This is a genomic window from Streptomyces bugieae, assembly GCF_036352915.1.
Classification (GTDB): domain Bacteria; phylum Actinomycetota; class Actinomycetes; order Streptomycetales; family Streptomycetaceae; genus Streptomyces; species Streptomyces endophytica.
The window spans coordinates 1-112,333 of record NZ_JAZBJP010000025.1; the positions used below are offsets into that span (position 1 = coordinate 1).

The 112,333-nt window shown below is 67.9% G+C and carries 98 protein-coding genes and 26 pseudogenes (1 of these 124 cut by a window edge); 65 read left to right on the forward strand and 59 right to left on the reverse strand.

Annotation, left to right across the window (positions count from 1 at the left end):
* Positions 1 to 120: 120 nt before the first annotated feature.
* A pseudogene (locus V2J85_RS28755) lies at positions 121 to 321 on the forward strand (transposase); the annotation flags it as partial.
* Positions 322 to 707: 386 nt separating this feature from the next.
* Here V2J85_RS28755 and V2J85_RS28760 read toward each other — a convergent pair.
* The 5 genes from V2J85_RS28760 to V2J85_RS28780 all read right to left on the reverse strand — a co-directional run bounded on the left by V2J85_RS28760 (position 708) and on the right by V2J85_RS28780 (position 7,066).
* Entirely contained in the window at positions 708 to 1,049 is a 342-nt protein-coding gene (locus tag V2J85_RS28760; RefSeq protein WP_261953862.1) for a hypothetical protein, read from the reverse strand.
* A gap of 1,098 nt (positions 1,050 to 2,147) precedes the next feature.
* Positions 2,148 to 3,188 carry a vWA domain-containing protein gene (locus V2J85_RS28765; RefSeq protein WP_330823154.1) on the reverse strand — a complete coding sequence of 347 codons (1,041 nt, stop codon included), beginning with the start codon at positions 3,186 to 3,188 and terminating at the stop codon, positions 2,148 to 2,150.
* A gap of 1,045 nt (positions 3,189 to 4,233) precedes the next feature.
* On the reverse strand, positions 4,234 to 5,049 hold the full coding sequence (locus V2J85_RS28770) for a class I SAM-dependent methyltransferase (RefSeq protein ID WP_330823155.1): 816 nt from the start codon (positions 5,047 to 5,049) through the stop codon (positions 4,234 to 4,236).
* 9 nt (positions 5,050 to 5,058) lie between these two features.
* Entirely contained in the window at positions 5,059 to 6,294 is a 1,236-nt protein-coding gene (locus tag V2J85_RS28775; RefSeq protein WP_330823156.1) for an MAB_1171c family putative transporter, read from the reverse strand.
* 10 nt (positions 6,295 to 6,304) lie between these two features.
* Positions 6,305 to 7,066: an ImmA/IrrE family metallo-endopeptidase gene (locus V2J85_RS28780; protein WP_330823157.1), complete on the reverse strand. Its 762-nt coding sequence runs from the start codon at positions 7,064 to 7,066 to the stop codon at positions 6,305 to 6,307.
* A gap of 458 nt (positions 7,067 to 7,524) precedes the next feature.
* Between V2J85_RS28780 and V2J85_RS28785 the strand changes: the two genes are divergently transcribed.
* The 3 genes from V2J85_RS28785 (at position 7,525) to V2J85_RS28795 (ending at position 9,765) form a co-directional block, all read left to right on the forward strand.
* On the forward strand, positions 7,525 to 7,905 hold the full coding sequence (locus tag V2J85_RS28785; protein WP_330823158.1) for a hypothetical protein: 381 nt from the start codon (positions 7,525 to 7,527) through the stop codon (positions 7,903 to 7,905).
* Positions 7,906 to 8,039: 134 nt separating this feature from the next.
* Entirely contained in the window at positions 8,040 to 8,513 is a 474-nt protein-coding gene (locus V2J85_RS28790; RefSeq protein ID WP_261953868.1) for a hypothetical protein, read from the forward strand.
* Between the two features lie 658 nt (positions 8,514 to 9,171).
* Positions 9,172 to 9,765 (forward strand): hypothetical protein, encoded by a 594-nt coding sequence (locus V2J85_RS28795; RefSeq protein WP_330823159.1) that lies wholly within the window; start codon positions 9,172 to 9,174, stop codon positions 9,763 to 9,765.
* 367 nt (positions 9,766 to 10,132) lie between these two features.
* On the opposite strand, the gene V2J85_RS28800 is transcribed toward V2J85_RS28795, so the two are convergent.
* Positions 10,133 to 10,954 (reverse strand): class I SAM-dependent methyltransferase, encoded by an 822-nt coding sequence (locus tag V2J85_RS28800; protein WP_261953870.1) that lies wholly within the window; start codon positions 10,952 to 10,954, stop codon positions 10,133 to 10,135.
* 88 nt (positions 10,955 to 11,042) lie between these two features.
* Here V2J85_RS28800 and V2J85_RS28805 point away from each other — a divergent pair, with 88 nt between their 5' ends.
* Entirely contained in the window at positions 11,043 to 11,645 is a 603-nt protein-coding gene (locus V2J85_RS28805) for a TetR/AcrR family transcriptional regulator (RefSeq protein ID WP_261953871.1), read from the forward strand.
* 304 nt (positions 11,646 to 11,949) lie between these two features.
* On the opposite strand, the pseudogene V2J85_RS28810 reads toward V2J85_RS28805, so the two are convergent.
* Both V2J85_RS28810 and V2J85_RS28815 read right to left on the reverse strand, forming a co-directional pair.
* A pseudogene (locus V2J85_RS28810) lies at positions 11,950 to 12,225 on the reverse strand (recombinase family protein); the annotation flags it as partial.
* A 274-nt stretch (positions 12,226 to 12,499) separates the two neighbouring features.
* Positions 12,500 to 13,633 (reverse strand): FAD-dependent oxidoreductase, encoded by a 1,134-nt coding sequence (locus V2J85_RS28815; protein WP_330823160.1) that lies wholly within the window; start codon positions 13,631 to 13,633, stop codon positions 12,500 to 12,502.
* A 145-nt stretch (positions 13,634 to 13,778) separates the two neighbouring features.
* Here V2J85_RS28815 and V2J85_RS28820 point away from each other — a divergent pair, with 145 nt between their 5' ends.
* On the forward strand, positions 13,779 to 14,534 hold the full coding sequence (locus tag V2J85_RS28820; protein ID WP_330823161.1) for a TetR/AcrR family transcriptional regulator: 756 nt from the start codon (positions 13,779 to 13,781) through the stop codon (positions 14,532 to 14,534).
* 370 nt (positions 14,535 to 14,904) lie between these two features.
* Here the strand turns inward: V2J85_RS28820 and V2J85_RS28825 are convergent, their stop codons facing one another.
* Both V2J85_RS28825 and V2J85_RS28830 read right to left on the reverse strand, forming a co-directional pair.
* A complete protein-coding gene (locus tag V2J85_RS28825; protein ID WP_330823162.1) occupies positions 14,905 to 15,450 on the reverse strand; it encodes a hypothetical protein in 546 nt (181 codons plus the stop codon).
* Positions 15,451 to 16,071: 621 nt separating this feature from the next.
* A complete protein-coding gene (locus V2J85_RS28830; RefSeq protein ID WP_261953875.1) occupies positions 16,072 to 16,686 on the reverse strand; it encodes a TetR/AcrR family transcriptional regulator in 615 nt (204 codons plus the stop codon).
* Between the two features lie 194 nt (positions 16,687 to 16,880).
* Here V2J85_RS28830 and V2J85_RS28835 point away from each other — a divergent pair, with 194 nt between their 5' ends.
* From V2J85_RS28835 to V2J85_RS28850, 4 genes are all read left to right on the forward strand, one after another.
* A complete protein-coding gene (locus V2J85_RS28835; protein WP_330823163.1) occupies positions 16,881 to 17,318 on the forward strand; it encodes a DUF6463 family protein in 438 nt (145 codons plus the stop codon).
* A gap of 155 nt (positions 17,319 to 17,473) precedes the next feature.
* On the forward strand, positions 17,474 to 18,211 hold the full coding sequence (locus tag V2J85_RS28840) for an alpha/beta fold hydrolase (RefSeq protein WP_330823164.1): 738 nt from the start codon (positions 17,474 to 17,476) through the stop codon (positions 18,209 to 18,211).
* 353 nt (positions 18,212 to 18,564) lie between these two features.
* Positions 18,565 to 18,921 (forward strand): hypothetical protein, encoded by a 357-nt coding sequence (locus V2J85_RS28845; RefSeq protein ID WP_330823165.1) that lies wholly within the window; start codon positions 18,565 to 18,567, stop codon positions 18,919 to 18,921.
* 282 nt (positions 18,922 to 19,203) lie between these two features.
* Positions 19,204 to 19,587 carry a hypothetical protein gene (locus V2J85_RS28850; protein ID WP_261953879.1) on the forward strand — a complete coding sequence of 128 codons (384 nt, stop codon included), beginning with the start codon at positions 19,204 to 19,206 and terminating at the stop codon, positions 19,585 to 19,587.
* Between the two features lie 427 nt (positions 19,588 to 20,014).
* Here V2J85_RS28850 and V2J85_RS28855 read toward each other — a convergent pair whose 3' ends face one another.
* The 3 genes and pseudogenes from V2J85_RS28855 to V2J85_RS41440 all read right to left on the reverse strand — a co-directional run bounded on the left by V2J85_RS28855 (position 20,015) and on the right by V2J85_RS41440 (position 21,164).
* The gene (locus V2J85_RS28855; protein ID WP_330823166.1) at positions 20,015 to 20,506 is read right to left on the reverse strand and encodes a hypothetical protein; all 492 of its coding nucleotides are present in this window, start codon (positions 20,504 to 20,506) and stop codon (positions 20,015 to 20,017) included.
* 90 nt (positions 20,507 to 20,596) lie between these two features.
* Positions 20,597 to 20,830: pseudogene (locus V2J85_RS28860) on the reverse strand (transposase); the annotation flags it as partial.
* Positions 20,831 to 20,876: 46 nt separating this feature from the next.
* Positions 20,877 to 21,164, reverse strand: coding sequence for a transposase family protein (locus V2J85_RS41440; protein ID WP_419836844.1), 288 nt, complete (start codon positions 21,162 to 21,164; stop codon positions 20,877 to 20,879).
* A gap of 155 nt (positions 21,165 to 21,319) precedes the next feature.
* Between V2J85_RS41440 and V2J85_RS28865 the strand changes: the two genes are divergently transcribed.
* Positions 21,320 to 22,276 (forward strand): GlxA family transcriptional regulator, encoded by a 957-nt coding sequence (locus V2J85_RS28865; RefSeq protein WP_261953881.1) that lies wholly within the window; start codon positions 21,320 to 21,322, stop codon positions 22,274 to 22,276.
* Between the two features lie 111 nt (positions 22,277 to 22,387).
* Positions 22,388 to 23,389, forward strand: a complete 1,002-nt coding sequence (gene gap, locus V2J85_RS28870) for a type I glyceraldehyde-3-phosphate dehydrogenase (RefSeq protein ID WP_330823167.1) — start codon at positions 22,388 to 22,390, stop codon at positions 23,387 to 23,389.
* A gap of 922 nt (positions 23,390 to 24,311) precedes the next feature.
* Here gap and V2J85_RS28875 read toward each other — a convergent pair.
* Entirely contained in the window at positions 24,312 to 25,232 is a 921-nt protein-coding gene (locus V2J85_RS28875; protein ID WP_330823168.1) for a winged helix-turn-helix domain-containing protein, read from the reverse strand.
* Here V2J85_RS28875 and V2J85_RS28880 point away from each other — a divergent pair.
* The 4 genes and pseudogenes from V2J85_RS28880 to V2J85_RS28895 all read left to right on the forward strand — a co-directional run bounded on the left by V2J85_RS28880 (position 25,226) and on the right by V2J85_RS28895 (position 28,736).
* A pseudogene (locus tag V2J85_RS28880) lies at positions 25,226 to 25,689 on the forward strand (Rossmann-fold NAD(P)-binding domain-containing protein). The gene V2J85_RS28875 and the pseudogene V2J85_RS28880 overlap by 7 nt on opposite strands.
* A 163-nt stretch (positions 25,690 to 25,852) precedes the next feature.
* Positions 25,853 to 26,794, forward strand: coding sequence for an amidohydrolase family protein (locus V2J85_RS28885; protein WP_330823169.1), 942 nt, complete (start codon positions 25,853 to 25,855; stop codon positions 26,792 to 26,794).
* A 126-nt stretch (positions 26,795 to 26,920) separates the two neighbouring features.
* Positions 26,921 to 27,430: a hypothetical protein gene (locus V2J85_RS28890; protein WP_330823170.1), complete on the forward strand. Its 510-nt coding sequence runs from the start codon at positions 26,921 to 26,923 to the stop codon at positions 27,428 to 27,430.
* A 181-nt stretch (positions 27,431 to 27,611) separates the two neighbouring features.
* Positions 27,612 to 28,736 carry a chitinase gene (locus tag V2J85_RS28895; RefSeq protein ID WP_330823171.1) on the forward strand — a complete coding sequence of 375 codons (1,125 nt, stop codon included), beginning with the start codon at positions 27,612 to 27,614 and terminating at the stop codon, positions 28,734 to 28,736.
* A gap of 513 nt (positions 28,737 to 29,249) precedes the next feature.
* Here the strand turns inward: V2J85_RS28895 and V2J85_RS28900 are convergent.
* The 5 genes and pseudogenes from V2J85_RS28900 to V2J85_RS28915 all read right to left on the reverse strand — a co-directional run.
* Positions 29,250 to 29,585 (reverse strand): annotated as a pseudogene (locus V2J85_RS28900) (IS982 family transposase); the annotation flags it as partial.
* A 58-nt stretch (positions 29,586 to 29,643) separates the two neighbouring features.
* Positions 29,644 to 29,958 (reverse strand): DUF6193 family natural product biosynthesis protein, encoded by a 315-nt coding sequence (locus tag V2J85_RS41445; RefSeq protein ID WP_410011209.1) that lies wholly within the window; start codon positions 29,956 to 29,958, stop codon positions 29,644 to 29,646.
* 231 nt (positions 29,959 to 30,189) lie between these two features.
* The gene (locus V2J85_RS28905; protein ID WP_330823172.1) at positions 30,190 to 31,881 is read right to left on the reverse strand and encodes a DUF6895 family protein; all 1,692 of its coding nucleotides are present in this window, start codon (positions 31,879 to 31,881) and stop codon (positions 30,190 to 30,192) included.
* A gap of 34 nt (positions 31,882 to 31,915) precedes the next feature.
* The gene (locus V2J85_RS28910) at positions 31,916 to 32,128 is read right to left on the reverse strand and encodes a hypothetical protein (RefSeq protein ID WP_261953892.1); all 213 of its coding nucleotides are present in this window, start codon (positions 32,126 to 32,128) and stop codon (positions 31,916 to 31,918) included.
* 478 nt (positions 32,129 to 32,606) lie between these two features.
* Positions 32,607 to 32,696, reverse strand: a pseudogene (locus V2J85_RS28915) (TetR/AcrR family transcriptional regulator); the annotation flags it as partial.
* Positions 32,697 to 33,132: 436 nt separating this feature from the next.
* Between V2J85_RS28915 and V2J85_RS28920 the strand changes: the two are divergent.
* The 5 genes from V2J85_RS28920 (at position 33,133) to V2J85_RS28945 (ending at position 40,545) form a co-directional block, all read left to right on the forward strand.
* Positions 33,133 to 33,591 (forward strand): hypothetical protein, encoded by a 459-nt coding sequence (locus V2J85_RS28920; protein WP_330823173.1) that lies wholly within the window; start codon positions 33,133 to 33,135, stop codon positions 33,589 to 33,591.
* Positions 33,592 to 34,136: 545 nt separating this feature from the next.
* A complete protein-coding gene (locus V2J85_RS28925) occupies positions 34,137 to 36,530 on the forward strand; it encodes an Orn/Lys/Arg family decarboxylase (protein WP_330823174.1) in 2,394 nt (797 codons plus the stop codon).
* A 249-nt stretch (positions 36,531 to 36,779) separates the two neighbouring features.
* On the forward strand, positions 36,780 to 37,406 hold the full coding sequence (locus V2J85_RS28930; protein WP_330823175.1) for an HD domain-containing protein: 627 nt from the start codon (positions 36,780 to 36,782) through the stop codon (positions 37,404 to 37,406).
* A 606-nt stretch (positions 37,407 to 38,012) separates the two neighbouring features.
* The gene (locus tag V2J85_RS28940; RefSeq protein ID WP_330823176.1) at positions 38,013 to 39,725 is read left to right on the forward strand and encodes an amidohydrolase; all 1,713 of its coding nucleotides are present in this window, start codon (positions 38,013 to 38,015) and stop codon (positions 39,723 to 39,725) included.
* A gap of 31 nt (positions 39,726 to 39,756) precedes the next feature.
* The gene (locus tag V2J85_RS28945; protein WP_330823177.1) at positions 39,757 to 40,545 is read left to right on the forward strand and encodes a helix-turn-helix transcriptional regulator; all 789 of its coding nucleotides are present in this window, start codon (positions 39,757 to 39,759) and stop codon (positions 40,543 to 40,545) included.
* Here V2J85_RS28945 and V2J85_RS41450 read toward each other — a convergent pair.
* From V2J85_RS41450 to V2J85_RS28970, 5 genes are all read right to left on the reverse strand, one after another.
* Positions 40,430 to 41,068 (reverse strand): helix-turn-helix domain-containing protein, encoded by a 639-nt coding sequence (locus V2J85_RS41450; RefSeq protein ID WP_419836843.1) that lies wholly within the window; start codon positions 41,066 to 41,068, stop codon positions 40,430 to 40,432. The two genes, V2J85_RS28945 and V2J85_RS41450, sit on opposite strands and share 116 nt — an antisense overlap.
* Before the next feature lie 97 nt (positions 41,069 to 41,165).
* Positions 41,166 to 41,294 carry a hypothetical protein gene (locus V2J85_RS28955; protein WP_261953900.1) on the reverse strand — a complete coding sequence of 43 codons (129 nt, stop codon included), beginning with the start codon at positions 41,292 to 41,294 and terminating at the stop codon, positions 41,166 to 41,168.
* An 84-nt stretch (positions 41,295 to 41,378) separates the two neighbouring features.
* Entirely contained in the window at positions 41,379 to 41,690 is a 312-nt protein-coding gene (locus V2J85_RS28960) for a transcriptional regulator (protein WP_261953901.1), read from the reverse strand.
* Positions 41,690 to 42,142, reverse strand: a complete 453-nt coding sequence (locus tag V2J85_RS28965; RefSeq protein WP_261953902.1) for a hypothetical protein — start codon at positions 42,140 to 42,142, stop codon at positions 41,690 to 41,692. Before V2J85_RS28965 ends, V2J85_RS28960 begins: the two co-directional genes overlap by 1 nt.
* A gap of 135 nt (positions 42,143 to 42,277) precedes the next feature.
* Entirely contained in the window at positions 42,278 to 42,757 is a 480-nt protein-coding gene (locus tag V2J85_RS28970) for a helix-turn-helix domain-containing protein (RefSeq protein WP_330823178.1), read from the reverse strand.
* A gap of 98 nt (positions 42,758 to 42,855) precedes the next feature.
* Here V2J85_RS28970 and V2J85_RS28975 point away from each other — a divergent pair, with 98 nt between their 5' ends.
* Both V2J85_RS28975 and V2J85_RS28980 read left to right on the forward strand, forming a co-directional pair.
* A complete protein-coding gene (locus tag V2J85_RS28975; RefSeq protein ID WP_330823179.1) occupies positions 42,856 to 43,404 on the forward strand; it encodes an SMI1/KNR4 family protein in 549 nt (182 codons plus the stop codon).
* Positions 43,405 to 43,592: 188 nt separating this feature from the next.
* Positions 43,593 to 43,936 (forward strand): annotated as a pseudogene (locus tag V2J85_RS28980) (helix-turn-helix domain-containing protein); the annotation flags it as partial.
* 71 nt (positions 43,937 to 44,007) lie between these two features.
* Here V2J85_RS28980 and V2J85_RS28985 read toward each other — a convergent pair.
* Positions 44,008 to 44,317, reverse strand: a pseudogene (locus tag V2J85_RS28985) (cytidine deaminase); the annotation flags it as partial.
* 878 nt (positions 44,318 to 45,195) lie between these two features.
* Between V2J85_RS28985 and V2J85_RS28990 the strand changes: the two are divergent.
* Complete coding sequence (locus tag V2J85_RS28990; protein ID WP_330823180.1) at positions 45,196 to 46,206, forward strand: aldo/keto reductase; 1,011 nt, start codon at positions 45,196 to 45,198, stop codon at positions 46,204 to 46,206.
* A 44-nt stretch (positions 46,207 to 46,250) separates the two neighbouring features.
* Here V2J85_RS28990 and V2J85_RS28995 read toward each other — a convergent pair whose 3' ends face one another.
* The gene (locus V2J85_RS28995) at positions 46,251 to 46,415 is read right to left on the reverse strand and encodes a LapA family protein (RefSeq protein WP_261953905.1); all 165 of its coding nucleotides are present in this window, start codon (positions 46,413 to 46,415) and stop codon (positions 46,251 to 46,253) included.
* Between the two features lie 133 nt (positions 46,416 to 46,548).
* On the opposite strand from V2J85_RS28995, the gene V2J85_RS29000 reads away from it, so the two are divergent.
* From V2J85_RS29000 to V2J85_RS29030, 6 genes and pseudogenes are all read left to right on the forward strand, one after another.
* Complete coding sequence (locus tag V2J85_RS29000) at positions 46,549 to 47,388, forward strand: IS5 family transposase (RefSeq protein ID WP_330823181.1); 840 nt, start codon at positions 46,549 to 46,551, stop codon at positions 47,386 to 47,388.
* Positions 47,389 to 47,599: 211 nt separating this feature from the next.
* Complete coding sequence (locus tag V2J85_RS29005) at positions 47,600 to 48,532, forward strand: hypothetical protein (protein ID WP_330823182.1); 933 nt, start codon at positions 47,600 to 47,602, stop codon at positions 48,530 to 48,532.
* A 321-nt stretch (positions 48,533 to 48,853) separates the two neighbouring features.
* Entirely contained in the window at positions 48,854 to 49,063 is a 210-nt protein-coding gene (locus V2J85_RS29010; protein WP_261953906.1) for a DUF6243 family protein, read from the forward strand.
* A gap of 300 nt (positions 49,064 to 49,363) precedes the next feature.
* A complete protein-coding gene (locus tag V2J85_RS29020) occupies positions 49,364 to 49,423 on the forward strand; it encodes a hypothetical protein (RefSeq protein ID WP_330823227.1) in 60 nt (19 codons plus the stop codon).
* Between the two features lie 659 nt (positions 49,424 to 50,082).
* On the forward strand, positions 50,083 to 50,916 hold the full coding sequence (locus V2J85_RS29025; RefSeq protein WP_330823183.1) for a PIG-L family deacetylase: 834 nt from the start codon (positions 50,083 to 50,085) through the stop codon (positions 50,914 to 50,916).
* A gap of 1,171 nt (positions 50,917 to 52,087) precedes the next feature.
* Positions 52,088 to 52,297, forward strand: a pseudogene (locus tag V2J85_RS29030) (aromatic-ring hydroxylase C-terminal domain-containing protein); the annotation flags it as partial.
* A gap of 299 nt (positions 52,298 to 52,596) precedes the next feature.
* Here the strand turns inward: V2J85_RS29030 and V2J85_RS29035 are convergent.
* Both V2J85_RS29035 and V2J85_RS29040 read right to left on the reverse strand, forming a co-directional pair.
* Positions 52,597 to 53,211, reverse strand: a complete 615-nt coding sequence (locus V2J85_RS29035; protein ID WP_261953909.1) for a TetR/AcrR family transcriptional regulator — start codon at positions 53,209 to 53,211, stop codon at positions 52,597 to 52,599.
* Positions 53,211 to 54,059, reverse strand: a complete 849-nt coding sequence (locus V2J85_RS29040; RefSeq protein ID WP_261953910.1) for an oxidoreductase — start codon at positions 54,057 to 54,059, stop codon at positions 53,211 to 53,213. The genes V2J85_RS29035 and V2J85_RS29040 overlap by 1 nt, the downstream gene beginning before the upstream one ends.
* A gap of 431 nt (positions 54,060 to 54,490) precedes the next feature.
* Here V2J85_RS29040 and V2J85_RS29045 point away from each other — a divergent pair, with 431 nt between their 5' ends.
* The 3 genes and pseudogenes from V2J85_RS29045 to V2J85_RS29055 form a co-directional block, all read left to right on the forward strand.
* Positions 54,491 to 54,853: a recombinase family protein gene (locus V2J85_RS29045; RefSeq protein WP_330823184.1), complete on the forward strand. Its 363-nt coding sequence runs from the start codon at positions 54,491 to 54,493 to the stop codon at positions 54,851 to 54,853.
* On the forward strand, positions 54,772 to 55,236 hold the full coding sequence (locus V2J85_RS29050; RefSeq protein ID WP_261953912.1) for a serine integrase family protein: 465 nt from the start codon (positions 54,772 to 54,774) through the stop codon (positions 55,234 to 55,236). Before V2J85_RS29045 ends, V2J85_RS29050 begins: the two co-directional genes overlap by 82 nt.
* Positions 55,237 to 55,414: 178 nt before the next feature.
* Positions 55,415 to 55,801, forward strand: a pseudogene (locus V2J85_RS29055) (SDR family NAD(P)-dependent oxidoreductase); the annotation flags it as partial.
* A 4-nt stretch (positions 55,802 to 55,805) separates the two neighbouring features.
* Here V2J85_RS29055 and V2J85_RS29060 read toward each other — a convergent pair.
* The 3 genes and pseudogenes from V2J85_RS29060 to V2J85_RS29070 form a co-directional block, all read right to left on the reverse strand.
* Positions 55,806 to 56,604 (reverse strand): annotated as a pseudogene (locus tag V2J85_RS29060) (IS5 family transposase).
* A 208-nt stretch (positions 56,605 to 56,812) separates the two neighbouring features.
* Positions 56,813 to 57,295, reverse strand: a complete 483-nt coding sequence (locus V2J85_RS29065; protein ID WP_330823185.1) for a hypothetical protein — start codon at positions 57,293 to 57,295, stop codon at positions 56,813 to 56,815.
* A gap of 28 nt (positions 57,296 to 57,323) precedes the next feature.
* Complete coding sequence (locus V2J85_RS29070; RefSeq protein ID WP_261953914.1) at positions 57,324 to 58,016, reverse strand: TetR/AcrR family transcriptional regulator; 693 nt, start codon at positions 58,014 to 58,016, stop codon at positions 57,324 to 57,326.
* A 129-nt stretch (positions 58,017 to 58,145) separates the two neighbouring features.
* On the opposite strand from V2J85_RS29070, the gene V2J85_RS29075 reads away from it, so the two are divergent.
* A complete protein-coding gene (locus V2J85_RS29075; RefSeq protein WP_330823186.1) occupies positions 58,146 to 58,766 on the forward strand; it encodes an NAD(P)-dependent oxidoreductase in 621 nt (206 codons plus the stop codon).
* Between the two features lie 231 nt (positions 58,767 to 58,997).
* Positions 58,998 to 59,750 carry an SDR family NAD(P)-dependent oxidoreductase gene (locus tag V2J85_RS29080; RefSeq protein ID WP_330823187.1) on the forward strand — a complete coding sequence of 251 codons (753 nt, stop codon included), beginning with the start codon at positions 58,998 to 59,000 and terminating at the stop codon, positions 59,748 to 59,750.
* A 3-nt stretch (positions 59,751 to 59,753) separates the two neighbouring features.
* Here the strand turns inward: V2J85_RS29080 and V2J85_RS29085 are convergent.
* Together V2J85_RS29085 and V2J85_RS29090 are read right to left on the reverse strand one after the other, a co-directional pair.
* A pseudogene (locus V2J85_RS29085) lies at positions 59,754 to 59,984 on the reverse strand (HNH endonuclease); the annotation flags it as partial.
* Between the two features lie 103 nt (positions 59,985 to 60,087).
* Positions 60,088 to 60,381, reverse strand: a complete 294-nt coding sequence (locus V2J85_RS29090; RefSeq protein WP_315975421.1) for a hypothetical protein — start codon at positions 60,379 to 60,381, stop codon at positions 60,088 to 60,090.
* Between the two features lie 887 nt (positions 60,382 to 61,268).
* Between V2J85_RS29090 and V2J85_RS29095 the strand changes: the two genes are divergently transcribed.
* Positions 61,269 to 61,544, forward strand: a complete 276-nt coding sequence (locus tag V2J85_RS29095) for a hypothetical protein (RefSeq protein ID WP_261953917.1) — start codon at positions 61,269 to 61,271, stop codon at positions 61,542 to 61,544.
* 45 nt (positions 61,545 to 61,589) lie between these two features.
* Here V2J85_RS29095 and V2J85_RS29100 read toward each other — a convergent pair whose 3' ends face one another.
* The 7 genes and pseudogenes from V2J85_RS29100 to V2J85_RS29130 form a co-directional block, all read right to left on the reverse strand.
* Entirely contained in the window at positions 61,590 to 62,183 is a 594-nt protein-coding gene (locus V2J85_RS29100) for a hypothetical protein (protein ID WP_330823188.1), read from the reverse strand.
* 108 nt (positions 62,184 to 62,291) lie between these two features.
* Positions 62,292 to 63,055, reverse strand: a protein-coding gene (locus V2J85_RS29105) for an IS5 family transposase (RefSeq protein WP_410011342.1) whose coding sequence is annotated in 2 segments (ribosomal slippage) — positions 62,292 to 62,722 and positions 62,722 to 63,055 — 765 coding nt in all. Because the reading frame shifts where the segments join, the coding sequence is not laid out codon by codon here.
* Positions 63,056 to 63,473: 418 nt separating this feature from the next.
* A complete protein-coding gene (locus V2J85_RS29110) occupies positions 63,474 to 64,694 on the reverse strand; it encodes a metallophosphoesterase (RefSeq protein WP_330823189.1) in 1,221 nt (406 codons plus the stop codon).
* A 238-nt stretch (positions 64,695 to 64,932) separates the two neighbouring features.
* Positions 64,933 to 65,112 (reverse strand): hypothetical protein, encoded by a 180-nt coding sequence (locus tag V2J85_RS29115; protein WP_261953921.1) that lies wholly within the window; start codon positions 65,110 to 65,112, stop codon positions 64,933 to 64,935.
* Positions 65,113 to 65,185: 73 nt separating this feature from the next.
* Positions 65,186 to 66,175 (reverse strand): glycine betaine ABC transporter substrate-binding protein, encoded by a 990-nt coding sequence (locus V2J85_RS29120; protein ID WP_330823190.1) that lies wholly within the window; start codon positions 66,173 to 66,175, stop codon positions 65,186 to 65,188.
* Positions 66,175 to 66,504, reverse strand: a pseudogene (locus V2J85_RS29125) (ABC transporter permease subunit); the annotation flags it as partial. The gene V2J85_RS29120 and the pseudogene V2J85_RS29125, both read right to left, overlap by 1 nt.
* A gap of 1,217 nt (positions 66,505 to 67,721) precedes the next feature.
* Positions 67,722 to 69,422 carry a DEAD/DEAH box helicase gene (locus V2J85_RS29130; protein ID WP_330823191.1) on the reverse strand — a complete coding sequence of 567 codons (1,701 nt, stop codon included), beginning with the start codon at positions 69,420 to 69,422 and terminating at the stop codon, positions 67,722 to 67,724.
* A gap of 670 nt (positions 69,423 to 70,092) precedes the next feature.
* Between V2J85_RS29130 and V2J85_RS41455 the strand changes: the two are divergent.
* Positions 70,093 to 70,467, forward strand: a pseudogene (locus V2J85_RS41455) (effector-associated constant component EACC1); the annotation flags it as partial.
* A gap of 44 nt (positions 70,468 to 70,511) precedes the next feature.
* Entirely contained in the window at positions 70,512 to 71,750 is a 1,239-nt protein-coding gene (locus V2J85_RS29135; RefSeq protein ID WP_261953925.1) for a hypothetical protein, read from the forward strand.
* Positions 71,751 to 72,019: 269 nt separating this feature from the next.
* Here V2J85_RS29135 and V2J85_RS29140 read toward each other — a convergent pair whose 3' ends face one another.
* The 3 genes and pseudogenes from V2J85_RS29140 to V2J85_RS29155 form a co-directional block, all read right to left on the reverse strand.
* Positions 72,020 to 72,952 carry a hypothetical protein gene (locus V2J85_RS29140; RefSeq protein WP_330823192.1) on the reverse strand — a complete coding sequence of 311 codons (933 nt, stop codon included), beginning with the start codon at positions 72,950 to 72,952 and terminating at the stop codon, positions 72,020 to 72,022.
* A gap of 229 nt (positions 72,953 to 73,181) precedes the next feature.
* Positions 73,182 to 73,410 (reverse strand): annotated as a pseudogene (locus V2J85_RS29150) (IS701 family transposase); the annotation flags it as partial.
* Positions 73,411 to 73,463: 53 nt separating this feature from the next.
* On the reverse strand, positions 73,464 to 74,936 hold the full coding sequence (locus V2J85_RS29155) for an FAD-dependent monooxygenase (RefSeq protein WP_330823193.1): 1,473 nt from the start codon (positions 74,934 to 74,936) through the stop codon (positions 73,464 to 73,466).
* Positions 74,937 to 75,053: 117 nt separating this feature from the next.
* Here V2J85_RS29155 and V2J85_RS29160 point away from each other — a divergent pair, with 117 nt between their 5' ends.
* The 5 genes and pseudogenes from V2J85_RS29160 (at position 75,054) to V2J85_RS29175 (ending at position 77,064) form a co-directional block, all read left to right on the forward strand.
* Positions 75,054 to 75,674 carry a TetR/AcrR family transcriptional regulator C-terminal domain-containing protein gene (locus V2J85_RS29160; protein WP_261953928.1) on the forward strand — a complete coding sequence of 207 codons (621 nt, stop codon included), beginning with the start codon at positions 75,054 to 75,056 and terminating at the stop codon, positions 75,672 to 75,674.
* A 40-nt stretch (positions 75,675 to 75,714) separates the two neighbouring features.
* A pseudogene (locus V2J85_RS41460) lies at positions 75,715 to 75,813 on the forward strand (IS5/IS1182 family transposase); the annotation flags it as partial.
* Between the two features lie 98 nt (positions 75,814 to 75,911).
* Positions 75,912 to 76,055: a DUF6233 domain-containing protein gene (locus V2J85_RS41465; RefSeq protein ID WP_419836845.1), complete on the forward strand. Its 144-nt coding sequence runs from the start codon at positions 75,912 to 75,914 to the stop codon at positions 76,053 to 76,055.
* Between the two features lie 251 nt (positions 76,056 to 76,306).
* Positions 76,307 to 76,525 (forward strand): CBS domain-containing protein, encoded by a 219-nt coding sequence (locus tag V2J85_RS29170; protein WP_330823195.1) that lies wholly within the window; start codon positions 76,307 to 76,309, stop codon positions 76,523 to 76,525.
* A 155-nt stretch (positions 76,526 to 76,680) separates the two neighbouring features.
* A complete protein-coding gene (locus V2J85_RS29175) occupies positions 76,681 to 77,064 on the forward strand; it encodes a plasmid stabilization protein (protein WP_330823196.1) in 384 nt (127 codons plus the stop codon).
* A gap of 154 nt (positions 77,065 to 77,218) precedes the next feature.
* Here the strand turns inward: V2J85_RS29175 and V2J85_RS29180 are convergent.
* The 3 genes and pseudogenes from V2J85_RS29180 to V2J85_RS29190 all read right to left on the reverse strand — a co-directional run.
* A pseudogene (locus V2J85_RS29180) lies at positions 77,219 to 77,377 on the reverse strand (IS481 family transposase); the annotation flags it as partial.
* Positions 77,378 to 77,522: 145 nt separating this feature from the next.
* Positions 77,523 to 78,269, reverse strand: coding sequence for a phosphotransferase family protein (locus V2J85_RS29185; protein ID WP_330823197.1), 747 nt, complete (start codon positions 78,267 to 78,269; stop codon positions 77,523 to 77,525).
* A 211-nt stretch (positions 78,270 to 78,480) separates the two neighbouring features.
* A complete protein-coding gene (locus tag V2J85_RS29190) occupies positions 78,481 to 79,185 on the reverse strand; it encodes an SDR family oxidoreductase (RefSeq protein WP_330823228.1) in 705 nt (234 codons plus the stop codon).
* 382 nt (positions 79,186 to 79,567) lie between these two features.
* Here V2J85_RS29190 and V2J85_RS29195 point away from each other — a divergent pair, with 382 nt between their 5' ends.
* The 7 genes and pseudogenes from V2J85_RS29195 (at position 79,568) to V2J85_RS29225 (ending at position 84,512) form a co-directional block, all read left to right on the forward strand.
* The gene (locus tag V2J85_RS29195) at positions 79,568 to 80,275 is read left to right on the forward strand and encodes a helix-turn-helix transcriptional regulator (protein WP_330823198.1); all 708 of its coding nucleotides are present in this window, start codon (positions 79,568 to 79,570) and stop codon (positions 80,273 to 80,275) included.
* A gap of 31 nt (positions 80,276 to 80,306) precedes the next feature.
* A complete protein-coding gene (locus V2J85_RS29200) occupies positions 80,307 to 80,807 on the forward strand; it encodes a DUF3291 domain-containing protein (RefSeq protein WP_261953933.1) in 501 nt (166 codons plus the stop codon).
* Positions 80,808 to 80,847: 40 nt separating this feature from the next.
* Positions 80,848 to 81,147 (forward strand): annotated as a pseudogene (locus V2J85_RS29205) (helix-turn-helix domain-containing protein); the annotation flags it as partial.
* Between the two features lie 785 nt (positions 81,148 to 81,932).
* Entirely contained in the window at positions 81,933 to 82,145 is a 213-nt protein-coding gene (locus V2J85_RS29210; RefSeq protein WP_330823199.1) for a helix-turn-helix transcriptional regulator, read from the forward strand.
* Positions 82,120 to 82,521, forward strand: coding sequence for a hypothetical protein (locus V2J85_RS29215; protein ID WP_330823200.1), 402 nt, complete (start codon positions 82,120 to 82,122; stop codon positions 82,519 to 82,521). The genes V2J85_RS29210 and V2J85_RS29215 overlap by 26 nt, the downstream gene beginning before the upstream one ends.
* 228 nt (positions 82,522 to 82,749) lie before the next feature.
* On the forward strand, positions 82,750 to 83,100 hold the full coding sequence (locus V2J85_RS29220) for an effector-associated constant component EACC1 (protein WP_261953936.1): 351 nt from the start codon (positions 82,750 to 82,752) through the stop codon (positions 83,098 to 83,100).
* The gene (locus V2J85_RS29225; RefSeq protein WP_315975422.1) at positions 83,097 to 84,512 is read left to right on the forward strand and encodes a caspase, EACC1-associated type; all 1,416 of its coding nucleotides are present in this window, start codon (positions 83,097 to 83,099) and stop codon (positions 84,510 to 84,512) included. The genes V2J85_RS29220 and V2J85_RS29225 overlap by 4 nt, the downstream gene beginning before the upstream one ends.
* Positions 84,513 to 84,714: 202 nt before the next feature.
* Here V2J85_RS29225 and V2J85_RS29230 read toward each other — a convergent pair whose 3' ends face one another.
* The gene (locus tag V2J85_RS29230; RefSeq protein ID WP_330823202.1) at positions 84,715 to 85,092 is read right to left on the reverse strand and encodes a hypothetical protein; all 378 of its coding nucleotides are present in this window, start codon (positions 85,090 to 85,092) and stop codon (positions 84,715 to 84,717) included.
* A 9-nt stretch (positions 85,093 to 85,101) separates the two neighbouring features.
* On the opposite strand from V2J85_RS29230, the pseudogene V2J85_RS29235 reads away from it, so the two are divergent.
* Positions 85,102 to 86,081, forward strand: a pseudogene (locus V2J85_RS29235) (IS256 family transposase); the annotation flags it as partial.
* A 187-nt stretch (positions 86,082 to 86,268) separates the two neighbouring features.
* The gene (locus V2J85_RS29240; protein ID WP_330823203.1) at positions 86,269 to 87,297 is read left to right on the forward strand and encodes a hypothetical protein; all 1,029 of its coding nucleotides are present in this window, start codon (positions 86,269 to 86,271) and stop codon (positions 87,295 to 87,297) included.
* A 62-nt stretch (positions 87,298 to 87,359) separates the two neighbouring features.
* On the opposite strand, the gene V2J85_RS29245 is transcribed toward V2J85_RS29240, so the two are convergent.
* The 3 genes and pseudogenes from V2J85_RS29245 to V2J85_RS29255 form a co-directional block, all read right to left on the reverse strand.
* Complete coding sequence (locus V2J85_RS29245) at positions 87,360 to 88,754, reverse strand: Mucin-2 (RefSeq protein WP_330823204.1); 1,395 nt, start codon at positions 88,752 to 88,754, stop codon at positions 87,360 to 87,362.
* A gap of 276 nt (positions 88,755 to 89,030) precedes the next feature.
* A pseudogene (locus tag V2J85_RS29250) lies at positions 89,031 to 89,486 on the reverse strand (IclR family transcriptional regulator domain-containing protein); the annotation flags it as partial.
* Between the two features lie 908 nt (positions 89,487 to 90,394).
* Entirely contained in the window at positions 90,395 to 91,663 is a 1,269-nt protein-coding gene (locus V2J85_RS29255; RefSeq protein ID WP_330823205.1) for a hypothetical protein, read from the reverse strand.
* 566 nt (positions 91,664 to 92,229) lie between these two features.
* On the opposite strand from V2J85_RS29255, the gene V2J85_RS29260 reads away from it, so the two are divergent.
* Positions 92,230 to 92,580 carry a peptidoglycan-binding domain-containing protein gene (locus V2J85_RS29260; protein ID WP_261953941.1) on the forward strand — a complete coding sequence of 117 codons (351 nt, stop codon included), beginning with the start codon at positions 92,230 to 92,232 and terminating at the stop codon, positions 92,578 to 92,580.
* 174 nt (positions 92,581 to 92,754) lie between these two features.
* Here V2J85_RS29260 and V2J85_RS29265 read toward each other — a convergent pair whose 3' ends face one another.
* The gene (locus tag V2J85_RS29265) at positions 92,755 to 93,606 is read right to left on the reverse strand and encodes an oxidoreductase (protein WP_261953942.1); all 852 of its coding nucleotides are present in this window, start codon (positions 93,604 to 93,606) and stop codon (positions 92,755 to 92,757) included.
* A gap of 136 nt (positions 93,607 to 93,742) precedes the next feature.
* Positions 93,743 to 94,618: a helix-turn-helix transcriptional regulator gene (locus V2J85_RS29270; RefSeq protein ID WP_261953943.1), complete on the reverse strand. Its 876-nt coding sequence runs from the start codon at positions 94,616 to 94,618 to the stop codon at positions 93,743 to 93,745.
* 306 nt (positions 94,619 to 94,924) lie between these two features.
* Between V2J85_RS29270 and V2J85_RS29275 the strand changes: the two genes are divergently transcribed.
* Positions 94,925 to 95,158, forward strand: a complete 234-nt coding sequence (locus tag V2J85_RS29275; protein ID WP_330823208.1) for a hypothetical protein — start codon at positions 94,925 to 94,927, stop codon at positions 95,156 to 95,158.
* A gap of 310 nt (positions 95,159 to 95,468) precedes the next feature.
* On the opposite strand, the gene V2J85_RS29280 is transcribed toward V2J85_RS29275, so the two are convergent.
* The 3 genes and pseudogenes from V2J85_RS29280 to V2J85_RS29290 form a co-directional block, all read right to left on the reverse strand.
* A complete protein-coding gene (locus V2J85_RS29280; protein WP_261953944.1) occupies positions 95,469 to 96,362 on the reverse strand; it encodes an IS982 family transposase in 894 nt (297 codons plus the stop codon).
* Between the two features lie 89 nt (positions 96,363 to 96,451).
* Positions 96,452 to 96,654, reverse strand: a pseudogene (locus tag V2J85_RS29285) (IS5/IS1182 family transposase); the annotation flags it as partial.
* 533 nt (positions 96,655 to 97,187) lie between these two features.
* Positions 97,188 to 97,463 (reverse strand): hypothetical protein, encoded by a 276-nt coding sequence (locus V2J85_RS29290; RefSeq protein ID WP_330823209.1) that lies wholly within the window; start codon positions 97,461 to 97,463, stop codon positions 97,188 to 97,190.
* A gap of 133 nt (positions 97,464 to 97,596) precedes the next feature.
* Here V2J85_RS29290 and V2J85_RS29295 point away from each other — a divergent pair, with 133 nt between their 5' ends.
* From V2J85_RS29295 to V2J85_RS29320, 6 genes are all read left to right on the forward strand, one after another.
* Positions 97,597 to 98,688, forward strand: a complete 1,092-nt coding sequence (locus tag V2J85_RS29295; protein ID WP_330823210.1) for a hypothetical protein — start codon at positions 97,597 to 97,599, stop codon at positions 98,686 to 98,688.
* Between the two features lie 1,117 nt (positions 98,689 to 99,805).
* Entirely contained in the window at positions 99,806 to 99,916 is a 111-nt protein-coding gene (locus V2J85_RS29300; protein ID WP_106974916.1) for a keywimysin-related RiPP, read from the forward strand.
* A gap of 33 nt (positions 99,917 to 99,949) precedes the next feature.
* Positions 99,950 to 101,827 (forward strand): lasso peptide isopeptide bond-forming cyclase, encoded by a 1,878-nt coding sequence (locus V2J85_RS29305; protein ID WP_330823218.1) that lies wholly within the window; start codon positions 99,950 to 99,952, stop codon positions 101,825 to 101,827.
* A gap of 39 nt (positions 101,828 to 101,866) precedes the next feature.
* The gene (locus V2J85_RS29310) at positions 101,867 to 102,121 is read left to right on the forward strand and encodes a lasso peptide biosynthesis PqqD family chaperone (protein WP_330823220.1); all 255 of its coding nucleotides are present in this window, start codon (positions 101,867 to 101,869) and stop codon (positions 102,119 to 102,121) included.
* Positions 102,118 to 102,552, forward strand: a complete 435-nt coding sequence (locus V2J85_RS29315; protein ID WP_261953949.1) for a lasso peptide biosynthesis B2 protein — start codon at positions 102,118 to 102,120, stop codon at positions 102,550 to 102,552. Before V2J85_RS29310 ends, V2J85_RS29315 begins: the two co-directional genes overlap by 4 nt.
* Complete coding sequence (locus V2J85_RS29320) at positions 102,549 to 104,552, forward strand: ABC transporter ATP-binding protein (protein ID WP_330823221.1); 2,004 nt, start codon at positions 102,549 to 102,551, stop codon at positions 104,550 to 104,552. The genes V2J85_RS29315 and V2J85_RS29320 overlap by 4 nt, the downstream gene beginning before the upstream one ends.
* 209 nt (positions 104,553 to 104,761) lie before the next feature.
* Here V2J85_RS29320 and V2J85_RS29325 read toward each other — a convergent pair whose 3' ends face one another.
* The gene (locus tag V2J85_RS29325) at positions 104,762 to 106,054 is read right to left on the reverse strand and encodes an alpha/beta fold hydrolase (RefSeq protein ID WP_330823223.1); all 1,293 of its coding nucleotides are present in this window, start codon (positions 106,052 to 106,054) and stop codon (positions 104,762 to 104,764) included.
* An 18-nt stretch (positions 106,055 to 106,072) separates the two neighbouring features.
* Positions 106,073 to 106,539 (reverse strand): annotated as a pseudogene (locus V2J85_RS29330) (IS5 family transposase); the annotation flags it as partial.
* A gap of 610 nt (positions 106,540 to 107,149) precedes the next feature.
* Here V2J85_RS29330 and V2J85_RS41625 point away from each other — a divergent pair.
* From V2J85_RS41625 to V2J85_RS29345, 4 genes and pseudogenes are all read left to right on the forward strand, one after another.
* Positions 107,150 to 107,467: pseudogene (locus V2J85_RS41625) on the forward strand (mannosyltransferase YkcB-related protein); the annotation flags it as partial.
* A 138-nt stretch (positions 107,468 to 107,605) separates the two neighbouring features.
* Positions 107,606 to 108,381: pseudogene (locus V2J85_RS29335) on the forward strand (response regulator transcription factor).
* A gap of 587 nt (positions 108,382 to 108,968) precedes the next feature.
* Positions 108,969 to 109,265: pseudogene (locus V2J85_RS29340) on the forward strand (histidine kinase dimerization/phospho-acceptor domain-containing protein); the annotation flags it as partial.
* Between the two features lie 173 nt (positions 109,266 to 109,438).
* A complete protein-coding gene (locus V2J85_RS29345; protein WP_330823224.1) occupies positions 109,439 to 109,942 on the forward strand; it encodes a sensor histidine kinase in 504 nt (167 codons plus the stop codon).
* A gap of 172 nt (positions 109,943 to 110,114) precedes the next feature.
* Here the strand turns inward: V2J85_RS29345 and V2J85_RS29350 are convergent, their stop codons facing one another.
* Positions 110,115 to 110,408: a hypothetical protein gene (locus V2J85_RS29350; RefSeq protein ID WP_330823225.1), complete on the reverse strand. Its 294-nt coding sequence runs from the start codon at positions 110,406 to 110,408 to the stop codon at positions 110,115 to 110,117.
* A gap of 584 nt (positions 110,409 to 110,992) precedes the next feature.
* Here V2J85_RS29350 and V2J85_RS29355 point away from each other — a divergent pair.
* Positions 110,993 to 111,349 carry a DoxX family protein gene (locus V2J85_RS29355; RefSeq protein ID WP_261953954.1) on the forward strand — a complete coding sequence of 119 codons (357 nt, stop codon included), beginning with the start codon at positions 110,993 to 110,995 and terminating at the stop codon, positions 111,347 to 111,349.
* Between the two features lie 390 nt (positions 111,350 to 111,739).
* Here V2J85_RS29355 and V2J85_RS29360 read toward each other — a convergent pair.
* Positions 111,740 to 112,333, reverse strand: a pseudogene (locus V2J85_RS29360) (NmrA family NAD(P)-binding protein) (it continues 260 nt past the right edge of the window).

Genomic DNA, 112,333 nt, shown 5'->3' on the forward strand with positions numbered 1-112,333 from the left:
CGCGGTCACCCCGCTACCCGGAACCCCGGCCCGCACCCTCGCCCAACTACAAGCCCGCCTACCGTCATGCGACGACACCTGCACAGATCAACTCTGACAGTTATTTAGGCACAAGCCCCCGGACGCACCGAGAACTGCCAGATCGGAGTCTTCGCCGCCCACGCCACAGCCAAAGGTCGAGCACTGGTGGACCGAAAGCTCTACCTGTCGAAGTCCTGGACAGGCGACACGGATCGGTGCCGGGCGCCAGGCATTCCCGACAACCATGGGTTCGCGACCAAAGGCGAGCTGGCCCGCGCGATGATCCTGCGGACCCTGGCACAGACCACCTGGACGGAGGCCGCCGACGGATGGTCGTGCTCCCGGACCGGGCCGGGGGCGCCAGGGCGGAGCAAGCGGAGAGCCGCAGGCAGCGAGGGCCCGGCAGGGCCGGGCGGGGTTCGCTTGGGACGAGAGAGTCGCGGCCTGCCGCCAGCTCCGGCACGTATGGGTGAACGGTCGTACGGGAGACGCCGAGCAACTTCGCGATCGAGGTGACCGGGCTCTCCGGCTGCGGGAGCAGGGCACGGCATGCCGGATCTGTTCCTCGTTCATGGCCGGCGGCCGCCCAATACGCCCGCCCCGGGCGCGGGCCTCCGCCAGGCCCCGGCGTGACGGCCCGAACTGGACCCCGGCACCAGGCAGTGACGTGTCGGCTTCAGGTCGGGCTACGACTGCGAGGGCCTCGTGTCGTACTCGGCGAACCTGCCGCGCTGGCCCCAGGGGCACTCGGCCTTGGCGTACTGGAACCGCCAGGCGCTGGTGTGGGTGCTGCCGTCGGAGCACTTCACCCACACCTTCACGTCGACGTTGCCGGAGCACTTGGCGTGCCCACGGTAGGCGCCGCCGGGGCCGGCGTTGTCGTACCAGCTGGTGCAGGCGGCGGCGCTCGTGGGCTGCTGTGCCGTCGCTTCTCCGTCGTCGGCGGCTACGGCGACACCCCCGCCGAGACCACCGCTCGCGAGGACGAGGGACGCGAAACCGAGGGCGATGCGCTTACGTGTGTTCATGGAGTTCTCCCTGTTTGTTGTGGATGTTTGACGTAGGTCGTCCGGAGTGGCGGCGCTGGGTGGACCATGCCGCCCGGTGTGCATGACCGACCCTGCCCATCGGCTCAACGGCCGTCCACAGTCCCTGTCCTCCGCGGGACATCGTGGGATGTCCCGCGCTCTGACCTGCTGGAACGCCGTCACGGTTGATGGGGTACGGGGACACCTGGATGACCTGGATGCCCTGGATGACCTGGACGGCGAAGGCACTGCGCGGAATCGGTGGCTGCCTGAGTGTCCCGGAGATATGACGCAGCTTCTCAGGGCTGCAAGATCACCTCATTTGCTCCTGTGGCCCGTCCCAAAGCATTCCGCACCCGCAGCAGCTATGCCCCTGGCATCCCCGTCGACTCCATGGCTCAGATCCTCGACGAAGCACGCCGCTACGGTGGGGCAGCCGACCGGAGTGAGGCTTTCACCGTGGTCCCGGCTCGCTCCTCGCTGGCGGGTTGACGGCTGCGCCTGAACGGGACCTGAGCTTGCCGTCGGTGTGCCCGGCGGTGGGGAGGCTGTTCTTGTTGTGCCGTGGTCAACAGGAAACAGGCGGGTGCTCGTCTCCGGGGGCTACACCCTCAAAAGTGCTTGCGGCGGCTGCGGGCTGGCGTGTGTGGGTGCCCGGTGGTTCGGCTACGGGCATGGTCCTGTCAGTCGCCGGCCGTAGCGCCGGTGCCGGGCCTGCAGGTTCGGCTGCCGCATCGCGGGTGGGGCTGCGGGCCCATGTGCACCTTCGTTTGGCTTGGTGGCGCGCTCTCCTCCGACCAACCACGGCGCGGAGGCAGACGGACCACCGGTCGACTGCTTACCGATCTCGGCTGGCCCCGTCGTCCCAGTTGGACATCGGCGGCATCACCACCGCACGCGGACAGCCGGAGGAACTGGCTGCTGATGTGCGTTCGAGGCCTGCGCCGCCGACGCCGCCCCACCGGGACCGCTCGTCTTTTGAGGGTGAGATTGCCGTAAGTCGGCGGGGACGGCTGTGCTTGGGGGAGTTCGGTGGTTTGGGTGGGGAGCCCCGCCAGTCGGACCGGCGGGGCTTTTGATCGGCGCGGCTGTTAAGGGTCAGGTCATGATCAGTAGGCGGGTGTTCGGTATCAGTTTCCGGTTTACGCTGGTGCTTTGCACGAAGATGGTGAAGCCGTCGTTGTGGTCGGGCTTGATGCGGACTTCCATATCCGGCAGGCCGAGGAGGGTTCGGGCTTGTGGCCCGGTGTAGATGCGGTCGGTCTTCTTCTCCAGCACCGCGATTTGTTTCCGTGCCTGGATTTTCTCCGACTTGCTCAGTTGGTAGAACGCGCAGCCGGTACGGAAGGTGTGTCCGGATTCGGTGACCCAGTTTCGGATGGTCGCTTCGCGGTCCACCGGGATCAGTTGGTATGCGGATGGATCTGCCGGGGTGAGGCCGGCTGCTTGGATGGTGTCTTTGTTGACTGTCTCGGCGCCTGTGGAGAATACCGTGCGTGAGCCGCGGATGCCCTTGGTGCGGCCCACCATGAATTTCTCGGTTGCCTGCTGGATGACATGGCCGGCCTCCTCCAGGCCCTGGGTGCTTGTGGCGTCCCAGATGGCGATGTTGTCCTTGGGGAAGCCGCATTGCATGGCCTCGCGCTTGCCCATCTGGTCCGGCACGAGGACGGCCAGCGTCCAGTTGTCTTCCTGTGTCTGGGTCATCGTGGCGACGGCCTGGACCAGTTGAAGCGGATCCTTGGCGGGGGCATCGGGGCAGCGGTGACTCGCGTTTTCCTGTCCGTCGGTCAGGACGAACGTCAGGAAGCTGTGGTCGCCGTAGAGTTGAGCTGTCTGTGCCAGCTCCTTTTGCGATTTGAGCGTGGCTGCCAGCAGGGCCGTCATTCCACCCACCCGGTACAGCTGCTTCAGGGACGGCATCCGCAGCACGTCCTTGTCGTAGATGACGCACTCCACTTTGTCCGCGAAGACGTACACGGTGACGCGGGTTTCCTGGTCCAGTTCCTTCGACCGGCGGGCCAGATAGGCGATCTGCTGATCGGCGACCTCGACGACTTTGCGGCTCAGGTGTGACATGGACGAACTGGCATCCAACACAAGAGCAACGTGATTGATGTAGTTCTGACTTTTGGACATGACCGTTCCCCCTCTTCCGGCTCGATGCATTCATCGTCTCACCCACCACTGACAATCGATCTTGGGGCGAGGTGGACGCAGACGCCAGGCGCCCGGATCCCCCGAGGAACGCGGCCGGGCCCAGGGCCATGGCACGGTTCGCATCGGCGGCTGTGCGAGGAGTCGCCGCCCACCCTGGACTGGGGTGGGCGGAGGTGGTGCGGGAACCGGTCCGACGGACAGGCAGCGCGAGGCCGGCCAGAGTGCAGCGGTAGCCAGTACTACATGGATGGGAACACCTCGCTGGCCCTGGGCGCCCAGCGCAGCTCGCAGAGGCAAACGGCAGCACAGCTCGCCGTACGCGCCGCCCGCCCCGCACACCTCGCCTCCTGGGCCAACATCGGCGGACACATCGACAGCCACTCCGGAGCCGTCTACGGCACCAGCAGCTGTGCCCTCGCGCAGCAGCAGGTTGCGATGCCTCTTGAGCAGCTGTCTCTGCCCCAGGCGGAGCGGTCCGCGGGCAGGGCCCGTCTCGTGGTCGGCATCGTGGCTTGTGCACCGACTTTCAGGCCCGGGAGCTTACCGTCGACCAGGTTCATTGCCTGGCCGAGAGGTTCACTGTGGCGGGAGGCGATGTGTGCAAGTGGAGCCACCCTTGTGGGCACCAGAACGGTGACCGGGCATCGCACCACCACCGGGCGGCCGGCCCATACGCTTACCGCCACCTCTACCAGCCCGCCTCCGGCCACTGCTGTGCCGGGCGCCGAACACATCCGTTCCGCGCCGACGTGTTGGTTCGTCTCCAACTTGCCGGACGTCCTCCGGCGCGTACACCTGCGGGTTCCCCCTGGACCAGGCTTGGTCCAGGGGGAACGCCACTGCATCCGAGGATCCGCCGCGTCGGCGGGCGGGGCTACGCACCAGGCGCGCTGGCCAGACAACCCGGTGCCCCGGCCACCTCGTGTCGCGCGGCCCGCTCGTCGAGGCGCCGGCTGGGGCCAGAAGACCCACCGGAGCCGGAAGGCCAAGAGAGGTTGGCCTCCGGCTGAGGTCGGTTTCCGGTTCAGTGTGTGTTCGGGGTTTCTTCGGGGCGTTGGCCCCATGCGGCGATGGTGACTTGTGGGATGTCGATGAACGTTGGGTCTTTGAGGAGCGTCGTGAATTCGGTCAGGTCTGCTTGGGTGATGAGTCCTGTGGCGAGCATGGCGGGGGTTGCTTGGGTGATGAGGGGGAGCCAGCGGTCCTTGGTGGGCCCGCCGCCCATGTGGCCGAGGTTTCCGGTGAAGGACACCTCGCTGAGGCCGTCGTGGGCGAGCTGGGTGGGGAGGGTCCGGGCCCAGGTCATGTCTGCGCCGTTGTCGCGGTAGGTGCGCTGGTAGGCGGCCAGGATGCGTTGGACGAGGGGGGATGGTGAGGTCTCGGCGGGAAGGTGGTAAGGCTCTTCGATGATGAGCCATCCGCCGGGGGCGAGCCAGCCCATGGCGCGGGCGAGGACCTCGTCGCGTTGGGGGAGGTGGCAGAAGAGGTAGCGGGCGTGGATGAGGTCGAAGGTTCCGGGTGCGTAGTCGGTGGAGGTGACGTCGGCTTCTTGGATTTCGAGGTTTGTGGCGTGGTGTGGGTCGAGGTGTTGGGTGTCGAGGTCGACGGCGACCACGCGGCCTTGGGGGCAGCGTTCGGCGAGCCAGTAGGCGATGGAGCCTGCGCCCGCGCCCAGTTCCAGGCAGTTGGAGGAGGCGTCGAGGGGAAGGTCCTGGAGGACTTTGATGGTGAACGCATCGACGCTGTGCTGGATGGACTTGAGTCGGTCGTGTTCGTGTGGGGCGTCGTTGCTGAGCCAGCCGGTGCGGTAGGGGGCTGGGGTGGCGGAGTGCTGTGTCATCGATATCGCCTAGGTGGGGGTGTTGGTCGGGGCGTGGTGATCACGCCCCTCCGGCACGGCGGGAGCGGGTCCGGCTGGGGGTGTGGTTGTGGCTGTGGTGGGGGTGAAGGAGCGGACGGCGGGCAGGGTGCGGGCTCGTAGGACGGCGAGGAGGAAGTCGGTTTCGCTGCGGAGCCCGTCGTCCTTGAGGTTGACGGGGGTGAGCGGGTTGGGTTGGGCGGCGTCTGCGGCCGCCACGGCGGCGAGGGCGCTGTGGAGCCAGCAGGCGGTGACGGCCGGCTCGAGGTGTTCTTCGGCAACGCCGTGCTCGGTGAGGTGCCGCCGGGCGCGTTCGACCATCTCGGGTCGTACGTAGTCCTGCAGGACGAGCAGGACGTCGAGGATTTCGATGACCTGGCGGTACAGGCGGAGTCGGACGGCCTGTGGGCTGCCCACCACTGCACGGATCCGGCAGTGCGGCCCTTCCAGGGTGACGTGCGGGACGGCTTCGGTCAGGTCACGCCACAGGGGGCTCAGGCGCCACAGGGCGCGTGCGTCGCGCACCGTGCGGCGGATGGTCAGCGCCAGAGGCAGGGCGACGCCTGCGGTCATCAGCCAGGCGGTGACGCCGATGTTCATCGGGAACAGTGCGCCCAGCCAGACGGGGCGCATAAGGAGAAAGGCGAAGACGACGCACCAGAACAGGGAGGAGGAGGTGAAGCCGGCGGCGAGCAGCAGCAGGCCGGTGCGCAGGGGCCGGTCGTCGTGGGCCTGGCGGCCGTAGCGCACACACAGCACGGCGCAGGGGATGGTGCCGACCAGGTGCGCTGCCACCAGGATCCACCAGAAGGGGCTGTACCAGGGGACGGCCTGGGTGGTGACGCAGCCGGCGTGCGGCGCGATGGTGAAGTTCAGGGCGATCAGCGCGCCGATGGTGACGGTCATCGGGCCGTAGATGAGCCAGGGGTGGCGCCGGGACATCGCTGCGAGGACGAAGTCGAGGATGAGGGCCGAGCTGAGGACTCCCCAGGCGTTCATGAACAGCCCGCAGCTTTGCGCGAAGGTGAAGGATTGGTTCAAGGCGGCGGTGACCGGGTCGAGGTAGACGGTGATCGACCCGGCGATCCCGACGACTGCGAGCAGCAGCATCTTCTGCTGATGGGAGTGGCGGGCGGCGGGCAAGCGAAGGATGATCACCACCCACAGCGCGGCTGCGCCCAACAGCTCGACATCCGAACCGAGTTGGTAGAGAGAAAGTGTGCTCATGTCCTGGCCTCTACTCCCGGATCCCGAGTGCGGCTTCGAGCTTGCCCCGCACCCCTATCGATGGTGAGGGGGTGAGGATGCCTGCGGCGGAGTAGATCAGGCTGGCGACGAGTTCGGCTTCCCGCTCTTGCTCATTGGTGTAGTTGCTGCGGCCCAGGAGGCGGCTGATCATTTCGGGTCGGATGCTGGGCAGCAGCACGGCGAGCGCTTCGTGGAACTCCTGCTCGTTGCGGCCGTGTTCGCACAGGATGTGTCCGATTTCGTGGAGGATGATGTGTTCCTGGTGGAACTTGGTGGTCTTCTCCTCGACGTAGATGTTGTCGGCGGCTTCGGTGGCGATCCACAATCCGCAGGCGTTGATGGCGGCTCCGATCGAGACCGTATGGATCCGGATCGGCCGCCCCCGCTGCGCCGACAGCCCCCTGACGAAGGCCTCGACGGAAAACGGTCGGGGTAGGTCGAGCGTCTTGACGAGCGCTTGACACCGTTTGCGTACCTGTCGTGTGGTCATGGTGTCGCCTTGCCCTTCGATCGGACACCGGTGGAAGTAGACGTCATGTGCGGAGCGCATGGCCAACCTCCTTAGCAGTCTGCCAAACGGCTTCGGGGGCGGTCGCCGCAAGTCGGCTGTTTTCTGCCGGCGGCCGGTGCCGCATGGTGCACGGTGCAGCGAGCCCGAACCGACCGCGGCGCCGGTGGTGCCGAACCATTCCAGGGAGCCGGCCGTGGCGTCGGCGGTAGCGAACCATACGAGCACGCCGGCCAGTTCCACGATTCGGGCACTGCTTGGTCCTGCAGGGACCGGCACATGGTCACACCAATTCTGCGCGCGAGGCCGGGGTCATCTCCTCGCACCGTGCCGGCGGCAAGGTGCACCACGCGCTCGAACCGGTGGGCCAGGCCCTGTTGCGCGCATCAGTGGGTGACTTCGTACTCCACCTCGCGGTGTGGTGACAGACCCTCGCCGCACCGCGATGGCCGATTGCCGGGCGCAGAACATCCGCTGGCCTTTCAACAAAAAATGCGCGCCGGAGGCCATTTAGCAGGTGAGTCACTCCGCGTCAACTATTTCCATCTGAGTCCAAAGGTGCAGACCTGCCTCGGATTTGACTGCACAGTGTTCCCGTCAACTGTCGTGCGCAGGGCGCGCAGTAGTTCAAGACAACCAGAGCTGGTACTTCGTATGAAACGGTGCCAGCCGTATGAGAACGGGGATGCAAGATGAAGCGCATGAGGCACCGCACCATCGCCAGGGCAACCCCCGCATTGGGCGCTGCCGCCGGCCTCGCACTCACCGCCGGTGTGGGCTTGGCCCAAGCGCAGAGCCTCCCGGGCTTCTTTCACGGCACGGTCAGCTGGTACCGCAACGGCGACACCGTCGTCATCAAGGACACCAAGGCGGATGGATGGGCGTTCGGGGTGTGGGTGTCGGAAGACAACGACCCTGACCCGGACCACATTCGCAAGTGCATCACGTCGGGTGTGGGCAGGGAAAAAGCTTGCAGCTTCGACTTCCGTGAGGGGGCACCGGTCCGTATTCGCGCCTACGGGCACAAGAAGAACGGCGAATCGACGCCCGTGGTGTGGGGGGCATACACGGTCAAGGCCTGATCCGATACCGGTCCGTAAGCCCTCTGTGTCGAACTGGTTCACTGTGCACGCGAGTACGATCGGGGCGGCAGCGAGTGACGCTCCGTCACTCGCACTGATTCAATGGCACCATCTGATACGGGGGACAACCAGCTGTGACATCAATCCTCGCGCGTACTGCCGCTGCGGCGGGCGCCGCCACCATCACCGCCACCCTCTTCGCCTCACCGGCCGCCGCCGACGCCACCGTGCCTCCTGCGCCGAAGGCTGCGGCAGGTGCAGCCGTCGTGCGTGCGGCAATGCCGTCGCAGGCGGCAGGCGTTCCGAAGTTCCGTGTCGAAACCAACTCGCAAACCACCATCGTCACAGTGACGGTCAACGGGCATGTGGTCGGCCGGGGCGAGTGGGATGATCCCAGCAACCAGGTGATCGCCCGCGACTATGCCCGTGACGGGGCCTACATCCAGGCCGAGGTGGAAGGTCCTCGTGCCTCGACGAAGGGCCACCAGGCGCCGTACACGGCCAAAGAGCGAGGGGCGTTCAGGGAGGACATTCCGATCACGCTGAGTGCGTGCTACATGGGCAACGGGTACAAAATCTGCTCGCTGCCGTACCGGGTGTATTCCTGACTGGCCCGTAGGGAGCACGGCGGGCCTTGAGCCGCAAGCTCGCCGCCCGCACGGAGCGCGAAGTCCGCCGGCGGCGGCAGCCAAGGGTGCGCCAGAAGATCCAGCCCTCAAGCGCCCAGGCCGCCGGCGCCCCTCACAGCAGACGCACCACATCGCCGCCGAAGGCCGCAGGGGATCTACGTCAAAGACCGTGTGGTGATGTCCATGAGAACCAACAGCGGAATTCACCGCATCGAAAGGCACCGCCGTCCGACGCTGTTCGATGGCGGCAGCGGAACGCCCTGGTCACAGATCCGGCGTGGAACGCCATACGTCACCTCGCCCGCCAGTTTCCCCTCACGACGCTGGGCGACTGGCGCCAGCCACTGCCACGCCCCCTCCACCCGCACACGGGCGACCGCTGAGCACGTCCAAGCCGTCTGAGCGACTCTGACGCGGCGAGCCCCGCGGCCGACTTTCGACAGCGGGTAGTGCCCACATCTCAGCGGGTGGTGATTGCCTTGCCGGAGTGACGGAATCTCATAGTCAGGTAGACATCGCCCTATACCGTGGGGTTTCGTCACACAGGGCGTTCATGGGGGAGAGACGTCATGGCAGTTCTGCTCTACTACCCGCGGGTGAACCCGCCCACAGAGATCCTCCAGCAGGCGCTGATGCAGTGCCGAAAGAGGTGCAGCAGATGGTCGTCGGTGTTCTCGCCCGCGAGTGGGGCACCACCCCCCTGCCGGCCTCCTACGTCCCCTACACCGACCGCTCCGACGCATATGAGTGGGCTCTTCGCGCCCCTGCCGAGCAGCGGTTGCCCGCCTTCAGGGCAGAGCTCGGCCGTCTCCTCCCGGTCCCCGCCCCCGGCACGCCTACCGCCGACGTCCTGGTCTTTCGCGAGCGGTTCAACGACGAGCGGCAGCGCCTGATGCGAGCCCTGCACCGCCTGCTCGGCGATCTCCGGCGTGACTACGAGCACCCGGCCGAAGTCATAGCCGAACTGCGCCGGGAAATCGAAGCGGCGACCGAGGATTACCAGGCGGCGGTAAGCAGGAGCAGGATGGCGTGGGTACACCGATCGGTTACGGCAACCGTGGCCCTCGCGGCCGCCGCGGCGAGCGTGGTGGAGCCTCAACTGTCCTGGGTTCTGGGCACTGTGGGTGGCTACACATTGAACGTGGCGACCCGCGAGATTCGCCCTCTGATGGACGCCAGCAAGAAGCACGACTTTGTGTATTTGCACCGGGTCGAGACCACATTCTCGTAAACGGACACAGCCAACCGTGGCCGTCCGCGCCGACGGCCTGCTGGTGGAGTTCACCGATATCGACTCCATCGAACTCGACGCCTGACACCGACAGGTACAGGGACGCCGCGGTGAACCAGCCGCGCGCGGGAGGGCTTGGACGTCCGCGATCAGGGCGTGGCACGCTCTCGCGTTCGTGCGGCATCACCTCAACATGCTCGGCCGGTACTCCTGCCAGCCCAGGAACTCCCCGACCTGCCCGGGGGGGCTGCGCCCGCTGGGTGATCCGGGCGTGTTCCGAGGACGAGTAATGTGCGCGGGCCCGCGCGAGTGTGCGGCAGCGGATCAAGCGGCAGCGGATCGAGGGCAGTGGATCGAGGACAGTGGATCAGGGGGTGCCGGCGCGTACGGCGGTGGTTGCCAATGTGGTGTAGTGCATCGTGAAGTGGCCGCCCAGGGCGTCGATGGCCTGGCCGACCGCGCTCAGTATTTCGGCCAGTTGGTCGGGATGAAGTCGGGTGAGGCTGCCGGTGGTGGGGAGCAGGTCCAGCCACTGGTCACGCGTGTAGGGCTGCTCCCAGTCGAATTGCCACTGTTGCGGTTCGTTGAACTGCTCGGTCTCGCGGATCTTGTCGGCGATCTTCGCGTACCCCGCTTGGTACATCTCGAGCGGACGTCGCGCGGGCTGGTTGCTGAACGGGGAGTCGGGCGCCACCTGCCGGTAGGCAGCCGCGAACGGCTCGGCCACCTCGGTAGGCGGCTCGAATACGTGCCCGAAGATCGCCAGGCACCCGTTGGGGCGCAGCACCTGGGCCGCCTTCACGGCGCCGGCGGCCGGGTCCACCCAGTGCCACGACTGGGCGGCGATCACTGCGTCGAAGACCCGGCCGGCCGGCTCCCAGGCTTCGAAGGTCGCCACCTCGACCTGCAGGCCGCGGGTTCGGGCGAGGTCGGCCATCCGCGCATCCGGCTCGATGCCGAGCACGGCGCAACCGGCGGCTTGGAACTGGCGGGCCGCGATACCGGTGCCGCAACCAACATCAAGCACGTCAGGCCCCGGGCTCGCGGCGACGATACGCGCCACCAGGTCCTCGGGGTAGGCCGGTCGGGCCTGGTCGTAGCGTTGCGCATCCGTGCCGAACGACTCGGCCGTCTGCCGAGCCTGATGTGACTGCGCAGGTTGGGGTTGCTCTCGCGGTAAAGTGGGCATGCGTTCACTTTAGTGGGCGAGCGCCCATGTGGGCAAGTGCCCACCTGTCAACGGATGCCAGGAACCTGGCCCATGAAAGGATCTGCAAGTGCCGACCGGGGTACACCTTCGCGACGCGCGGCAGCAGCTGTTCGACGCCGCCGAACGCGTGCTGCTGCGCGACGGCCCGAACGGGCTGACCAGCCGGGCCGTCACCGACGAGGCAGCCTGCGCCAAAGGCGTCCTGCACCGGCACTTCACCGACTTCGACGCCTTCCTCACCGACCTCGTCCTCGACCGGGCCGCACAGCTCGAAACACAAGCGCAGGCGCTGCGCGAGACCGTCGGCACCGGCACCGTGGCCGACAACCTCACCGCCGCGCTGACCACCTTGTTCGGACCGGTTCCCGTGGCGATCATCCCGCTCATCACCTTCCGGGACGAGCTGCGCGCGCGGCTGCGGCAGGCCAGGCCCGGAGGCGGCATCGCGATCCTCGCCCAGGTCACCACCGCGGTCTCCGCCTACCTGACCGACGAGCGCGCACTGGGCCGCATCTCGGCCGACGCCGACATCGACTCACTCACCCTCTCCTTGGTCGGAGGTGGGCATCTGCTGTTCGCAGACCGCGACCCAGACCCGCCGACCACGGCAACCGTCCACAAGCTGGTGACCACGGTCCTCGCCGGCGTCGTGCAACAGCGGCCACGCTGAACCTGACGTGCAGCCCGCAACGGCCCGCGCCGAGCAGGGGCCTTGAGCGTTGGCCGTCGCCGGGCGCGAGCGGGCTGGTGGGCCCGGCGATCGCCTCAGGGGAGGGCTTGGTGTAGCCGGTGGACATTCTCCGCAAGGGCTTGACGTAGCGGTGGACATTCCCCGCCTTATCGTGCCGGGACGTGGTCATCAGCATCGGCATCAGCTCGGACGCGCCCTACTCAACCAGAGGCCTCAGCCCAAAGGGGTGCCACTCGCGTGGGTCCCGCCGGTGCCGGGCCCGCGCAGGGCGGTGTGCTGGTCCGAGGCGGTCGCGGTGGAGGACGTCGAGCACGTCGAGGATGTGCCCGGTGCCACGTACGAGGCGGAACATCTCGGAGAGGTGCACGGTGTCGCCCGGCCGCGCGTATGTGAGCAGCTCGCCGAACTTGGGGCGCTCCAGCGGGTGGAGGCGGCTGGAGGTGCCGGCATCCTCCTCGAACGTGACCGGGTCGTCGATCCCGGCTTCGTCGAGGACGAGGTTCTGACGGTCCGTCGACTGCTGGTCGGTCGACACCCGCTTGGAGGCCAGGTTGGCCATGCCGCTCCGCGCCCGGCCTCGTGGTCGCATTCGACCCTAGCTGTCAGCAAACCCGGTCATCCTCCGTCATCGGATCTGATGGGATTCGCGCCGCCACGCGGCCGCGGAAAGCCCGGGTTCATTGGACGCCCGTCGCTCCTGTCGTCATTCGTTCGTTTGACGACAGTGCGGCCGGTCAGGAAAACCCGGTTGGCGACCACCCACAGGGAGACCAGCCGGAACACGTCGGAAACGTGCCGTTCGGCCTTGAGGGCGTGGCTGGGAGGTTCTGAACCTATGCCGGCTCGGGTCGTTCCGGGTTCGGGGCGAAGGCGGGTAGCGCGGTGAGGCTGTGGCGCACGGCCTCGCCCCCGTACTTGAACATCTGCCGCTCGTAGTCGCCGACCGCGCCGAGGAGGTCTTGGCGGCGCTCGACGGCCTCGATCAGGCAGCGGCGCAGCAGGTCGGCGTCGCGCAGCGCGGTGTTCGCGCCATTGCCACCGGTCGGGGAGGTGGCGTGGATGGCGTCTCCAAGCAGCGTGACCGGACCGGGCGCCCAGCGCTCGCGGGGCTCGACCACCCGGATGGACAGCAGGGTGCTGTTGTCCGGGTCGGCCTGCTCGATGAGCGCTCGCAGGTCCGGATGCCAGCCTTCCATCCTGGACAGCACGGCCTCCTGCGCGGTCTGGGCGCCGAGCGAGCCGTTCGGTGGCAGGAGCATGGCCCAGCGCACGTAGTCGCGGATGTCGGGGAGGGTCACCTCGGGTGCCAGTTCCTCGGCCGCCTGCTTCGGCGGGGTACGGAAACGCATCGCTCCGAGCATCAGGTTCCCCCCGGCTCCGGCGATCTTCGAGCCGAAGGCCGGCGCCAGGGTGGCAAAGCGCTCCGTCAGCGGCGTGCGGCCGATGACGAACCGGGCGCCGGTATCGGTCGCGGTGGTCTGCGGCGAGAGCACCGCGCGGACGGCGGAGCCGACCCCGTCCGCCCCCACGAGCAGGTCGGCGGTGGCCTGGGCACCGTGCGCGAACCGGGCTTCGACCTTGCCGTCGTCCAGCACGTCGTAGCCGGTCAGCGCGGCCCCGGTGTGCACGGTGAGTCCGGTCAGCAGCAGGTGCCGCAGCACGTGCCGGTCGATCACGATCCCGGTCCTACCGGGTCCCTGCTCGCCGATCCGGTTCAGCTGCGGGTCCAGGATCAGCTGCTCGGCATAGGCGTCACCGACGATCGCGTCCAGCAGCGGGTGCCAGCGCGGCGGCAGACAGCCGCGCAGCGCCTCGAACCCCACCGGGCTCAGCAGGAGCCGGTAGCCCTGGAACCGCGCGGTGATCGCCGGGTCCCGCTCGTACACGTCGGCCTCGATCCCGGCACCACGCAGACCCTGCGCCAAGCACAGTCCCCCCAGACCGGCTCCGACCACGGAAACTCGCATCTCGCACCTCCTGGACAGACTTTCCGAACCCGCCAAGGTACCTGGGCGGGGTATACGCGAACCACACCGAGACGAACTTAGTTCTGCATGAACGATCTAAGTTCTACGAGGCGAACTTAGATCGTGTCAAGCTATAGTGATCGGTATGCCCTCCGATCCCCGGCAACGCCGAGCAGCTCGTCACGCCCAGCCCGCTGGGGAGCCCGCAGCGGCGTCTCCGCGCAAGAAGCCCATCACGGTCGACCGGATCACGGACGCCGCCCTGCAAGTCGTGGCCACCGAGGGCTACGGCGCACTGACCATCCGTCGGGTCGCCGCGGTACTCGGTACCGGGCCGTCGTCGCTGTACGCTCACATCGTCAGCAAAGAGGACATCGACGATCTGCTCGTCGGCCGGCTCTGCTCCGAGGTCGTGCTGCCTGAACCGGACCCGGCCAAGTGGCGCAAGCAGATCCTCGACGTGTACGCGCAGATCCGCGACCAGTACCTGAAATACCCCGGAGTCTCCCGGGCCGCGCTGGGCGTGGTCCCGACCAACCTCTCCACGTTGCGGGTCCAGGAAGGGCTTTTGGCGATCCTGCTCGCCGGCGGAATCGAGCCGCAGAACGCCGCCTGGGCGCTCGATGCTCTGTCCCTCTACGTCAGCGCCTACGCCTTGGAGCAGTCGCTGGTCCAGCAGCGGCGCAGACACCCGGACCAGGAATGGGTCCTTGGCCGCGAGGAGCTGATCCGCCGGTTCACCGCACTGCCGGCCGACGCGTTTCCGCAGACTCGACGCTATGCCGCTGAGCTGACCTCCGGCACCGGACACGACCGGTTCGAGTTCACCCTCGGACTGATAATGGACAACCTCACCCAGCTCCAGCCCCAGCCGACACCGGCATCCGGCACCGCCGGATGAACGCCGCAGCCCGAGGCGGGTCTGAACCGGTGTGACTCTGGATCATGGAAGTAGCACCTGATGAGTGACGTGATTGCCTGAGGGGGGGCGAAGCGGCGCCACCACTCCACCCAGTACGCGGTCCGCGCGCAGATTCCGATCAGCATGCGCTCCGGCACCCCGTAGAGCTCCGCCACAGCGTCCTCTCCCGCACATGGGCGTCCCGCCTGGCGATAAGCCGGCCGATCGCCATCTTCGAGTGCACCTGGGTGTCCAACTCCCGCGCCGCCAGCTGCTTCATCCACACCGACGCTCATCAGCGGTTCACCAGGGCCGACAGGTCCGTAGCCACGATCTGACATGGATGTTCCCACCGAAGCCGGTGTCACGGTCAGCTCAAGCGGTGCATCTGAGCGAGCAACCGTGCCTGTTCGAGCTTCAGTGCCTCGAAAGAGCTCCGCAGGTAGGCGTCCAACTCCGCACGCGGGAAATTGCCGGCGATCGACACGTGATCGTCGACCTGGACCGAGTCGAACCCGTCTTCCTGCCAACGGGCCACGATGGGCTCGTAGCAGGCCACATGCGCGCACAGCTCCTTCAGGGGCTCGGGAATGGTGTCCTCGCGTAGCAGGTCGGCATGGGAGACGACCGTCTCGACCATGCGCCGGTTGAGCGGCATGAAGACCGTTGACATCCACAAACGCCAGGTGGCGGCCTGCTCCGTAGTGGGAGGGGCCGATACCGTCCATACGGTTCCATACCGGGCGGCAAACTTGCGCCACGCTCGGTCCGTGGCCTCCGACTGCGCATAGAGCGGACCGTAGAGCTCGCTGAGCTGGCGGTTGATCCGATCCAGATGATCCTTGCGGCGCGCCAGACGTAGATTGGTCAGGTAGGTCGCCGCGTAACCGGAGGCCGCCACGAACACCGTGACCACTAAAGGGACCACAACACTCAGCTGCACGAGCCACGACACTACCCATGGTTGAACAGTTGTGGGGCGAAACCTCAGCCCTGCCCTGGCCTGGCCATCGCCACAGCATCCGTTCCGGCTCCACAAACTCGCCGCTGGATACCCCTTCGCTCTCTCCGAGCTGATCAAACGACCTCGGCGTCCCCACGACCATCAGCCAGACCGCGGCGATCCGACCAGCATGTCCTGGAGACGCAGGCCAATCGTCGCCGACGCCCCCGCTACCACCAGGTCACCAAGGCCACACCTCGCTTCCGAGGTCGGAGGAACCTGGATCCGAGTGACCACACACAGTCGCCAGCGAGCCGGACATCCCAGAGAACTGGCGACAGTTGAATAGGCGAGCCCACCAGTATCAACCTCCGCATTCACCCCCGCATTCACCCCCGCATTCAACGCGTGCGTGGACAGCCGGTCTTGTCCCGTGGTGCGGGCCGACGGGCAGGCCGACGAGCGGGCCGCGGAAGCCTCGCGGCGCGATCTTGCGGCCTGCGAGCTCCGGCTCATTTGGTGGGTGGTGAGAACCAGCGCGTGGCCGGGGGTGTGGGGTCCCAGGCGGTCATGCGGCCCGGGGGCGCGGCGCTGTCAGTGCGGCTCGGCGGTTTTGTCGGCGCGGCTCGGCGGCTCGGCTTTGTCGGGGTTGCTGTGGTGGCGGTCGGCCAGGGCGGTGATGCCTGCTGTGGTGGCGGCGGCGAGGTCGGTGATCATCGCGTCGTCGACGGGCAGGTTGAGGATGTAGAGGGCGGACGCCAGGCAGCCGAGAAGCAGCAGGTGGGCCATCGCGGGGTCAACGGCCCCGGCCAGCTCGCCGCGGGCCACGGCCTGTTCGATGATCTCGGCGAAGGCGGCCTGTTCGGCGGCCAGGAAGGTGTCCTTGAACCGGGACTTCAGTTCGGGATTGACGGAAAGTTCGCTGATCAGGGCCGGTGCCAGCGCTCGGGCCGCCGGGGCGGCCATGCGGACGTGAAACGCGCGGACCAGTGCCAACAGGTCGCCGTGCAAGGAGCCGGTGCCGGCCGGCGCGGGCAGTTGCTGGTCGTGCATGGTGGCAACGAACGCCATCTCGGCCTTGGAGGCGTAGCGGCGGTAGATCGCCGCCTTGCCCACCCCGGCGCGCGTGGCGACCTGGTCAACGGTCAGGGCCGGGTAGCCGACTTCGTCGATCAGCTCACGCGTGGTCTGCAGGATTTGGTGGTCCACGCGACTGTCCCGGGGGCGGCCACCCCGTTGTCTTTTCGCTGTCATGCCTGCACTATACGGAACCAGAGTATCGAAACGACAGTATCGGAACTGGGGCTGTGGTTGCGGGCAGCGAGATCACCGCCCCGCTCCGCCGCAGAGCAACGGCGATGAAGCCGCACCACGCGGCCTCGCGACAAGAACGGAGAAGTCGCATGATCAAGTGGGCCGGCTGGATCATCACGTTATGCGGAACCGGACACATCATCGGCGCCCTGACGGTGCAGAAAGCCGCACGCCACGTCGGAACATGGTTCAGCGGCGGACTGTGGAATGAGGACCTCGCCGACATGAGCCCGGCCGGCGCCGCGTATTGGCTGAGCCTGGCAAGCTTCGGCATTCCACTCATCCTGATCGGCCTGACGGTGCTGTGGCTGGACCGCCGTGGCATCATCCCGCCGGCCTTCATCGGCTGGACGCTGGCGAGTTGGACCGTTGTCGACGCCGTGGTCCTTCCCTTCACGCCCTGGCCGCTGTTCGTGCTCGCCTGCGCACTGCTGCTGATCGGAACCCACCGGGCCCATCGCAACCACCGCGACAACCGATCTCACCGCGACAACCCCGCGCCCACAACCGGGCTTCCCCGAGCATGATCTGCCTCCGTCCGTGACTTTCGAAGTCCCCTCTACCGCGTGGTGAATCACTCGGAAGACACCGTCGGCCACCAGGAATCCAGGACAGCCGGTGTCCGCCTTCGTGCCTAGCCTGGCGCCCAAGACAGCAGAGCAATCACGAAACGAAGGCGGCCATGGCAGCGATCGTTCTGGTTCCCGGGTTCTGGCTCGGAGCGTGGGCATGGGAAGAAGTGACACCGGCACTGAGAGCGGCGGGACATGACGTCTACCCGCTCACGCTGACTGGCCTGGCCGACCGCGCAGCCGAGGCCACCCCCGACGTGGATGTCTACACACACGTAGACGACATCGTCCGTCTCATCGACGACAACGGCTTGCAGGATGTGGTGCTGGTCGGGCACAGCGGAGCAAACCTGCCGGTTACCGGCGCCGCAGACCGGATCCCGGAGCGCATCGCACGGATCGTGTATGTGGACGCCGGGCCGTTGCCCGGCGGCATGGCCGTGATCGACTTCAACAAGCCCCAGACGCAGCAGGAATGGCGCACACAGGTCGCGGAGAAGGGGGACGGCTGGCAGCTGCCGGCACCGCCGTTCGACCCGGCAGCCGATCCGGACAACCTGGCAGGCCTCACCACAGAACAACTGGCACGCATGGCCAAGTTGGCCACACCTCAGCCGTTCGCGACGGCCACTCGCCCCCTGAACCGCCCCACGGTGCCGCCGGCCATGCACCGCTCGATGATCGCCTCAACCTTCACCCCCGAACAGGTGCGCATGCTGGCCGACAGCGGCAACCCAGTCTTCAAGCTGATGGCCGATGTGGACCTACACCACCTGCCGACCGGGCACTGGCCGATGTTCTCCCAACCCATCGAACTGGCATCACTGCTGGACGAGATCGCCCGCTGACCGGGCCACGCTCGGGGAGCCTGCCCCGAACCTTCCGGCAGCCGCGTGGTTCACGCCAGCATCACCAAGCCGTCCATACGCCCCGTCGACACTGTCTGGCTGGCCGCGGGCGGGAACCTGAACCGGCCCCACACTCGCACAGGGCATCGTGCAGACGAACCGGCGGCAGACCCCAGCGGGTCTGCCGGACGACGAGACGCGCTGCAAGGACCGATACAGCTACCGCGCCTTGAATCCAGCCAACCACTGCGAGCGGTGAACACGAGGGCCGCCGTCGTGTTGCCCTTGTAAGCTCGTGGTGGGTCAACGCCGTGGCATGTCCGCACGGGCCCTGAAGCAGGAAAGGGGCACAGATGATCATGTCGTTGTTGGCGCTGCTGGTGGGCCTGGGTGTGCTGGTCGCGCTCGTGGTCGTCATCGCCGTCGCGGTGGGCAAGCGCGGCAGGGGCGCGCAGCCTCAGGTCCCTCCCGGGGGATGGGGTCCGTATCCGGGTGCGGGTCCGGGCATGCCGAACCAGGGGCCGTATCCGCCCATCCAGCAGCCGGGTCAGGGGTTTCCGCCGGCGCAGCAGCCGGGCCAGGGGTTTCCGTCGGCGCAGCAGCCGGGCGCGCAGCCGTATCCGCCGGTCACCCCTCCCGGGCAGCCACCGCACAACCCCGGGCCGTACGGCGCTCCACCGCCACAACAGCCGCCCTACCAGGGGCAGTGACACCCGAAGATCACCGAGGACCGGCCGCGAAGTCTTGGCGGCCGGTCGACGCGTTTGAAGGGGCGTGCTTCTGCGCGCGTTCCGCGCCGCGCGAGGTGCAGGCGCGGTGGCGTGATGGACGTCAATGACGTCTATCGGTGCTGTCCTGCCGTCATCGGTGCCTCGATGGTCGACCACCGCGAGTGGTGGACATGAGGGCGGCTGTCGTGTTGCCTCTGTAAGGTCGTGGTGGGTCAATGCCGTGGCGTGTCCGCACGGGCCTGGAGCAGGGGAGGGGCACAGATGAGTTTGTTGTTGCTGCTGTTGGTGGGCTTGGGTGTGCTGGTCGCGCTCGTGGTCGTCGTCGCCGTCGCGGTGGGCAAGCGCGGCAGGAGTGCGCAGCCCCAGGTTCCTCCTGGCGGTTGGGGTCCGTACCCGGGTGCGGGTCCGGGCATGCCGAACCAGGCGCCGTATCCGCCCATCCAGCAGCCCGGCCAGGGATTTCCGCCCGCCCAGCAGCCCGGCCAGGGGTTCTGGCCGGCGCAGCAGCCGGGCCAGGGGTTTCCGCCGGCGCAGCAGCCGGGCGCGCAGCCGTATCCGCCGGTCGCCCCTCCCGGGCAGCCACCGCACAATCCCGGACCGTACGGCGCCCCACCGCCGCAACAGCCGCCCTACCAGGGGCAGTGACACGAAGATCACCGAGGACCGGCCGCGAAGTCTTGGCGGCCGGTCGACGCGTTTGAAGATGCGTGCGTTGACGCGCGTTCCGTGCCGCGCGAGGTGCAGGCGCGGTGGCGTGCTGGACGTTCAATGGCCTCTATCGGTGCTGTGCTGCCGTCATCGGCATCGGTGCATGACCAGCAACGCCGGCGCTCCGCCCCTGCCCGCTGCATCCCCGCCTATGTGAGGCTCCCGAGTACGAACGGCCTCGCCTAAAACAGGCGGCCAGCCCACCCGGCACCAGGCAGGCCTACGCCGTGCAGACGCGAGATAGATACCCGCCGCCCAACTTCGCCAGCGAACCGACACGGCGGGACCATCCACGCGTCAGCCCAGTCTTTCCAGGCCGACTGCACACGCCGCACACCTGATGCCGCCGCCGTGAAACCGACTGTCAGTGCCGGGGTTTAGCCTCCACAGCTATGACCTGCTCTGTGGCGAGAAAGTCTCGCGCCGCGGAGGTGACCAAGTCGCGAATGTGCTGCTGGTCCGGAGGTTGATCGTTCGGCAGGTCGAGCCCTCTCGCCAGATCAACGAGGGGTTGCAGCGCGTCGGGGTAGTCGAGCTCGGCTGCAGCTTCCTCATAGATCAGCTTCGCTCCGTGCACCGGATCGAGTTGGCACGCCACGATCTGGCCGGCCCACCACTGGGCCGCGGTCCATCGCGCCTTGGCAAGATCTTCCGAGGTCAGCGGCAGCAGACCCAACTCTTCCAGCACAAGGCCGAACAGCTCGCGGGCCTGGGGATACTCACCACGCGCGAGGCCAGCCAGCAGGGGAAGCGAGGGAGCCTCGATGTCGGCCATCAGGGCGTCCAGGCCCAACTGGACCAGGTAAGCGTCCGAGGGGCGCTGCCAGGGTTCCATGGCCAAGTTGGCAGCGGCCATGCGGATCAGGCTGATCGCTACTACTGCGTCCACGCTGTCGCCTTCCCATCATCTTTCCGTAGAGGGAAGTCCTATCACCGAGAGCCGGTGTCAGGTGGCCAGCAATACGCGCTTGCGCAGCAGGCTGAAACCGGCTCGGCCGAACATCTGGCGCTTGAGCATCTTGATCCTGTTGACGTGTCCTTCGACGACGCCGGAGTTCCAGGGCAGGGTCAGGCCGACGATGACGGCGTCGCGGTCTCGATCGATGCCGGCTGCGAGAGTGTGGAGACTGGGAAGGTCGTCCTGGCGGACGGCGTCGAGCCACTGCGGGAGTCGTTCCCCCTGCCGCTCGGTGAGCATCTGGGCGCGAAGGACCGGACGTGACCGGTCAGGGTGTCGAGCCCGGACAGAAGAACCGCCGGACTCGCAGTTGCAGGACGACCAAACGTCCCCCACTCGGCACGTCCGCTGGAAACCGCAGGTAAGAGCTGTGCACCCGGGTCGACTCGCTCGCACAGTCCGGGGATGCCGCCCGGTCCGCTGTAATGCAGACGTCGATGCGTATCGCCTCGTGGCTCACGTCAGCGACAGCACCGACACGTCCGCGATGGACGGTAACAGCAGGCCCTCCAAACGGGGCGACGTCTCTTCCACGGCGCCGCCCTGTCGACCACATCAAGATCGGCCCTGGTCATTGTCAGGCAACTTCCCGGAGCTCGATCGGAGCGTCAGCCGTCACTCAGCGTCCGCGCATCACGGAAAGCGAGCCAGAACCAGTTCTCGTGAACAAAGCCAGGCGTATCGAAGCCACCCCCCACGTAACCTCTACCTGTGCCAACCTCCCACCTGCATCGTGTCGCCGTCCTCGTGCTCGAAGGCGCGAAGCCGCTCGATGTCGGCATTCCCGCGCAGGTTTTCACCACCCGCGCGAGCATGCCGTACGAGGTGCGGGTGTGCGGGGCGGCCCCCGGCCTCGTGACCGGCGGCGACGGCCTGGCGTACTACGTCGCCCACGGCCTGGAGGCGCTTGCCTGGGCCGACATCGTCTTCGTCCCCGGCTACCGGGCCCCGGACCGCGACGACCCGCCGCAGGCCGTCGTCGAGGCACTGATCGCCGCCCACGACCGGGGCGCCCGGCTCGCCGCCATCTCCACGGGCGCCTTCGCACTCGCCGCCACCGGCCTGCTCGACGGCAGACGCGCCACCACCCACTGGCACTACACACAGGCACTTATGGCCAGGCACCCGCGCATCCAGGTCGACGAGAACGTGCTGTTCGTCGACGAGGGCAGCGTGCTCACCTCGGCCGGAGCCGCCTCCGGCATCGACCTGTGCCTGCACATCCTGCGCGGCGACCTCGGAGTGGCCGCCTCCAACCACGCGGCCCGGCGTCTGGTCGCCGCCCCCTACCGCAGCGGTGGCCAGGCCCAGTACGTGCCGCGCAGCGTCCCCGAACCACTGGGCGAGCGGTTCGCCGCCACCCGCGAGTGGGCGCTGCACCGCCTCGGCGAGCCCCTCACCCTCGACACACTGGCCCGGCAGGCCGAGGTCTCGCCGCGCACGTTCTCCCGGCGCTTCGTCGAAGAGACCGGCTACACGCCGATGCAGTGGGTGATGCGCGCCCGCATCGACCTGGCCCGCGAACTGCTGGAGCGCTCGCAGCGCAGCGTCGAACAGATCGCCGCCGACGTCGGGCTCGGCACCGGCGCGAACCTGCGCCTGCACTTCCAACGCATCCTGGGCACCACACCGAGCGAGTACCGGCGCACCTTCACCCGCGGCGAATAACCCCGTCCCCGACACCGCGAGTGGCGGGATCCTTTTGAACCATGGCGATCCCGCCACTGTCCGCGGCGAAAGCCGCGGGCGAGGCTGGTGGCGAAGGAAGGGACAGCATTCATGACTCGCATCGCCATCAACGGATTCGGCCGCATCGGACGCAACGTGCTGCGCGCACTGCTGGAGCGCGGCGACAGCGCCCTCGAGATCGTCGCCGTCAACGACCTCACCGAGCCCGCCACTCTCGCCCGGCTGCTCGCCTACGACAGCACCGCCGGCCGACTCGGGCGCCCGGTGACCGCCGACGGGGACGCCCTCGTCGTCGACGGCCGCCGGATCACGGTGCTGGCCGAGCGCGAACCGGCGCAGCTGCCGTGGGCCGAACTCGGCGTCGACATCGTCCTGGAAGCCACCGGTCGCTTCACCTCGGCCAAGGCCGCCCGCGCCCACCTCGACGCGGGCGCACGCAAGGTACTCGTCAGCGCCCCCTCGGACGGCGCCGACGTCACGCTCGCGTTCGGGGTCAACACCGACGCCTACGACCCGGCCGTGCACACGATCGTCTCGAACGCCTCGTGCACCACCAACGCGCTCGCGCCGCTGGCCAAGGTGCTCGACGAACTCGCCGGCATCGAGCACGGGTTCATGACGACGGTGCACGCCTACACGCAGGAGCAGAACCTGCAGGACGGCCCGCACCGCGACGCCCGTCGCGCCCGGGCCGCCGGCATCAACATCGTGCCGACCACGACCGGCGCCGCCAAGGCGATCGGACTGGTGCTGCCCAACCTCGACGGCAAGCTGTCGGGCGACTCGATCCGCGTACCGGTGCCGGTGGGCTCGATCGTCGAACTCAACACCACCGTCGCCCGCGACGTGACACGCGACGACGTACTGGCGGCCTACCGCGCCGCAGCCGAGGGGCCGCTCGCCGGCGTCCTGGAGTACTCGGACGACCCGCTGGTCTCATCCGACATCACGGGCAATCCCGCCTCCTCGATCTTCGACTCGGCCCTCACCCGCGTCGACGGCCGCCACGTCAAGGTGGTCGCCTGGTACGACAACGAGTGGGGCTTCTCGAACCGCGTGATCGACACGCTCGAACTCCTCACCGCCTCCTGACCGGACGGCGGCGTGGTACCCGCCTCCGGTGACCTCGCCGGAGGCGCACTTCCTTTGAGCGCTCTGGTTGACCAGTCGGGCGGGTCAACCGGAGCGCCCAGTGCGCGACACGAGGCCGTCGTCACCCGCGTCAGAAACGAGGTCGTGCTCACCAAAAACGACCGCTATACCGTCCCAGCCATCCGGTGGTACCCGCACCGCACGCCAGCGGGACTCACGGCGCTCAAGATTGGTCGACGACATCGAAGCCCAGTTCCTGACTCGGCCGGACTGACCGCCGAATCCTGACGGCACGCATGGACCGGGCAACGTGACTCGGGCGCGTCCCAAGCCCTGCGTGGCCTCGACTTCGACGACGATGCGCCCCACCTCAACCGAACATCCATCGACGTTGATTCGCAGGCACGGCTGCGGCCTGGCGTCTACGAATCCAAGGGCCTCCTGGGGAAAACAGAAGCAAACCCAGGGCAAGGACTCAATGTGCTCCGAAAACCCGGACCTGCGCACCGCGGTGCCCGCCCTCACGAAGCCGCCGAAGACGACCGGAGCGCACCCTCACCGGCCACAACGGCGAGGCCCACTTCCTCCGCGCCCTGCCTCCTGACCAGCAGCAGGCCGCCGTGACCTCACCGACGTGCACGCCATCCACATCCATCACTGACCCAACGGAAAGTGCACGACCCTCGGTCTTCCAGAACGTATGCCCACTCACCGGACGTGCCGTACATGCAGGGTGCGTCCCGGGTCGGGTGGAAGTCCCGGTACGGCTGACCGCTCGATATCTCCTCCCCATCCGCGCCCAGCCTGAGCAGCAGATCCCGGACTGGGACCCCACGCATCGCGGTGATGGAAATCCCGCCGAGCATCCCGTCAGCCGCCGGTTTATCGAATGTGTGCTGCCCAATCCACTTCAAGCCTTCCGTCACTGCGCTGCAGCTTCTCGGTGTCGTGGGATGCCGATCGTCATGATGCCCCGGCTTCCGGCCCGAGACCGGGGCATCATGACGATCGCTGGTCGCTGAGTCCGGGGGAGTGAGGACTCGCTGCCGGGCACGTCCTCACCGGCTACTACGACGCCGGCCGACACGCACGGCACTCTCGCGCTGCCCCCGTCCTGGCCTTTGTCCGCGGCCGCCCCTTCTCCGCCGTCGACCCTCAGCGCTACGGCTGGACCGAACCAGTCCTGCCGGAGATGTGCGAGGCGATCGTCGACACCGCCCTGGAGCTGTCCGATCGGCTCCGCGAGGCCGGCGACCACACTGTGGGCCGCAGGCCGCGGCCTGCTCGCTCTGCGAAGAATCCGAAGCCCTCCACTGCGCCGTCTTCCGCGCCCACCACGCTGTCGGCGACCTCGATGCCCTGCGTGAGCCAGCCGTCGGCTGACCCGCTGCACCGACCAACTCGGGGGCGCAGGCGTGGACATGGAAGTCAAACTGCCCCGCTCCTGCGCGAGCTGCTGCCCCGCACCCGCCAAACCGCCTACACGGATCACGCCGTCGGCGTACAGGCGCCGATACCGGCGGTTGATGGTGCCTTCGGCGAGGCCGAGTGCGACTGCTGTCGAGGAGACGGAGGCTCTCGGGGCGACCTGGAGCGCACGAATGATTCGCACATCACCAGGATGGATCGCGAGCGATTCAGACGTTGATACATCTGCCATAGCGGGAATCCCACAAATCGATCTGCCTGGATCACACCTGCGGCAGCACGGCAAGCAGACTTGTTCCGTACCGATGAAGAGCCACAGCAGTGCGTGCTCCGGTGTCGCCCCGAGGCGGTCACGGTTGAGGACGCACGAAGTGAGCTCGCGACGTAAAGGAACGGAGATGACGCCGTATGCCATCGGCTGACACAGTGCGGCACATGTCGACTGACCTCGTCGTCGGGGCCTCGCGCGGCCTCAGCCACGTGATGGCGGCTGAGTTCCTCGGCCGAGGACAGAGCGTCATCGCCACGGTCCGCGACACCCCTGCGCAAACGCCCCTGCATGATCTCGCCGACCAGCCCGAGGGCCGCGTCACCATCGAGCATCTCGACATCAACGAGCCCGACCGCCTTGCACCCCTGCACGAGCGTCTTGCGAAACGCCAGCTCGACCTGCTCTTCGTCAACGTCCGCACCACGATTTAGCGCGGTTTCGTCCTCCTGGCGCCGGGCTGGATACGCACCGCGCTCGGGGGCCCGAGGCGTCGTTCACCGTCGAAGAGAGCGTCCCGCTGCTGGTGGACGTCCTGCTGTCCGAACTGGGCACGCCCGTCCTGGCGTATCTGGACCGCTCGGGTCAGACAGTGCCCTGGTAAGCCCAACCGAACGACCCTTGTGGGTGGCCTGACGACCAGCGGGCACAGTAAGCGGTTTCATCACTCGAAACGCCCCATCACCTGTGTCTGACGCGGCCAACGAGCAGCAGAACGCAAAGGATTGACGGCTGTTCCTCTCATTGCAATCGAAGAACACTGGATCATGCCGGACGTGACGTCCCGCCTGCGAGCTGTGTCGCAGCCTGACGAAAGCCTTGCCTTCAACGAGATGGGCGACAACCAGGAACGTCTGGAGGACTTGCGGGCCGGCCGCATCGCGGCTATGGACGCTCAGGGAATCGACGTGTCCGTCCGCGCCCTGACGCCGCCGGGAGTTCAGCCGCTGCCGCCGAGGGAGGCGCTGGCTCTGAGCCGCGCTGCGAACGATATGGCTGCGGCGGCCGTCGCCCGGCACCCGACCCGTTTCCGATCGCTGTCCACTCTCCCTATGTCGTCACCAAAGGACGTCGGGGGCGAGCTGGAAAGAGCTGCGGGTATGGGGCATGTAGGCACCATGGTCTATGGCCGATCGGGCGACCTGTTCCTCGACGACCCCGTCTATGACGACTTTTTCTCCGCCGCATCAGAGCTCGGCCAGCCCGTGTTCATCCATCGGCAGCTGCCCTCGACGGCAGTCCGAGACGCCTCATACCGCGGATTCCACCCCATGACGGACCTCGCCCTCGCCACTTTCGGGTGGGGGTGGCACCTGGACGCGGCAATTGCGGTACTCCGGCTGATGCTGCGAGGAACGTTCGACCGTCATCCCGACCTTCAAGTTGTGCTCGGCCACTGGGGGGAGATGTTGCTCTTCTGGCTCGACCGAGCTGACAGTCTGCCCCGCATGGCCGGTTTGGAGCGATCTATATCAGACTACGTCCGGTCAAATTTCTATATCACTACCTCCGGCATGCTCAATCCGGCGTTCCTGCAGCACGTTCTGTCCGTCACCTCCGTCGATCGGTTGATCTTCTCGACCGACTACCCGTTCCAACGGCCGACCAGAGAAGAAATCGCTTCCTTCCTAAATCACTTCTCGTCAGACGCGGAACGCAAGCAGTTCTCGTCGGCCAACGCGGCATCCTTGTACGGCATTGCCGTCTAAGGGCTGTCCCGCATTGCCCTGTGGTCGGTGCGTGGCCGGCTCGGCCGGGGCCATATTGTTTCGTTCGGTGATCAGTCATGCTGGTCGAGTCGCGGGCCGCCCGGGGGCAGCTGGAGCAGGAGCACAGTGCCGCACACGACCGACAAGCGGATCAGGAAGGACGTCGGGCGTCTTCTGCACCTGCCCGAGACAGGTTCGCTCCCGATGGCCTGCAAGCGACCGGCCCTGGATCCGACTGACCGCGGGCAGCTCGCCTTCCAGGCCCTCCTCTTCGAGTGCCTGATGAGCAGCCGTGAGCACCCACATGCCGTCGAGCAGCTGGGAAAGACCGCGCTGGGCAGCATCAGCGGTTACCTGAACTCCATCTGCCACCAGCCCGGCCACCTGGAAATTCACACCAACACGGCATGCCGCATCGCCAGCCGCCTTCTGCCCTTCCACCATGAAGACCACGGCCTATGCGGCATCCCCGGTCTGCGACTGATCAATTTTACCTGCCGACGAGTGCGCCTGGTCCACCTGCCCACAAGGGCCCGCCTCGTCCTCGTCGACTCCCACCGTTGGCAAGGAAAGGACATCGCGCAGATGGTCTTTGGCACGCACAGAGATCACCGCGTGGAACCCGCCTTTCGGTGACGTCGCTCACCCCTACGGATCTTGCGGCGCGGGGCGGGTACGTAGGATCACAGCTGAGGCCTTGAATTAGCCCGTCCTCGGCGGCGTTCGAGGCATTCAGCACCGCTGTCCGCCGCGGCGCGGGTGCCGCTTCGCACCGCACACCGCACGACCACGTCACGGCACAAAGGACAGCTCGACGATGACGAACCTCGCCAACGCGCCCGCCGCCCGCCCGAGCCGCCGGCCGATAAGGAACGCCACGGTGGCGGCGATGGCCGCTGCGGCGCTGCTCGCCGGCTGCTCGAGCGACGTCCAGCACAAGCCTGGACACCCACAAGCGACGCCCTCCCCGAACACGAGCCACAACGACCGGGCCAAGCCCAAAGCCCCCAAGCCAACACAGACACAGCATCCGAGCCCGCCGCCCACCCATGAGCCCGCAGGCTTCTCGCCCTACGTGGACGCCTCACTCAGGCCCTCGCTGGACCTTCTCAAGGCCGCCGAGGAGACCGGGGCGAAGGAGTACACCCTGGCCTTCGTCTCCCCGAGGGGCGGCTGCGTGCCCAAGTGGGGCGGCAGGCAGCCGTTGGACGCCAACCCGATGGCACGGCAAGCAGACCGGCTCCGGGCCCAGGGCGGTGACGTACGAGTCTCCTTCGGCGGGCAGAGCGGCAATGAACTCGCCAGGGCCTGCGGCTCGGTGGACGCGCTGGTGAAGGCCTACCGCACTGTCATCGACGCCTACAGCCTGACGAAAGTCGACTTCGACCTGGAAGGCCCAGCCCTGATGGACGCCCAATCCAACGACCTCCGCGCCCGGGCCATCGCACGACTCCAACAGCAGCGCAGGAACCTGGACGTCTCCTTCACCCTCCCTGTGCTCCCGTCGGGTCTGAACCGCCACTCCGTCGCTGTGCTGGCGAATGCAAAGAAACGTGGGCTCCGACTCTCGACCGTCAACATCATGGCCATGGACTACGGCACCTTCTACGACGGCGACATGGGCGCCTACGCCATCGCCGCCGCCACCGCCACCCACAAGCAGCTCAAGACGGTGCTGGGCATCCGTAACGACGTGACGGCGTGGCGGACCCTCGCCGTCACGCCCATGATCGGTGTCAACGATGTCAAGGGCGAAATCTTCACCCTCGGCGATGCGGTGCAACTCAAGAGGTTCGCCGACGCCAAGGGCCTCAGCCGCCTGTCGATGTGGTCGGTCACCAGGGACAAGCCCTGCCCGGACGGCGGTCGGCCGAAAGCGCTGGCGACCTGTTCGAGCATCGGGAAGGACGCGAACGCATTCGCCCGCACCTTCGCCGGCTGACTCCCGCCTGCCCGCGCACCGTGGCGGGAGCCGGAGCCTGGGCGGAGGCCCGGGCCTGCTGGGGCCGGGTGCGGCTTCGGGGCGGTGCTCCGTGGTTGGGGACAGCGATAACGGCCTCTCTGCCCTGCTGCCCGGGCCGGTGAACGCTTTCCCGGGCTGGAAGAGACGGGGCTCGAGTCCGGCGGCAACGGCCGACACCGCGAGGACCGTCAGGACGGTGCTGCGAGATCGTGCGATAACGGCCTGCACCGGAACGGTCGAACTGGTTGGTGCCGCCATCCCGGACTGAGACGGAGCCATCCCATGGCGCCTGCGATCATTCCTGACGAGATACAACCGGTGGTGCACGCGGTCGGCTGCGACCGACACGGGGTGTCCGACGTTTCGCACTGCTTGCGGGTGAACCGCGAAGCCACGCCCTCGCGCCGACCGAGAATGGGCGATTGTTCCCCTTATTGTCCGTTCTTGTGTCGTTGAGCTGCGCTTTTGTGAACCTCAAGCCGGGTGTCGGAACGGCGTGGAGTCCACGATCCACAGCGGGTCCAGCCACAGGTCGGTGTCCGCGGCCAAGGACCGGATGGCCTGCTTGACCAAGCCCAGCGCGGCTCGCAGACGCTTGTTGTAGGCGGGCCGCTGGGGCAGGTAGGGGAACACTCCGTGCAGGTGGGCGTGGGCGAAGCGCAGCCAGCGGGCCTCGCAGTGGAAGCCCAGCATGGCCTGGGCCACGGCCAGGGTTACCAGTTCCGCGTCGGTCAGCCGGGGCGGCCGGCCACGCCACCGCGAGGTCTTCAAGCGGTCGTCGATGTGGACGTACAGTGCGGTCAAGAGGGTGTCTAACTCGGTCGTCACAACCCGATGTTGGACACCCTCCCCTCCGCCTGAGAACCCCGCATTCGGAACTACTCGTCTAGGGCAACAGCCTCTTCGACGGTTTCGACTTCGCCGGTCGCGGCGAAAGGACCGCGTCGGCGAACCTTGAACGTCCGTTGTCCAGGGGCTCGATCGATCTCGCCTGCACAGTCCAGGGGTAGCTGGTGGAGCTGCTGAAGAGCGGGGCGAAGTGGCTGGTGAACGGATACAGGCGCCGGAGTCGTGGTTGGGGCGGCGGCGGCCTCCAGCAGCGGGACGATGCCCGGATACGGGCGCCCGGGTGAGCGGATCTGGTGTATTGCCTGCCTCCACTGCCAGCTGAGTCGTAGGGATTGCCAAAGGGCCTCGACAACGTCAGCTGGCCCGCGACTGCGTGCTGCAGCAGTTCAGGCTTCGTTGCTACGTGCTGTGTATGCGCCGCACCTGTTTCCGACAGTCCGCGGACCGCACAGATTCCTCGAAGTCATCGAGGCCGGACGGTCGATTTCCCTCACACCCATGTCCGGCGGCCACCATCGCACCCGGTGCCACGGTTTGAGACCATCCGCGTGGCTTGCTCGCGGAGCGCGTCCCGTCTCCAGGTTCAGGGGCGGGGCCGGGGGGCGGTGAGGGCTGTACCGCAGGCTGTGTGCACGGTGGCCAGGGTGGTGACAACACTCTGGGTCCACGACAGCATCATGCGTTCGCGGATTGCCGGATCGTCACAGGCCGGGCGGCCGAAGGCACCGCATGAGCTCTGCTGGGTGAGAAGAAAGGCGATGGCGTCGCGGGTGACGCGGTGCTGTACCCGCCCGGCACGGGCCGAGTCCCGGACGATGCCGGCGATGTGCCCCAGTTGGTAGTTCTTGCAGGCACCGGACAAGTCAGCGGCAGATGTCTTTGGCAAGGAGTGCGGCCCGTCGACTCCGGCGTCGATCAGTGCGGCCGCACGCTGAGGAGCGATCAGCCCCAGACCGACGAGGCGTTGGACGTTGTGCGCCGCCTGTGGTGGAACTTTGTCGAGGAGTGCGACGGCAGCGGCGGTGGACTTGAAGAACGTATCGAGTGACGGGCATGTGATCCCGTGCGCCCGCAGGCCGAACGCGAACTCACCGACGACCTCCATCCCGTGTTCCTGCCACACGTCCGCTTCCGCGTTCGCGAGACGTTCGGAGAAATCGAGGAGCAGGGGACGAGCGAGCTCGGCTTCGCCAAGAGCCTCGGCCGCATGCGCGACGGCCGCTGCGGCCGGCAGACATCCGGCCGGGTCATGGCGCCGACTGGTGTCCGCCAGCCACAACACTGCGCGCCGCAGCGGCTGCTCCACGCTGAGCCGGGGCTTCGGTGCGGACGGCCGCTGCCTGCGCATCACCTTGGGGCTGCGGTCCAGGAGCGCGGCCAGGGCCGCGACGATGGTGGTGTGGTAGCCGGTGGCCCAGTGCTGGTACGCGTCGTCGCCGTCGGCGAGTCCAGGGTGGACCACGCCAGGCGGCCCGTTGACCCGCCCCTCGGCCTCTTGTGCCGCCGCGAGGAACTCCCATGCCCTGCGGACTTCCTCGGAGTCTCGCACCCCGAGGCACAACAGGCAGCACAGGATTTCTGCCACCAGGTCGGCATTTCGTTGGTCAAGGGTGAGAACGAGGAGTGCTTCGAGCAGCTCCACCGCCTCGCTCAGATCGAAGTCCGGTGGCCAACCGGGCTCGCGCAGACCGAAATCCGTGGCGTAGAAGATCGTGTGGGTGATGGCGTAGATGTCGCGGTCGGCGAGTTTGACGACATTCGGCTTGTTGCAGAGCAAGGTGAACGGCAGAACCCCGTCCATGGCCGGCAGCGAGTGTGGGATACCGCACAGCTCCAGGGTGTGCAGCAGATCGAGCTGCCGGTACGGGATCCGCTCGAAGGCCGTGGCGTACCCTCCGGCAGCGGCCTGAGTGAGGAGTTGCCGGAATTCCTGGTCGTCGCGTCCGCAGAGCCGCAGTGCCGCATAAGTCCCCGCGTACAGCAGAAGGGCAGCTTCGTCCCGGGCGATCAGCTCCCGATAGGAGGGCCGAGCCGCGATCTCCTCGATCTGATCCAGGAGGGCCGTGTAATGACCGTCCAAGGGTTCCGGGTCAAGGCGCGCCCGAAGCCCCACAAGGAAGGCGGTCTCGATAAGGGCCTTGCGGGCGAACAGCACCCGGCCAGTTGCGGCTTCGGCCGGATCGATGAGATCCCGGCGCGCAGCGAGCCAGGCGACTGCCCGGGTCTCCACCGCGCGCCTTTGTGACGAGCCGTTACCGGGTTGCGTCGTGTCCATCAGATGCCTCCCGGCGGTCGGCGCAGTCAATGGCTCAGTTGCCCGCAGCGCCGTCGTCGCATTCCGCGACCTGGTTGGCGACCACAAGGACATATCGCTCCCAGGCGAGCACGTAGCCGGCCACGTCGTCGAGTTGGCTGACCTGCTCGACGACTTGCTCCAGCGGAACGCGGAGGTCGACAAGTCCGCTCGTCCGCAGGAAATCTAAGGCCTTTCGGGCATCGACTGGCGGGGGAGGACAGGACATGGTTACTCCTTCGGAGTGGTTCGGATGGATATATCGAGTGTCGCGTTAACCTGATGCACTTGTCACGACTTTCGCCTGTCCAGGAAAGTGACGATTCGATAAGTCCAGGTAAGACACGTATAACGCGCGGAGAAAGCACCCGTTCGGCCTAATGTTTTCGAAGGGTGTGTGGCTTCGTGGCTTCAGGTGGTGCGACCGGGAGAGTGGGCGAACATTTCGTGGCGCCAGAGTCGTGAGCGGGGCGTGCTCGGCTGCGCCGTGGCGGCGGCCAGGGTGCCCGGCCCCCGCCCCGCGCCCGGAGTGCCCATTGCCCAGTCGGTGGGCGGCTGGGCAGGCTCGGTGTGAACGACCGCCCGGCCCTCCTCACTCCGGTACGACCACATCAACTCCCTCGGCCGCTACTCCTACACCCCGGCCTCCAGCACCAGGCCTGCGACAGCGGCGCGACCCGACCACATCGCACTCGTGATCCGGCACGTCAGGGGATCCGGGCCTCGATGTGGGCGAGTTGGGCGGCGAGGATCTCTTCGAATGCGGCGCGGCGGCCCGCTCCGAGGGGGCGGCGGGCGATGGCCGGGGCCGTCAACGGTGTGCCGTCGCGGTCGGCGGTGGCGATTGCCTCCTTGACTCGTTGGCGACGCCGGTCGGTGCCGGCGGTGCGGCCGTTGTTCATCTGGATGATCACGACGGGGTACTTAAGCTTGATCTTTAACCTCTGGCCGCCTTCGCCCTGCCGTCCGGTCACGGGTTCGGCCATTCTGCGGACAGTGGAACGGCCTTGAGGTGATCATCTGCGCTGCCGAGACGCATGGATCAACCACAAGGCCCTGAAAATGAGTTTGCCGCTCAGGAAGCCGAACAAGAGCGCGCTCGCCGACGTGCATGCCCGCTGGGAGCGAGACCGCTACTTAGTTGGCCAGGGTGCGGGTCGCGTGGCGAGCAGGGGCGTACGGCAGAATCCCGCTGTGACGTACATGGGGGTCGTGGCAGGCTTGGAAGCGGGCATGGCAGAGCTGTCCACGCCGATGCGGGTGTATGTGGCGGCGGGGCGGTTCACCGAGTCGGAACCCGACCTGCCCGAGCTTGCGGCCCAGATTCGCGCGCTGCTGGCCGTGGTCGCGGCGGACGAGGCATGGCGGCGCTTCCTGCCCGGGTACGCCCCGCCGTCCGTCCGGGAGATCTGCGCCGCTCTGGAACCGGTGGAGATGCACGAGGCCGCCGCGTTCCTGGCCTGGGTCGCGGCCGTCGACCTGGTCTGGCCGAGCCACCGGCACCTGCCCGCCGAGGCCGCCGAGCGCGCGGCGGACCGGGTGGTGTCCCTGCTCGGACCGGAGACCAGCTGGTGGACCAATCACGACGCCGGTTGCGGCGCAGTGAACGGGCTCACCCCTCTGTTCGACAGTTTGCTCGCAGGGACGGACGGTGAGCACTTCGCGCTGGCCCTGCAGATCGCCGACGACTGAGCGACCCGCCTATGGTGGTCATCAGTGTCTCCGCGTGCGGACGCACGGCAGACCCACCAAGGATGTCGTATGCCTCCTCATCGACACCGCACTCTCGTCCCGTTTGCCGCGTCGCGGCGCGGTGGTGGGATGCAAGCCGTGATCTGACCGGCTTCGCCCTTGGCGCCATCCCCGGATGGATCCCGCGGGTCCCGTGCCGAGAGCGCGAGACAACGAAGAGACGGCCGACGCGACCACCCCATCGAACGGCAAGCAGCGGTTGCAGGTCTCCCACTCCGTCCTTCCCGGGTTCCGGGTTCCCGGGAGTCCACCACGTTCAAGCCGGTGGAGGGCTGGCGCGAGGTGCCTTCGCTTCAACGAGTCGGCAGGTTCCACCCGTCCCGGCGTGACCGGTGGGTGTTCGGCGACGTTCCCATTTCCCTCCCCGGAGTGGTTTCGCCCAGCCACCGGGCCGCATCCGGTGATCTTCCGGTTGTCTCTCGGACAGCAGGCATGGCGCGCACGAGCAGTCCATGCGCCGACACGCGCACAGCAGAGGGGCCACTATGACCGATGGGACGGTTCTGTTCGCGGTACACGAGTTCCCACAGGGGCAAGGTGTCGCCGCCGAGCAACTACGCAGGATCCGCGATGAGTTGGCGAGCCGAGGCTTTGACGTGCGCTGGGCCACCACAGCCGACGACGCCCAGGCAGTGCTGCGGACCGAGGCAGGCACGGCCGCCGCCGTGATCGACTGGAACCTTCCCCAGGCCGCAGGCGATGGCGGCGAAACAGGCGGCGCCGAGGTACTGCGCCACGCCGGCCAGCGCTTCCAGAATCTCCCCGTCTTCCTGATCACGGACGGCGAAGACCTGGAACACCTGCCCTTGTGGGTGGCCGAAACGGTGATCGGCTACATCTGGCCGCTCGAGGACACCGCACCCTTCATCGCCGGACGCATCGCCAGCGCCGCCCGCGGCTACCAGCACGACCTGCTGCCTCCGTTCTTCAAGGCGCTGCGCCGCTTCGACCACGCGCATGAGTACTCCTGGCACACCCCTGCCCACTCCGGCGGTGTCGCCTTCCTCAAGTCCCCCGTCGGCCGGGCCTTCCACGACTACTTCGGAGAACGGCTGCTGCGCAGCGACCTGTCGATCTCCGTCGGGGAACTCGGTTCCCTCTTCGAACACACCGGCCCGGTCGGTGCCGCCGAGCGCAACGCCGCCCGTGTCTTCGGCGCCGACCGCACCTACTTCGTACTCCACGGCGACTCCACCTGCGACCGGATGGTCGGTCACTTCAGCGTCACCCAGGACGAGATCGCACTGGTGGACCGCAACTGCCACAAGTCGGTGCTGCACGGCCTGGTCCTCTCCGGAGCCCGGCCGGTCTACCTGGTCCCCACCCGCAACGGCTACGGACTGGCAGGCCCCCTGCCGCCCGCCGAGATTCAGGCACAGTCGGTCGCCGACCGGACCAGCCGCAACCCATTGACCCAGGGCGCCGTCTCGCCCAAGGCCCAGTACGCGGTGCTGACGAACTCCACCTACGACGGCCTGTGTTACGACACCCTCCAGGTCGCCCAGGCCCTCGCCCCCAGCACCCCCCGGCTCCACTTCGACGAAGCCTGGTTCGCCTACGCCCGCTTCCATCCCCTGTACGCCGGCCGCTACGGCATGGCGGTGGGCCCCGAAACTTTCCCCGGCCCCGAACGCCCCACCGTCTTCTCCACCCAGTCCACCCACAAGCTGCTGGCCGCCCTGTCACAGAGCGCCATGGTCCACATCAAATCCGCACCCCGGGCGCCGGTGGAGCACGACCGGTTCAACGAGGCATTCATGATGCACGGCACCACCTCACCGCTGTATCCGATGATCGCCTCCCTCGACGTGGCCACCGCGATGATGGACGGTCCCCAGGGCCGCTGCCTTATCGACGAAGCGGTGACCGAAGCCATCCGCTTTCGTCAGACGGTCGTACGCGTCGCCCGGCGCATCGCCGCCGCCGACCGGCCCAACTGGTTCTTCGGCGTCTGGCAACCCGAGACCGTGACCGACCCGGCCACCGGCGAGCGTCTACCCTTCGCCGACGCACCGCTCGAACTGCTGCGCACCGAACCGTCCTGCTGGCAGCTGGAGCCCGACGCCGACTGGCACGGCTTCCCCGGACTGACCACGGGCTACTGCCTGCTCGACCCCATCAAGGTCACCCTCACCTGCCCCGGCATCGACGCCACCGGACAGATGTCCCACTGGGGCATCCCCGCCCGCGTCCTCACCGCCTACCTGGCCACCAGGGACATCGTGGTGGAGAAGACCGACAGCTACACCACGCTCATCCTCTTCTCCATGGGGATCACCAAGGGCAAGTGGGGAACCCTGATGGACGCCCTCATGGACTTCAAAACGCTCTACGACCACAACGCACCCCTGGAGCAGGTGCTGCCCGAGCTGGTCGCCGCCCACCCCCACCGCTACACCGGCCAGACCCTGCGCGAACTGTGCCAGGAGATGCACAACCACCTACGCGATGCCCGCCTGGTCGAGCTGCTCGACACCGCCTTTCACGACCTGCCCGAGCCCGTTACCCCGCCCCAGCACTGCTACCAGCGCCTCATCCGCGGCGGCACCGAGCGCGTAAGGCTGACCGACGCGGCCGACCGGGTGGCCGCCGCCATGGTCACCGTCACCCCGCCGGGCATCCCGGTCCTCATGCCCGGCGAAAGCACCGGCACCCCCGACGGCCCGCTGCTGCGTTACCTGACCGCCCTGGAGTCCTTCGACCGGCGCTTCCCCGGCTTCCGCAGCGAGACCCACGGCGTCACCGTCGCTCCGGACACCGGCGACTACCTCATCGAATGCGTACGCCAGATCCCCGCCCAGCAAACCGGCCGCACAGCCGGAGAGCACCACAAGACACCGACGCCGCACCCGCTCAACCCCCAACTGCCCACAGCCTGAGCCCAAGGCACCAGGTATGCCCCGCCTCCCGGCCGGACGGGGGTGAGCCTGGCCACGACCGATGCGCAGGTCACGGACGCGGGCGGTCAGCTCTGGCGGCCCGCAGTGGCTCACTCCGGGCCGCCAGACGTCCAACGTGCCTTCCGGCACGGTCAGTTGTGCGGTGGCCGGTAGTCGAGCTTGACGGGCGGACGGCAGGGGAACATGTGCACGTTGCAGGCAAGCAAAGGGGCAGGGACGGTAAACGGCATGAGTGATGACCTCCGCCAGCTTTTCGACTTCATCGACTTCTCTGCCCGGCTTCGGGAAGTGGAACGGCACAACCACGCCACCCCGGAGCGCAAGGAAAGCGTGGCCGAGCACTCGTGGCACCTGGCGCTGGTCTGCTGGGTCCTGCACCGTGAGTTCGAGCGGGAGTACGGGCACGCGCTGGATCTGGAGAAGATGCTCAAGATGTGTCTGATGCACGACCTCGTGGAGATCGAGGCGGGCGACCCCTCGGCCTGGCGCACCCAGCACAGCGCGCAGCACAGGGAGGACAAGGCCCGCATCGAGGAAGAGGTCGCCCAGCGCCGGTACGGGGCGCTGCCCGGCGAGCTGGGGGCGGAATTCCTGGCGCTGTGGCGTGAGCATGAGGCGGGGGTCACGCCCGAGGCCCGTCTGGTGCGGGGCGTGGACCGGCTCAACCCCGCGCTGATGCGCCACCTCACGGGACAGGGGTGGCACGACGTCGGGGCGGACACCGGGGCACTCGACCGTCTGCAGCTGCCCCGCCTTGAGGTGAGCCAGACCCTCATCGCGCTGTACGAGGAGGTCAGGGACGCGGCGGTCGCCAAGGGCCTGCTCACGCCGACGTCCGGGCCCGTCGCCTCCTGAGCGCCGAAACCACGACCCCCGAACAAGACCGCAGCGCCCGGCGCATTGCCGCTGGCCGCCTGACCATGGCCCGCCACGCCACTTCGAGCTCCGCACCTGGAGCGACACCCACGCCGTCGTCACCGCTCAACGGCCACCCAAAGGCCGTCGTCGAGCGGTCCCGGGACGCCTCGGTCGAGGACGTGCGCACGGTGCTCACGCGGATGGTCATGCCTGGCAACGAAGGTCCGTGAAGGTGACCCGGGCTCCGACGCACTGGCGGCGAAGGCCGCCGCCGGCCACGGCCTGACCAACCTGCTGCGCGGCCCGGGCGCGGTCGCCCTCCTGGTCGGCCATGCCGGCCCGTGCTCGGAGTCTGTTCACGGGTGGCGACCCATCAGGCGGACCAAGCCGTCCTGCCGGGAGCCCGGGCCGGACGGCGGACTGATTCCTTCCAGGCCCTCCCGAAGAACCCAACACGATCGGGAGCGCGAGGCGTCAGCCCGCCACTGCGAGAGCGCGTATCGGTGGAATGACCGATGTGCGGGGGAGGGGGCGTGATTCATAGTCCTGGGGAGATCGTTTGCGGGCGGCCGAGGTGCGCCCGGTTTTCGAAAGGACCCTTCTGTGGACACGTATGCGGATCTGGTGTTTCTCGGCGGGCAGGTGGTCACGGTCGATGCGGAGTTTTCCGTCGCCTCGGCCCTGGCGGTGACCGGCGGGGTCATCAGCGCCGTCGGCGGGCGGGACGACGTCGCGCCGCTTGTCGGGCCCGACACCCGCGTCGTCGACCTGCGGGGAGCGACGCTGCTTCCCGGCATCAACGATTCCCACCTGCACGGATGTGCCTTCGGCATGGCGACGCCGCCGCTCTCCCTGGACCTCGGCCATCCCGCCGTGTCCTCCCTCGCGGACGTGGCCGAGGCGGTACAGGAAGCCGTCGGTCAGGTACCGGGCGGGCAGTGGATCACGGGGCACGGCTGGGATCCCGGATTCCTCGACGAGTGCGTCACCGATCCTTCGCGGCAGCCCTCCCGGCGCGATCTCGACGCCGTGAGCCCGGACCACCCCGTCGTCCTGTACTCCTTCTCCGGGCACGCCACCTGGGTCAACTCCAAGGCCCTTGAGCTCATCGGGATCGACCGGCACACCGTCGCGCCGCCCGGCGGTGCCATCGTCGTGGACGACGCCGGGGAGCCGACCGGGCTGCTCCACGAGGGGGCCCAGGCTCTCGTCCAGAACGCGCTGCCGCCGCTCAGTCGGCAGGAACGGACCGACGCGATCCGGTCGACCCTGGCCACGCTCGCCCGGCTCGGCGTGACCAGCTACACCGAGCCCGGGCTCGGCCCCGGCGGTGACGGCATCATGCGGGGCGCGCTCGGCGCGCAGACCCTCGACGTCTACCGTCAGCTGCTGGCCGAGGGCGAACTGACCGCCCGCGTCGGCGTCTTGGTCCTGCCCACCGGAATGGCGAGCACCGCCGAGGAGTTCGCCCGCACCCTCACCGCCCTCGACGACTCCGGCGCGTCCGGCGACGCCGATCCGCGCCGCCTCGCGATCCACGGAGTCAAGATCTTCGCCGACGGCATCGTCCCCAACAAGACGGCCTGGATGCACGAGCCGTACGTCGGCGGCGGCTGTGGCTCCCTGTGCGTCGGCGGCGAGACCGACGCCGAGCGGATCGCCGAGATCGACGCCATGATCCGGCATGCCCACGCCGCCGGACATCAGTTGGGCGTCCACGTCACCGGCGACCGGGCCTGCGACTCCGTCGCGGACGCTTTCGCCGCGGCCGCGGCAGAGCACCCGCGGCCCGACGCCCGCCACTACGTCATCCACGGCGACTTCCTCACCGCGCACAGCATGAAGGTACTGGCCGCGCACGGCTTCGGCGTCAACATGAACCCCACCATCAAATGGACCGTCGCCGACATGGAGGAGGAGTTCGTCGGCGCCGAACGGGCCGCGTACGCATGGCCCTACCGCGATGCCATCGACGCCGGTGTGCGGGTCGCGAGCGGGTCCGACGCCCCCGTCACGTACCCGGACTGGCGCCAGGGTGTCGCCACCATGGTGCTGCGCGAATCGAAGGCCGCCGGCCGGGTCAGCGGACCCGAGCAGCGCATCGGCCTGGCGGAGGCGATCCGCACGTACACGATCGATGCGGCATGGCAGGACTTCGCCGACGACTGGAAGGGCTCCCTGGAGCCGGGCAAGGTCGCCGACCTGTGCGTGCTCGACGGTGACCTGCTCGGCGCCGACCCCCACGACATCCCGCAGATGCCCGTCATCCTCACCGTCATGGACGGGCAGGTCGTGCACGACGCCCTTCGCGATTGACCTGTTCCGGAGAAATGATCATCCTTGGAGGATGGCAGCGGAACGGAGCACGACGGACATCCTGGACGCGGCTGTCCACGTCCGTGAGGCCGCCAGGAACGCCACGAGCGGCGCGAGTGGCGCGAGTGGCGCGAGTGGTTTCGACACGGTCCTGACGGCGCTGTCGGAGGTGATGGAGTACGACCACGCCTCCCTGACCCGATGGGATCCGGTGCATCGGCGCCACACCACCCTGGCCGGGAGCTACCCGGACGACGCTACGGCCTACATCGAGACCCACCTCCACCACGACCCGGTGTTCCCCGTGCTCCGCAGCCCGGCCCGCGGTGGTCTCTGGCTCAGTGACGTCCCCCGGCAGCTCCTTGCCACATCTCCCGGATTCCAGGAAGTGCTGCGTCCCCTCGGCATCGAGGGCGGCGTGGCCCAGTGCCTGTTCAACTCCGACGGCCGGTACGTCGGCATGCTGAACGTCAGCACCCGCCGACCGCGGCGCGCGCCCGATCCGGCGCGCGCCGTCGTCACCCTCCTCACCGAGGCCCTCGCCGCGGCCGTCGCCCGAGGAGGCCCGCTGCCCGAAGAGGCCACCGCGGCCGACCCCGCCGCGGACACGCGGCGGCGCGGCGGGCTCTCGCCACGGGAGGTCCAGGTGCTGGCCGAACTGACCACCGGCCGCACCAACAGAGAGATCGCCGAGCGGCTGCGTATCACGCCGCGCACCGTAGGGACCCACATCGAGCACATCCTCGCCAAGCTGGACCTCCCCAACCGCGCGGCCGCCGCCGCCCGAGCCGTCGCCTGGGGAATCGAACCCTCCCGCTGATGCGAGCCCCGCGGCGCACAACGTCCGAACCGCGAGTGGTCCCCCTGAACATCCCGATGTGGTTCACTTCACGGCTACGTCGTGGCGAGGCCCGGCGTCTATTCCTCCTGCCGTCGATGATCCCGGTGTTTCCGCCGGCGCTGAGGTGGTCGACGACCTCAGCCAGGGTCCGCAGCCGCACGCTCGGGTTAATGGTGCAGCCTTGCTGGGCAAGCGGCCGCCGCACCTCGCAGATTGCGCGGGTGATGGTGGAGCGGTCGACGCCGAACCAGCAGGCCGGCACATCGTGCGTGGTGGCGTGCCGGAGATGCACGAGCGCGGCCAGAAGCCGGTCGACGAACACCAGTTGGTGCTTCGCGCCCGCTCCCACAGCCCTCTTCCGTGGCCTGGATGCGAGCTTGCTCTGGTGCCGTTCGTGCCACAACGGGCCTATCGCGGCGACGAGTTCAGGGATCACATCAGCCGACAGGCCCGTGATCCTCCGGTCGCTAATGATCGCTGCACGAGACGCGTTCCCCACCACACGACCTTGAGCTCGTTAGCTGACGCACACAAGGCCCGCACCACCCGGAGTGCTCCGGGGGTGTGGGCCGTGTTTTGCGTTCAGGACCAGCCCTGCCTCAGGCCGGCTGCTCCTGCTCGGTCAGCTCCCGCAGCAGCGCGTGGTACGCCTCAAGGTGGTGCTGTAGGGCTGCCTGGCCGCACCCCTGCGGCGTCTCCTGGTCAGTCCCGGACGGGGGCGCGATCACGGCGCACCACTGCCCCGCACCCGAATCGCTCCGGGGAGGGCGCCCCGTCAACTGGCTTGGCTCCGAGCCCTTTGGTCATCCGCCTCACGCGCCTCGCTCCTGCGGTTCGCGTGCCGCCGCCACAATCCTCTCCAGGGCCGCGGCGTGCCGCTGGAACGCCCACCGGCCGTGCGCGGTGAGCCGGACGTGGGTGTGCCGCCCCGTACGGTTTCGAGTCTTGCGCACCTCGACGTACCCGGCCTCCGCCAGCGAGGCGACCTGCTTGGAGAGGGCCGAGTCGCTGGTTTCCACCTTGTCCCGTACGAAGCCGAACTCCACCCAGTCGGCCGGAGCCAGCAGCGCGACGACCGAGAGCCGGGCCGGTACGTGCAGGAACTCGTCGAAGTCCGGGTCCATCAGACGTGGCCGTCCCGGCGCGTGATGGCCTTGATGATCGGGCGGGTCACATACCCCGCCACGAGGGTCGCAACGGCCGCGACGGCGCCGGCGATCACGCCGGGCTCCGGGAGCTTGAGCAGCCGGGCGCCGATCACCGCCGCCACGAGGATCACGGTGACAACGCCCCCCACCCATACGGAGAACGCCCACTCCGCACCGGATGGCTTCCGGCGGACCGGGGCCCGCCGCTGATGCACGAACAGCATGACTGCCATCAGCGCACCCGCCGCCAGGAGGGTGAGGGTGCGCCAGGGGTTAGGAAGATCGACGGCCGCGCTGAAGCCGAATACGGCCAGCGCGGTGAGGAGCATGTAGGGGAGCGAGGAGCTGTGGCGCACATACGCGTCACGGGTCTGCTCCTGGTGCTGGTGTATTGCGTCGAGCGCGGTCCGCGCGTCGTACGAGGTCATGGGTCCCCCTGGTCGTGCTGGTTGTCCGAGGTACTTGCTCATGGAGAAAGTACCACCTTCTTTCCTGTCGAGAAAGAAGGTGGGGCTGCGGGTATCCGGTCGCTGACGGCGCTCAGGCAGCCCGCGGATCGGCGGTCAGGCCCGGCGACTCCAGCCCGCGGGCCAGCGCGGTGCGCACAATCGGCGCTTCCGCGCGGGCGAGGGCGGTACCGAGGCAGTAGTGCAGGCCGCCGCCGCAACCGAGGTGGGTGTCGTCCCGGCGGTCCGGGACGAACCGGTCGGGGCCCGGGGGCGGCGCGGTTCGCGATTGCCCGCGGCGCCCGTGGCGATGGTGGAGCGCTCCAGGCCGTACAGCCTGGCGAGAGCGGCGTGCGGGAGCTGGTGACGCAGATGGATCAGGGTGATCAGGACTGGGTCGGTGAAGACCAGGTCGTGCTTGGGCCCAGAGCCCGGCTGTTGCTTGTGCTGCCCGCCGCGCCGTTCGTGCAGTGCGGACTCACACCGCGCGGTCCACGGGCCGGCCAACTCCTCGATCAAGCCGCCGAGATGTGCAAGGGAGATGCCGGCGAAGGCAAGATGGGACAAGGCCGCACGGGCCCATTCCTTCGTCGTCACACGCGAGGAAACCGTGTGCTCGTCTCCGGGGCAGGTCCGACTTCTGCCCCATCCCATCTGTGGCCGGGGCCCGTCTCGCAGCCCGCAGAAACCATCGCATGTTAAGAAACCTGATGAATTCCTCCATCGGAGAGCTCACGGAACTGATCCAGCCCCCCTCCGTTCGTAGAGACAAGGACTGGGCCAGCGCCGAGCATGCCCTCGGCATCCGGCTACCAGCCGACTACAAAGAGCTCATCGAAACCTACGGAGGCAGCAACTGGGACGACTACCTCTACGTCCTGGAACCCGGCTGCCCCAATGACAACTACGACCTCATCGAGTGGGAAGACCAGCAGGCCGAAGCGCTCGAAGGTCTGTGGGAGTTCGAGAAGAAGCCGGCCGAACTCGAGGACGAAGGAGTTCGGGTCATCCCCTGGGCCACCACCGACAACGGGGAATGTCTCTACTGGCTCATCCGCCCCGGCCGAGATCCGGAAAGCTGGACCGTCATGGTCAATGAGGCACGTGGCGAACGTTGGGAACACTTCCCTCACACCTGCACACGGTTTCTGGCCTCCGCCCTCACAGGTGACCTGCGCTCCAATATCCTTTTCTCACGCTTCCCGCTCCCCGTTCATGAGTTCCGGCAACTCCATGTGATGTAGGCCGGCGCCCCCTACTAGGGAAGATCGGTTCGTAAGACCGGATCCCAGAGTGCGGGGTAGATCCACATACGCATGGAGCGGAACGACGGACCAGTCGGAGAGTCGTAAGGGGCGGAGGTGCCGCTGGAGAGCTTCCGGTTGGCCTCCGCTCGAGCGGAGGTGAACCAGCGGCAACGAGGCCCCAGGACGTCGTCTACCCGTGTCTTGGGGTGCCCGCCGAGGACCATGACCGGCGGCCCGTCCCAGCCGGGCTCGGGACGCTCATCGGGAGTGCGCGGGCCGGATTGCTGGTGTTGCTCGGAACTCCCATGAGTACGACTCAGCTGGTCGCCGTTACCGGGCAGGGGCAGGGGCAGGGGCAGGGGCTGGGGTCGGTGGGGCGGCATCTGCGAGTGCTGATGGACGCGGGGCTGGTGGAGCGGCGGCGGGCCGGGCGGGCGGTGCTGACGTGCGGACGGCGTCCGGGGAGGTGCTTGTGAAGGCGTCGGGGGCCGGTGCCGGTGACCGGGAGCCGGAACCGGGGATCCACTAGCTGGGTGTGTTGTGCGGGCAGGTTGGTGACGCGGCTGGCGGTGCCGGTGCCAGCTCGTGCTGAGTGGCGGTTTACTCGGCATCGAGCCGGTGGTCGGCTCAGACATAGCTTCGGGGAGCAGGTGGGTGATGAAGGCGGTTCGGATGCGGTCGTCTTCGCCGACGATGACCTTGAGGGTGGGGGAGTAGCCGAGGAGTACTGGGCGGTACCGGCCGCACGGGGGGTGACCCCGCGGTCGTGGTCGCCCACGGCGACGGTTGTGTCCAGCTCGTAGGCGGCCTGGGCGGCTGCGGTGCCGATGAGTACCAGCTCGGCGCAGGGGCCTTCGATGAAGTGGTGGGCGTTCATTGCGGTGACGATCCGGCAGTCCTGGTCGCGAGCCCATCATCCTTGCTGAAGCACCAGCCATCAGGTTCTTCGTCTGCTGGTGGTACACGCTCACCGTCGCCTCTGACCTGTGGCAAAGGGTGGAATCGTCTGCCGCTGAGCCGAGTTGGTCCGCACCTGGTCCGGATCTTGGTCCGTGATCTGTGGTGTTGGCGTGCGAGTCCTGCGGTACGACATGGCACAGATGCTCGGGGGCACTCCAAACGCTTCCAGCTGCACCCCCTCTCGACGAGTGATCCACTCATCGAGGTCTAGCGGCAAGTCGGTAGTGCGACGTAGAAACGGATTTGCCCCTACGTTCCGAAGCCCCTTCCCCTGATCGGTGCCCGGTTGTCCGGAGGGTCATCATCGGGATGTGAGCCAAATGGCAAGACCGCTTCCTGTGACCGTGGCGAGGGCTGCCACCGCCAAACCCTTGTCGGGCTGCCCCTGCAACCGTCACAGGCAAGGGGTTCGCGCCACCGCCAATGCGTTGATGGCCAGTGTCCCGAGGACGGCAACAAGGAGCGTTGTAGCAAGCACCAGTTGGACGTGCTCTGTGACGTTACCCATCCGCAAGTAAGAGATCCCGCGGGTAGGGGCGCCGTCGCGAGCGCCGCGATACCGCCGCCCGGACCAGCGGAATCTCTTAGTGATCGAGCGATGATCGGTCGTGGCGACGGACCCGCGAGGGTGGCTTTGCCGTCGGGGGGCTGAGTAGTGCCCCACACGCTCGGCCGAGAATTGACAGTTTGTTACTCGCTACCACTGGGTTCTCTGGTACGTCTGGCCGAAACGGTCGAAACCTGACAGGGCGCACATGCCCCACGCCTCCGAATTCCGGACCGAGACGTATTGCGTTAGAGCGCACTCCAACTCCTAGCTTCGGAAGCATGCGATACATCAAACTCGGAACGACCGGACTGGAAGTCTCCGCCATCGCCCTCGGCTGCATGAGCTTCGGCGAGCCGGACCGGGGCGGCGAGCCCTGGTCGCTGGGCGCGGACGCCAGCCGGGACATCATCAAGCAGGCCCTCGAGGGCGGCGTCAACTTCCTCGACACGGCCAATGGGTACAGCGCCGGAAGCAGCGAGGAGATCGTCGGCCAGGCGGTCAAGGACTTCACCCGGCGCGAGGAGGTCGTTCTCTCCACCAAGGTCTGGATGCGGATGCGCCCCGGCCCGAACGGCGCCGGGCTGTCCCGCAAGGCGATCTTCGCCGAGCTCGACGCCTCCCTGAAGCGGCTGGGGACCGACTACATCGACCTGTACCAGATCCACCGCTGGGACTACGACACCCCGATCGAGGAAACCCTCGAGGCGCTGCACGATGCGGTCAAGTCCGGGAAGGTCCGCTACATCGGAGCCTCTTCCATGTACGCCTGGCAGTTCGCCAAGGCTCTGTACCTGGCTGACCTGAACGGCTGGACCCGGTTCGTGTCGATGCAGGACCACTACAACCTCATCCACCGAGAAGCAGAGCGGGAGATGCTCCCGCTCTGCGCCGACCAGGGCATCGGCGTGATCCCGTGGAGCCCGCTGGCGCGGGGCAGGCTGACGCGGGTCCGGGACACCGCCACGGCGCGTGCCGAGACCGACGAGGGCGGCAAGATCCTCTACCGCGACGGGGACCAGGCAGTGGCCGAGCGCGTCCACGAGATCGCGGGCAAGCGGGGTCTGTCCCCGGCCCAGGTCGCCCTGGCCTGGGTCATGCGCAACCCGGCGGTGACCTCGCCCATCGTCGGGGTCACCAAGCCGGCCCAGCTGGCCGACGCGGTCGCCGCGGTGGACGTCGAACTCGACGAAGACGAGGCCGCCTACTTGGAGGAGCCCTACCAGCCGCACGAGGTCGCCTACCTGGAGGAGTCCTTCTACAAGTCGCGCCCTGTGGCGGGCTCCCGGTAGTCCGGGCTACCGCCGGGCCTTCGACGAGTCCTTGGCCTCGGCCTTCACAGCCCTGTGGTGGGCCCGCGGTGCTTGCGGGCGGTCGCGCGCAACTGCATGATCTGCGCGCGGCCCGCCGGCGCGGTGAGCAGGATGCCCGCCACCGCGGCCAGCAGCAGGGCCACGCGCAGCGGAACGTGCCCGTGGGCACCGAAGTAGCTGACGTCCACCGACTGCTCCTGAGTTTGGTCAATTGGTAAGAGATTTCGCGGGTAGGGGCGTCAGGCCGATGTGACGTGGGGACCGGGATCCGTTTTGACGTGGGACTCCTATTACATCTCTACATCTGAAATCGGAGCACCGGTGCCCGCCGTCGAAGCATGGGCGATCGAGCCTTTGTGGGTCCAGTTCGAGGCCCTCCTGCCACCGCATCTCGAGACACATCCGTGGGGCTGTCACAACCCACGGATCCCGGACCGGATCGTGTTCGACAAGCTCGTCGCGAAACTCGTCTTCGGCGGCTCGTACGCGAAGCACGCCGATCAATCGTGCTCGGCAACCACGATGAGAACCCGACGCAACGAGTGGATCGCGGCCGGTGTCTTCGCAGGGCTGGAGCAGATCGTGTTGGAGACCTACGACCGTGTCGTGGGCCTGGACCTGGCCGACATCACCGTCGACGGGCAGATCACCAAGGCGCCCTGCGGTGGCGAGGTCGCCGGGAAATCACCGATTGACCGGGGAAAACTCGGGATCAAGTGGTCGCGGATGACCGACGGACGCGGGATCCCGCTGGGCTGTGTGGTGACCGGCGCGAACCGGCACGACTCCCCGTTCCTGCGCCCGACGCTGGAGAAGCTGGGGCGTTTCGAGCTCGCGTTGCCTGAGCAGATCACGGTGCACCTTGACGCGGGCTACGACTCCACGGTCACCCGCAAACTGCTGACCGATCTCGGCTGCGAGTGGCGGATCCAGCCCAAGGGCGTCGTGATCCCGATCAACCACACTCGCCGCTGGGCCGTCGAGCGCACCAACTCCTGGTACAGCCGCGGCTTCAACTTCACCCTGTCCTGCACGGAACGTCGAGCGGTCGTCATCAACGCACTGCTCGCGTTGATGACCGCGATCATCGTGATCCGACGCCTCGTCCGCGAAGCCTGGACCAGCCAACGCTGGGACACACGGCCAGCCCGCCCACCATGACGCCTTGTCCTCTACCCGCGGAATCTCTAAGCCTTACCGCAGCCGAGTTCGAAGTCACTGGCGGGGGTAGAGGCAGCGCCGCTGCCACTCGTGTTCCTGGTCCTGGACGCAGGACACCGCGTCTCGGGCGGTACGTCAAATTCCACAGATGCCGGGGCGTTCAGGTGATCGATGACGAGTGGGTGTACCGCGACAGCTGGCTCGGTCACGCGTGTCACTGTCGCCCGGCTGCGGACCTTGGCGACCGTCGAACCGGCGCGGTGCCGGTGAACCCGCAGCAACCACCATCCGCCCCGCACCGGAACGGGACCTGCTCGTCTTCCTCCTGCGCGCCCAACTCGATGGCCTCGGCCAGCCGACGGAAAGGCAGCGCGCCCGCATGCTCGCCCGCGGCGACCTCGGCACCGACCTCCTCACCACCGGTGACACCGAGGCGTTTCTTGCCTGGGCAGAACGCATCCGCCCCCTGCTTGGGGCGGACGGCACAGCCGTACCGGACGCGCTGCGCGAGCTGTACCCGAAGGTCCTCGACGACACCCGACTCGGGCCTGGATCGCTGCTACGCCGTATGGCTGCCGACCCTGGACCCGACGTCGCGAGCGTGGTTCGGCGAAACGCGGCGGACGCCGTACGGCGAGCGCTGAGCAGCGGGCCGCAGGCCGCCTCCGTTCGCGACGTCGTGCAGGACTGGTGGCGCGATCAGGCCCCGGCCACCGGCATCACGGTCCGCGACGACATGCGTCAGGAGGTCTTCCGCCCGCTCCCCATCCACCTCGGCGCGCTGGACGAGACCCTGAAGTGGTGCGGCGACGCCGCCGAGGCGGCCGATACCCGCATCGACATCGAGCTGACGGTTCAGGACGGCACGCTGCACGTCTGGCTCGGCCTCGACAGGGTGGACGTCCGGGCGGCTTGCGATGATTTCGCCTGCCTGCTGTCGCACACCTTTCCGTACACCGACTGCCTGGCCGGTGACGACCATGTACTGCTGCGCCTGCACGGCGATCTCGAGACAGATCCCCTTCATCCCTTGGCCGCCGCAGGCATGGATGCCTACGCCTCCGGGCCGAAGGACCGGCGACGGCTCATTGAGCAAGTCGCCGACGGGCCTGCGGAAGCACAGGACAAGCAGCCGTATTCGTGAGCCCGTAACGCGAGCCGGGCCACGTTCTTCGCTCCGCTTCAGCGTGGCAGGGGCGTGACAGGAATGGCGCTGCAGAGCCCCCGCCGGCTCTGGAAGGAAACGGCTGCCCCTGGGCGCTCACCGAAGAACCGGCCGACGCCGGGACGGCGAAAACCTTGGTATGCGGAGCCGACGGGACCAGGTAACGTCTTGCTCATGTTCTTCCAGACGCCGATTTACGAGTGAGAGCGTGATGGGCCCCTGCTGACGTCCTTCGACGTCGCCGTGCCCGTCCCCCACCGATGAATCCGTAGATCACTTCACAACATTCCGGGAGAACCCGTGAGCAAGAACATCAACAACCCCGTGGGCATGGGCGGCGGCCAGCGCAAGAAGCTGTCCCGCGCCGAACGGCAGAACAACGGTCCGCACCGCAACCTCGACCGCCAGGGTGCCGCCGACCAGAAGGCGGAGCTGGTGCGCAAGATGCGCGAGAGGGCAGGCACAGCTGAGGGCGCCAGGCAGACGGGCGACGACACCGCACAGAGCTGACGCACCGCCGCCGCAGGGCGGCACCGCCGGGGAAGGGCCCGGACCGCGACGCGCGGTCCGGGCCCTGCTGCCGTATCGGGCACGGCCGGTCCCGCTCAGCTCTCGGCCGACCACCCGGGGCAGCCACAGATTCAGCAGCCCCGTCACCGCCACCACCCCGAGCTGCACCAGCAGCGTCACCACCAGCGCGTTCCCCGTGCCCAGCCCGGGCGACACCGCCAGGAAGAGCGTGCCGAGCGCCGCCACCCCCACGGCCAGCGAGGACTGCTGCGCGGTCAGGCGGATGCACTCGCCCGGGAGATCCGTGAGGTCGATGTGCGTATCCAGCGTACGAATTGGGACGTCGATCTGCTGGACTGAGCGTCCCAGCCGGCTGGGACGATGTGGAGCAGGTAGCAGCTTCGGAGGCGTGCACCCACCGAGGGCTGGCGGCTTTCCAGCCCACTCCTGGCGCGTGATGAGCAACGTGGGGGTTCGACTCCCCATCAACAGTGCATCTCAGTACCGCGTACAGGGTCAAGGCGCACATTGCACAGCACATCACCACGTGCAGATCCGAGGCGGCGAGGACGGGTTCGGGGCATTTTTGCATCGCAGCACCATGGAGAACGGCGATCTCCGTCGGATATTGTTGGCGATTTTGGCGGCGCTCCAGTCATCCCTCGCGAACGAGACTTCCGCGAAAGCCAGGTCGCTTGAGAACGCCGGCCACAGTCGGTCTCAAACGACCTGGCAAACGCGCTGGTCAGCAACCCACCACACGCCAGACGCAGTGACACAGGACGGCACGTCGCGCCCGTACCTCGTCCACGTTGAAACGCTGGCGCCTGGAAGGCCACGGCCGCGCCGGGAACAGCCGGGGCGGCCGGCACGGTTGCATCGACCGAGGGGCCGAGCCGCACGGGCGGGGAGCACGGAGACCACAAGGTCGTCCGCCCCACCAGGATCCGGGCCCCAAGGATCGCGGTACGCCCGCCGCGCACTCAGACCAGGATGTATTTCCGCAGGAGGACTTGTTCATGACTGACCGGCCCTTGACGCTCATGGCAGTGCACGCCCATCCCGACGACGAGGCCACTGGGACCGGAGGGGTTCTCGCGCGGTACGCGGCGGAGGGCATCCGCACGGTTCTCGTGACGTGTACCGACGGCGGTTGCGGTGACGGACCGGGGGGTGTCAAGCCGGGCGACCCCGGGCACGATCCGGCGGTCGTCGCCTTGATGCGCCGTCAAGAACTTGAGGCGAGCTGTGACGTCCTGAAGGTCAGCGATCTGGAGATGCTGGACTATGCCGACTCCGGGATGATCGGCTGGCCGAGCAACGACGCCCCCGGCTCCTTCTGGCAGACCCCCGTGGAGGTAGGCGCCGCCCGACTCGCGGAACTCATGCGGCACTACCGACCCGATGTGGTCGTCACCTACGACGAGAACGGCTTCTACGGCCACCCCGACCACATCCAGGCCCACCGCATCACGATGGCGGCGCTGGAGATGACCGGGCTGACCCCGAAGGTGTACTGGACGACGATGCCCCGCTCGATGATGCAGCGGTTCGGGGAGACCATGCGCGAGTTTCAGGGGGACATGCCGGAGCCGGATCCTGCCGAGGCCGCTGCGATAGCCGAGATCGGCCTCCCCGACGATGAGATCACCACGTGGGTGGACACCACCGCATTCAGCGGTCAGAAGTTCGATGCCCTGGCCGCGCACGCCAGTCAGGGCGAGAACATCTTCTTCCTCAAGATGGGCAAGGAGAGGTTCGGCGAGTTGATGGGAATGGAGACCTTCGTACGCGTCAAGGACGCCACCGGCGCGACCGTACCCGAGAACGATCTCTTCGCCGGACTGCGCTAATCCGCCCGTCCGGCCGGGGTGCGAGAAGACTCATCGGCCGCACGGCGTGATCGAGCACACACCCGGAGGCTTGTCGACGCGAGTTCCGCTCCGGCAGCCTGGGTCCAGGCACTCGCCGGCCACGTCGACGCGTGCCCGCGCCCGCGGGGTTGGCCCCCCGGGGCCTGCCCTTGCGGGTAGCGGGGTGTAACGGCTCCCCGTGCCCGCCCCCAGCGCTCGAGCAGCTCCCAGCAGCCCTCGCACGGAGCGCTGTACCTGACGGATTCGACGCCCGGATCTTCCATACCCCCTTAACTGCCATCAGGTTACTGAGCAGCGACGACAGCCACCGAGGCCATACGGCACTCCGTGATTTCGATCTTGGTGCACGCCTGTGCCGGCCGCTCGGGCTCCGAACCACCAGCCACAAGCTGAATGGGGCAGCAAACGAGGACGGCGCCGCACGTGGATCAGTCATCCTGCAGTGAACGCAGAAGGCGTGCTCGTGCGTCAGCCCTTCTATCTCTTTCGGCTGCGTCCTCCGGCTCCGGGGTGGCGTGAGAAATGGTCTCTTCGGATGTGGTGTCGGCATTGGCCAGCAGTGCCTCGTCGATCATCTTGCTGGTGCGGATGACGACGGACTCCGTCGGCTCCTGGGGCCAGACGGTAATGAGGTAGTCCTCGACCGGCTCGTCGCTGACCCCGTCCAGGTTGATCGAGCGCCCCGATGCGTGAACGCGCGCATTCGGTACCAGCCGGGCCCCTGGGGGTTAAGCACAGGGAGAGCGTCCGGCGCGATCTCGTAGCCGGAGTTGATTCGCAGGTCGCCTGTGGTCGACCGCACGCTGATCTCTACGATCTCTTCCCAGTCGGTCGCCTCAACGGGCGGTGCGGGGTCATAGCAGCGGGCTTCTACTCGCACGTGGCCGGTGTTGATGCCGGTGAGGATCCATGCTCCGTGGTCCATCGGAGCGGCGAGGCCGTTTGACCATCGCACCGTTTCCATGGGCACTGGGGCGTCGTCTGAGACGCCGAAGACGCCTTCGTTGACGAACATTTCCGACGATGCGGTCACGTGTACGAGGCTACCCGGGGGAGCAAGTTTGGAGGGGCCGCTGCGGAGAATCCCGCAGCGCCCCCTCTATGAACGGTCGGTCGCCGATGAGAACCCGGTAGGGTCGACCGCACTCCGGACGGCGCGTTCGCCTGCCTGGCCGCGGCCTGGGCCGGGCGAGTGAGCAGCGTGAGCGACGACCGCGCGACGCCGACCGGAGTGTTGGTACGCCCGGACGGCGTGGTCGCCTGGGCCTCCGACATCGCCGCAGTCACCCGCCTCGATGCTGCCCTCCACCGATGGGCCGGCGCTCCGTCGTCCTCACCCGAGCACGAGCCGGTGGGCTGACCCCCTGTCCGCGTTGATGAGTACCCGGTTCAGATGGGCTTCGGAGGGCTGGGGCAGCCTCTCGTAGTCGCGCGCATCGCGGCGGGCGTTCATATATCAGCCGATCGTTCGCTCGACCTTCCAACGGTGGGGCAGGACGACGAAGCCCTTCGCGCCTCTCGGTCTGGAGAGGACGCGCAGGGGGAGCCAGCGGCGTTCGCGGGCCCAGTCCACGAGCTCAGCGGCGTAGCCGCGGTCGGCCCAGAAGGCTCGACCCGGACTTCATGGTTCCGAGCCTCACCGCGTCCAGGGCAGATACCTCACGTGATCAGGCCGGCGCTGGTCAGCCAGATGTGTTCGCATGTCGCCGACGCCTCTTGGAGCTTCTCGCGGGATTCCTGTGAAGCGTGGTAGAAGGTCCGCTCGATCATCCAGCACAGCGCGCGTGCCATCGCCGAGGCCTGGTCCGGTGCAGCGCCGGCCTGGACGCCGGCGCGTTCCAGGACGGCGGTGATGGCCGCGATGAACAGGTCAGCCGTGTGCTTCCACAGTTCACCGATCTCCGGCACGGTCAACGACAGGTCGATCGCCGTGCGCATGACCGGGCCGTGTTCGTTCCACAGCTCGACCGTGCGCTGCATGGCTGCTGCGATGGCCTGGCGTGGCTCGTCGGTCTGCGCGGTGACCCGGGACCGTTCCCACAGGTGCTCGACGGTCCGGGCCACGAGTGCCGTGACCACTTCTTGCTTGGAGCCGAAGTAGAAGTACAGGGCCCCGCGTGTGATGCCGGCGCCCTGGGCGATGTCGCCGACGGTCATGGCGTCGTAGCCCTTGTGCGCCAGCAGGGCTTCGCAGGTGTCGAGGATGGCCCGCTCCCGGACATCCCCCTTGCGCTCGGTGGTGCGACGGCTGCGCGCGGAATGGTGGCCGGGCATCAGAGCTGAGCGCCCTCGGCGAAGTCGGTCGTACGCGAGAGTGTCTCCCACGCGCGGATGTCCTCGTCCACGGCCGTGCGCGCGGCGGTGACCAGCCGCAGCGCGTCCGAGCCCAGGACGAGGTGGGCCGGCGGCTGGTCGACCGTCGTGATGTGCACGACCGCTTCCCCCGCCTTGGTCGGGTTGCCGAGCTGGTTCCCGTTGGCCTTCTGCCGCGCTTCGCGGATGGGATCGAACAACTCGTCGTAGTCGTCGACGGTCCGCGCGGCGCGTGTCATGGACCGTCCGGCCCAGTCGGTGCGGAAGGAGCCGGGCTCGATCGCCGTCACGTGGATCCCGAACTGTGCGACCTCCTTGCCCAGTGCTTCGAGGATGCCTTCCAGGGCGAACTTGCTGCCGCAGTAGGCGGACATGCCGGGCACGGCCATAAGCCCGCCCATGGAGGTGACGGCCATCAGGTGTCCGCGGCGGCGTCGGCGCATGTGGGGCAGCGCCGCCTGCAGGGTGGCCACCGCCCCGAACACGTTCACCTCGAACTGCCGGCGCACCTCGGCCAGCGGGGTTTCCTCGAAGGTCCCCTCCAGGCCGTAGCCGGCGTTGGCGACGACGACGTCCAGAGGGCCGACGCTCCGCTCGACCTCCGCGACCGCGCCGGAGACGGCGTCACCGTCCGTCACGTCCAGGATGCGGCCGTGAGCGTGCCCGGGCCTGAGCTCTTCGAAGGCCCGCAGGTCCTTCTCGGAGCGGACGGTGCCGATGACGGTGTGCCCGACGGCCAGGGCGGCTTGGGCGAAAGCGCGCCCCAGGCCCGTGCTGACACCGGTGATGAGCCAGTTCCGCTTCTCCATTGTTCCTCCAGAGAGGTCTCGCGAGGAGTCAGGTCGCCCTCTTCGGAAAAAGTCTACACCGTGTCGATTTTTATCGTTACCGCGTCGATTCTGGTGGCGCTCACGGAATGGAACCCCCAGGCCATCCGCGTGCCGCGCACCGCCCGGATTGGCGCCGTCAAGGCCCAGCAGCCAGGCCGCCAACCAGAACCGCACCCCGCTCATCACGGGGACACCCAGCGAGAGCCTGAGAGAAGATGCGGGGCCTGACCACCGGCAGGCTGCCTCGGCTGTCGTCAAACGATCGAATGACGACAGGCGAGACGGGCGTCCAATGAACCCGGACTTTTCAGGGCCTGTTCGCGGCTCGGATCCCATGAGATCCGATGGAGGCTGATGACAGGGTTTGCTGACAGCTAGGGGCGAATGCGACATCGAAACAGGGGAGCGGCATGGCCGACCTGGCCTACAAGCGAGTATCGACCGACCAGCAGTCGACCGGCCGTCAAAACCTCGTGCTCGACGAGGCCGGGATCGAGGACCCGATCGTCTTCGAGGAAGAGGCCGACACCTCCAGCCGCCTCCACCCGCTGCAACGAACGAAGTTCGGCGAGCTGCTCGCCTACGCACGGCCGGGCGACACCGTGCACATCTCCGAGATGTTCCGCCTCGTGCGCGGCACCCAGCACATCCTCGACGTGCTCGACGTCCTCCACGCCGGCCGCCTCGCCCTGTGCACATCCACGACGGCGCGTTCTCCGCGATGGACCTCACCGCCCGCCACCCGCGCACCGGAGAACTGCTGTCCACCGTGAAGTTCATGGTGCAGACCCTCGCCGCCGCCGGCGAACTCCAGCGTGACCTCCAGCGCGAGCTGACGTACGACGGGCTGCGGGCCGCCGAGACGAAGGGCAACAAGGGCGGCCGACGCCCAGTCGTCACGGCAACGAAGGCCGCCGCCGTACGCGCCGCGTACCTGGACGGCCAGTCCATCGCCAGTCTTGCCCGCGAACACGACGTCAGCCGCGGTGCCATCCGCACGGCCGTTGCCGACCTCATGCCCGAGCGTGCCGCCGTCCACCAGGACGTCCCGGCCTCGGAGCTGGCGGTCGCCCTCGACATGCCGGGCAAGGTCGCCGACTTCTACTCGCGGCCGAACTGGACGACGCGGAGCGCGCCGCGCTCGACCAAGGCGTGACTGTACGGCGAGGTCAGGGCTACACGTTGCGCGTCAGCGCCGTGCCCTCGGTACACCGGGCACTACTCGCCCACTGCCAGCCTCTCGACGGCGCTCGGCGCTGATAGACCGCCGAGACTGCGGCCCAGAACGCTACACAGGGCTACTCGCCACCTGGCCGTAGCTATACGAGGACAGGGCCGTGACCAATGCCTTCCTGCCCACCCTGCGCCGGTCCCCGCGCCCACGCATCGTCAACATCTCCAGTGGCACCGCGTCGCTGACCTGGAGCACCGCCCCTAACCCCCAGTTCACCCCGGGAAGCGGCGGCGCCACCGCCTACCGGTCGTCCAAGGCCGCCCTCAACGTCCTCACCCTCCTCTACGCCCAGACGCTGGCCGAGGACGGCTTCAAGGTCAACGCGCTCGCCCCCGGCTTGCGGGCCGCCGACCTCAACCCCCGGGCTGCCGCTGCCGGCGGCGACCCGGCCGAGGCCGCCCAGGGTGCCCTCCGCCTGGCCCTGCTGCCGGACGACGGCCCCACCGGTGGCTTCTTCTCCTGGGACGGAACGCCCGTGCCCTGGTGATCAGTTATGGGCGGCGTCGGGGGCGGGCGTCCCAGCGGTGGGTGGTCCATGCCCGTCGGATCGGACTGCGGACGGTGATGATCGTGTCGGTCAGGTCGAAGAAGGCGTTGATGACGGTAGTGCGGCGTTCGTAGCAGCGGGCGAGCCGGTGGAAAGCGTTCTGTCAGGCATGGGTGCGCTCGACGTATCACCGCTGGCTCGCCTGGATCGGTGCCTTCTCGCCCTCGTGCGCGATGCGGCCGTGCACCTTGCGGACGGTGAGTTCGGTGCGGGTCTTGTCCGAGTCGTAGCCGGCGTCCAGGTGCACGGTAATGTCATGGGGCAGCGGCCCGAGGTCGTCCAGCAGGTCCAGGGTCGGGGCAAGCAGCGGGGAGTCGTGGCGGTTCGCCCCGGCCGAGCGGAACTCCATAACCATCCGTCATGCGCGAGCGTTTCAGGCCCAGTTTACGGAGAGCGTCCGGCGACTTCGCCGCCGCCGGGGGCCTTGGTGATGGAGCCGTCGACGGCGATCTGGTCGAGCACCAGCTCGACGATCCGGTCGTAGGCATCCAGCGCGATATGTCTGAGCCCGGCGAAGAGGCCGAGCCGGATCCACTCGTCACGGCGGTTGCGGATGGTGGTCGCTGAGCAGGTCGTGTCGGCGATCGCCTGGTAGGAGCAGCCGAACCGCAGCAGTTGCAGCAGCTTGTCGAACACGATCCGGTCGCCGATGCGGGCCGGTGGCAGCCCAGCGGATGGGACGGATCGACCGCCGGGCGCTCGGGCAGTAACGCCGCGAATTGGTCCCAGAGCGAGTCGGCCAGCCGTTATGGAAGCACGGGCACAGGTCCCCCCAGTGATCACAGAGCGCCGCAATTCCATGATCACCGGAACCTGTGCCTGCCTTGCTGTCAGGGCTCCCCGCGCCGCCTATATGCGCGGCCTCTTGGATGACACCGACTGCCTGGGCGCGATGAACGACCGCCGCCGAGACCACGGCGAGAGGCAGGCTCGCTGACCAGCGCGTTTCTTTCAACAACCAAATGGGGGGCCGGGGTCCTGCTTGCCTTTCTCCTCGTGCCGCCCGTAATCGTTGAGCAGTAGTTGCGTGGTGATGTTGATGTGCTGGCTGAGTGCCTCGACGACGCCTGGTACATCCCGGGCGATCCATCCCAGGTGAAGGAGAAGGTTGCCCATCTGAACGCCAGACGTGTGCTGCGTATCTGACCGCAGCGCCTCGTCGGCAAGGTCGCCCAGCTCGGGCAGGGAGTCTGGTCCGGAGAAGACGGCGTGGCAGGCGAGCCGCTCGGCAGCCGTGGGATGCTCGCCGAACAGGGGCGCCAGACCCCGCCGGTGCGACTCCCTGTTCTGCTGCTTCGGCTGGGCATCGGAGTCAGCCGACAGTCGCACCATGTTCTGCCGCCCCCTACTTGTCCTGCTCGCAACCGTCGCGCCGACCTTCGGCGCGACGGCCTGAGCGGCGGCGCCGACGGGAGAGGAGGTGGACACGGGCATCGCACCCTCCCCGGCGCGTGATCAGCTGTCAGATGGAGTCCGGGGCCAAGCCCGGGTCATCCCCGCACTGGGGCAGGAGGGCCGCGATCTCGGCTGCCGGGCGGCCTGTGTGCAGGCTGAGCAGGTCGGCGATCAGGTCGTCCAGGGGTGGCCAGGGAATGTTCCCGTGGTCGTTGTAGAGGCTGACCAGGCCGTGCAGCGCGGTCCAGAGCATGAGGCCGGCCTGCCACTGCTGCTCCGCCGAGGGCTGCCTGCGCTCTCCCTCGGCGGCGGCCGCCAGGGAGGTCACGACGGCCTCGAGCAGTTCGGCCCCGGCGCCGTGCGCTGATCCGGGGACAAGGTCGTCCGGCATCCGCCCGCCGAAGAGAGTGCGGTAATGGCCGGGCTGGCCGACTCCCCAGCGCACGTAGGCCGCGCACCGGGCGACGAGGTCGACCAGTGGATCCGGGGCTGACTGCGCGGCCTGGTCCATCAAACGGGCCAGTTCCTCATAGCGCAGCCGCAGCACGTGCTGGATCAATGCGCCCAGGTCGGGGAAGTGGCTGTAAATGCTGGCAGGTGCCACCCCGACCTCACGCGCTACCTGCCGCAGCGTCAGCGTCTCCGGCTGATCAAGGGTGGACAGCAGCTTCGCCGCGGCGTCTACGAGCTGGGCCTTGAGAACCTGCCCCTGGCCGCGCGGATTGCGGCGGCGGGGAGCGGAGCGCTCCTGAGACGACATCTTCGCCTCCTTCTGACCAGTGCGAACAGTTGAGCAACAGATGTTCACCGTACAGGCAGCTCACGCCTTGACAACACTAACCAACGGTTGTTTACTTAAGTAACCAACACTTGTTTAGTTAGAGGGGGGATGATCATGCGCATAGCCGTACTCGGAGCGTCAGGGCGGACCGGCAGCGCGCTCGTCGACAAAGCGCTGGAACGGGGACACGAGGTCGTGGCCCTGGTTCGCACGCCGGCCAAGGTCACCGTGCCCGTGTCGCGGCGGGTCGAGGTCCGGAAGGCGGATGTCACCGTCCCGCAGAGCTTCCCCGACCTGACCGACGTCGACGTGACCGTCTCTGCCATCGGTATCGGTAAGGGTGACGGCCCGGGCGCACTGGTCGCCGGGGCCAGGGTGCTCGCGGCGGCGAACGTTCGCGCGACGGTATGGCTCGGCGCACTGGGCTCGGGCGTGTCGAGTCGATCGGGTGGGCTGATCTATGCGGGGGTGATGCGGATGTTCGTCGGCTCGGAGCTGGCCGAGAAGGTCGAGGCCGACCAGATCGCCCTGGATGCCGGCGCTACGGTGTTCCACGCCCCGGACGTCACCGATGGCCCTCTCAGCCCTACCCGCCACATCGTGCCACTGGCGGACCTGCGGCGTCCGCTGCTGCCGCCCCGAATCTCCCGGGCCACGCTGGCCTCCTTGTTGCTGGACGAGGCGGAGACGGGCCGGCACGGTACCGGAATCGTCGTACCCCTGAGTTAGTCATCGGTTGACGCGACAGCCCCCGTTGTTCACAGGGCGGGAGCGAACCACCATCGGCGACCGCGATCGCGGTTGTGTAGACGGCCGTGCCCGGCACCGACACGTGACAGGGGGCTGCCCCTCGTCCGGCACGCCGAGGTCAACGAGCACCGGCCGTCGCGGTACCCCGAACAAGGTCGCCTGGGCGAATCAGGCATCGCCTGGTGCGAGTAACTGCATCGGAAGGCCATCATGAGCAACTTCTCAGGAAAAATAGGACTCGTGACGGGTGCTGGAAGCGGAATCGGCCGCGCGACGGCGATCGAGCTGGCCCGGCAGGGCGCCACCGTCACCGTCACCGACATCAACGAGGCCACCGCCGTCGAGACCACCGAAATGATCAGGAAGGGCGGCGGAGAGGCACTGGCACTCAGCGTCGACATCGCCGACGAGGACGCGGTGCGGACGGCCGTCGAACGCACGGTCGAGAAGTACGGCGGCCTCGACTTCGCCGTGAACAACGCCGGCCTGGACTCACACCACCGGCAGCTCGACCAAATGCCCCTGGAGGAGTTCGAGCGCGTGACCCACGTCAACCTGGGTGGGACCTTCCTCTGCATGAAGTACGAGCTACCCGCTCTGCAGAGCCGCGGCGGCGGCGCGATCGTCAACGTCGCCTCCAACGGCGGCCTGTACGCAATCCCGACCGCCCCCGCCTACGTGGCAGCCAAGCACGGCATCGTCGGGCTCACCAAGGTCGCCGCTGTGGACTACGCGCCGCACAACATCCGCGTCAACGCCGTCTGCCCAGGCCCGACCCGTACACCCGGCTTCGAAAGGGTGGCGGCCGGCACCGACTTGATCGCGATGCAGGAGGCGATCACCCCACTCGGCCGGATGGCCACATCGGAAGAGGCCGCCGCAGCCGCAGTCTGGCTCTGCTCGGACGCTGCGTCCTACATCACCGGGATCGCGCTGTCGGTCGACGGCGGACGGCGGGCATGAGGGCAAGGTGTCGCGCTCAGCGCGGTCGACGGTCAGTGACCAGCGGAGCTTGGTGCTCACCCAATCGGACAGGTAGGTGCACTGGGCGTCGACAGCCGGCGGCATCCACTGGACGGGGTCCTGGTCGGCTTTGGAGCGGTTGCTCTTGGCGGTGACGGCGACCAGGAGGCGTTCGGCGCCGAGGTCGTTGGCGTATGCCTGGCGCCGGGCTGCGGTCCACTGCGAGGCGCCAGTTGGCGGGGACCGTCATTCGGAAAGTGCTGTATTCCGCTGAGAGCCGGTCCGTGAGCTCAACAGGAGGAGGCGAGTGGGTGGTGGAGAGCCGTGTCCCTTCCGCCTATCGCTGGATGTAGCCCTCTCTCAGTGGGTCGCCGATGAGATCGAGGACCTGCTCCGCCGCAGCGGCGAGTGCTGCCTTGTCTCCGAGTTCGGCCACGTGTTGATGGCCATTCAGCAGGGTTCTGCCGAGTGCGGGATCCGCGCTGAGGAGTCTGCCGGGCAGCCACTTGCAAATGCCTGTCCAGGCTTGATGGCGGGCGGTGAGGAGATGCGCGGCTTCGCGCAAGGTGTGGTCGGCCAGGGCAAGCTGTTCATAGCGGATGGTCGACGGGGTGTCGATCAAATCGTCCATGAAGCAGGTGAGGAGGTAGCGCCCTCGCTCCCATTCGGTGGGGGCGAGGGCGATAGGGTTCCATCGTCCGCCCCGACCGTCGTTCTTCGGAAAGTGCGGCTCCAGCTGCAGCCATTCAGAGCCAGTCAGATCACCCCGCCCCACACGGCCCTGCACGATCCGGCAGCCCGGCTCGTCACCGACCTGTCAGACAGGCCCTGGAAGCCGCTGGAGCCGACCGTCGGCGTCAGCCGCTCGGCTGTCAGGAACTGGGCGAAACGCCACGCGAACTTCCCGAAAGTCGCGCTGCTGACGGGAATCGGGGACAGGCGTAGGAAGTACGTCCCGCCCTCCGAGTTCCTCGACCTTGTCCACAACAGCCGAACAAGTAACGCGGACTGAACCCGCCCCGCAGTACCTCGTCGCCCCGCGGTCCTCTTACGAGCGGACGATCGGTGATCCGACGACGCTGTGACGGGGGATACGGAGCGGGGGTGGGGGCGTGGATAGGGTCCGTGTTCATGACATTCGCGGGATCTGGCAATGACCAGGGAAGCCTGCTCGGGCAAGGCGGCGGTCCGGCCGCTCGCCGCCGGGGCGGTTCGGGTGGGTACGCACTCGGGGTCCTCGGCCTCCTTCTGGCCTTCGCCTTTTGTTACTACGGAGCGGCGAACGCGGCCGTCGCCACCGGGCTCGCGGGTACGCACGGCACGCTGACCGTGAGGGCGTGCCAGAAGCATTCGGGCGGAGCCCACTCCGGGCCGTCGCGAGACTGCGAGGGGGTCTTCCGGCCGGACGGTGACTGGGGTCCGGGCAGTGACCGGGCTGGCGTTCAGCGGGCTGGCGAGGACGGTGGCGGACGGGACTCGCGGGCGCATATCGGGTCGTGGACGCTACGGCCGGGCGAGGTGATCGAGGTTCGTCAGGGCACCGGCGAGTATCTGCGCCCCGGCCACAGCTCGCCCTGGGGGTTTCTCGCCTTCGCCTTCGCCGGGCTGCTGCTGGCCTCCGCCATGCTGCCCGTCGCCGTCCGTGGAACCGGGCCGCGGCGGGCGCTCAGGGAGGGCCGCAGTCTCCTGACCGAGGTGCGTGGGACGTGGAGCGGCAGAATCTCGAAGTGGCTGGCGATCAGCGGCGCCGTCGGCTTGGCGGTTGACATCCTTCTTGCCCTTGTCCTCCCGTAGAGCTCGTAACACGATCTTGTGGTCTCAGAGAGGGAGCGCCGATGCTCACTTCTCGAGGTCGGACCAAGTCGCCACGAGTGCTCGCCGATCTGGAAAGCGGGGACTGGAGACGATTTCCTGGGTGGGTTCACCGTTGAGCCAGCACACTTGCTCGGGGGCGCCGTCGCCAGTGTCGAACAGGCAGCACACTCCGCCGCTGTCGGCGGTGAGGTCGGTGAACACCTTCCTGATGTTGGCCGACCGTGCGAACAAGCGGCTCATCCCCGACGTCGCTGCCCAGCACTCCACCGACGTGTAGCCGGGGTGCAGGAAGGACTCGAACCGGATCGTCGCGTAGATGTACCCGATCTGGATGCGGCCGTCCGTCTTGAGGCCGTTCCTCTGCGCGTACTCGCGCAGTGCATCATCGACGTCGAACATGAGGGACGTGTCGAGCTCGAGCGTGCTGCTCGTGGAGCAGTCGACCGGCTCGCTCTTGAAATGGGACGTGAACGGGAGGACGAGCCGGTCACCGCCGGGCAGGGTGATCTCAAGCGGCGGCACGGCACGTGCCGGTGGCGCCAGCTCGGCCAGATTGGCCAACGCCCTGGCGACATTCCGAGGACGCAGATAGATGTCGTAGCCGTAGATCAGTCCCACAGTTCCCCCTGTCCCAGATCGAACCGCACTCTCTCACGACCCGCCCCTTGGGCGCTTGTCGGTTTAGAGCTCTCAACACGTTCATGAGTGGGTCCTCTTGAGGCGCCGTCAGCAGATCAGGCTGCAGGCCAACGAGAGGAAGGCGTCGTGGAGTTCGAGGCGTCGTTCCCATCGGACGGCGAGGCGTTTGAACTGGTGGAGCAGGGCGAAGGTCTGCTCGACGACGTAGCGGAGCTTGCCCAGGCCCTGGATGTTCGGGGCGCCCTCGCGGGAGATCACCGGCACGATCCGGCGTTTGCGCAGTTCACGACGGACGGCCCGGGAGTCGTACGCCTTGTCGCCCAGCAGGGCGTCGGGGCGTCGGCGGGGATGGCCCGGACGTCCGGCGACGGGCGGAATGCCGTCGACGAGGGCGAGGGTCTGGGTGATGTCGTTGACGTTCGCCGCGGTGGTGATGGCCTGGAGCGGGGTGCCCTTCCCGTCGCAGATCAGGTGGTGTTTGCTACCCGTCTTGCGCCGGTCGACTGGCGACGGGCCGATCGCGGCTTCCCCCATTTCGCGCGGATGTGGGAGCCGTCCACGCACGCGCGGGACCAGTCGAGCTGGCCGGCCGCGTTCAGTTTCGCGAGCAGAATGCGGTGCAACTGGTCGAAGAACCCTGTCTGTTGCCAGCGATCCAGACGCCGCCAGCAGGTCTGTCCGGAGCCGAAGCCCAGCTCCAGGGGCAGGAGCTGCCAGGCGATGTCCTGGTGCAGGACGTACAGGATGCCCTGCAGGCACAACCGGTCCGGCACCGGTTTCGGCCCCGGCGACCGCTCGGGCCGGGGCGGCAGCAATGGTTCGATCAGCGCCCACAAGTCGTCGTCCACGATCCACGGCCGAGTCGTCACACCCACCCGAACGGTCAGATCGTCACAACAGTCACGCCCGAGCAGGGCACGTCAACAAGATCCTGTTACGAGCTCTAAGGTCGAATTTTGCTTCGCGACCTAGGGTGCGCCCGATAGGGGCGCCTGCCAGGCATCGGCCCTGGTCAGGCGCCCTTTTCTCGTGTCTAGAAGAACCCCAGCTTCTTCGGCGAGTACGACACCAGCAGGTTCTGCGTCTACTGGTGGTACAGCCTTCAGAGCGGTGCTGACCTGTGTAAGCGTGGCTAGTTGTGGCTCGTTGGAGCTGTCGGCCCGGGAATGGTCCGGATTTCGTCCTCGGCGAGACGGGCCTGGTCATCTGTTGCCGCCGCACCCCTCGGCTCGTGGACAGCTCCAATCGGATGTGTTGGCCGGCCCAGTGCTACGGCGAGGTGGGCAGGTGCGGGGAGCGGAGGACGAGCAGGGTGATCTCGCTGGGGGCGAAGATGCGGAACGGCGGGCCCCAGAAGCCGGTGCCGCGGCTGGTGTAGAGGAGGGTGCGGGTGCCGTGGTGGCTGAGGCCGGCGAGGGCGGGCTGGTCGATGCGGACCAGGTGGTGGAAGGGCCAGATCTGGCCGCCGTGTGTGTGGCCGGAGAGTTGGAGGTCGATGCCGTCGGCTGCCGCCAGGTCGACGAACTTGGGCTGGTGTGCCAGGAGCAGGACGGGCAGGTCGGGGTCGGCGCCCTGCAAGGCTCCGGCGAGGTGGGCGCGGTGGCCTGCCAGGCCGGAGGACTCGGCGGTGACGTCATCCACGCCGGCGACCACGAGGGTGTCGCCTCCGCGTTCGAGCAGCAGATGGCGGTTGCGAAGCGGCTCCCAGCCCAGCTCGTCCATCAGGTCGACCCAGCCCTGGGCCTCGCTGTAGTACTCGTGGTTGCCGGTGACGTACACCCGGGCGCGGGTGGCCCGCACGGTACCGAGTGGGACGGCCTGGGCGCGGCGGCGTTCGGCCGTGCCGTCCGCGATGTCGCCGGTGTGGCAGACCAGGTCGGCTTCCAGAGTGTTCACCGTCTCGCATACCCGTGCCGACCAGCGAGTGCGATCGAGTGGGCCGTAGTGGGTGTCGGTGATGAGGACGACGCGGAGGCCGTCCAACCCGGCGCCCAGTCGCGGGAGTTGCACGTCGAGTCGGCGCACGCGTGGCACGCGGCGTGCCTCGGCGTATCCCCAGGCGAGCAGTACGGCGCTGACGCCGAGGGTGGCCCAAGTGACGATTCGGGCGCGGTCCTGGCTCTCGCCGACGCCGGCCACGATCAGGGCGAGCCGGAAGAGAACCCCGATCAGAACGGACCAGGTGAACAGAACCCAACTGGCACCCAGCAGGGTGTCACCGATGATCGCCGCCCGGTCCTGCTGGCGCCGGCCGTGGCCGCGCATCATCGCGAGCGGCATACCGATGAGGCCGAGGGCGAACAGGGCGGTGCCGACCAGCGCGACGGGCAGCGGCCAGTGCTGGCCGCTGTGCAGGAGCACCCAGCAGGGCACGGCCCACAGCAGGACGGGGGCAATCAGGGGGAAGTAGCGCATCAGGCGGTGCAGTCGGTTCTGCCGCGGCGCTTGCGCTTCACCCTCGGTGAGCCGGGCGGTGCTGGTGTCGGTCACGCTTCCCCTCCTGACCAGGCTGCCGTCTCGCGCACTGTATCCGGTCGCCCTCGGGCCGGCCGGACGGGCGTCTGCCCGGGAAGTGTTCAACCTGGTCCGGTCTGGCATCGGGCCCCGCGAAGTGGCTTAGGCCAGCCGAACGTTCGCACCGCGCGTCGGTGCAGGTCATCGACTATGGACCCGAGCGGAATCGGGAGCGCGCCTTGCGTCGCGTACCAAGCACCGACGCAGGTCACTGTCACACGAGCAGCGCCTCGAGCTCCGGAAGTCGGCCGAACAGGTCGAGGAGGCCGCGCACCCCGTTGCGCACGGACTCATGCGACAGCGCGAGGTCAGGGCCGGTGCTCGCCTCGACACCGGCGAGGCACCGGAGGATGTTCCACCTGGTGTGCCCCAGCCAGCCGCCGATCATGAACACAAACCAGCTTGGACCTGACGGCGGCAGCGTTCCGCCCCCTCTTGCTCGTCGGGGGCTCGTGCGAATCCGTTTGTCAGCCTTCGCGGATGAAGCCCTCCCGCACCAGCCAGTCCTTCGCCACCTCATGCGGGTCTTCCCCGTCCACGTCCACTCGCGCGTTCAGTCGCTGGGCCGTTGCTGCCGTCAGTCGCTTGGTGATGGGGGTGAGGAGGTCGGCGATGGCGGGGTACTTCTTCATTGTGGTGCTGTTCATCTCGGGTGCCGCGTTGTAGTTGGGGAAGAAGTGCCGGTCGTCCTTGAGCACCTTCAGTTTGAGTTGGGGGATGCGGCCGTCGGTGGTGGCCGCCACGCCCAGGGCGCAGGCCGCGCCCTGGGCGACCTGGGTGTAGACGACGCCGTCGTCCATCTTTTTGAAGTTCCCGCGTCGGAGGGCGAATCCGTACGTCTTCGCCACGCCCGGCAGGCCGTCGTCGCGCACCGAGAACTCGTTTCCGCCGCAGATCGTCGCCGCGCCTGGGTTTTTCTTCGTCAGGCGTGCCACGTCGGAGAGTGTGCGTAGCCGGTACTTCTGTGCATTCGCCTGGTTTGTGACCAGCGCGTAGGTGTTGTTGAGTGGGGCGGCGGGCAGCCAGGTGATGCCGTTGCGGCGGTCTTCCTTGCGTACGGCCTCCCACTGCTGGTACGGGTCGACGACCGGCTTGGTGTGACCGAGGTAGGTGATCCAGGCCGTGCCGGTGTACTCGTACATCCCGTCCGCCGCACCGGACTTGACCGCCTCGCGGGCACCGATCGAGCCCTGGATGTTCGTCCGGTCCAGGACTTGCGCGCCGGCCGCTTTGAAGACCAGTCCCATGATCTGGCCCAGGATGATCTGCTCGGTGAACTCCTTTGAGGTCACGGTCAGTTGGGCGCCCTCCAGGGGTCGGCCCTTCCCGATGGAGCCGGGCTGCACCGAGTCGGCCAGCGGGCTGCCGCTGGTCAGTCCGCAGCCGCTCAGCCCTGCGGCGGCGAGCAGCAGGGCCCCCGCGCCCGCGAGGGCCGTCCGTACCTGGGCCAGGCGCATCAGTCCACCTCCAGGCCGCGTGGGCGTTGTGGCAACTCGACGTGCGTCCCCGGCCAGTCCGTGATCAGTGTCATGGCGACCGTCAGTACGGAGCCGAGCACCAGCACCGGCATACGCTGGTTGGTGATGCCGGAGGAGACCAGGTCCCCGAGTCCTCCTCCTGCGCCGAAGGTGGTCGGCGTCGCGGTGTTGACGTTCAGCACGAGCGCGGTCCGTACGCCCGTCAGGATCAGCGGGACGGCCAGGGGCAGTTCGATCCGGAACAGCGTCAGCAGCGGCGGCATCCCGATGCCGTGCGCCGCCTCCACGAGTGCCCGGTTGGTGGCCCTCGACACTGTCCGGATAGCGCTTGGTGAGGTTGTCCAGCCGGATACTCGCGTTGGCGGCGGCCGGCCGGTCGGGCCCGGCGGATCGGGCGGATCCGCCGGGGCCCGCGGCGCCGGACGTCGGGGAGGTCGGTTCGACGATTTCGGCAGAGTCAGCCACGGATTCCCCCGTGAGATGGTGAGCCGTCCGATCAGCACGTACCCGGCGTCGAACGGCAGGGCTGGGACGACGATTCCGAGTCCTCGACAGTACTTCGTTATGCGTGTTCGCACGGCCCAGGCTGGAGATCCTGCGGAAGATCTGGTTGCTGAGCCCGGGCCCTGAGGCGAAGGCCGCGATCGCCGCGATGCCCATAAGCATCTGATCGATACCCGGACACCGGTGAGAATTGGCGGCCGGGCGCGGGGCAGTTCGGCGCTGAGCAGCGGGCGAACGCGGCGTCCCTATGCCCTTGGCGGCCTCGACGAGTGCCGGGTCGACTCCGCGCAACCCGACGTTACGGACCACCGGCAGCAGTCCGTACAGCGTCAGCGCGATGACGGCCGGCGCGACGCCGAGGCCGACGACCGGGACGAGCAGGCCGAGGAGAGCCAGGGAGGGGACGGTGAGGATGCTTGCGGTCATGGTGATCGCGAGGTTTCCCGCCCACTCGGTGCGGTAGGTGAGGACGCCGATCAAGACCCCGAGCACCGTGGCGCCGAGCATGCGCGGGAAGACGGCGCTGGCCCACCGGAGACAACTGGACCCGCGAGAGCCAGGGCTTCGGCACCGACTACGCCGCAGAAGTCGGCCGCGGTGACCCGGTATTCCACAGCCTCTGATGGACGCGCCTACCGATAAAAGCATCACGCGGCAAGGCATTCTTACCTGCGTCCTCGTAGCCGTTCCGCACTCAGCAAGCCTTGCCGTCTTGAGTAATCTTGCGTATTTCGAGGTCTGTGTGGTGTCGGCAACAAAGCCGGAGGTATATACCGCCCTTTCGTTCCTGCTAGTTAACCTGAACACGTCAGGGGTGGGACACGAGGAATCCGTAGCAGGAATTGCAAATTTTGCGTTCGATTCCCTCGGGTGTCGTCCAGTGTACGACGATCTTGGCCGTGCGTGGGAGTAGATCGCGATCGCAGACGAACTCCTGAACCTCGGTGTGGCGGCGTAAGACGAAACTCCCCGCACTGGTCGAGGTCTGTTTTTCCTTATATGCCATGAAGCGTGCTCCATGTTAGTCGGGGACATGGATAGGTGAGTCGGTGGACGTCGTAATTACCACTAGTCGATTGCGGAAGCGGGTGACCGCTACATAGAGACCGGATAGGAATTTGTATCGTCCGATCGTCACTTCCTCGGCTTCCCCCTCGTGTCGAATTGAATGGTCCAGGCCATCCACGACCACTCCGGCCAAGTACTCCTCTCCCTTGGTGGTCGTAGGCGTGATCACGGGAACGTCAAAGGGGTATGCAGCCAGCGCTGACCGCAGCTCTCGTAGCAGCGAGCCATGTTGGTCGGCTGCTACGATCACGGCCAGGCCGGACGGATCACCGTACCTTTCGAATAGCCTTTGAATGGCGTTCACCGCCCGGGCGCACAGCTGTCGGGGTTCAGTGATGAGCTGGATTTCAACCTTGGGACCTGTGATCGGGGTCTTCATGCGGGCGGTCGCCGTGTCGCGGGCGGCCTCAACGTGGTGTCGGTTCTGGAAGTCACGTCCCCGGTAGTTTGCATGCAGGTTCGATAGGACACCTAAGGCCGCATGGATAATTTCTCTAGAGGCTCGGTAGCAGTAAGTGAGCGTGATGAGATTTACGTCCTGTCGGAGCTTGGACAGTGCCTTCTCGCTCGGGTGGAAAATAGCCTGGTTCGCGTCATAGGAGAGAGTGATCGGCGGGATGGTCTTGCAGTCTTCGATGAACTCAGCGAGCGCTGCGACGAAGGTGACGGGAAGATCTTGTCCTTCATCGATAACGAGTGGCCCTACCTCGCTCAGCACGTGCAATAGCCTGTTCCTGGCCTTCGGTAATTCGGAGACCAATCGAACGTCGATGTCGGCTGCAGGAACGCCGAGTTGGGCGAGCTGCCGGGTGACGATCTGCCGGGTCACGTTATTAAGCACCAGCATGACAGGTCCCGTAGTTCCCGCCTTGCGGCACTCCTGCGTCAAGCGGAGGAACCGGTGCGCCATGGCGACCGTCTTGCCGGTGCCCGGACCTCCACGAAGCAGCACGTGTTGATCAAATGGCAAATCAACGACATAGCGCTGCTTCGGGTGGAGGAAGACGCGCCACAACTCGGTGGGAAGCGTCAACGCGAACGCCAGCAGCTCATCGTCGACGACCACGACGTCCGACGGTCCGGCGGACGTAACGGCACCAGGTGCGTCTCGTTCGGCCAGTGCGGACAGTGCATTCTCCTGGAGCTCAGGAGCCAGGTAGGAGATCACCTCCAGCAGGTCCTCATCCCGATGGCGCGCAAGCTGCTTGGCGAGCGGGCGAGGAACACCTAACCCCACGAGTACCTCCGCAGAGACCGCGAACCGTGGCTGGCCGTCCTGTGCCGCGGAGTTGCCCGACCCGACGCCCTGGCTTGCGGCCAGCTGCGAGCCCAAGGGCTTCGCTTCGGGAAGGACAGCCAGGAGCGCATCGTCCGCGTCAATCACGGCTGTGTGGTCTTCGGCCCACCGATATGCAGCGTCGTGGTGGTCGACATGAGCGAGGACCGTCCTGTGCTTGGTCTCTACGGCGATAATCCTCAGGTTCATTCCAGCACTGAAACTCACCCAGGGACCGACCTTGTGTTTGCGCAGCCCATTGCCTTCGTAGCCGTCTGCGATGGCGCTGACAGCCTCTCGGACCCGCTTGTAGTCCACCGTCTCGAGCTCCCCCATCGACCTGAGGAACTGCAGATGAACAGCCAACTCTTTCGCCACGCCTCACATGCAAGACGAAGAGGGGGAGAGGCGCAACAGGATCAGCGATCCTCCTGCGGTTCGGTATGGTCGGACGCTGGAGCGACGAGCGCCACGTGGGAGGAGCATGTTGCCGGAGTGGTGCAAGTAATCTCGGCGCCGCACCTGATCATCGGGGCGAACTCAGCGAGTCTGCACAGCACTTCACGATCCTTCTTTGGCAGGCGGCAGAGCCGGACACGGGGAAGGATTCGATCAGCGGCCGGCTTCGGTTGGCCAGCAGTCGCCACCCGTCGTGTTGAGCGACGGTGTGCGCCCTCGAGGCGAACGGGCCGGACAGACAGGTGGCTGGCCCGAATTTCCCGCAACTTCTGATAGCCGCCCTTACCGACAACAGCCATGTACGGGTTTTCCTTGTCTCATGGCTTGTTCGGGTGCCGGGCGGGGTGCGATGCGCCAGCGGGAGCTTGCCAGGATGGCCACGGCGGGGGTGGTTCCGGTGGCTGGGAGCGCCGAGCTGGGGGGCGGGTACGCGGCCTGTGCGCCACCCAGGGATGTGCCGGCGGCTTGGCTCACACCATAGCGACGATGGGTCACGCGTAGGCCTCACCGGCCTGCGGGGATGAGCGCGTCGGGGCAGTCGGGGCAGTCGGGGAGCTGGGAGTTCCGGTCGCTCTGAGAGTGGCTCCGTCGCGTGCCCGGTGTAGCGGTTTCCCAAGTCCCGGGTATGCCTGGTGCGGGTGAGCAGGGCGCCTGGGACATCTTGCAGCTCACCGCCGCCAGCGGCGGGGGGCTGGCGGTGGCAGTGAAGACGCTGCCGGACTTCCTGCGATCCCGTCGCTCAAGCCTCAAGGTCACTGTGTGGTCCGCGTGTTTCAAAGGGTGGTCCCCCTGTTCGGTGGCGTACAGGTCCGTTAGGGACGGAACCGGTCCGTCGCCCATACGCACCAGGGGTGAAATAAGTCCCTCTATGATCATTTTGGCCAGTTCCGGGCTCTCGCCACCACCCCCGTGGCCGCTACGTTCCCCCCTTGACCGAACACACACAACCAGGGGGAAAGGGTAACGATGCGCCCCATAGGACCCGTCAGCCGCGTCGGCAGATCACTCATGGCGGTGACCGCTACGGCGGCCGCCTGGGCGGTCACCGCCATGGGCCTTGCCGCCTCACCGGCTGCTGCAGCACCACCCACGACGGCGCAGACGCCCGCGCCCGGCGACACCTGTACGGCGGCCGACCTCGGCACACGCCACCCGTACATCAAGACCACCGAAGTGTCCCCGACGATCACCCACTTCAAGGGCTGGTACGTCACCGAGGGCACAACCGGCAACCAGACCGTCAGCACCAGCACCCAGACGACCATCTCGGTCTCCGTCGGTCTCAACGGCAATGTCGAGGGCAGTTTCGCCGTCGAGACCCTCGGCAAGGTCGGCGCGAGCCTGGGCCTGAACGTAAAGGTCGACTACTCCTCCACCAGCAGCGAGTCGAATTCGGTCACGTGGAACTTCAACCAGCCCGGCTACTACGGCGTCTACAAGGGCACCAAGAAGGTCACCGGCACGTACGGAAGCCTCAACTGCAACCGCGTCCAACAGGGCGACGGCAGTTGGGCGTTGAAGTGGATCGAGGGGCCCGGCAGCGGCAGCTTCACCACCTACACCACCCTCGAGGAAGGCGCGGTGCGCTGCCAGGACAAGGTGCCCGCAGACAGCATCATGGCCAAGGCGCAGAGCCTCCTCGACTGCGGATCGGCCGCCGCGAAGGCCGAGCACCCGGCGGGTGCGGTGGCGCCGACGACGAAGCAGATGCGGGACCGCCTCGTGCAGCGCCCGGCTCTCACCAGTGGCACGTTCGCCGAACAGTCCAAGGCCACCGGGCGTAGTGCGCGGGCCGCTCTCAACTGCGAGCCCGGCGCCTACAAGATCGCTGTACCCGGCCAGCCCCTGTCCTGGGGCGCGCCGCTCCTGGCGGCCGACGGTGTCCGCCTGCGGCCCTCGACGATCTTCAGCGCCCACCTGGACAACTGGCGCCTGTGCAACGTGACGGAGCACAACGGGGTCCTCGAGGCGTCCCTGTGGAACTGGGGCAACGGCGGGTGCGCGACCATCGCCGAGCAGAACGCGGCCACCGAACGGGCGGTCCTGCAGACGGCCCCCTGCACGGAGGACGACCTCCAGCGGTTCTACATCTACCGCGACGTACCCGGCAGCTCGAAGATCGGTGTGCAGAACAAGTACACCGGCTCCATGATGGGCCACGACCGATACGCGGACGGGGAGTTCATACGCCAGTACTCCAGCGGCAGGCAGGACGGTACGGGTACGTACACCCTGATCGGAGTCTGACGGCCCACACCCCCGTGAGCGGCCCCGCACGTGCCCCCCCGACCTCCCGGTTTCGTGCGGGGCCCTCCGCGTCCCTACTCCGAGCCCGGCCTTGGGTACCAGTGGAGCAGCCGACATCGGCTGCTCCACTGGTACCCAAGGCCGGAATAGTGCACTTTCGAGTCGGCGGCGGCCCGGCCGGCTCGGCATCATGAGACCCATGGACGATGTGCGGGACGTCCTCACCGAGGACGAGCCCGACCGTGGAGCCGGGGCATCGTTGTTGGCTTTCAGCCCTCTTCCGCCTCGTCGTGATCTAGTTGCCCTGGTGGCGTGCCAGATTCGATCGCGACGGATGCGGGTACCGCGGTTCCGGGTAGCCATCGACTCTGGACGCCACATGCTTGTACTTCCTCAACGCCGCTCAGTTTGAGGCTGCACAATTCGCAGGAGAGCCCATCCGTACTCATCACGAGAGTGGTGTCCGACTGCGCAGTGGCCTGCAGCGTCGTCAATGCAAGGCCGCTACAAGCTGGGCAATCAGCCACGGCCATCAGGCCGGGAGCATCATCTCTGAGTGGAACAGCAATGCCCCATGCTGTCTGGACGTGCGCGGGGTACTCGCGCAGCGCCCTTTCTTTGACTCCCTTGGGCAGGCCCGTGAATCGGTCGTCGAAGCGGTGCCGTGCCTGCGTGATCCGCAGCTGCATGTCCCGCAATACCTGGTCCTCTCGCTCGTCAACAGCCGCCTTAACGGGCTCGGTCCACCGCTCCCAGAAGGTGTCCAGAGGCTTGTCGAGGTCGCCAAGCAGCGTCTCGATCGTCCGGGCGAGGGGAGAGATCATCCCCTTGGCCTGGGAGCTGGCGGTGGAAGCGTGGGCAGCGCCGTTGCGCATCTCGATCAGCAGGTCGAGCTGGGGATCCGCCTGAAGTACGCGGATCTTCCGAAGGCGCGCGATGGCGTCCTTGGCCCCGACGGTGCGGACCTTCTCTTCATCCATCTGGAGATGTCCGCCTAGGTACAGCAGCATGTCCGCATTGCGTATCTCGGCGATGTAGATCGGGTTCTTCGAGATGAGGACTGCCTTGGCGAGCCGCTCGACAGCGACACCAGCGTGGAGCGCGAACTCGTCATACTCGCCGCGCCCGTGGTCATCGATGGCCCGTTGCGCGGCCTTCTTGGCGCCCTCGAAGAAGCTCTCGAACGAGAGCGAATCGTCCATGCCAGGACGGTAGCGGCAGCTGTACGACAGGTGCGATGTAATTCATGACCCCGACCGCGGCTGGCGCCTGGTGGCACAGCACCTCGCCGTTGCCGCACTTCACCCAGCCATCGGTCTGCTCACGGGTCACCGAGGACGGCGGGTGGCTCATGCTCAGCGGGCGCGCTGAAGACGACGGCCGGTCATGGTGCACGGACAGCTCACCGCTAGTACTGCAACGGTGTTTGTGGGCGTTCCACTCGATCCGGTTCAGCAGCCGATGGATACGGTCCGGAGCGGCATGACCGGCCTGTTCAGCCAGCGTCCAGCCGTTCTTCCGCTCCAGCGGACCAATCGGCCCTCGCAGATAGGCAAGCGCCGACTCCCGCAGCCGTCCTGGAAAACCGATGCACGAACCGCTCATGCACAGCGCCCAGTTCACCGGCCCACACACTGACATCAGCAAGGTCCCCACCCATGAACAGACCAACGACCGGCCTGCCCAACCGTCATGGCAAACACCGTTGCAGTACTAGCGGCGCAGGGTGCGCAGGGCGGTGAGACAGTCCGCGGCCCGCCGCTGCGGGTCGGCGTCGGTGCTGGCCCAGGCGATCCGGGCGTCGGGCCGGACCAGGACGGCGGTGACGTCCCGCCAGATCGGGTCCGTGGCTTCGGCGTTGACGGTGGCTGCCCGTTGTTCCAGATCACTCGCGGGGCACGGCGTCCGCGTCCCGTCGAGGTCCAGCAGCAATGGCCGGCCGTGGTGCATCAAGGGATGGGCGGTGGGTGTCTGTGCCGTGTCGAGGGCGAGGCCGGCCAGGCGGGTGCCGTTCAGCGGGTGCGCGCCGGGTGCGGGGTCGGCGGGGAGCGGATCGCCGAAGCCTGCAATCCTGCGGGCCCACTGGCGGTTGGTCTCCGGTTCGGCCAGCGCGGCGGACCAGACCTCGCGCAGCGCGATTTGCTCCGGGCTCGCAGCGGCGAACAGGGCGAGTTGCGCACGAGTGTTGTCGATGACGGCGCGGGCGGCCGGCCGACGCTCCGTGTCGTAGCTGTCGAGCAGTCCGTTGGGCGCCCGGCCCTGGAGGGTGGCGGCCAGCTTCCAGCCCAGGTTGGTGGCGTCCTGGATACCGAGGTTCATGCCCTGCCCACCGGCCGGGAAGAACATGTGCGCCGCGTCGCCGGCCACCAGCACCCGTCCGGCGCGGTACCGCGCGGCCTGGCGGGTGGCGTTGCCGTAGCGCGACAGCCACCGGGGGTTGCGGATGCCGAGGTCCCGTCCCAGTAGCGTGCGGGTCTGCTCGCGCACCTCCTCTAGAGTCAACGGTTCACCGGTGCCGCGGTGCATGGTGGCCGTGGACAGGCCCGCCAGCCGGTGGACGCCGTCGCCGATCGGGGCCGCCAGGAACGAACCGGCTGGCCCGCTGGCGGCGAGCGGCGCGGTGGGCGGATCCTCGAGTTCGACATCGGCGAGCCACCCGGTCAGCGTGGTGTCCTGGCCGGGGAAGTCGATGCCGGCCGCCTGTCGCACCGCGCTGCGGGTGCCGTCGCAGCCCACCACCCAGCGGGCCCGCACGGTCCGGTGGGTGCCGCCGGCCCGGACCACCGCCTCGACGGCGTCCGGCCCCTGGATGAGCGAGACGACCTCCTCCCCGCGCAGCACCCGAGCGCCCACGGCAACCGCGTGCTCCTCCAGGAGTTGTTCGGTGACGGACTGACCGAGCGCCAGCATGAACGGGTGCACCGCTCCGACCGTAGAGAAGTCCAGCCTGGTGGTGGCCGCGCCGAAATGGCCGGTCGGCACCGGGGTGCCCCGTTCGATGAACCGCTCCGCGAGTCCTCGGGTGGCGAAGGTGTCCAGCGTGCCGGCCTGCATGCCGACCGCGCGCGACCGTCCGTCCGGTGCCGCCCGGCGTTCCAGGACGGTCACCTCCACCCCATGCAGGCGCAGCTCCGCAGCCAGCCAGAGACCCACTGGGCCGGCCCCGGCGATGAGCACGTCGAGCATGACAATCACTTCCCCTCACTCTTGTCCGCTGGACAAGAGTGAGCATGCCTTAGAATTGTCCATTGGACAACAGGGCTTGGGTAACAGGTGCGGAAGCCGACCGGAGAGGCGCATCGGATGGGTACGACACAGGACGAGATCGTCGCCGCCACGCTTGCGGTCCTCGATGAGCACGGGCTGGACGGCGTGACCATGCGCGCCGTCGCGGCCCGGCTCGGCGTGCAGCACAACACTGTCCGCTGGCACGCCTCCAGCAAGGGCCGCCTGCTCGAGCTGGCCTCCGACGAACTCCTCGCGCACTGTCTGGACGAGCCGCTGCCCGAGGCATTCCCCGACCGCCTCAAGGAACTGAGCCGCCGCTGCCGCACGGCGCTGCTCTCCCACCGCGACGCCGCCAGGATGGTCGCGGGAGTCTTCGCAGCCGAGCCCCACACGCTGCGCTACGCCGACACCGTGATCGCTACCCTGCTGGCAGCCGGCCACTCGCCGCGCACGGCCGCGTGGACCCACTGGACGATCTTCTACCTGATTCTGGGCCTCACCCAGGAACAGCAGGCCGCCCAGGAGGCCGCACCGGCCCTCCTCCCGGACCAGGTCCCGGCCGACGACTACCCGGCCCTGGTCGAGGTCCTGCCGTACTGCGGCCCCGACAGCTTCGACCAGCGATTCGATTTCGCCCTCGGCCTGATCATCGCCGGCCTTCCCCGGACCGAGGGGCACCTCGGTCCGGGACACTAAAGCGTGTTGCAGAAGGGTGTGGGCCGGGCATTTTCCCTGTATGGGTGGGGTGTTGAGGGCTGAGTCGTTGTGGGTGGAGACGTGCACGGGTCTGCGGATGCGGCAGTTCGAGCGGTTGTTGAAGGTCGTGCGCGAGCGGGAGAGAACTACGCCTGCCTCGGCCTTCCTTCACCGGAGCAACGCAAGCGGTGGAGGCTCTCCCCGCCGCCTCACCAGGACGGGTGGGCCGACGCCTACCTGCACCGCCGCGACTGTGCCCAGGCGGGATCGACCGGCGCGATGGTGAGCGGCGAGGAGGCGCTTGCGGCGCTGGCCGGGCCGGATGTCACGGTGCTGTGCCCGGTATGCCGGCCCGACACCGTCCTGAAGGACCGGCGCTGATCGGCAGAGCCGGTCTAGCGGGTGCGCTCCCGGCACAGCGCGAGGTGCAGGCCCTCCGCGTTTCGTGGGGCGAGTGCGGCTGCCGGACCTTCTGGTCAGCCCCGCCCTCAGGGACGGTCCGGCGCCCCACGCTGGGGCGAGGACACTGTCCTGGACGCCGCTCGTAAGTTCACCGAGATGGGTGTCGGGGATACTGCCGATCTGCCGCACCTACGACAGGGGTCCTGACCGGCCGGGACATTGTCGTCAAGGTGCTGGGCGAGGGACGGGATTCTCACCAGACCAAGGCCGGCGAGCTTGCCCAGGGCGAGGCGGTCACCATCGGCGCTGACGACCTGGCGCACGAGACCTTCACGACGATGGCCCAGCGCAAGGTCCGCCGTCTCCTGGCCATTGACGGCCACCGCCTCGTCGGCATGGTGGCACGGGCCGACGTTGCCCGTTCCCTGCCCGCCCCCCCAGGTCGGTGACCTGCTCGAAGCACTGTCCACCGACTGAGCCTGGGGCATGCCGCGCGTATGGGCTGCGGTGTTCACCTGGCATCGGGTCCACTCAAGGCGTGGAATGGTATTGCGTCGGTTGGTTGATATGACCTGGCACGAATGACGACACGAGATGGCCGGCTATGCCTGCAGGATCCAGCAAGAAGCGCGAGCGGCAGTACGAACACATCAAGGAACAGGCCCAAGAGCGCGGCAGCTCAGAAAAGAGGGCCAAGGAGATCGCCGCCCGCACCGTGAACAAGGAACGCGCCCGTTCCGGCGAGGCCAAGTCTGCCGGCAAGACCTCCACACAGGACCGCAAATCTGCCTCGCAGCGAGGTGGAGAACGCTCTGGGAAGGGGTCGGGCGGCCCCACTCGGGACCAGTTGTACGAGGAGGCCAAGAAGAAGAACGTCGAAGCGACTCCGAGGGTCACGCTCGTGATGGAACTGCTGGGCACCTGTCCTCCTGGCGGTCCATGTGACTGGAGCCGCACCGACGGAGCACCGGGGACACAACTGCGATGAGGCGCGTCAGCCAGGCTCCTATCAGGTCACTCCGGCAGTCCGCCGGTGCAGCCGCACGCGCTCTCCCGGCCGGCCGACACATCGGCAACAAGGCACAAACGGCCGGTTGGTCTGTGGGTCAGACCGGCTGGAAGAACGCTTCCCGATCCTCGCAGTTGGTCTGTGGCCGGTAGGGCCGGATGCGCTTGTGGGTGATGGCGGCTGTGGTGAGGGTTCGGGTGAACAGCTTGGACTTGTAGCAGGAGCCGTTGTCGGTCAGGACGCGCTTGACGGTGATCCCATGTGAGGCGAGGAAGGCCGACGACATCCACCACGCGTTCGTCACCCTCGGCTGCGCCGTCATCTGCTGGCGACGACTGCGCACCGCACTTTGTCGAGAGTAAGGGCAGGCGAGCGCCCCAGGGGATGGGCCGCTCGATGCGTCAGAACGCATTCGTAGCAGTCGGGCCCGCGCAGCCTCACATCCGGGATCTCAGCACGTCGACCTCGCAGCCCGGCGCGAACGGGTCGAAGCCGTGCTCGATCAGCCAGCGAACTGCCAGCAGGCTTCGCAACGACCACCACGCGTGGATCACGTCGAGGTCGATGTCGGTGCCATAGCCGGCGGCGACGTCCTCGAGGCGCTCCTCGTGTCCGAGCGTGAAGGTGGCGAGGTCGTACAGGGCATCACCCTGGCCCGCCTCGGACCAGTCGATGATGCCGGTGACCTCGCCGCCGTCGACGAACACGTGCGCGACCTGCAGGTCGCCGTGGGTGAATGCCGGAGCCCACGGCCGGAGCGCGGCCTCGGCGACCTGGCGGTTGCGGGTGACCAGGTCGGTGGGCAGGACGCCGTTCGTCACGAGCAACTCGCACTCGTCGTCGAGTTCCGCCGCCAGCGCGACGATGCTCCGGCCGGCCCGGCCGGGCCGGGGCGGCAGCGGCGCGTCGTGCAGCTTCCGGATGGCGGCGCCCGCCGCGGCCCACGCCGCCGGTGCCCCGGTCGACGGCCCGCCGAGGCGCCCAAGTGTCGTCCCCGGGAGCGCGGCGATCGCGAGCACGGGCGGCTTGCGCCACAGGACCTTCGGGGTCGGGACCGGCGCGAGGGACATCGCCTCGACCTCGACGTCGATGCGCGCCTGATCGGCGTCCACCTTCAGGAACACATCGCCGACGCGCAGGGTCGCGCGCTCGGAATGGGCGACGACGACTTTGACCTCATCCATGAACGACCAGTATCCCGGGGATGACCGCCGACGTCGCCGGGTTTATCGCGTGCAATGACGCGGCTGACCGTGTCCCGCTTCCCGGCGGCCTCGTGCACGACACCAACCTCTGACCAGGTCAAGCCCACCACTTTTGTTAGGAGTCCTTAGGCCATTGTCCGGTCGTGCTTCACGGGCAGCTTCGGCGAGTCTCAACGGCCGTGAACTGCGGTTACACAGGCTGGCCAACCGGCCTGACGATCAGCGTGTTGATGTCGACACCACTCGGCTGGCTAATGGCCCAGACGATCGTCTTACCCAACTGCTCCGGGGACAGAAAATCGCGGTTGGGCAGCCCGCCGGGGGCACCGTCGAAGAAGTTGGTCTTCGTTGCGCCTGGCGAGATGAGGGTGACACCAATGCCTTCTGCAGTCACCATCCTCCTGGTGTTCTCCGCGATGCCAGTCACGGCCCACTTCGTCGCGCCGTAGATGTTGCCTGGTGTGTGGATATGGCCGGCCACGCTGCCGACCAGAACAATCCGGCCCTGGCTCTCGCGCAGCGCGGGCAGCGCAGCATTGATGAGTAGTGCAGGGCCGAGGACGTTGGTCAGCACCATGTCGTCCCAGCCAGTGGGGTCACCATCGGCCAAGTCATCAAAGGTCGCGTAGCCCGCGTTGGCAACGACGACGTCCAGCCGCCCGAACGTCGTCAAGGTCGCCGCGACCGCAGTCCGAACCGCTTCGTGGTCGGCCGCGTGTCCCGGCATCACCAGCAAACCGTCCGGCTCGCCGAGCTCTGCGGCAAACCGGCGAAGCCGGTCCCCGCTCCGGCCGGTGACCGTCACGCGGTACCCCTGCTCCAGCAGTTGCCGAGCCGTCGCGGCCCCAATCCCGCTACCACCGCCGGTGATAAGTGCGACAGGAGAGTCCGTCATGTGCACCCCAAGGAATGTGTCGTGAAGTCAACTCGGAGAGTCCAGCATTTGGAGTGCACTCCAAGTCAACCAACTTGAGAAGTCGTGCCGATAGCCAACCCGCCTACCTGTGAGACCCCTCAGGGGCTTTCGTTTGGATCATCGGGCGGGCCAAAGGAGGATGCCTGCGATGTGGAGGCTGACCTCGCCTACCGGCATCTGCGGGCGCTGGGCAATCTTGGAGAACCGACCACCGTTCTGGCAGGACGGACCGCGGAGGGGCGAGCCGCCTTCCGGAGCCTGCTCGATAAGGACCCCGCAGAGCGGTTCCCCGAGGTCGAGGACGGCAGGGTGGGGATGCGCCCCTTCTATATCGAACCTGCGTTGTTCCTAGAATGGCCGGATGGAGGACATCGATGCGATCGCGGCGTTGCAGGATCCGGTCCGGCGCCGTCTGTACGAGTACGTGGTGGCACAGGGCCGTGAGGTCGGCCGCAACGAGGCCGCCGAGGCGGCCGGGGTGTCCCGCACGCTCGCCGCCCACCACCTGGACAAGCTGACCGAGGTCGGGCTGCTGGAGAGCGGCAGCCGCCGCCTGACGGGCCGCTCGGGACCGGGAGCAGGACGCCCCGCCAAGGTGTACACGCGGGTGCGGACCGAGCGGGCTGTGTCGTTGCCCGCCCGCGACTACCGCACCGCCGCCGAACTGCTCGCCGAGGCCGCCGAGCAGGCTGGGCTCGACGCCGGGCTCTGCGCGGCTGCGCGCCGCCGGGGCGAGGCTCTGCGCGGCTCGGCGGAGCCCTGCGGCGGCCTCGAGGAGGCCGTGGAGATGCTGGCCGCCCGCGGGTACGAACCGCACCTGGAAGGCAGCGCGGGCATCCAGGACGCCGAAGATTCTGAGGAGATGACCGGAGAAGCCGCGCAGGTCGTGCGTATGCGCAACTGCCCCTTCCATGCCGTCGCCGAACGCTTCCCGCCGCTTGTCTGCGGTATGAATCTCGCGCTACTGGAGGGGCTGCTGGGCACGGACGGTCCCGTCCGCGCCCGCATGGACGCCCGGCCGGGGGAGTGCTGCGTGGTGGTCGAGAGCTCTAAAAGCAATATCGATTGACATAGATTATGGCCCATGCTGGGATGCGGCCATGACTGCTTCCGCGGATGCCGCCCACCTCGCCCAGCTCAACGTCGCCACGCTGCTACACCCTCTCGACGACCCGCGCATAGCGCCGTTTGTCGAGATGCTCGAATCAATCAACACCCTCGCCGACGGCACGCCGGGCTTCGTGTGGCGGCTCGTGGAGGAAGGTGCGGCCGACGCCACCGCCCTGCGCCCGGCGGGCGAGAACGTCATCGTCAACCTGACGGTGTGGGAGAGCCCGGAGGCGCTGTGGGACTTCACCTACCGCAGCGGGCACCTAGAGGCGATGCGGCGGCGGCGCGAATGGTTCGAACGGCACGTCGAGGCACACCTGGTGCTCTGGTGGGTCCCCGCTGGTCACCTCCCGACCGTCGGCGAAGCCCTGGAACGGCTGGCGGACCTGCGGGCCAACGGGCCATCCCCGCGAGCGTTCACCTTCGCTTCCTCCTACACCGCCGCTGAGGCAGCCCAGCACCTTCAGGCCGTGCCGCAGAGGCAGCCCTAAAGCGTGTTGCAGAAGGGTGTGGGCCGGGCATTTTCCCCGTATGGGTGGGGTGTTGAGGGCTGAGTCGTTGTGGGTGGAGACGTTCACGGGTCTGCGGATGCCGCAGTTCGAGCGGTTGTTGAAGGTGGTGCGCGAGCGGGGTGGAAATGGTCCCGGTGGTGGTCGGCCGTGGTGCCTGCCGCTGGTGGACCGGGTGTTGCCGGTGGCCGTTTGCTACCGCACGAACCTCACGATGCGGCAGCTCGCGCCGCTGTTCGGCATCTCGTCGGCAACGGTGTGCCGGGTCATCCAACGGCTGCGGCCTCTTCCTGCCCTGGAGCAGGCTTCCCGCTCCGCCGACGGGGTGGCGAGCGCCGGCGAGGACGAGTTCTCGGCCGTGGGATGGGAACGGCATCGGCACAGCGAGGCGTGGATCGCTTGACGAGCGAGTTCCGGTTGCTGCATGAACGTCTGTGCCGCCAGGTCTGTTGGGCCGCCGCCCGCAGAACCGAAACTGGGCCTGTGCTCGGCCCGCCGCAGCAGTTGGAAGGGGAGTGGCAAGACGCCGGAGGAGTTCCTGGCCGCCGAGCCGAAGCAGATGAGCAATACCCCGGGCGGCTGCGGCGTCCCCCAGTGCCACCGCCCTTGGATGTCGTCGAGGACGTAGAGGTGCATGCGGCACCGTGAGCTGTTTACGAAGCTGGGGCAGTCACGGGTGGAGGAGTTTTTCGCCCCTCCGCGCGTCCGGCCGCTGCCGGGGTTCGGCCTGTGCTCGGTGGAGGCCTGCCACCGGCGCCGGGCGATCAGCTCGAACCTCTGCTGCTCGCCGCACTGGGTGAGGTGGAAGGAGGCACAAGCCCGGCGCCGACTTCGAGCAGTGGTGCCGGCTCCGAGCTCGCCGGGGCATCGGCCAGCACGTGCCGCACAGCGCGTCGAGCAGTTCGACGACCTCCAGGTCCGCCGCAACACCCAGGACGAGAACCTCGCCGCAGCGCGCGGCCGACCGCGAGTTGATCGCTCAGCTGAACCGCTGAGCGCGTCATCGCCGTAACGTCCCGGCGCGTGTTGCGACGCCCGGCCCCCAGGCCCGCCAGCACTGTAAAGCGCACTTGACACCAATGGCAGGGTGACAAGTAAGCTTTACACGTGCGAAACAGTGTCAGGGAACTGCGGTCGTCACGAGGGCTCTCCCAGGGGCAGCTAGGCACGGCCCTCGGGGTCTCACGGCAAACGATCAACGCCATCGAGACCGAGCGGTACACACCTTCCCTGCCGCTCGCCTTGTCCATGGCCAAGTTCTTCGGGGTCAGCGTTGAGGAGATGTTCCATGCCGATGAGAGCCCAGCAGGCGACCACTAACACGGCCAGGCGGGCCGTCCCCGGCTTCTTCCTCGCCCTCGGAGGCGCCTGCCTCGTGGCCGCGACGTTCGGCGGCCGCCTGGCGATCGGCCTGGTGACGTTCGGAATCCTGGCGCTCTGCAGTCTCGCGTTAGTGCTGCTGGGACGCCGAAGCGAGACCTATCAGGGCCTCACCGAGAAGGAACCCGACGAGCGCTTCGCCCGGATCGCAGGACGAGCCTGGGCCGGCACGGGCGTGGTCCTCACCGTGGGAAATCTCAGCGCCTTCATCGGTGACCTGGCATCCGGAAGAAGCGGCGACCCGTACTTCTGGTTCGTGGCCACCGCCGCCATCACCTACATCGCGTTCGTCGCCTTCTGGTCTCGGCATACCTGAGACGCCGCCACCTCGACCGGCTTGCCACCGTACGTCCGACCAGGCAAAAGACGACGCCACGAGCGTCGTCCCCTCGCCCGCCCCTGATGTCACACCAGCAGGCCGGGCGACTCCGCCCGGATGGAACCCTTCTCAATCTGCATGGGCTCCGCCTTAAATTGACATCTGCGTTATCAGGGCCTCGATCGAAAGGAGGGCTCAGTGCGGTTAAGGCTTTCCGTAGAGCCAGTGACGACAACGGAGGCAGAGCTCCGCTCGCTCCACGCGTGGCTGCTCGCCGATTCCCAGGCACGACGATGCGCTGATGTGCGGTGGGATGCGGCAGCTCAGGCGCCGGTCGGCGGGATGGGGCCATTGCTCGATGTCGTCTCGCTCGTCATCGGGTCTGGGTTCAGTGCCGCTTCACTGGCCGTGTCGATCGTTCAGTGGCGCAGTACGCGCGGAGCGGGGGCCCCGTCGGTGACCGTGGAGCAGCCCGATGGTGGGCGTGTGACGATCAACGACATGCCAGCGGACGAGGCCGAGCGGCTGCTGCGCAGCCTCTTTGACGCACGGCCGGAGGAGCGCGACGGGTCGTGACAGGGTTGCCCAACCCTGATCGGTCCAGAGTGGTGCTGGTGGGCTCCAGCCGCTTCGCCCAGCTGGCCGACCTACCGGCTGTCTCTGCCAACGTGGCGGCGCTGCGGGACAAGTTCACTTCCGAGGACGTGTGGGGTCTGGCCACCGACCACTGCACCATCGTGACCGACCCGCGTGAGCCTCGCCTGGTCTCGCAGGCAGTCAAGCGGGCCGCCCAGCAGGCAACCGACACGCTGATCTTCTACTACGCCGGCCACGGGTTGATCGACCCGGGCACCGGCGAGCTGTACTTGGCCCTGTACGACAGCCACGCGCAAGAGGTCTACGACTCAGCGGTGCCCTACCAGTGGATCAGACGGCCCTTCGAGACGAGCCGGGCAGCGCGACGCATCGTGATTCTGGACTGCTGCTACAGCGGCCGTGTCCTTGGTGCCATGTCCGAAGGGCTTGGCCTGGCCGAGATCGACGGGACATATCTGCTCGCCGCGGCCGCGGAGAACGCGCTCGCCCTCGCCCCGCCCGGCGAACTCTACACAGCCTTCACCGGAGAGCTTGTGAGTCTGCTGCACCAAGGTGTGCCGGGCGCCAGCGAGTCGCTTACCCTCAACGAGATCTACGAAGGAATGCGCTCGTCTCTGCGCGCGGCCGAACGACCGGAGCCGCAGTGCCGGGACCGCAACTCCCTGGGCACAGTGCCATTCATGCCCAATCCCGCTTACCAGCCACGAACAGATGCTGCTCTGGACTCGCCCGAATCGGCCATGAGGCGGTTCGTGGCCGACATGTCTCACGAACTGCGCACTCCGCTCACCGCACTCACCGCCGTGACCGAGGTGTTGGAGGAGGAAACCGGCCGGCTCGATCCAATGATCGGGCCGGCAGTACGGCTGGTCATCACCGAGACCCGACGATTGAATGACTTGGTCGAGACCCTGATGGAGCTGACGAGGTTCGACGCGGGCACCGCACGGCTCGTCACCGAAGCGGTGGATGTCACTGAGCAGGTGGCCGCCTGCCTCGATGCCCGCGAATGGGCGGCAGCTGTCACGCTGGACGCACCGCACCCCCTCCGCGTACGCCTCGACCCAAGGCGTCTGGACGTCATCCTCGCCAACCTAATCGGCAACGCACTCCAGCACGGTGGCTCGCCCGTAACGGTAGGTGTCCTGCCACGGCCAACGGAGTTCCTCATCGAGGTGAGGGACAGTGGAAGCGGCATCCCCAAGGAGGCCCTACCGTACATCTTCGATCGCTTCTTCAAGGCGGACAGTCGCCGCCCCCGGTCCGAGGGCAGCGGACTGGGGCTGTCGATCGCCCAAGAAAATGCGCACTTGATGGGCGGTGCCGTCCAGGCCGCCAATCAAGCCGAATCGGGAGCGATCTTCACGCTACGCCTGCCGCACCGCGCATAGGGCGGAATGGCTCTCAGGCACGTGTCGCTCTGGTCAGATGAGCAGTTGGCGAGGTTGTTGCCGACCACGAGGACAGCCCACATCGGACCGAACGTCGCGAGGGTGGCGACCTGATCGATCGAGGTCATCGACGACTCCCTTCCAGCAGTCGGGGCAGGTGTCGCGTCAGGGACGAGGCCGCCGCCACCCGCGCTCGTCCCGATCAGGCGGCGTAGTTCGGTGTGGTTCTCGACGCGGACGGGCCAACTGACGTGGGACCCGCAGCGGTCGTCGTGATGAGCCCCTGGGCATCCCAGAGGCTCGGTCGCCGTTTGTGCGCATCCTCCGGTGCCACCCCAAGGCTGATGAGTACGCGCACTGCCACTTCCTCGGCGGTCAGATGGAGACAGTCGACGAACACCGCGCCCGATACCCGTCGGCGGAGTGCCTCCAGCACTGCTCCCGCATTCGAGCCGGTGGCGGCGCGCAACACGACCACGCCACCTTGCCGCCGCGGCTCGTCGAGCCAAACGTCCAGCTCTGCGAGTGTTAGGGGAGGTGATTCCACGTTCTGCTTTCCGATCGACATCTGGGTGCTCACGAGGCAATCGGCGAGCGCAACCGGCTCTCCTCGGCGATCCTGCCGCCCTGGTGCCGCAAGTTCCCGAAGATCAGCGAGGTGCTGCCGCTCCTCTACCTCCACGGGCTGTCCAGCGGGGACTTCGTGCCCGCGCTGGAGCAGTTCCCGGGTTCCTCGGCCGGCCTGTCACCGGCCACCTTCACCCGGCTGATCACTGAGTGGCAGGCCGACCACCAGGCGTTCAGCGAACGTGACCTGTCCGCCACGGACTACGGCTACGTCTGGGCCGACGGCATCCACCTGCGCATACGCCTGGAGGAGGCGAAGGCCGCGGTCCTGGTCGTCATGGGCATACGTGTAGACGGCACGAAAGAGCTCATCGCGATGACGGACGGCTACCGCGAGTCCTCGGAGTCCTGGGCGGGCTGCGGGACTGCCAGCGGCGCGGAATGCGCGCTCCCGTCCTCGCCGTCGGCGACGGCGCCCTCGGCTTCTGGAATGCGATCAACGAGGTTTTCCCCGAATCCCGCCATCAGAGGTGCTGGGTTCACAAAACGGCCAACTGCCTCGACCCTCTCCCGAAGTCGGCCCAGCCCGCGGCGAAGAAGGCCATCCAGGACATCTACAACGCCGAGGACAGGGAGCATGCGGCCAAGGCCGTCGCCGCGTTCACCAAGCAGTACGTCGCGAAGTTCCCCAAGGCCGTCAAGAAGATCATCGATGACGAGGACGAGCTGCTGGCGTTCTACGACTTCCCCGCCGAGCACTGGATCCACCTGCGGACCACGAACCCCATTGAGTCGGCCTTCGCGATCGTGCGGCTGCGGACCAAGGTCACCAAGGGGGCCGGATCCCGAGCCGCCGCCCTGGCGATGGTCTTCAAGCTCGTCGAGTCCGCCCAGGCCCGCTGGCGAGCCGTGAACGCACCCCACCTCGTCGCCCTCGTCCGAGCCGGAGCCCGCTTCGAACGAGGCCACCTCGTCGAACGGACCGCCGCCCTCGTGGCATGAGTGACCCCAATGCCACTGAGCCTGCGGTGTGCAAGCGAGCGTTCGTCAGGGCAGCTCGCACGCCCGGTCCGCCGGGATGACGAGATCGGGCTCCGCCGCCCGACGGAGGTGAACGCTCCCTGTGGTGGACGTGGACGGGCAGGGGGATGTCCGAGGCTGGAGTTCCTGCTGAGGAAGGGATATCCAGGTGGAACGCTGGGACCGGGTCGGACGGTGCGCGGGATATGGGGCGGCGCTGGCGGTGTCGCCCTATTTGCTGATCAAGGTGTCGTGGGTCGTCGGCTCGCTGCTGGGACTGGCGTCGATCGGGGAGGGCTTCACCCTGGCCGGCTGGGTCCTCCTCAATACCGTGACCATCGGTATGGCGGGGATCGGGATCGCCCTGGCGCTCGCCCTGGTGCGGCCCTGGGGCATGCGGATACCGGGGCGGCTGGTGGCCTTCTGCGCTTGGACGGGGACAGGGTTCCTCGTGTCGATCCTGCCGTACGCCGTGCTCAGTACGGTGCTGGATGCTGCGCGCGGCGGCGCGGCGAACAGCGGGGGCGATGACTCTGCCATGCCTGGCTGGGAAGGCGCACTGATCCAGTTCAGCTTCATCGGGATGGGGCTGGGGCTGGCCCTCGCGCTCCCCGCCTACCTGCGGCGCCGCTGGCCGGAAGCTTTCACCGCGAGAGTCGGGGACGGTACCCGCACTGCAGTGCCGTGGGCCGCTGCTGTCGCGGCCGTCGTCGGTCTTGCCTGGCTGTACTGGGCAGTTGGCGGCCCCCTCGGAGTCGCACACCCGGCGGAGCGGAACACCAACGGCTACTTGCTGACGGGCGTGGGCGCGCTGTGGGCGCTCGCCGGATCCGCCGCCGTCTGGACGCTTGCCCGACAGCGTCCTGCCCGAGTGCCCCACCACCTCCTGCTGGCGCTCGGCTGGCTCGGGTCGGGCTCGCTCTTCGCGTGGAGCGGTTGGAAACTGCCCCTCACGCTGTTCGTTGCCGTGGCCCACCCCAGCGACGTCACCCTGCCGGAAAGCCTCGCCGTCGCTGCCGTGCTGCACGTCGCCGCCGTCGTAGCAGGTGTCGGCATGTTGAGATCACTTGTCGGCTCACGCCCACGCACCGCCGCCGGCACCAGCCCGACACCCCTGCACACATATGAGCTGGGCAATGCAGAGGGCGACGCCCACCAATGGAGACATTCAGTCGCACTAACCGATCCACAGGAATGACAGTTACTCGACTGTCGGATCGGCCTCGAGCACGTCGGCTGTGTCGCTCTGGGCGTCCTTCGTTATGCGGGCACGCCGGCTTTGTCCATGACGGCGGCCATTTCATCTGGGGGGAGGGCGGGGTTGGTGCCCGCGCTGCAGGCCGGTTCGGGTAGGGCGAGGGCTTCGAGGAGTCGTGGGAGCGGCAGGCGCGGGTCGCCGGCCGCTGCCTGTCGTGTCCAGACGTCGGGGTCGTGGCTGAGTCGCTCGATCAGTTCGGGGCTGGCGGCGGGGTCGCGGACAGCCAGCTGGCGGTAGATCCCGTTGGGATGGTTCGCGTAGCGGGCGGCGAGCCCGTCGCGGGGGAAGCGGGGGTGGCCGGTCGCCATCCAGGCGGAGAACGTCCCGCCGAGCCGTGCGTACACGCTCATCAGGACCTCCTCCGGGGTGTCGGGGTGGTAGATGGCCAGGTGGGTGCGCACGAGGTCGTCTGTGTCCTCGGCCAGATGCCGCAGGAGATCGGGAGGTAGATGGGGGCTGCGGGCCGCGGCGCGGCGCAGCAGGGGATGGGTGGAGGTCGCGGCCCGATGCAGTACGTCCTGGTCGGCGATGCCGGCGGCCACCCAGTCCACGTCACCCGTTGTGTAGGGGGTCACTGTGAAGTCGATCGCGGCGCGTCGGGCTTCGGACAGCTCGGGCCTAAGGGAGACGGCGAGCCGCACCCCGTCGTCGAGGTCGACGGCGAGACGGTCCACGAGGTCGGCCGGCAGGGACGGATTGGCGGCGAGTTCGGCCAGGTGGATGCCTTCGGTGAGGAACCGCTCGGCGTCCGCGCGATCGAGAAGCCCCCGGCGCAGTGCCTCGGGGAGGGCGGCGGGGTCGCGGAGCAGCGCCGCCGTGAGTCCTGCGTCGTCGGGACACGCGCACAGTGCGGCTGATCGCCGTACCTCAGGGTCGGGGTCGTCGAGCAGCGCGGCGTGCTCGTCCGGGGCCAGTTCGTCCCAGACGCGCAGGGCGGCATGTCGTGCGGCCGGATCAGGATGCCGGGCTAGGGAGGCGAGGAAGGAGGGCGCCACGTGGCGCGAGTTCACCAGTGCGCTGCGTACGGATGCTTCGGGGTCTTCGAGGAGACGCGCGCACACAGCGTCCGGCAGTGGACGGACCTTCTTGCGGTGATCGTGGCTCCACTCGGGTCCGTGTGCGACGGCGGCCCGTACCCTGGGCGAGGGGTCGCCTGCGAGCCGGGCTCGCTGCTCGGGCTCCGCCTGGCCGCTCTTTGCGAACTCGACTCGCGCATCCAGGGCCGGGTGGGCAAGGACAGCCGCCACGGCCGGTTCGGGTAGCCCTGTCCGGTGGAGGGCTTGGAAGGGCGGGCCGTGGCCCCCGCCGTCGAAGGCGATCAATCGCAGCAGCAGCGGTGTGGGAAGAGCCGGGTTGGCGGCGACTCCGTCCAGCGCGGAGGAGTAGAAGGCGACCATGTCTCAGCTCCCCGGCCCGTCGCTTTGTGTGCAGCGTCTTCGGTTGCCTACAGGGCATCGGCCCTTCGCGTTAGCACGCCGTCATCCTGCCACGGACGAGGCTGCCTCCGCACATGGTCACCAGGACCCCGTACCACGTCAGGTGCTCTTACTTACACAGGTGGTGTGGGAGGCGTGCCTTTCGAGAATGTGCCTCCCATGTGGTGGGTGTTGGGTTCGGCAAGGGCCCCGTGCCTCCCGCCCTGGGTTGGTGGTGTGGGGGTGGGCGGGGGGTGTTCAGTGTCGGGTGGCGTGTATCTGGGGTAGGGCGCGGGCTGTGTTGGTGAGGGCGGGTTGGTGCGTTTCTCTCGTGGTGTGGGTGTTGGTGCGGGGTGGTCGGTGGTTGGTTGGGGTTTCGTTGGTGAGGAGGAGGGCCAGGAGGAGTCCTGCGGAGCGTTCGCTGAGCTTGTGGGCTGTGTGTAGGAGTTGGTGGCGTTGTCCGGCCGGCAGGGACAGGGCGACGCATGGGGCTTGCCCGGGGATGCCGAGGGGGAAGGCGGCGCAGACTTCCTCGTGTGAGTACTCCAACAGGTCGAATTGGGCGGCGTAGGGGCCGTGTCCGTCGAGTGCTTCGAACAGTGCGTGGGGGTTGGTGATGGTGCGCTCGGTCAGGGGGAGTGGTTGGTAGCGGGTGAGGTGGTCCATGCGGCTGGCGAAGTCGAGTTGGGCCAGCAGGCCTTTGCCGACGGCGCTGGCGTGGGCGGCGTCGCGGAAGTCGACCCACTCGGTGACCGCAGGCGCGTGGGGCCCGGGGGGCTTGCAGAACCTTCACGTCTCCGTCGGTGTAGGTGCTGACATAGACAGCCGCCCCGAGCTGATCCCGCAGAGCGCCAAGAGTCTGCTGCAGCAACTCAGCACTCCGTTCGGGGCGATGGGGCACCTGGCCACCGCCGCATGCGGAAGATCACTGCGGCTGGTCAGATCTCGGGTGGTGATCCCCTCGGCTGCGTCGACGAGATCGAGGATGTCCAGCGCTCGGATTGCGGCCTTCCGCTGACCAGGCGTATCGGTCTGCGCAGGAGTGCTGCGGGCCATGTCGGTCAGCACCGCCGGCCGCAAGGCATCAGCACACCACCACGCATCCCTCCCAGTGCTGTTGTCCGCTGGCGCAGGGGAGGACCTGGGGTGTTCGGGTGCCAGTGCAATGAGCAGACCGTCACCTCTGTGCGCAGCGCCGGACAGACGCGTCAGCTGTGGCCGATCGGCTGCATGGCCCTGGGCCACTGCCCGGGAAGTGCGATATTGGAGCCACCTGACGCCTCATCCCAGCCCCCACGAAGGGCACGGAGTCACTCCAATTGACTCCGAGCCCTTCGTCGTCCCGTAATCGCAGACGATCTCCGTGCGCCCGAGAGCGGCTACAGTGCCCAGCACGGGCCATGGCGGGTCCACATCACGTTTCCCCAGATATGCCGTACGGGGATTCGCATTACTGCCCCTGCCCCTGCCCCTGCCCCGTCGGCGCGGGCCGCTGGACTGGGCCCGGCTCGACCCATCACTCGACATCGAGCATGCATCATGACCGAACGTGCAGGCCGGGCAGCTGCGGGTGCCGCAGATGCTCCCCGCCATCGCTGTACCGATGTTGGCCGAGGCCGTGGTCACACGAAGTCCGGCTTCCAGATGACCCGATCGGGATAGACGTGCGCAGTGGGGGCCAGCTCGTATGAGCCTGCGTTGGCTTCCTCGGCGACTACCCAGCCCACTCCTTGGTAGGCGAAGGGTGTCGCTTCCCGGGGCACGGCGCACTGCCTGGGATCCGTGATGACGGTTTTGCCTGCCGGGGCGTTGAGGAGATGAGTGTTCCGTGCCTTCGGGCAGGAGTGGAACCTGCTGGTCTGTGCGTACTCCAGACGGATCTTGACGGTGGTTGCTGCCCGGCCTCGGTTGGTGATCTTCAAGGCAAAGGAGACGTACTCCTCATCTACGCGTGCGCATACCCTCCACGTGATCACGTTCGGGCCCTGGAAGGGTGCACTGCAACGGCTGTCTTCGCCCAGGACCCCCTTCTCCAAGCCGGGGGTCTCCAGCCCGGCGGTTCTTGCCAGGCCGCTGTGGACGGGAGAGATCGGCGACGTGTGAGGGGCGGCGCTTGCTGACGGGGGCTCAGCCCCCTTGCCGTCGTCGGATGCCGTGACCGCTGCCGCAGTAATGACCGCCGTAATGGAAACAACGACCGCAACGACGCTGCCCAAGGCATTGACCCAGCTCTGCTGGTGGTGTAGTGGCCGCTGCCTGCCGTCGGGGCGTGGGGCGCCGGGAAGGTGGCCGCCGGCGGCTGGTGGCGACCAGACGGAAGCCTCCTCCCCGTACGTGGCAGTGCACGACACCCCGGCAATGGGCTTATCGGGGAGTGCCTCGGAAGACCCGGGAGTTCCCCGAGAATTCCCGGGTGTAGGAAGTGGAGTAACCGATGTCGTGCTGTGCTCTGCCCCCACCTCCTCGCCAGGCCTGGCCTCATGTACAAGGCTTGCAAGGACGGCATTCCGCCATCCCGCCCCGCCTTCGTCTTTCAGGCGGCGCGCAAGGTCTGCGATTTCCCTGCCGAGTCTGCTTAGTTGCTCGGTGCCGCGACACGCCTTCTTCGCAAGGACGTGGGCGATGGCTGCGCTGTCCTCCTCGCTGGGCAGCCGGTTCCTCTTTTTGCCCACGAGCAGCTGATCCCGCCCCTTAAGCCAGTACGCCAGCAGAGGCTCATCAATCCTCCTTCGAGCCTGACCGAGGCGCTCTGCTTCTCTCCGATCCCTCTCCAACTCCGCAATCAAGCCTGTGCGTGTGGGCCGCTTGTCGGTGTCGGTCGCCTGGCCTACCACGGCCGCCCATGCGTCGAGAGCCTGGACTAAAGCACGCGCCAGCTCCGTGAAGAGCACGGTTGGTTCCCCCACAAAAGCCTCCGGATGACGAGAACTCGTTGCGGTGCAACAGAAGGAGCAGCAGGTTACGGCGGTGCAACTTGCAGTGCAAAAACGTGAGGCCACTGGAGCCCTCAACTGGGCCCTCGCCTGGGGCAATCTGTTGCCAGCGGACGGGCCGGCATCGCCGGTATCCGAGTGATCTGAACGAAGCCTGCATCGGACGGCACGACATTTCCGCCGGCCCATCACACCCTGCTGACAATCAAAAAACGACTCAACTGCGAAAGGACGCACCATGTGGAACAGGTGCCAGCGCTGTAAGGGCAATGGAAAGTGCACCACCTGTGATGGCTCCGGCTATCGAGGTGTATGGGAGTGCGACAGCTGCCGAGGAAGCGGCGACTGCAAGGCATGCGAAGGCCGCGGCTGAACGAGCTCCAGCACCCCCTGCCAGCCACGAAAACCCAATTCCTGCCCAGGTGCAGAGGGACTTTCATGGCCTGGCGAACAGGCCGATCAACTCAATCGAATTGATCGCTTCACAGAGACCCCAAAGCATCCAATCTGAAAGGAATACGCACTTGAGGAAGCTCATTACAAGCTCCCTGAGCGTCGCCGCACTGACGGTATCGCTGGGCATTGGGGCGGCCCCGAACGCCCATGCCGGGTCTTCCTACGCCTGTCACTACTCCAGCGTTGAGCCTGTGCTGTCGCGCGGTGATACCGGCACCGTCGTGAAGCAGCTTCAGTGTGAGCTCAACAACTCCATTCTGGGTGGAAACCTGGTCGTCGATGGAACCTTCGGCAGTGGTACCGAAGCCAAGGTGAAGACGTTCCAGAGGTGTGAGGGGCTTTCAGCCGACGGCATCGTCGGCCCCAAGACGTGGGCGCGCCTCAACTACTGGACATCTTCGGGTGGATTCGGCTGCTAGACACCACCCGCAGCAGCCCCTGGGCAGTAACGCCGCCCAGGGGCTGCTCGCGGCCTAAAGTCACGCAGCTTTTCGATCGCGTCCTCCGGCGCTGTGGTGCCCGTCGTCGTGGTGTCCGGGTGGGTCGGTAGCCACAGCGCCGTTCCGGCCGCTGTCTTGGTGAATTGCCCAGCGTCAGGCGACTGTTACTCCGCCTTCGGTGGAGTCGGTGGAGCGGCTGAGTTCCTCCCAGGCGTCGAAGTCGTCCTGGACGCGTTGGCGCCCGGCGGTGACCAGGCGGAGCGCGTCCGAGCCGAGCAGGATATGCACGGGAGGCTTCTCCGCGTCCAGGAGGGTGAGGATGGCGTCGCCCGCGCGATCGGGATCACCGATGCCCTGACCCGCGAGGGCCTGGCGGCGGGTCCGGATCGGGTCGAACAGTGCGTCGTAGTCGGCGATGCTGCGCGGTGCGCGGACCAGTGACCTACCTGCCCAGTCCGTTTTGAACGCGCCGGGAGCTACGGCGGTGACCCGCACGCCGAACTGGGTGACCTCTTGGGCCAGGGTGGCGGTGATGCCTTCCAGGGCGTGTTTGCTGCCTTCGTAGAACGCCAGTCCAGGGAAGGTGGTGTGCCCGCCCATCGAGGTGATGACGAAGATGTGGCCGCCGCGCCGTTCCCGCATGCCGGGTAGGACCGCTTTCACGGTCGCTACCGTGCCGAATACGTTGACCTCGAACTGGCGGCGCAGATCGGCCATCGACGACTCTTCGAAGGTGCCTTCAAGCCCGTAGCCGGCGTTGGCCACGAGCACTTCGATGGGGCCCAGTTCCGCTTCGGCGGCCCGCACCGTGGGGTCGATCCGGTCCGCGTCGGACAGGTCGAGGATGAAGGCCCGGGCGCGGTCGGGGTCCAGTGCCTGGAAGGCGGCCGCGTGCTGCTCGGTGCGCACGGTGCCCGCGACCCGGTGCCCGGCCGCCAGGGCCCGTCGGGCGGTGGCCAGTCCGAGGCCGGTGCTGACGCCGGTGATCAGGAATGTCTTGCTCACTTACGGGTGTCCCTTCGTGGATGAGTGTCAGGCCGCGGGGCGTGCGTGGGCACGGCGGCATCGACCCCGCGGGTAGGGCGAGGTCGTGTCTGGGTGGTGTTGGTGTTGGTGCTGGATCGCCCGGTGTGGGCGGTGGTCAGGACTCGGCGGCGGTGTCTTGGGTAGTCGCGGTGGCGGGTTCGCTGCCCCAGCTGGCCAGTAGTCGCAGGCGCTCTTGAGAGGGCGAGCCGGACGGCGCGCAGTAGACGACGAGCGATTGGCCCGGGTCGGCGGCCGAGGTGAAGATCTCGTACTGCAGTTCCAGGTCGCCGGCGAGAGGGTGGTGGAGGCGTTTGAGGCCGGTGGTGCGTTCCTGGACGCGGTGTTCTGACCACCAGGCCGGGAACTCGGGTGAGCGCATCATCAGCTCACCGATCAGGTTGGCGATGCGCTGGTTTCGCGGCTGGGCGGCGGCGGCCCGCCGCAACCCATGCACGTAGTCGCGGGCGACGCGTTCCCAGTCGCACCACACCAGGCGAGCACGCGGATCCAACAGCGTCCAGCGCGCCATGCTGCGTTCCCGGCGCGGCAGCTCGGCCACATCGGGAAACAGCAACGCCCACAACGCATTCCCGCCGACGACAGTGAGGTCCCGGTCGCTGACAAAAGCAGGAGCCAGATCCATCGACTCCAGCACCTGTCGCAACGCCGGTCGTAGCCGTGACGAGTGCTCGGCCCGGTCCTTGTGCCCGGCTGTGGTGCCCGCGAGCGCGAACAGATGCCGCCGCTCGATGTCATCGAACCGCAGCGCGTCGCAGAGGGCATGCAGTACCTGTTCGGACGGCTGCCGGGCGCGGCCTTGTTCCAGACGGGTGTAGTACTCGGTACTCACCCCGGCCAGCTGCGCGACCTCACCGCGCCGCAGACCGGCGACCCGACGACCGGCGCCGAACTCGACCGGCAGACCGACCTCATCCGGCGTGAGTCCAGCACGGCGGGCCCGCAGGAAGTCACCCAAGTCGTTATTGCCCATGCCCTGAGTCTGCTCTTCACCCAGCCGATCACCAAGGGCATAGCTGGCCCTGCCAGTACTACCCACCAGGTCGTGCGAGGCCGCGAGACTCGGCAAGGTCCGCCCAGAACGGGCATAAGTTGGCCAAGCCCATTGCGTCCTGACCGGGGGCGCCGAGACTGCCGCTGTGGGCGAGTCCGAGGCACTCCCTCGGGATGACTTCGAGGTCGTCAACTCCGCGCTCAGCGACAACTGCCAGCGGGCCGAAGGACTGCGGTGCACGAAGTGCGGCGCTATCACAACCCAGGCCGGACACGAGGGGCGGGGATGACACTGGCCCGCCTCGACCTCACGGCCGACCGTCACCGGCGCTCACCTCGGGTCGGCGACGCGGACGCCTCCGCCGACTCCACGCTGGATGAGATCCAGGACTGCACGTGCGTGGAGTTCTGTGACGAGGACCCGAAGACGGCTTGCGGTCTCTCGGGCCGTCGGCACGTGCACCCGGCCAGCCAGGGCGCAGGCTTCGCGCCGTGCCCCGCCCACCCGATGCCCTGGTGATCTCTGATCGGCAGCCGTCAACCCGTACGCATGGCCCTATGATTCGGGGACTCGCGTACGGGTTCCCATCCCCTGGCGCCCAGGATTCCTGGAACCCGCGCGCCTTCGCGTGCGCAGCGGCTGAAGCCCCTGATGTCATCCTGGATGCCGCTGACCGGGCCCGGCCGCGTCCGCCCGCCCCGGGCCCGTTGACGGCCCACCGGGGCGCGGCGTGCGCGGCCTGCCGTGCCTCGGGTGTCGTATGGGGGTCGTTAGTGCTGCCTCCAGTGGGCCGTGCCCAACTTCTAGATGAGTAAGTCCGAAGTCTTGGTTAGTGGTCGTAGGCGATCAGTGATCGGGTGATCGGTGCGTTGTTGGTGCGGTTGTGCCAGATAGCCGTGGTCAGGGCGAGGATGCGCTGTCCGATGCGGGCCAGGACTCCAGCTGGGGTCCTGGCTCCGTGCCGTTCGAGGTCGAGTTGGCCTTTGAGTGTGTCGTTGACCGACTCGATCAGCTGCCGGATGGGCTTGAGCAGGTGTTCACCGGGTCGGGGCTTGCGATTGCGGTAGCTGGGCCGCAGCACGGACAGGCCATGGTCGGCCATGAAGGTGTCGAGGTGTTGGGACACGTAGCCCTTGTCGCCGATGACCGTCTGTCTGGGATGACTGGTCAACAGGTCGGCGTCGTGGAGGAGCATGTCGGTGAGAACTTCGCGTTCGTCGATCTTGGGGTTGGCCAGTGCCCAGGCGATCGGCAGCCCGCCGGGGGTGCAGATCAGGTGGAGCCGCAGGCCCCAGAAGAACCGTGAGTGCGAGGGGCAGTAGGAATAGGCGGCCCAGCCGGCCAGGTCGGAGCGTTTGGCGGTGGGGCGGGAGCGTGCGCATTCCACCGGGGTGGAGTCCACGATCCACACGTCGTCGTGCCACAGGTCCGTGTCTCGGGCCAGGGTGCGGATGAACCGGCTGATCAGCGTGTTCGCCGCCCGCAGGCGCTTGTTGTAGCCGGACTGGCCGGGCAGGTAGGGGAACTCGGCGGCCAGGTGGCGGCGGGCGAACCGCAGCCACCTGGCTTCGGAGACGAACCCCAAAACGGCTTGCATCACTGCCACCGTCAACAGTTCCGCGTCCGTCAGTCTCGGCGGCCGTCCCATCCGCCGCGTTCCTGCCAGAGCGTCATCGATCTTCACGTACAGTGCTGTCGCGAGGGTTTCGAGATCTGTCGTCACAAACGGATCAACGAGACCCTCGCTTCATGCGCCAAGACTTCGGACTTAATCTAGCCGCCAAACCGGACCCCGGGCCTTCAGACGCCATTTCACTTGGTGAGTCTGCGGTGGCAGATGAGGGTGAGGCGATACTGAGGAAGGCGAGAAAGTGCTCAGCTTTGCGCTCGTAGCGCCTGTGGAGGCGGCGGCAGCCGACGAGCCCATGGTGCGCTCGATGGTCCAGCGGTAGCGGCACAGGCGCTGTGAGGCTCGCCCCCTTGCGGGCGATGCGGTGGGTGATGCCCCGCGCCGACCGCAGCTACGCTCGCTTCCTTGCCCACGCCGCCCAGGCCGCCCCGGACGACGCCACTAGCGACCACGATGGCGCGGCGAGGCACCGATGAGCGGCACCCACGCCATGCTCCACGACCCTCACGGCTTGATCGAGGCCGAGCTCCCCCTCGACCGCGCCTCGTACGAAACGCTCGTCGCCGCCGTTCTCAGTTGGACGGACCCGCACCTCGGACCCCGAGGCTACGACCCCCCCTCCGGCCGGTAACGGGCCCGCATTCGATTCCCCCGACGTAGTTCACGAGGCTGGTCAGTCGACCTTCGCTGTCCTTCCGACCATCTCTCCAGCGAAGGGCTCCTCTTGGTGGTACACGCGCGCGTTTTCGTCCGTGTACGTCTCTTCTTCGATGCGCATGGTCATTCCGTTGCTGGTGGTTCGAATGAGGGATCGGCTCTGAAATCCCAGCGAGAAATGGAGCCGCCATCGGCTGCCACCCCCTCAGCAGAAGCGGACGGGCATCAGCCTGAGAAGTGAAAATGCCCTGAGCGCGACGCTCACCGGGCGGCCAGGTACTCAGGTGAGGGGTGGGCCAGTTCGGGGTGTTCCACCACGTACCGATCGCCGTGAATCGCCAGCATCGCCCAGTGCCACGCCTCATCGTGAAACAACAGCCCACGGTAGGGGGCGTCGTCCGGCTCGTACGGGTACCGCTGCAGGGCAGCTTCCCGCGCCTGCGTTGGGGTGAGCCCACCATGGTGGGCCATCACCCACTCGTAGCCGCGCCGCTCGGAGTGCAGACACTCGAGGTAGTCCAGCTCACTCCACCTCACTCCATCTCACTCCACTTCACGAGCCTCAACCCCACATACCCGCCCCGGACCTGCTCTCTTCTCGCTCTGTGTCATTATGCGGGCGCGTCCCAGGCAAGTGGGCCGCGGTCTACTGGTTGCCAGGGGGTTGGGGATGGGTGCGGGTACGGAACCGGACGGCTCGTCCAGATCGGACGAGGAGTGGGAGCGGTTTTTGCGCGAGTCGGTGGCCGGTGTCACCGACGCGCCCAAGGAACCGTCGGCTCGGGCCCGCGACGTGGCCAAGCGGCTGCGCTCGGAGCCCGACCGTAGCCTGGAGGGCTGGCGCAACTACACGCCCGCGCGGCCCAAGCGGCGCACGGGCTGGTACGTGGTCGGGTTGCTGGCCTCGCTGGTGCTGCTGGCGGTGGCGCTCGCGCCGGGGCGGATAGTGGGTCTGTTCGGCGGCGCCGACTCCTCACCGCTGGCGGCTGAGACCGCCCGCCCGACCCAGGCGCCTCCGGCGCAGGTGGCCCAACGTCCCACCATGGACGAGCCGTTCCGCGGCTCGCCGGCGGCGAGGTGGGCGAGCGGAGCGGCCGGGATCACCGTGCCGAAGGCCCAGGCGGTCGGCTGGATGAGCGCCGCCGAGGTCGAACGGGCCCTCGCCCGCAGCCGCGGCTTCCTCGTCGCGTCCAGCCTGGACCGCGCAGTGCTGCGGGGCCAGCGCCCGGAGAAGGCGATGGCACTGATCAACCCGCACCAGCGGGACGTCCAAGACCTTCTGAAAACCGCTTTCCGAACCCCGAGCGAGAAAAACAACCCCCTCCTCCTCTTCAGCCGCTTCCAGCCCTCCCGCACCCACCTGGTCGGCGACGTCGTCAAGACCCGGGGCCGCCTCACCTACCGGGAGGGCAAGCGCGGCGCGCTCCAGGTGACCGCCGATGTCACCTTCGTCTACCCGGTCACCCGTGCAGGCGAGGACGGCGACGAGATCGTGCGCACGATCGTCCGGCGCGAGCTGGTGCTGAGCTGGGACGACCCGGAGAAGGTGATCACCGAGCCGGGCACGTTCTCGATCGTCTCGTACAAGTACGACATGACCAACGGCGGCTGCGGCGCCCCGACGGGCTACTTCACCCCTCCCTTCGGCACGGATCGCCAGACGGACCAGGCCGGCACGGAGATCGACCCGTACGACCGCAGCGCGCCGGTCGGGCGGGGCGAGTCCTCTGCGGACGAGTGCCAGAAGGCGACGCGGTCCTAGCGGCGTTACTCGATGACGGCCCCCACCCCCGAGGGCGATCAACATCCAGCCGCCGATCCGCTCCCGGCGCCGGCGCCGGGCCGGTCGACCGAGCACCGCGCGCGGCCATACGGCGACCTGCACGCACTTGTCCCATCGATCTTGTGACCAGCCCGCGCCCGGGTCGTCGCTGCGGGCATGGGGCGGGCAGATTTCAGTGCTGCCGAGTGGGCACGGCTTCGGCCGTTCCTGCCGGTCAGCAACAGGCGTTGTGGCCGGTGGCGGGATCATGCGCAGGTGATCGACGAGATCTGCACCGGGTGCGGATCGGCGTGCAGTGGCGTTGTCTGCCTGAACGGCAAGAGGAAGTCACCGCGGCTGGCCACCGGATCCCGGCCGCTGCGCCTACGCGGCCACCCCTGGTACGACGCCGCTTCCTGAGGCAGGCCCCGTGCCGCTACCAAAGGGGCCGGCCACGCGCCGACCGCGGGGGTGCGGCGGTATCGGCTGCGGCTGGGCACCAGGCCATCGGCAGATACCCGGAGAGCAAGTCTGGTCGGCAAGCGCCCAAGTTGACCCACGCGGATCCCGGACGCCGACGCAGCGTTCCCGGCCTCCTACTGCATCGGCAAAAACCATTGCAGCACGATCGAGCGGGCGGGCCATCTGCCGCGTCAGGAGCAGCCGCCGCCGTCACCACCTTGATCCGCACCGTCCCTCCCGCCTGGCCGCCGGACGATGCACGGCGGTGGCACCACCGCGGATTGAGGTAGGGGGCGCCTGGTTCGCGCTCTTCGGTTCGCCGTGCGCCCTCTCCGCGGCCGGGCCGCGGGACGGGTTCCGGAAGCACAGTTCAAAACGTTTCGTTGCCGCGGAATTTACTCGCTGCCTCTGATTCACTTTTTGCGAAGTCATTTACATGACAGTTCGATGCATCGGCCATCTTGCACTTAAGACGAAAATAGTACTTGCCTTGCGGGGGTTGCAGGGTGCCGAGGGCGCACCACTAGCTTCGTCTGTCAACGCACCGCCTGCTCGTTCCGGGCCTCCGATGGGCTCGGGCTCCGGCCGTGGACCGGTATGCCGGTTCGCGGTCGTACCAGGGGCGGCGGCCGCGACCAACGACGAAGGAGACGTCATGAAGAAGGCTTACGAGGCACCGACCCTCGTCCGGCTGGGGACGTTCCGGAAGAAGACCGGGCTCCTGAACAGCTCCGGCAACGACCGTCTGATCCTGAGCAAGAACTGACGGCGGACGGCTGACGGATCGCTGCCCAGCACCATGGCTGATTCGCATGAGAGCAAGGGACCGGGTCCCGGCGACGCGCATTTCGCGGTCTTTCCCGACCGTGCGGATGCGGCCGCCGTGGCCCGCTCCTGCTCCTTCTCACGCCCAGGAACACGCATCCTGACGCACGCCTCGGGGCGGCCCTGGCTGGTCGGGCACTGGAACGACGACGAGATCGTCACCGCACGCGCCGGCCGGGCGGCGCTCGCCGTCGTCGGATGCTGCCCGGTCGACACCTCCGAACTGCAGCGCCACGCCGCCAAGTTGAGCGATCTGGCCAGGCTCGACGAGTTGGCGCGCACACTGCCCGGGAGCTTCCACCTCGTCGCCGCGCTCGACGGGCAGCTCAGGGTGCAGGGCACCGCCTCGGGTCTCCGGCTGGTGTTCCATGCCGCCGTCGACGGTGTCCAGACCGCCGCCACCAGCGCGGACGTCCTCGCGGACGCGCTCGGCGCCGGTCCGGACGTGGCGCAGCTGGCCGTTCGGCTGCTGTGGCCGGTTCCCCATCCGTTGTTCGAGGCCCCGATGTTTCCGGGGGTCACGGCCGTGCCCCCAGAGGACGCACTGATCATCGCGGCGGACGGGCGGACCGTACGGCGGTCCCGCTGGTGGACACCGCCCGAACCCACACGGGCGCTCGCCGACGGCGCACCCGTCGTACGGGAGGCACTGGCCGCCGCCGTCGATGCCCGCACCAGGCAGGGCGGCGTGGTCAGTTGTGACCTCTCCGGCGGGCTGGACTCCACCTCGATCTGTTTCCTGGCGGCGCGGTCGTCGGCCCGGGTGGTGGCCAGCACCTGGCCCGGACGCGATCCCGCCGACACCGACCTGCACTGGGCGCAGCAGGCCGCCCGCTTCCTCCCGGACCTCGACCACGTCATCTGGGACGCCGAAGCCTCACCGCTGGTCTACACCGACCTGCTCGACATCGACGACCTGCTGGACGAACCGACCATCGGCGTGATGGACCGCGCCCGGATGCTGCACCATCTGCCGGGGCTGGCGGAACGGGGCAGCCGGCTGCATCTGACCGGTATCGGCGGCGACCATGTGGCGTGGTGTTCCGAGGCCTACTACCACCGGCTGCTGCGGACGCGTCCGCTCTTCGCCCTGCGCCAGCTCCGCGGGTTCCGGGCCCTGTGGCAGTGGCCGCTCGGCGGCACCGTGCGAGCACTGGCCGATTCCCGGCCGTACGGCAAGTGGCTGGCCGACGCCGGCCGCCGGCTGCGCGGTCCGCTACCGCCGTCCGTCGCCGGCAGTCTCGGCTGGGGCATGGCCCCACGGCTGTTCGACTGGGTGAGCCCGGAAGCGGAACGGATGGCAGGGGAGGCGTTGCGCGCGGCGGCCGGGCAGGCCACACCCCTGCACCGGGACCGTGGGCTGCACACTGACCTGGAACAGATCCGTTCCTGCACCCGCATCATCCGGCAGTGGGACCGGATGGCTGCCCGGGCCGGGGTTCCCATGGCGTCGCCCTTCTTCGACGACCGGGTGATCGAAGCCTGTCTCGCGGTCCACCCCGGTGAGCGCGTGACGCCCTGGCGCTACAAACCCCTGCTGGCCGCCGCCATGCAGGGCGTCGTACCCGAAGCGTGCCTGCGGCGCGGCAACAAGGCCGAGGCCTCGATGGACGCCTCGAACGGACTACGGGAGCACCGCGGCGACCTGATGGCGCTCTGGGAGGACTCCCGGCTGGAACAGCTCGGCCTGGTGGACGGCGACGCCCTGCGCCGACTGGCCCGGCGCCCCTCCGCGCCCGGACTGCGCGACGCGATCCTGTACTCGACCATCGCCTGCGAAGTGTGGCTGCGCGGTCTCGCCCGCGCCGGCGAGCCCCGCACCACCAACAACGCGGTCTCCCCGGCCTCTTGATACAGGTCCTCACCGGACCTCGGCAGAAAGGCTCTCACCATGGCACTGCGGTTCGGCGCCGATGTCTCCACGGCGGAGACCGACTACGGCACAGTACTTCTCGACGAGCGCAGCGGGGACTACTGGGAGCTCAATCCCTCCGGCACGCTGGTGGTCAAGACCCTGCTGGGCGGCGGTGAGGAAAGGGACGCCGTCGACGCGCTGGTCGCGCGGTTCGACATCGACCGGGCACAGGCGACTCAGGACGTTGCGGCCTTGGTACAGGAACTGCGGGCATCCGGACTGGCCGCATGACGACCCCGAGCGCACTGGACCGGCCGACCGGCGTCCCGTTCATTCGACGGCTCGCCGCCCGCAGCGTCCTGCTTCCCGCCCTCGCCCTGTCCCTCCTGCCGCCGCGCCGGCTTCGCGCGGTCCTCTCCCTCGCCCGTCGCGGCGCCACGCCCGCCTCTACCTCACAGGCCGCGGCAGCACGTGACGCGATGTGCGCGGCGAGCCTGCGCTGCGCCGGCCCCCGCGGCTGTCTGCCACGCTCGCTGGGCGCCGCCCTGCTCTGCCGGCTCCGCGGCACCTGGCCCACGTGGTGCACCGGGGTGCGGGTGGTGCCCCCGTTCACCGCGCACGCCTGGATCGAGGCGGAGGGCCGTCCGGTCGCCGAAGGGTTACCGGACGGCTACTTCACCCGCCTCATGGTCGTCGCCCCGGTGAGCCGGACGGACCCATGACCGCAACCAGCAGGGAGGTGCCGACCTCGCCGGGCGAGGCGCGGTCCTCGCCCCGCGGCGACCGGTCCACGCGGACCGCGGTGGCCACGCTGTTCCGGCTCACCGCGGGCCACCGGTCCTCGATCGCCGTCGCGACCGCGCTCACCATGGCCGGCTCCGCCCTCGGCCTCGCCCAGCCGCTGGTCGCCAAGCACATCGTGGACAAAAGCGGCCAAGGCCCGCTCGCATGGCCGCTGTTGCTGCTGCTCACCGTGCTCTTCGGGGCCGAGGCCGCGACCGGTGCGGTGGGACGCTTCCTGCTGGAACGCACCGGGGAGGGCGTGGTGCGCGCACTGCGCCACGGCCTGGTGGCGCGGCTGCTGCGCCTGGAGATGAGGGAGTACGACCGGCACCGCAGCGGTGATCTGATCTCCCGGGTCACCGCCGACACCACCCTGCTGCGGGAAGTGGTGGCCCAGGCGCTGTCGGACCTGGTGTCCGGGGCGCTCGTCGGGGCGGGCGCGCTGGTGCTCATGGTGTGGCTCGACCCGCTGCTGCTGCTTCTGATCGCACTGACCATCGCCGCCGCGGCGGGGGTCGTGTTCTCGCTGCTGAAGGGCATCCGGGCGGCCTCGGAACGCATGCAGAACTCCGTCGGCGCGATCTGCGCCGACCTGGAGCGTGCCCTGGGTGCCCTGCCGATGGTCCGGGTGCACCGTGCCGAGGACCGCGAGGCGCGGCGCATCGGGGAGCGGGTCGAATCGGCGTACAGCGCGGGCGTACGGACCGCGAAACTGGCGTCGATGATGAGCCCGGCGGTCGAGCTCGCCGTCCAGGGTTCGTTCCTGCTCGTCCTGGTCATCGGCGGTCTGCGGGTGAACGGCCGGGCCAATTCGCTCGGCGACCTGGTCGCCTTTCTCCTGTACGCGTCCTATCTGGTCCTGCCGCTGTCCTCGGCGTTCCGGGCGGTGGGCCTGATCCAACGTGGCATGGGTGCGTACCAACGGATCGAGCAGGTGCTGGCCCTGCCCGTGGAGCCCGCAGAGCCCGTGGAGCCCGCAGAGCCCGAGGAGTACGGGGAGTACGGGGAGTACGGGGAGTACGGGGAGTGCGCGGAATCCGCCGACCGCGGACAGTCCGCGAAGCCCGTGATGCGGGAGACGACGGCCGTTCGGGAGCATCCACCCCGACGGGCGGAGGAATCCGGCAGGAACGAGCACTCCCGGAGAGGAGGGGCCCCGGCACTCGTCCTGCGTGACGTCCACTTCGGCTACGACCCGCAACGCCCGGTGCTGCGCGGCGTCTCCTTCGACGTCCCCCACCGCCGGCAGGTGGCCCTGGTCGGTCGGTCCGGGGCGGGCAAGAGCACCCTCTTCGCGCTGGTGGCCAGATTCTACGAACCGGACGCCGGAACCCTGCTCTTCGGCGGACGGCCGGCCACCGAACTCGGCCGCGCGCACTGCCGGGCCCGCATCGCCGTCGTCGACCAGAACACGCACGTCATGCACGGCAGTCTGCGCGACAACCTCACCTACGCCGACCCCGATGCCGATGAGCACCAGGTCCGGCGCGTCATCGAACTCACCCAGCTGGAAGAGATGGTGGCACGACTTCCCGGAGGACTGTCCGGTGCACTCGGTGAACGTGGCAACACGCTGTCGGCCGGGGAACGGCAACGGGTCGCCCTGGCGCGTGCCCTGCTCGCCCGACCGTCGCTGCTGCTGCTCGACGAGCCGACCGCGCATCTGGACGCCCTCAACGAGGCCGCCCTGACCCGGGTGATGAAGGACGTCGCCCAGGAGTGCGCGGTGCTGGTGATCGCGCACCGGCTCTCCACGGTCCAGCACGCCGACCGCATCGTCGTGCTCGAAGACGGCCGTACCGTCGCCTCCGGCCACCATGAGGAACTCCTCACCACCAGCCCCGTCTACCGCCGCCTGGCCGCCGGCCAGATGCTGCGCGCGGCCGCCACGACACCGCCCGCCGTGGCCGTACGCCCTGCCCCGCCCGGCACGCAGTGATGTGGCCCCACAGCCGACCACCCATCACCCGTTGATTCACAGGTATCCCCTCCCCGCCGGGTGCGCCGGGTCCGGTACGTTCGTCACGGTCCAGCCACCGCCGCTGGTCAACGCCACCAGCACTTAGAGCTCCTAACAGAATGCTCTGGACACACTCAAATAGGTCACTCGGTTGAGCGGGGCGGACGCGGTGGGTGCGAGTGAGAGCCTCAGGGGTGTTCGTTGATCAGCGCGAGGAGATGTTCCAAGACGGCCCCGTTGCTGGTGCGTAGGCCGTCGTGTTGGTACTCATCGGTGAGCCAGGGCTTCAGGCCGTGGATGATCTGGGCGGTGCTGAGCGACAGGCCACGGTCGAGGTACATATCGTCGTGGTAGATGGCGGCGGCGACGGGAACGGTGTTATTTCGCAGGCGATCGATGTTGTAGAGCGCAGGCCAGGCCGGGCGTTCGGCGATCAGGTGGGCAGCCGGGCGGAACGGCTGCAGCACCGGGTCGGTATCGAACATCCAGGGGTAGATCATCTCCCCGGTGAACAGGATGGGCGCGCCTGAGCCGAGCGCGGCTTCGGCGTCGAACGCGGGGAACTCATCTCGGATGCGCTGAGCCGACCAGCGAGTGGCTGCCATTCCTTGCGCGTATGTGGCCTCGTGCAGCAGGTAGTACAGCGGTCCGCCGGCTACGTCGGCCAGTTCGCGCTCGACCTGGTACAAGAACGCCTCTGACGGTTCGGTTCCGCCGGTGAAGGGGTCTTCGAGAAGATAGTGCAGGCGAAGGCTTCCATCGGTGCCGCCAAGCATGTTGCCCAGGGCCTGGAAAGTTTTGACGGTCAGCGGTCTGCCGCTCGGCAGGATCACCCGGTGGTCGTGCAGGTATCGGGCGACGGCTCGGGCTTGGTCGACGTCGCCTGGGAATCGGTCGTAGTGCTCGGTGTTCTTGAGGGTGACTGTGGGATACAAGGCACGGTAAACCTCATCCGCGGTCGCGCACACGCCGGGCAGTCCTCCGGTGATGAATGCCTGGGCGAGCCGGTGCGGAGCGAAGGACAGGTAGGTGATCGTGCACAGGCCGCCGAAGCTCTGGCCCAGTACGCTCCAGGGCCGGTCCCCTATGAGCGTCCGGCGGATGATCTCGGCATCCCGCACGATCGCGTCCGCGCGGAAGTGCGACAGGTAGTCTGCCTGTGCGCCGGGGTCTCGGATCTGGGCCAGAAGGCGGCGGTCGACAGGAGTGGAGCGGCCGGTGCCGCGCTGATCCAACATGAGCACGCGGTAGTCCCGAAGGGCGCGATTTATCCAGCCTTCACCGCCGAATGGGCGAGGGCTGGCCGCTCCGGGGCCGCCTCCCAGGAACAACAGCCAAGGAAGGTCGCGGCCGGCCTGACCTGTTGCCTGTATCTCACGCGCATATACCTGGATCTGTTGGTCATCGGGCCGGTTGTGGTCGAGGGGAACCGTGAAGGTGTGGTCGACGTGCACCGTGCCGAGGTGGCGGGACGTAGTCATGTCGTCATCCTTGGGCCTTCACGCCTCGATAGCGGAATGATTTTTGAGGCGACGCCAGCAGATGAGGGCACAGCCGAGGGTGAGGAAGGCTTCGTGGATGTCGTCGCGTATCTCCCAGCGGATCCGCAGGCGGCGGAACCAGTGCAGATGGGCGAACGCACGCTCCCCGACCCAGCGTTGGATGCCCAGGCCGGAGCCGAGCTGGGTGCCCCGGCGGGCAATCAGCGGCTTCACACCGAGATCCCAGACCAGCCGGCGGTACTTGTCGTGGTCGTAGCCTCGGTCACTCAGCACCACATCTGGGCGGCGCCGGGGCCGGCCTCGCTTGCCTCGCACCGGCGGCACCGCGTGGTAGGAGCGGGATCAGCTGGGGTCACGTCGTTGCGGTTGCCGCCAGTCAGGGTGGCGGCCAGAGGGATGCCGGTGGCATCGGTGATCAAGTGGTGTTTACTGCCTGCCCTGCCCCGGTCAACAGGGACACGGCCTAAGCGATCACGTTCAGAAGGACTTCGCCGACTACGGTCTGAGCCCTGAACAGGTAGCAGACCTGCGCACTTGGGCCCTGGCCTGGGCCAGCGACCTCGATACCCGGCTCCACGCCGGGGAAGACCTGAACGACAACTGACCCCCGCCAAGTGCGTTGCGCTGCTGGCTCCTTACACCGCGGCAGCAGGACACGGTGTTCGGCGGCTCATGCAGTTACTACCACTGGCGCCTGAGCGCCCGCCTGACCGAGCCCGAACCGGCATGACTGCTTCCCCGACCGCCGGACCGGCCGTCTCGTTGTCGGAAGGCGGCCTGCCGAAGGGCCTGTCGGGCATCCCGGGCCTGCCTGGTGCTCCCGGTGGCGGCAAGGGCACAGGTGGCAACCGGCCCTCGGAAACGCCGTCGAGGACTCCCTCGACGATGCCCTCCGGGATGCCGAAGGAGATGCCTTCCGGGATGCCGAAGGGGCTGCCCAAGGACATGCCGAAGGGGCTGCCCACAGGCATGCCTGGTTTTCCAGGGCTGCCCGGCACCGGCAGCGACACCGGCGCTGGCGGCGGCCGTGCCGCTTCCGGCGGCACGGATGTCGGCGGCGCGGGATTCGACCTCATGGCGAACCCCTCACTCACCCGCGACCAGCGCAGGATCCTCGACTACGCTGTGCGGCACGCTCCGGCCGCGCGGATCAAACTGGCGATGGACGGCGGCGCGATGACCGCGGCCCCGGTCATCCTGGAAAGCGACGACACAGTGATCGCCATGGGCGGCTTCCTGGGCAGCGACAACGCTCCCTCCCTGCGCCAGCTGGCCGCGTGGACGAAGAGCGGGGAACTGCGCTATGTCCTGGCATCCGGCTTCAGTGGCCGCATGGCAGCGATGATGCCCGGCCAGGGCAAGGACAGCCCGGCCGCGCAGCGCTCGGCGTGGATCAGCGAACACTGCGCCAAGGTGCCGGCCTCGACGTACGGAAGCAGCTCGGGCGGCAGCGACCCGGGGGCCGGCGGCAAGGTGAGGCCAGGGGCGGCACCCTGTACGACTGTGCCCCTGAACACCGGAAACAGCCTGATGGCCGGTAACGCAACGGACGGAGCCAGAGAGCGTCATGGTCGAGCAGCGCGCAGACGGGACGGGGCCCAAGCTCCTCGTGGTGAGGACGAGCCCAGCATCCGCACCCTGTTGGAGTCCACATTGCGGCTGACCGGATACGAAGTGCTCAGCACCGGCACCGGACAGTCAGCACTGGTGGAGGTCGAACGGTTCGCCCCCCATCTGCTGCTGCTCGACGTGATGCTGCCCGACCTCGACGGATTCGAGGTGACGCGGAGGCTCCGGACCGCAGGCAACGACACCCCGGTGTTGTTCCTCACCGCGCGCACCGAACTGTCGGACCGCATCACCGGCCTCAGCGCCGGCGGCGACGATTACGTCTCCAAACCGTTCAGCATCGAGGAGGTGCTGCTGCGCATCCAGGCGATTCTGCGCCGCACCGGGCAGGATGTCCCCGCCGATTACCAGCGGGGCATCCTTCGCTACGCCGACCTGGAGCTGGACGAGGACGCCCACGAGGTGCACCGCGCGGGCCACTACATCCCGCTCTCACCGACCGAGTTCAACCTCCTCGCGTACCTCATGGCCAATGCGAACCGGGTCGTGAGCCGGGTCCAGATCCTCGACCATGTCTGGCACTACGACTTCGCAGGTGACGGCCGTATCGTCGAGACGTACGTGAAGTATCTGCGAAGAAGATCGACCGCTTCGACCCGCCGCTGATCCACACGGTCCGGGGCGTCGGCTACTGCCTGCGGTTGCCGCGCACACCCGCCGGGAAGGGCGAGCGGTGAGCAGGTTCATTCTCTCCCGGCCCGCGTCGCTGCGCCGTCGCCTGATCCTGGGGATCACCGTGCTGGCCGCCCTCGCGGTGCTGGCGTCCCAGGCGATCGGCTTCGTGGTGCTGCGTTCCTGGCTGATGGACCGTGTCGACCAGCGGCTCAGGGACTTCAAGCCCCCGTCCCGCGCATTTCTCGACGCCGTCTCCCGAGGGGGGATTCCCGGTCTGGAGAAAGCCCCCGCAGTGCTGCCCTCCGACTTCCGCGTGTACTTCTACAACTCCGGCGGCCGCCTCTTGCACAGATCGCTCGGAGCCGGCGGCAGACCCGGCCCCCGGCTTCCCACCACCCTCGGCGAGGTCGGGCTGGGCGGCGGTCACCCCGTGACGCTCCCCGCGGTATCGGGGGACGGCCACTGGCGAGCGCTCCTGCAGCCCGGCCCCGGCCGGTTGAACGGCGTGGTCGTCCTGCCGCTGGACACCGTCGACGGTGCGGCCTCGAAGATCCTCTGGCTGAACGCCATCCTTCTCGCGGGTACCGTGTTCTGCCTTGTCGGCGTCGCCCGCTGGGTGGTGCGCCTGGGGCTGCTCCCACTGACCCGGATGGAACGCACGGCGGAGACCATCACCGCGGGCGATCTGAGCCGGCGGCTGCCCGACACCGATCCGCGCACTGAGGTCGGACGGCTCGGGCGGGTCCTCAACACCATGCTCGCGCGCCTTCAACGGGCGATGGCGGAGCAGGAGGCGTCCGAAGCGCGGCTGCGCAGGTTCGTCGCGGATGCCGGCCACGAACTCCGTACGCCGCTCACCTCGATCCAGGGCTTCGCGGAACTCGCCCTGCGTCACGAAGGGCGGCCGGCGGACGAACAGCGGGAAGCCAACCGGCTGATCGCCCAGAACGCGGACCGGATGAGACTGCTCGTCGACGACCTACAACTGCTCGCCACACTCGACGAGGAGCCGACCTACCGAAGGGTGGCGGTGGACCTGCTCTCCGTGGCCGCCGAGCGGTCAGCGACACGGCCGTGCACAGTCGCTCCCACCCATTGGACCTCGGTCCGCTGCGCACTGTGCGCGAGCCGGACGGTACCGAGGAATTGGAACTGGTGGAGACCGGGGGAGACGGACACCGGCTGCGGCAGGTCGTCGCGAACCTGGTGTCCAACGCCGTCACCCACACGCCACCGGGCACACCCGTCCACGTGCGCGTCGGCTCCACCCTGGCCGGCCCCAGGACCGGCGGGACCGACCGTCCCGGCCGTACCAGTTCCTCCCCGCCCCTGCCGAGGGGAAGTACCATCTGCGTCATTGAAGTCGCCGACGAAGGCCCGGGCCTCGACCCACACAAGGCCGCCCACGTCTTCGACCGCTTCTACCGGGCCGACCCCTCCCGCTCTCGCGCCCACGGCGGCAGCGGACTCGGACTGGCGATCGCCACCGCCATCGCCCAGGGCCACGGCGGCCGTCTGGAACTCGACACCCACCCCGGTCAGGGCTGCACCTTCCGGCTCGTCCTCCCCGTATCCGCTCCTTACGACCTCGGGAGGAATAGTCGGGGGCGGAGGGGGCCGTGACATGAGGGCGGCCACGCAGGCTCTCAAGGTGTGCATCACGAGCTACTCCGCGTGGCCCTGTCTCATCCTGCCTTCACCGGCATCTCCGCCAACACTTCGGCGAGTTGCTCGAAGAACTCGCGCCACGCTGGGAGTCGGCCCGTGAGTCCGATCGCGCCGGGGAACGCGGCGGTCACCGCCAGCGGGCACGTGGTGCCGGACGCAAGCCGAAGCTGGTCTTCACCGACCGGCTGCTGGTCACCTGGTCTGCCTGCGGCTGGGACTGCCCCACGAGGCCATGGCCGAGCTGTACGGAGTCGACCGCTCCACCGTCTCCGGAGCCGTCCGCCAGGTCAGGCCCCTCCGCGCAGCCCGGGGCTTCGCCATTCCGGACCAGCCCGGCCTGCGCATCCGCACCCTGGAGGACCTGTTCGCCTACGCCCAGCACGAAGCTGTCGAGCTCTGCGTCGATAGCACCGAAGTCCACGTACGGCGCCCTCGCGCCGGCCGTCCGGGGCGCAAGGCGTTCATCTCCGGCAAGAAGCAGCAGAACACCATCAAGACCACCACGTTCAGCGACCGGCAGGGACGAGGGATACCGGGGCCTGGCGAACGAGTTCCCCACCCAGCTCGGTGCCCCGCCCAAGAAACCCGCCGACGACGCCTGCGAAGGCGGCAAGCGGGCCTGGCGCGAAGCCCGGCGCCGCCAGTCCTCCCGCCGGATCTGTGTCGAGCACACCAACGCCGAGTACAAGCAGTGGCGCCCACTCCAGCGGTTCACCGGACGACGCGACGCCTACGCCGAAACCCACCTGGCAATCGCCGGACTCGTCTCCGACCGCTCAGCCCGCAGGCCCACACGCCACCGTTACAGCACCGAGCTGGTGCCCCTCCGGCCGACGGCCTGCTGATCACCCACCAGCCGAACCCCAGGCCCGCACGCACGGAAGTCAATGGGTGCGGCTCCCTCTGAGGGACTGCTCCGGCCAGGCATGTCACTTCTGAAGGCGCTGACTCGTCCGAGAGGGCGGATATCCAGCGGTCGTTCCCCCGAAGAAGAAGGAAACTTTCGTGTTCACCACCTACCTCGTGGTCACCCTGCTCACCTCGACTGTCAACGGCCTTGCCGCCACCGCCAACTTCATCGGCCACGAGTACCCCAAGAGCCAGGCGGACAAGTTGCGCGTGCCCCGGTCCTGGATGCGCCCGCTGGGCACACTGCTGGCGGCGGGCGCGCTGGGACTGCTGGCCGGATTCGCCGTGCCGGTCCTCGGCACGCTCGCCGCCGCCGGTCTCGTGCTGTACTTCCTCGGTGCGCTCTGCACCCACCTGCGGGTCCGTGACTACCAGTTGGCCCCCTGGGCCGTGTTCTTCTGCCTGCCTGCGGCCGCACTGGTCGTGAACCTGGCCTACCACGGCTCCTGGTGACCCAGTGGTGAATCGGGACCCGTCCCTCAGGAGGAGCTGCACCCGAAGTCAATTCCTCCCAGGTCGTTACGACACAGCACCCTGAACGACGGGGGCTGCTCGACGGCCCGCGCACGACTGTGCCCGGCCGACCGGCTTTGCCGCCGCCCCGGCCTGGGCGGTGTCCCACACTCGGTGCTGGCGGAGTTGATCGCGCGTGCGCGGATTCCGGCCCGCGCGGCTATCTGGACCTGACTGCGTTCAACACGGGTGGCGTGACCGAGGTCGCGCCGTATCTGGGCGCCACCTCGCCCTGGCTCGACGCCGGGTGAACGCCGTGTGGGTCCTGATCCGTGGCGAACGGTGCCAGCAAGGCGGCCTCCCGCCGACAACGGCAGCTTGACGACGCCGTCAGGCGCTGAGCGTGTCCTTGACAGTCTGGGCGAGTGGTGTGGTGGGGCGGCCGATGAGGCGGCTCAAGTCTCCTGTTGTGAGGGCGAGTTCACCTCGGCTGACCAGGTCGTCGGCGTCGAGGAGGGCATCGGCGAGATCCTTGGGCAGGCCGTTGTCGAGGAGGATTTGGTGGTAGTGGTCGGCGGTGAGTTGCTGGTAGGCGACGGATCGGCCGGATTGCCGGGATGCCTCGACGGCGTACTCGGCGAGGCTCCAGGCGTGGTCGCTGCTGAGCTCGTAGACCGTGTTGTCGTGGCCTTCGCGGCATAGGACCGCGGCGCGGCGGCGGCGTAGTCGGCGCGAGTGGCGGAGGCGATGCGGCTGTCGGGAGCGGCGGCGCCGAGGAGGACGCCGTGTTCCAGCATGGTGGGCAGCTGCGCGGTGTAGATCTCGGTGTACCAGCCGTTGCGCAGGAACGTGTACGGCAGGCCGGAGTCCTGGATGGCTTGTTCGGTGGTGTGGTGGGCGGCGAACACCGTCCGGCCGGCCCCGCCGCCGAGGATGGAGGTGTAGGCGAGCTGTGCGACGCCGGCGGCCTTGGCGGCCTCAATG

What these genes read in the sequence shown, in the direction of transcription:
- V2J85_RS28770 (WP_330823155.1), bottom strand. Translation starts at nt 5,049, where the DNA reads ATGACACAGCACTCCGCCACCCCAGCCCCCTACCGCACCGGCTGGCTC.
- V2J85_RS28895 (WP_330823171.1), top strand. Translation starts at nt 27,612, where the DNA reads ATGACGAACCTCGCCAACGCGCCCGCCGCCCGCCCGAGCCGCCGGCCG.
- V2J85_RS29175 (WP_330823196.1), top strand. Translation starts at nt 76,681, where the DNA reads ATGCCTGCAGGATCCAGCAAGAAGCGCGAGCGGCAGTACGAACACATC.
- V2J85_RS29070 (WP_261953914.1), bottom strand. Translation starts at nt 58,016, where the DNA reads ATGTCGTCTCAGGAGCGCTCCGCTCCCCGCCGCCGCAATCCGCGCGGC.
- V2J85_RS29195 (WP_330823198.1), top strand. Translation starts at nt 79,568, where the DNA reads ATGGAGGACATCGATGCGATCGCGGCGTTGCAGGATCCGGTCCGGCGC.
- V2J85_RS29045 (WP_330823184.1), top strand. Translation starts at nt 54,491, where the DNA reads ATGGCCGACCTGGCCTACAAGCGAGTATCGACCGACCAGCAGTCGACC.
- V2J85_RS29315 (WP_261953949.1), top strand. Translation starts at nt 102,118, where the DNA reads ATGACGACCCCGAGCGCACTGGACCGGCCGACCGGCGTCCCGTTCATT.
- V2J85_RS29200 (WP_261953933.1), top strand. Translation starts at nt 80,307, where the DNA reads ATGACTGCTTCCGCGGATGCCGCCCACCTCGCCCAGCTCAACGTCGCC.
- V2J85_RS28855 (WP_330823166.1), bottom strand. Translation starts at nt 20,506, where the DNA reads ATGGCCGCTGCCAACTTGGCCATGGAACCCTGGCAGCGCCCCTCGGAC.
- V2J85_RS29120 (WP_330823190.1), bottom strand. Translation starts at nt 66,175, where the DNA reads ATGCGCCTGGCCCAGGTACGGACGGCCCTCGCGGGCGCGGGGGCCCTG.
- V2J85_RS28990 (WP_330823180.1), top strand. Translation starts at nt 45,196, where the DNA reads ATGCGATACATCAAACTCGGAACGACCGGACTGGAAGTCTCCGCCATC.
- V2J85_RS28775 (WP_330823156.1), bottom strand. Translation starts at nt 6,294, where the DNA reads ATGAGCACACTTTCTCTCTACCAACTCGGTTCGGATGTCGAGCTGTTG.
- V2J85_RS29295 (WP_330823210.1), top strand. Translation starts at nt 97,597, where the DNA reads ATGGGTGCGGGTACGGAACCGGACGGCTCGTCCAGATCGGACGAGGAG.
- V2J85_RS29320 (WP_330823221.1), top strand. Translation starts at nt 102,549, where the DNA reads ATGACCGCAACCAGCAGGGAGGTGCCGACCTCGCCGGGCGAGGCGCGG.
- V2J85_RS28905 (WP_330823172.1), bottom strand. Translation starts at nt 31,881, where the DNA reads ATGGACACGACGCAACCCGGTAACGGCTCGTCACAAAGGCGCGCGGTG.
- V2J85_RS28845 (WP_330823165.1), top strand. Translation starts at nt 18,565, where the DNA reads ATGATCATGTCGTTGTTGGCGCTGCTGGTGGGCCTGGGTGTGCTGGTC.
- V2J85_RS29080 (WP_330823187.1), top strand. Translation starts at nt 58,998, where the DNA reads ATGAGCAACTTCTCAGGAAAAATAGGACTCGTGACGGGTGCTGGAAGC.
- V2J85_RS29245 (WP_330823204.1), bottom strand. Translation starts at nt 88,754, where the DNA reads ATGGTCGCCTTCTACTCCTCCGCGCTGGACGGAGTCGCCGCCAACCCG.
- V2J85_RS29185 (WP_330823197.1), bottom strand. Translation starts at nt 78,269, where the DNA reads ATGGATGAGGTCAAAGTCGTCGTCGCCCATTCCGAGCGCGCGACCCTG.
- V2J85_RS41440 (WP_419836844.1), bottom strand. Translation starts at nt 21,164, where the DNA reads ATGTGGTCGACAGGGCGGCGCCGTGGAAGAGACGTCGCCCCGTTTGGA.
- V2J85_RS28910 (WP_261953892.1), bottom strand. Translation starts at nt 32,128, where the DNA reads ATGTCCTGTCCTCCCCCGCCAGTCGATGCCCGAAAGGCCTTAGATTTC.
- V2J85_RS28975 (WP_330823179.1), top strand. Translation starts at nt 42,856, where the DNA reads ATGTTAAGAAACCTGATGAATTCCTCCATCGGAGAGCTCACGGAACTG.
- V2J85_RS29140 (WP_330823192.1), bottom strand. Translation starts at nt 72,952, where the DNA reads ATGGACGATTCGCTCTCGTTCGAGAGCTTCTTCGAGGGCGCCAAGAAG.
- V2J85_RS29305 (WP_330823218.1), top strand. Translation starts at nt 99,950, where the DNA reads ATGGCTGATTCGCATGAGAGCAAGGGACCGGGTCCCGGCGACGCGCAT.
- V2J85_RS28785 (WP_330823158.1), top strand. Translation starts at nt 7,525, where the DNA reads ATGAGGCACCGCACCATCGCCAGGGCAACCCCCGCATTGGGCGCTGCC.
- V2J85_RS29300 (WP_106974916.1), top strand. Translation starts at nt 99,806, where the DNA reads ATGAAGAAGGCTTACGAGGCACCGACCCTCGTCCGGCTGGGGACGTTC.
- V2J85_RS28765 (WP_330823154.1), bottom strand. Translation starts at nt 3,188, where the DNA reads ATGTCCAAAAGTCAGAACTACATCAATCACGTTGCTCTTGTGTTGGAT.
- V2J85_RS29040 (WP_261953910.1), bottom strand. Translation starts at nt 54,059, where the DNA reads ATGGAGAAGCGGAACTGGCTCATCACCGGTGTCAGCACGGGCCTGGGG.
- V2J85_RS29270 (WP_261953943.1), bottom strand. Translation starts at nt 94,618, where the DNA reads ATGGGCAATAACGACTTGGGTGACTTCCTGCGGGCCCGCCGTGCTGGA.
- V2J85_RS28925 (WP_330823174.1), top strand. Translation starts at nt 34,137, where the DNA reads ATGACCGATGGGACGGTTCTGTTCGCGGTACACGAGTTCCCACAGGGG.
- V2J85_RS28760 (WP_261953862.1), bottom strand. Translation starts at nt 1,049, where the DNA reads ATGAACACACGTAAGCGCATCGCCCTCGGTTTCGCGTCCCTCGTCCTC.
- V2J85_RS29190 (WP_330823228.1), bottom strand. Translation starts at nt 79,185, where the DNA reads ATGACGGACTCTCCTGTCGCACTTATCACCGGCGGTGGTAGCGGGATT.
- V2J85_RS29275 (WP_330823208.1), top strand. Translation starts at nt 94,925, where the DNA reads ATGACACTGGCCCGCCTCGACCTCACGGCCGACCGTCACCGGCGCTCA.
- V2J85_RS28885 (WP_330823169.1), top strand. Translation starts at nt 25,853, where the DNA reads ATGCCGGACGTGACGTCCCGCCTGCGAGCTGTGTCGCAGCCTGACGAA.
- V2J85_RS29075 (WP_330823186.1), top strand. Translation starts at nt 58,146, where the DNA reads ATGATCATGCGCATAGCCGTACTCGGAGCGTCAGGGCGGACCGGCAGC.
- V2J85_RS28945 (WP_330823177.1), top strand. Translation starts at nt 39,757, where the DNA reads ATGGCAGCGGAACGGAGCACGACGGACATCCTGGACGCGGCTGTCCAC.
- V2J85_RS29310 (WP_330823220.1), top strand. Translation starts at nt 101,867, where the DNA reads ATGGCACTGCGGTTCGGCGCCGATGTCTCCACGGCGGAGACCGACTAC.
- gap (WP_330823167.1), top strand. Translation starts at nt 22,388, where the DNA reads ATGACTCGCATCGCCATCAACGGATTCGGCCGCATCGGACGCAACGTG.
- V2J85_RS28965 (WP_261953902.1), bottom strand. Translation starts at nt 42,142, where the DNA reads ATGACCTCGTACGACGCGCGGACCGCGCTCGACGCAATACACCAGCAC.
- V2J85_RS29035 (WP_261953909.1), bottom strand. Translation starts at nt 53,211, where the DNA reads ATGCCCGGCCACCATTCCGCGCGCAGCCGTCGCACCACCGAGCGCAAG.
- V2J85_RS29090 (WP_315975421.1), bottom strand. Translation starts at nt 60,381, where the DNA reads ATGGACGATTTGATCGACACCCCGTCGACCATCCGCTATGAACAGCTT.
- V2J85_RS28960 (WP_261953901.1), bottom strand. Translation starts at nt 41,690, where the DNA reads ATGGACCCGGACTTCGACGAGTTCCTGCACGTACCGGCCCGGCTCTCG.
- V2J85_RS29065 (WP_330823185.1), bottom strand. Translation starts at nt 57,295, where the DNA reads ATGCCCGTGTCCACCTCCTCTCCCGTCGGCGCCGCCGCTCAGGCCGTC.
- V2J85_RS29325 (WP_330823223.1), bottom strand. Translation starts at nt 106,054, where the DNA reads ATGACTACGTCCCGCCACCTCGGCACGGTGCACGTCGACCACACCTTC.
- V2J85_RS28840 (WP_330823164.1), top strand. Translation starts at nt 17,474, where the DNA reads ATGGCAGCGATCGTTCTGGTTCCCGGGTTCTGGCTCGGAGCGTGGGCA.
- V2J85_RS28800 (WP_261953870.1), bottom strand. Translation starts at nt 10,954, where the DNA reads ATGCCCACTTTACCGCGAGAGCAACCCCAACCTGCGCAGTCACATCAG.
- V2J85_RS29025 (WP_330823183.1), top strand. Translation starts at nt 50,083, where the DNA reads ATGACTGACCGGCCCTTGACGCTCATGGCAGTGCACGCCCATCCCGAC.
- V2J85_RS28820 (WP_330823161.1), top strand. Translation starts at nt 13,779, where the DNA reads ATGCCCTCCGATCCCCGGCAACGCCGAGCAGCTCGTCACGCCCAGCCC.
- V2J85_RS29215 (WP_330823200.1), top strand. Translation starts at nt 82,120, where the DNA reads ATGAGAGCCCAGCAGGCGACCACTAACACGGCCAGGCGGGCCGTCCCC.
- V2J85_RS28920 (WP_330823173.1), top strand. Translation starts at nt 33,133, where the DNA reads ATGGCAGAGCTGTCCACGCCGATGCGGGTGTATGTGGCGGCGGGGCGG.
- V2J85_RS28815 (WP_330823160.1), bottom strand. Translation starts at nt 13,633, where the DNA reads ATGCGAGTTTCCGTGGTCGGAGCCGGTCTGGGGGGACTGTGCTTGGCG.
- V2J85_RS28835 (WP_330823163.1), top strand. Translation starts at nt 16,881, where the DNA reads ATGATCAAGTGGGCCGGCTGGATCATCACGTTATGCGGAACCGGACAC.
- V2J85_RS28930 (WP_330823175.1), top strand. Translation starts at nt 36,780, where the DNA reads ATGAGTGATGACCTCCGCCAGCTTTTCGACTTCATCGACTTCTCTGCC.
- V2J85_RS28850 (WP_261953879.1), top strand. Translation starts at nt 19,204, where the DNA reads ATGAGTTTGTTGTTGCTGCTGTTGGTGGGCTTGGGTGTGCTGGTCGCG.
- V2J85_RS29135 (WP_261953925.1), top strand. Translation starts at nt 70,512, where the DNA reads ATGGCGGTGACCGCTACGGCGGCCGCCTGGGCGGTCACCGCCATGGGC.
- V2J85_RS29155 (WP_330823193.1), bottom strand. Translation starts at nt 74,936, where the DNA reads ATGCTCGACGTGCTCATCGCCGGGGCCGGCCCAGTGGGTCTCTGGCTG.
- V2J85_RS29160 (WP_261953928.1), top strand. Translation starts at nt 75,054, where the DNA reads ATGGGTACGACACAGGACGAGATCGTCGCCGCCACGCTTGCGGTCCTC.
- V2J85_RS28875 (WP_330823168.1), bottom strand. Translation starts at nt 25,232, where the DNA reads ATGGCATACGGCGTCATCTCCGTTCCTTTACGTCGCGAGCTCACTTCG.